Consider the following 115343-nt stretch of genomic DNA (forward strand, 5'->3'; position numbering starts at 1 on the left):
TTCTCGCCCAGGTCCGCCTCCGTCATGTGACGGGCGTTGAACTGCTCCCTCGAAACCACCCGCGGGTCGTTGCGGATCTTCCACGCCAGTTGGTTCGTCCCCACGTCGATGGCGTGTACCTTCGCCGCCCCCTTCTGGAGCAGGCAATCGGTGAAGCCCCCGGTGGAGGCCCCCACGTCCAGGCACACCCAGCCGGTCGGATCGATCCCGAAGGCGTCCAGCGCCCCCTCGATCTTGAAACCACCGCGGCCCACGAACTTCGGCTTCTCCTTCACTTCCAGCGGCGCGTCCAGCGGCAGCTTCGTGCTCGGCTTGTCCACCGGCCGGTCGCCGGACTTCACCTCCCCGGCGAGGATCAGGCGTTTCGCCTGCTCGCGGGTTTCGGCTAGGCCGCGGGCCACCAGCAGGGCATCGGCTCGTTCTTTGGAGGCGCTCATGGGGGAAGCCGTTTACACCCTGATGCCGTCACGGGGAATCGAAACCATTGGCATCCATGAAACGGTCGCGTAGGGACTTGGGTTTAAAGCCGCATTCAACCACACTCAATGAAGCCACAAAAATTATGTATATCCCAAATTACCAAATCGTTACGCGATTAGGAGCACTCTTGATTGCAAGCATCTCTGTCAGTGTTGGCGAGGATCTCCCGAAATCGCGGCCGTCCCAGAATGACTTCGAAGAATCCGTCTTCGAGTTCTACCAGTTCTCCGCCGTACCACTGAAAACCGATCAGCTGAACAACCCAACCAATACCCGCGAGATCTATCTCAATAGAGGCCGGGGAATCACCGAGGTCATCGTTTTCGGATTCATGGCCGACAAATGGATCGGATTTCGTACGAGAACTTATCCCGACCTCGATCACGGAACCGTCTTGGTGAAGTTCGATAAAATCGAAAAGCCGGACGCAAGCCGTAGCAGCGAAATCGACAGTGCTTGGCAGGCCTACATCCAAGGAATCAAAGCGAGCATTCCAAAGGATGGCGATCGAACCACCGGTCCCAGCCCAGTCTCTAAGGCTTTCGAGAGGACGGGCAGCAATCCCAAATTGGTCTGCGAAGCCAAGGCCTTCCGTTTTACGAGCGACGACGAGGGAGCGGGCAAGAAACTGGAGGAAATGATCAGGCTTCTCGGGCTGAAGCCCTTTGCCACCTATGAGAATCCACCAGAGGGGAAAGACGACGGAACCCGCTGAAAATCCGTTCCATGCCACTTCCTTTGCTGATTTGAGGCTTGAAAGTTGGGGCATCTCTTCAACCATCCGCGCCGTGACGCGCCACCGTACCGACGACCTTCGCATTTCCGGCACCAATCCCCTGATTTCCCCGGCCGTGCTGAACTATTACCTCCCGCTCAGCGAGGAGGCCTCCGAGGTCGTCAGCGCCGCCCGCGAACAGTCCGACGCCATCCTGAAGGGCGAGGACGACCGCCTGCTCGTCGTCGTGGGCCCCTGCTCGATCCACGATCCCGAGGCCGCCATCGAATACGGCAAGAAGCTCAAGGCCGAGGCCGAGCGCCTGAAGGGCGACCTGCTCGTCATCATGCGCGTTTACTTCGAAAAGCCGCGCACCACCGTCGGCTGGAAGGGCCTCATCAACGATCCGCATCTCGACGACTCCTTCGACATCAACCACGGCCTGCGCGTCGCCCGCGGGCTGCTGCTGGACCTCGCCAACCTCGGCATCCCGGCCGGCACCGAGTTCCTCGACACCATTTCCCCGCAGTACATTGCCGACCTGATCGCCTGGGGGGCCATCGGAGCCCGTACCACCGAGTCCCAGGTCCACCGCGAGCTCGCCTCCGGCCTCTCGATGCCCGTCGGCTTCAAGAACGGCACCGGCGGCTCGATCCAGCTCGCGCTCGACGCCATCCAGTCGTCCTCGCGCCCGCACCATTTTCTCTCCGTCACCAAGCAGGGCGTCTCGGCGATCATCTCGACCACCGGCAACACCTCCTGCCACATCATCCTCCGCGGCGGAAAGAGCGGCCCGAACTACAGCGCCGAGGCCGTCTCCGAGGTGGTCACCATGCTCACCGAGCAGAACCTGCCGCCCTACGTGATGGTCGATTGCTCCCACGGCAACTCGATGAAGGACTTCCGCAACCAACCGATGGTGGCCGATGCCCTGTGCAAGCAGATCGCCGAAGGCTCCACCGCCGTCACCTCGGTGATGGTCGAGTCCAACCTGGTGGAAGGAAACCAGAAGGTGAACGCCGACCGCGCCAAGCTCACCCACGGCCAGTCCGTCACCGACGCCTGCATCGGCTGGGACGACACCGTGAAGGTCCTCGACGCCTTCGCCGCCGCCGTCCGCGCCCGCCGCGAGGTAGCGCGAAGCTGAGCTTCGCGTGTGCGCCCGAGCCACCTGGTTCAAGGACACGCCTTCCGATCATCAGGCCGCCAGAAGCACGCCGAGCCAAGCTCAGCGCTACGACTGATTCACCATCCGGTCAATTTTCGCCATTTCCCCTTGCCTCCCCCGGCTCTCCGGCGCGACTCTCCCACCCGATGATCGACGCCCACCACCACCTGTGGAACTACTCCGCCACCGACTACGGCTGGATCTCGGAGGACATGCAGGCCATCCGCCGCTCCTTCCGCGCCGCGGAGCTCGATGACCTGATGCGGGCCAGCGGCATCACCGGCACCGTCGCCGTCCAGGCCCGCACCTGTCTGGCGGAAAACGATTTCCTGCTCGGGGAAGCCGCCGCCAGCCAGCTCATCCGCGGCATCGTCGGCTGGGTCGACCTGAAGTCCCCGGACGTCGGCGACCAGCTCGACCGCTACACCGGCCACGCGACATTCAAAGGCGTCCGCGAAGTCATCCAAGGCTCGCCCGATGCCGAGTTCCTCACCCACGGGGACTTCGACCGCGGCCTGCGCGAGGTCACCCGCCGCGGCCTGACCTACGACCTGCTCATTTTCCAGGACCAGCTCCCCACCGCGATCGAGTTCGTGAAGCGCCACCCGGACCAGCCGATCGTCCTCGACCACGCCGCCAAGCCCGAGATCCGCGCCGATCGCTTCCCCACCGAATGGGAAACCGGCATCCGCGCCCTGGCCGCGCTGGACCACACCACCTGCAAGCTCTCCGGCCTCGTCACCGAAGTCCGTGATTCGTCATGGACCCCGGACATCTTCCACCGCTACCTCGATGTCCTCCTCGAGGCCTTCGGCCCCTCCCGGCTGATGTTCGGCTCGGACTGGCCCGTCTGCCTGCTCGCCACACCCCACGCCGCCTGGGCGGAAACGGTGACGGCCCACCTCGCCAGCCTCTCCGCAGACGAACAAGCCGCCATCCGCACCGGCACCGCCACCGCCTTCTACCGGCTGGCCCTCTGATGTGGAGTGCGGCGAGCAATCGCCGCTTTGAGCGGAGGCGAGCCATCGCCGGTGGTAACGCCTGCTCTCGCGAAACAACACCCACGTTCCAGAACCACCCCGTCTCTGGGCCCACCTTTTTCCGATGCGTGGAAGCATCCCCGTCGATTCTCTCCCGCACCCAAAGCGGCGATGCCTCGCCGCACTCCACATCAGAACCCCTTGCCATCCCCTCGCAGCGCGCTCTACGGTGGCCGCCTCATGACCCGCACCGACGACCTGCGCATTTCCGCCACCAAGCCGCTCATTTCACCGGCCGTGCTCGGATATTACCAGCCGGTGCCGGATGCCGCCACCGAGCTCGTCGCCGCCGCCCGCCAACAGGCCGCCGCCATCCTCCGTGGCGAGGATGACCGCCTGATGGTCGTGATCGGCCCGTGTTCCATCCACGATCCCGAGGCCGCGATCGAATACGCCCACAAGCTCAAGGCCGAGGCCGACCGCCTGAAGGACGACCTCTTCATCGTCATGCGCGTCTACTTCGAAAAGCCGCGCACCACCGTCGGCTGGAAGGGCCTCATCAACGACCCGCACCTCGACGACTCCTTCGACATCAACCACGGCCTCCGCATCGCCCGCGGCCTGCTCATCGACGTGGCCAACATCGGCCTGCCCGCCGGCACCGAGTTCCTCGACACCATCTCCCCGCAGTACATCGCCGATCTCATCTCGTGGGGAGCCATCGGAGCCCGCACCACCGAGTCCCAGATCCACCGCGAGCTCGCCTCCGGTCTCTCCATGCCCGTGGGCTTCAAAAACGGCACCGGCGGCGCGATCCAGATCGCGCTCGATGCCATCCAGTCCGCCACCTGCCCACACCATTTCCTCGGCGTCACCAAGCAGGGCGTCTCCGCCATCGTCGCCACCACCGGCAACCAGGACTGCCACATCATCCTCCGCGGCGGCTCCACCGGCCCGAACTACAGCGCCGAAGCCGTCTCCGAGGTCGTCACCATGCTCACCGAGCAGAAGCTGCCGCCGCACGTGATGGTCGATTGCTCGCACGGCAACTCGATGAAGGACTTCCGCAACCAGCCGCTCGTCGCCGACGCCCTCTGCAAGCAGATCGCCGAAGGCTCGAAAGCCGTCACCTCGGTGATGGTCGAGTCCAACCTCGTCGAAGGAAACCAGAAGCTCGGCAAGGACCTCACCCAGCTCGTCCGCGGCAAGTCCGTCACCGACGCCTGCATCGGCTGGGACGACACCGTGAAGGTCCTCGACGCCTTCGCCGAAGCCGTCCGCGCCCGGCGGTCGAATTGATTGAAAATCCTCCCGCGATGGATCTCCGGACGCTATTTAAAACCCTGTCGGCTGAGCTCATCGAGCGGGGCATCGAGCCCTCGCTCCGCGGCAACCCACCCTGTGGGACAGAATCCATCCGCGAGTTCGAACGGGCTTCCAGCCTGCAACTTCCGCGCCGCATTTCGGACATCTACACCGGCTTCGCGGACGGGTTCATCTTTGAATGGGAAGATTCACAGGAAACGTCAGGGCTATTCGGCCTGCCTCCCCTCTCCCAACTCACGGAAGACACCCAGACCTGGCAAGACACCATCCGCAGCTTCACTGACGATCCCTCAAGCATGGACCAGTGCGTGGCCCCGCCCTATCGCGAGGAAGCCTTCCGCTGCTGGAACCGCATGCGCTCCTGGATCCCCATCTGGAACGAGGGAAACGGCGACCATTTCTGCCTCGATGCAACCACCGGCGAAATCCAGTACTACCCGCACGCCTGGTACGATGGTTTTGGTAAAATCGCCACCACCTGCGGCATCCCGGCAGGAACGGATCTCGATGACTTCGTCGTCAACTGGAGCCGTTATTACTTCACGCCGCCTCACCACTACTACTGGGGAGCGTTCTTGAAAGCCGGACGCATCACCTGGGAGCCGAGCTATTTCGGCACCGACCACGTTCGCCCGGGACTCCACTGAAAGATCGTACGGATCAGAAAAGGGAGTTGAGCCTTCAGGCGAAGGAGGGCTCCCGGGAAGCGGAGTCTAGCGACGATCCCCTTGGCCCATGAGCCCCGCTCTTTGGCCACCTGTTCACTTCCGCCCGTTCGGAACCGGTCCTTAAAATCCATCTGTCCGTCCGTCCGCTTCACGGGCAGTGAATCGGACGGACGGACAGATGGATTTTAGGTCAGGAGCGGCTTCAGTGATTCCGTGAGGAAGAGGAATGGAGATCACGAACGAGTGAACCGACTCCTTCGCGAAACCGATTCCCAAAGGCCTCCGCCTCCCGGAAGACCCTCCTCGCCTAAAGGCTCAACTCCTTCCAAGCTCGTCCGTTTGTCCGTCCGTCCGCTCACCTAGGCAAACGGACGGACGGACAAACGCCAGCCCCCATTATTCTCTCCCTCCCCATTCCCTAGGGCCGGGAGAAAGAGAGAACGCCGCCCCCCTCTTCTCTGATCACTGCTCACGGATCACTCGGCACTCCTTCACGAAAAAAGCGCTCCCGTCACCGGAAGCGCTTTTCGAAAAACGATCTGAACCCGCGGCTCAGTCGAGGAACTTGATCTTGCCGATCGCGGGCAGCTTGCCAGCGGCCATGGCGGCGTGCTGCTCGTCGGTGCAGGAGGAATTCGTAGGCGCGTCGGCGGCGGCCTCGCTCTTGGTGAGGTAGCCGTTCTCGATCAGCCAGGCTTCCACCTCGTCACCGCTGATGTCGGCGAGCATCTTGCCATCGATCTCCACGCACGGGGAGAGCGGCTGGCCGCTGCGCTGTTCCATTTCCCAGCGGAAGGCCGGGTTCTTGATGATGTCCTTCTCCTCCCACTCCAGGCCGTACTTGCGGAAGATGGCGCGGACGCCCTCGCTCCAGCCGCAGAAGGTCTTGAGGTAGGCGGTGATCTTCGGTTGCGCGTTGCTCATGGGCCGCACCATACCCCCAAACCGCCCCGCGACAAGCCGAAGAAGACGGAAGACTCGAAGACGCAAGAAGTAAGAACGAATCCCCGTCCACGCATCCCCCTCCAGTCTTGCTTCTTACTTCGTGGAGTCTTGAATCTCTCCCCCATGCGCCCGTTCATCAGCACGAACCTCGCGATCTCCGCGGATGGAAAGATCTCCGCCGCGGACCGCCGTCCGTCCGGCTGGACCTCCGCCGCCGATCACGAGCGCCTCCAGCACCTGCGGAAAGGCGTGGACGCCCTGCTGGTGGGGCGCGGCACCTGGGCCGCCGACCGGATGACCCTGACCGTGCGCGGCCAGGAGCGGCAACCGCGGCGCTGCGTGGTCTCCCGCGATGGCAAATTCGACCTCGCCCACCCCATGTTCACCACCCCGGGCGGCGACATCCACCTGCTGGTGACCGGAAACGCGGACGCAACCGCCCCGGTCGGAACCATGATCCACCACGGCTCGCTGGAAACCTTCCTCGACACCCTCGCCCGCCACCACGGCGTGGGCCGCCTCCATTGCGAGGGCGGCGGCTCCTTGATCCGGGCGCTGGCGGAGCTCGACCTGATCGACGAATTCCACCTCACCTGGGCAGGCCACAGCCTGTTCGGAGGCAAGTCCGCACCCACCCCCACCGGAGTTCCGGGCGCGTTTTTACCGGCATCGCTCGCCTTCGAGCTCACCGGATTCGAACCTGCGGCGGGCGAGTGCTTCCTCAGCTACCGCCGCAAGCGGGCCTGAAATCAATGGCCGTGCTCGGCCTCTTTGTGCTCGGCGTCCTTGTGTTCGCCGCCTTCGTGCTTCTCGCCATGACCGGCCGCTTCCTCGTGGCCGCCGTGCTCACCACCGTGGGCCGCGCCGTGGGCACCGTGGGACTCATGCAGTTTCTTGGTTTCCTCCCAATCGTGGCGCTCGCAGGAAACGAAGGCCACGGTCGCAAGAACAAGAAGCATCTGGAAAACTTTCATCGCGCGCCCTGAATAGCCGCCTGCGCCGTCGTGCCAAGTTCAAATGAGCGCCGAAGGCGAGAGTCCAGATCCCAGAAACCAGATTCCAGAGGAGAGGAAGAGGGTTGGATGCTGCAATTGGACCGCGGACTTTAGTCCGCTCTTCCCGGTCAAAGATGCGGACTGAAGTCCGCGGTCCAATTGGTGGAGACGTTTCTGACAAGGATCTCTTCCTCTGGACTCTGGTTTCTGGACTCTGGATTCTCGGCCTAGCCGCAAGCCCTACGAGTGCCGCAACCAGCGCTCCACCGCCTCCGCCGCCCGCTCGTGCGCCCCGGGGCCGCCGAGCTTCGCCGCCGTGGTGGCCAGCCCGCCCTGGACATGCTTCCGATAGACCGGATCATCGAGAAAACGCGTCAGCGACCGCTCCACTGCCTGCGGCTCCGCGTCCGCCTGGATCAGTTCCTCCACCACTTCCTCGCCCGCCAGGATGTTCACCAGGCCGATGAACTCCAGCTTCACCAGCAGGCTGCCGAGGATGTAGGTCGGCCACGCCACCTTGTACACCAGGCAGTAAGGCAGGCCGAAATACGCCGCCTCCAGCGTGGCCGTGCCGCTGGCGATCACGCCGCAGGCCGCCCGCTGCATCAGCTCGTGGCTGCCACCGTCCGTGACCTCCACATAGCCGCCGGAGCCGGTGACTTCCACCTGCGCCCGCATCCAGGCCGCCAGCTTCGGCGACGCCGCCGGGGCCTGGAAACGCAGGCCCGGCCGGTCCCGGCGCATCGTCCGCGCCGTTTCCAGCATCATCGGGAACAGCCGCGACACCTCGCGGTTCCGGCTCCCCGGGAAAAGCCCCACCAGCGTCTCGTCCACGGTCACCCCGGAAATCCGCCGCTCCTCCAGCTCATCCACCAGCGGATGACCCACGAAAGTCGTCTTCAGCCCCGCCTCCTCGAAAAGCGGCTTCTCGAACGGGAACAGGCACAGCATCTCATCGATCAGCCGCACCATTTTCGGAATCCGGCCCTTGTTCCACGCCCATACCTGCGGGCTGATGTAATAGACCACGCGGGTCTCCGGCAGCTCCTTCTTCACCGCCTCCGCAAACCGCAGGTTGAACCCCGGATAATCGATCAGCAGCAGCACGTCCGGCCGGATCTCCCGAACCTCGGCCAGCATTTCATCGAAGCGAGCCTTGAACCACCCGTAGTGTTTCAGCACCTCCCAGACGCCCACCACCGCCGCGTCCTCCACCCAATCCCGCACCTTCGGGCCGCCGATGGCCGCCATTTCCGGCCCCCCGGCCCCCGCGATCTCCAGCGCCGGGTGCAGGTGATGAAGCGCCCGCAGCAGGCCCGCGCCGTGCGCGTCCCCGCTCAATTCCCCCGCCACCACGTAAACGCGCCCTGCCATACGCAGCCACCCTAACGGACCACCGCCGCCGCTGGCCACGAAAATTCCGTGCCGCCCCCGTTCCAATTCCTCATTGATTTCACCGCTCCGCCGTCCTTAATCCTCCCGCCGCTCAGGCCCAGACGATTCCGATGCCCAAAGATATCCAAGACTCACCGCAGCTTCTCGGCGAAATCTCGCAAGCCCCCAGCGCCTTCGAGCAGTTCCTCGAGCGCAACCAGAAGGGCATTGTCGTCTTCGCCATCGTCGCCGCCCTCGCCGGTTGCGGCTGGGTGATCTACCGGAGCAAGAAGACCGGTGAGGAAAAGGACGCCGGCGCCGCCCTCATCAAGGCAGAGGACCTCTCCGCCCTCCAGGCCGTCTCCAAGGAATACCCCGGCACCCAGGCCGCCGGCAGCGCCGTGGTCCTCTCCGCCGAAAAGCAGTGGACCGATGGCCAGCAGGACGCCGCCATCGAGACACTCAAGGGCTTCATCCAGTCCCAGCAGGACCACCCCGCCCGCGCCAGCGCCCAGGCCTCCTTGGCCGCCAAGCTCATGGCCCAGGGCAAGAACGCCGAAGCGGAAACCGCCTTCCAAGCCGTCATTTCCAACCCCTCCGGCAAATTCCTCGCCCCCTACGCCCTGATCCAGCTCGGCGATCTCGCGAAGATCGGCGGCGATGTCGAAAAGGCCCGCGGCTACTACGACCGCGTCAAAACCGAATTCGCCGACAGCAGCTTCGCCGGACTCGCCAGCCAGCACCTCTTGACCCTCAAGGCGAAAGCCCCGGCCGAAATCGAGCCGCGCCCGGCTCCCGCCCCCACCCCGGGTGCCCCGAACATCCCCGGCTTCCCGGGTGGCGGTGACGAAGTCGCCCCCGGCAATCTGTTCCAGCCCGGCGCTGGCGGCGGAGCCCCCTTCGGCGGCCTCGGAGCCCCCGTTCCGACGGACGAACCGACCCCTGCGACTCCCTCCAAATAAGGGAATCTCGAAAAAGGGAATCAATTTGACTTTTTGAACCTCCAGCTCTCAATTCCAGCGTGTTCAAGAAAGTGATCGGCCAAGATACGACGGAACCTGCCCGTCCGGCACCCCCAGCCCAGGATACGTTCCGCACCGAGCCCCCGGCCCCGGCTCCATCGTTTTCCCCCACTCCCGCGACCTCCGCCCCGGTGTCACGCCCCGGCGCATCCGCGACCCGCAACGTCCTCTCCTCGGACGTTGAAATCAAAGGCTCCGTCAAGTTCACCAACGACCTCGTCGTCGATGGCAAGATCGAGGGCGAAATCGCCTCCGATGGCAACCTGACCGTCGGCGAAAACGCCCGCATCAAGGCCGAAGTGAAGACCGGCACCCTGGTCGTTTACGGCAAGATTCACGGCAACATCACCGTCGCCGACCGCGTCGAGCTCAAGGCCAGCGCCGAAGTCGTCGGTGACATCAAGGCCAAGACCCTCGCCATCGAGGCCGGTGCCATCTTCGTCGGCAAATCCACCGTCGGCACCCCGGCCGGTGGCACGCCCGCCGCCGCTCCCGCCAAGGGCGAGACCAAGCCGCAGGACGTCCCGAAGCAGGACACCCTCGCCGGCGTCGTCCAGTAATGGCCGCCCACACCTCCGGATTCGTCCCAGCCTGACCCCGCCATGGCCGCAGAGCCCGCGCGCCATCGCATCGAGCTGACCTGCCCGGAGTGCAGCCATGTGCAATCCGAGCCCGCGCTCGTGGTTTCCACCACGTGCCGGGCTTGTGGCGAAAACTACCAGGTGAAAGACGGCAAGGCCGTCTCCCGCCAGCGGCCGTCCACCCGCTTCGTCGGCCACCGCGTGCGCCCTCCCGAACCGGAGGAGCCGGACGAGGAGGCCGCCAAGAAGCCTCCGTCTCCTTTCAAGCGCCCGGAGCCCCCCGCCCCGCCCGCGCCCGGCCTGCTCCAGCGCCTCTTCAGCCGCCCCCAGAAGCCCCGCCGCGTGGTGTGCTTCGATTGCGGCCGCGAACATGTCGCCGTCCCGAACGCCCAATCGAGCCAGTGCCCGTATTGCGGCTTCTACATCAGCCTCCGCGATTTCACCATCGATGAGCGCTGGAACCGCCGCATCCAGACCCGCGGCGATGTGGTCATTGAAAAAGGCGGCTCCGTCTCCGGCGTCCCCATCACCTGCCACAATCTCACCGTTCTCGGCGAACTCGCCGCCGCCGTCGAGTGCTCCGGCGACCTCGTCATCCTCAGTCACGGCAAGATCCCCGGCAAGGTCCGCTGCCACACCCTGCGCGTGGAGCGCGGCGCCCGCGTCGAGTTCCTCCACGCCGTCCAGGCCGCCGAAGTCTTCGTCGATGGCCAGCTCACCGGCCAGGTCCACTGCACCGGCGCCGTCGTCCTCGAAAAGCGCGCCGAGCTCCGCGGCCTCGTCCGCGCCGCCCGCCTCCAGGTGAAGCAGGGCGCGAAACACAGCGGCGTCATCGAGATCATCCAGCCGAAGGAGGAAGAAGAAGCCCCCTCCGAACACGGCAGCGAGTGAGCCGCCCCCCGGCTTTGAAATCTCAAATTTGAAATTTCAAATCAGACGCCACTCCTCCCGCCCCGGCGACATATGACGTGCCGCATCCCCGGCATGTGACGGAATATCTAACAAATCCGCTTCGCCATCCGCGCACCGGGCTGCTAGAGACGCCGCATGCCTTCATCCACCCTCTCCAAATTCCGCGCCCTCACCTTGGCCGCCGGATTCCTGGCGTCAGCCACCGCCGCCCGCGCCACCCTTGTCGATGTCAGCCAAGACGCCTACGCCACCACCGGCACCGGTGCGAACTCCGGCAAGATCGGCAATGTCGCCGTCTCCAAGAAAGAGACCGGATTCTTTGACTTCGACCTCTCCAGCCTGCCCCCCGGCATCACCGCCGACAATATCCAGCAGGCCAATCTCCGACTGTTCTTCCGCACCACCACCGGCACCGGCACCATCGCAGTGGTCCCCGTCACCGGCCAATGGAATGAAGACACCCTGACCGGCAAGAACGTCCCCGGCACCGGCGCCACGCTCGCCACCATCGATGCCACCGACATGCGCGACTACACCTCGCTCGTCGTCGATGTCACCAGCCTCGTGAAGGACTGGGTCGCCAATCCCGCCAACAACAACGGCATCGCCCTCAAGACCTCGGACGCCAACCTCCGCACCCTGGTCGACAGCAAGGAAAACGCCCTGACTGGCAAGGGAGCCTCGCTCGACATCACCATCACCAGCGCGGGCCCCCAAGGCCCCGCCGGTCCGGCTGGCCCGCAAGGTCCTGCCGGTCCGCAAGGCCCCCAGGGCCAAGTCGGCCCACAGGGACCGCAAGGCGAGACCGGTCCCCAGGGTGCCACCGGTCCCCAGGGAGTGGCCGGCCCGAACGGCCCCCAGGGTCCGCAAGGTCCTGCCGGCCCACAGGGTCCCCAAGGCCCCGCCGGAGCCGATGCGCCCGAACTGGTCAACTTCCTCGGCGGCTTCAATGGCGCCACCACCTACGCCAAGAACGACCTGGTAATCTCCGCCACCGCGGACACCTACTTCTACTCGCTCGTGGACGGCAATACCGGCAACACCCCGGAAAGCAGCCCCGCCTCGTGGACCGGCGTCGGCATTTCCCAGCTCAAGAGCATCCGCAGGCAACTGACCACCAACGCCCCCGGCTTCTGCTCGCTGATCTCCATCAAGCTCACCGGCACCGAGACCGCCGGCGGCCGGATCTTCTACACCGTCCGCGCCACCGATGGCGGCTCGCAGATCGCCACCGAGCAGGGCGTCATGCAGTACCTCGCCACGGCGAACTCCGTCACCTGCACCGTCGATACCAGCGACAAGCTCCACCTCGGCACCGTCAACTCCGGCTCCACCCCCGGTTTCTTCAACCCGGGCTCCCAGCCGGGCGTGAGCATTTTCGACAACGTGTCGTTCTCCAGCCCGGCCCCCATCGTCGTGAATGAGGTCACCTTCCGGATCCTCAATGTCTCCGGCGCGAAACTCCGCCTGGAACCCTGATCCCCGGCTTTCCGCCACGGATCTCCAAGGCCGCCCCCTCACCCGAGGGCGCGGCCTTTTTCGCACTCGGGCGTTTACCTCCCGGAAATCCCGCACCAAAGTCCGGCATGCCCGCCGCCGCCACCGCGCTCGACCTGAAGGAAGAGATCCTCGCCCTGAAAAAGGCCCGCAACGCCGTCATCCTGGTCCACAACTACCAGAGCGGCGACATCCAGGACCTCGGGGACTACGTCGGCGACTCCCTCGGCCTCGCCTACCACGCGAAATCCACGGACGCGGACGTGATCGCCTTCTGCGGCGTCCATTTCATGGCGGAAACGGCCAAGATCGTGAACCCTTCCAAGATCGTCGTCCTCCCGGATGCCGATGCCGGCTGCTCCCTCGAGCAATCCTGCCCCGCTCCCCAGCTCGAGGCCTACCTCAAGGAGCACGCGGACAAGAACTACTACGTCATCGCCTACATCAACTGCTCCGCCGGGGTAAAGGCCCTCTGCGACGTGATCTGCACCTCCGGCAACGCTGTGAAGATCGTCAACAAGGCCCCCGCCGACCGCCCCATCCTCTTCGTCCCGGATGCCAACCTCGGTGCCTGGGTCATGGAACAGACCGGCCGGAAAATGGACCTGTGGCAGGGCTCCTGCTACGTCCACGTCGAGTTCACCCGCGATTCCATCAACCGTATCAAGGCCGAGTATCCCGAGGCCCTCGTCGTCGCCCACCCGGAATGCACCCAGGCCGTGCGCCTGCTCGCCGACGAGGTGTGCTCCACGGAAAAGATGATCACCTTCTGCCAAAACGCCCCGGTGAAAGACATCATCGTCGTCACCGAGAGCGGCATGCTCCACCGCCTGCGCAAGGAGTGCCCGGACAAGAACCTCATCCCCGGCCCCACCGACCGCTGCGCCTGCGCCGACTGCCGCTACATGAAGATGAACACCCTCCAGAAGCTCCGCGACTGCCTCGCGAACCTGGAGCCCCGCGTCGAAATGGAGGAATCCATCCGCGCCCGAGCCGAAGCCCCCCTGCTGCGCATGCTCGAGCAGTCGAAGTGAGGTTTCCAATCGGCCTCTCCCTGGAGGCCCGCCCACTCTCCCGTCCCGGAGGGACCCCAGAAATTAGCCGGTGGTGAAACCACCGGACCTGTCAGATCGTGGGTATGCGCCCCGGTTGGGGCGCGAGAGGGTCACCACAAGTAGCGGGAATCGAATTCAATCTCGGAGCGTTCCAGCATCGCTAGGTATTCTTCTTGGAAGCCTTTCAGCCTGTGATGCTCCCCTTGGTTACTCACATAATCACGAACCCGGCTTCGATCCGGGGCGGCAACGGTGAACGCCCCATATCCCTCCTGCCAGGCAAAGCCCGCTAGCCGCATCGTCTGGTGCATCCATTTGGAGGATTCGCTTTTGATTTCGCGCATGACGTCCGCCAGGCGGTGGGTGGCGTTCAGTCCCAAGAGGATATGAACATGATCGGCGATTCCGCCCACCGCGTCGGGAATACCTCCGAGCCCGCGAACCACGCCGCCGATATATTCGTGCAGCCGGGGTTGGGTGGATGGGCTGATCCACGGCTCCCGGTTTTTGGTCGAGAACACCACATGGTAGTGGAGCGAAAGGTGGGTCGAGGGCATGGTGGCGAGCCTCTCGCTCCCCTGACCGGGGCGCAAGAATGAGATGGCGCTCTGGTCCGGTGGTTTCACCACCGGCTAATTTCTGGGGTCCCTCCGGGACGAAAATCCCCGCAGTTGCGAGCCTGGGAAAACTTTACACAATTTCGGCCGATTCTTTTGAACGTCTGCCATCACCCCGGGGTCGAATCCCTTGAAAACCGCACGCAAGTCGCAGTTTTCATGTAAGGGTGAACAGCAGTTGTCAGCCCCTGCCACCGCTTGCGGTGTGTTGAGGTTGATGAACTTGGCCGTCGGGAGTGGGTGCTCCCGGCGGCTTCATTTTTTCGGGGCATCACTTGTTGGAATTGATATTGATGCCCGGCGGCCGCCCCCCTTTACTACGCGGGCCCGCGGCAACGGCGGGCGGCTTTCCGCATGATCGAAAACATCCGCAATTATTACGGTCTGATGATGGTGGTCCTGGTGGCCCTCTTCCTCAGCTTCCTGTTCACCGGTTTCAGCGGTTCCAAGGCCGCCATGGGCGGAGGCCAGGCCTACATCCGGATCGATGGCACCACCTATGACACCGGTGCCTACCAGAAGCAGGGCATCGAGGGCCGCAAGCTCGCCATGGGCCTCCAGATGTATGAATTCGTCAGCAACCTCAACGGCTTCGGCGGCCGTGGCGACGATGACGAAAGCTCCGAGTCCTTCTTCATCAACCGCATGCTCGTCCGCCAGGCCGGTGAGCAGTTCGGCATCCACCCCTCCAAGGACGAACTCGCCGCTTACGTAAAGGAGATGTCCGCCTTCGCCGGCAAGGACGGCAAATACGACCCCGTCACCTACAAGAACATCGTCCAGAAGGGCATCGGCCGCCTCGGCATGGTCGAGCCCGACCTCCTCGAACTGGTCAGCGACGCCGTCATCGCCCGCAAGCTCGGCGAAATCCTCGGCAGCGGCCTCGGCGTGAACCGCCAGGTCGTCGCCGACTCATCCGCTCTCAACCGCCAGCTCATCTCCGTCCAGCTCGGCAAGATCGCCCTCGCCCCGTTCAAGGACACCATCAAGCCCACCGATGACGAGGTGAAGGCCTACTGGGACACCATCCAGGACTCCTTCAAGACCGAGGAAAAGCGCAAATTCACCTACATTCTCGCCACCCCGCAGCTCCCGGAAGCCAAGCCGGAGGAACAAAAGCCGGATGCCGAGAAGAAGCCCGAGGACGCCGCCAATCCTGCCAAGCCGGACCCGACCAAGGAAGATCCGAAGCTCATCGAGGAACGCCGCAAGAAGGAGAACGAGCTGACCGCCCGTGTCGACGACCTCTTCAACGACATCCAGAACAAGAAGGGCGGCGACTTCGAAGCCCTCGCCAAGGAGCAGGGTTTTGAAATCAAGACCACCGAGCTCTTCCCGCTCTCCCAGGCCCCGGCCGATCTCTCCGTGACCCTCCGCTCCAGCGGCGGCAGCGGCCGCGCCGTGGACACCCTGTTCAACATCAAGCAGACCAGCGACCCGATCTCGAAGTTCTCCGACCCGATCGCCGTCGGCACCAACCAGTGGATCGTCGCCCGCCTCGACACCGTGGAGGAATCCCGCACCAAGACCTTCGAAGAAGCCAAGGAGCAGGCCAAGGCCCAGTACATCGAGGAAAAGGCCCGCGAGGCCATGCGCAAGGATGCCGACGAGAAGCTCAAGAAGATCCGCGAGGCCATCACCGGCGGCAAGTCCTTCGCCGATGCCGCCAAGGACGCGGGACTGGAAACCAAGCCCTTCGGCCCGGTCACCATGTCCACCCGCCCGACCGGCGACGACGCCCCGGCGTCCCTGTTCCGTGACGTCAGCACGGTCGATCCCGGCACCGTTGCCGACGTGGTCGCCGAGCCGACCCAGGCCTTCATCGTCTTCGTCGAGAAGCGCGAGGTCGAAAAGATCGCGGACTCCGCCAGCCGTCTCGATTCCGAGGTCACCAATGCCGCCGGCCAGAACCGCATGCGCGCGTTCATCGCCTGGCTCGCCGACCGCACCGAGGCAGCCAAGGTCGAGCACCTCTACAAGAAGAACAGCTGATCTTCGGAATGTCCGAGCGCGATACCCTCTTCGATGACGCCAACGGCCATCTCGCCGTTGGCGAGATGGAGGAAGCGATCGTGCTCTACCGCCGTTGCGTCGCCCTCGACCCGGCGTTCTTTGATGGCTGGCACGCCCTGGGCATGGCGCTGCTGAAAACCGGAGAGGTGAAGGAGGCCATCGGCTGTGGCCTCCAGGCCGTCACCCTCCGCCCGAACGATCTTCTCGCCTGGACCGGCCTGTCCCAGATGTATGTCCGGGACGGCAACATCCCCGAGGCCGAAACCGCCAAGGGCAACGCCCGCATCCTCTCGCTGGGCGGCAAGGTCGTCCGGGAATAGACGGAAGACTTGAAGACGTAAGACGCAAGACGCAGAGTCCGCGTCGTCCGCACCGGTCCGCTTCTTCCTCCGGTCTTACTTCTTGCGTCTTCGAGTCTTCCGTCTTTCTCCCATGTTCTTCCTCACCACCGCCATCGATTACACCAACGGCTCGCCCCACATCGGCCACGCCTATGAGAAGGTGCTCGCCGACGTGATCGCCCGCTACCGCCGCCTCCGTGGCGACGAGGTGTTCTTCCTCACCGGTGTCGACCAGCACGGCCAGAAGGTCCAGCAGACCGCGGAGAAGGAAGGCGTCCACCCCGCCACCTACGTCAAGCGCACCACCAAGAAGTTCCTCAATCTCTGGGACAAGCTCGACGTCCGCTATGATGGCTGGGCCGAGACCGTGGACGAGCGTCACAAGGCCTGCGTCCGCAAGATCCTCTCCACCCTCAAGGACCAGGGCCAGCTCTACCAGAAGACCCACAAGGGCTTCTACTCCGTCCGCCAGGAACAGTATCTCACCGACCGCGACCGCAACGAACAGGGCGAGTTCGGACCGGAATGGGGCGAGGTCACCGAGATCGAGGAGGAAAACTGGTACTTCAAGCTCAGCGACCACATTGGCTGGCTGAAGGATTACCTCGAAAAGACGGACAACTTCGTCCTCCCCGCCTTCCGCAAGGCCGAGCTGCTCAACGCCCTCGAACGCTCCGGCGAGACCGACCTCTGCATCTCCCGCCCGAAGGAGCGCCTGCGCTGGGGCATCGAGTTCCCCTTCGATCCCGGCTACGTCACCTACGTCTGGTTCGATGCCCTGATCAACTACGTCTCCTTCGTCGGCTACGAGGCCGCGCCGGACGCCGGGCTCCCCGATTTCGCGAAGATCTGGACCGGCAATCCGCCCGCCACCCACATCATCGGCAAGGACATCCTCATCCCCGCCCACGGCATCTACTGGCCCTGCATGCTCCACGCCATGGGCTTCCGCGACGACCAGATGCCGCAGCTCCTGGTCCACGGCTGGTGGAACCGAAAGAGCAAGTCCGGCCAGAGCGAGAAGATGTCGAAGTCCCTCGGCAACGTCGTCGACCCCGATGAACTCGCCGACAAGTTCGGCGTGGACGCGCTGCGCTACTACCTCGTCCGCGACATCATCACCGGCCGTGATTCCGACTTCGATCTCGAGCGTCTCGTCATGCTCTTCAACGACGAGCTCGCCGACAAGCTGGGCAACCTCTGCAACCGCGCGCTCAACATGAGCCAGCGGTTCACGGACGGCATCCTCAGCCCCGGCGGCCCGCTCACGGAAGACGATCTCGCCCTCCAGAAGTCCCTCGCCGAAACCACCGCCGCCTACCGCGAGGCGATGGACGAATACGAGGTCGCCAAGGCCCTGGAGGCCCTTACCCGCCACGTGGTGCTGTGCAACCAGTACGCCGACCGCATGAAGCCTTGGGAACTGAAGAAGGACCCGGAGCAGGCCGCCCGCGTGCAGACGATCCTCTATCACTTCGCCGAGAACGTCGCCCATTGCGCCGTGCTGCTCTCGCCGGTGCTGCCACAGGCCGCCGCCAAGATCGCCTCCCAGCTCGCCCGTGAGGATCTGCTCACGCTCAAGCTCGATGACCTGAAGTGGGGCCTCCTCGCCGACGGCCACGCCATCGGCAAGCCGAAGCCCGTGTTCCCAAAGATCATCCTTGAGGAACCCGCCGCCGAGTGACGAGCGGGTTCCAGGTCTCCCCGTAGCCCCGGGGAGTCATCAATCCGCACGCCGCAGCCGGTAAAAGGCGCTCCCGGGCGAAGCGACCGGCTCGAAGACAATCCGCCACTGGTCCGTGGTCTCGCGCGAGGCCACGAGACCGGGCGATTGCAGCTGGGGGTCCTCGTCATACCGCCACAGCACCTCCCACGGATCCAGAACCCCGAGGTCCCGCGATGCCTCCAAGGCCAGCCCGTGGCCTAGCGCGAACTCGGAGACCGGAAACGAAATCCCGCGCCGGCCCGGAGCGGTCGGACGGACCCCGAGGCCGCCGGAGGAACCGATGGCCAGATTCGGATCGCCGCCGAGCATCATCCGCCAGCGGAGATCCAGCCCCGGCCCGGCAGGCTGGTCACCGGACATCGCGAGCTGGTGGAACCAGCGCTTCTCCCAGGCATCGCTCATGCCATCGCCATCGGCGTCCACCGGTTCGAGGCGGAAGCAGGTGATCACCGCGGCATGGTCGGAGGGCCAGGTATTGTCCGCCGCCACACTGGTCGGCTGGCCCTTGCCCACCGTGGTCTCGATGGCGGTGTGGAAGAGGTCCGATGCCATCACCGACACCGCCGCCCCCTTGTAGTAGACGAAGTCGATGCGGTCCTTCACCTCGAAGTCCCGCAGCAGCGGCGTCCAGCTCAGGCCCGGCACCGCCACGGGATCGGGGTGCTTCACGCGGAAGGAATCCTTCATGCCCGCCGCGGCCACCGCCAGGCTGCACGGCCACTCGACATGGCCGATGCCATTGTGGCGCGCGGCGGTCGCCGCGGTCCAATCGAGATGCGAGGACGAATTGAAATCCCCGGTCAGGAACACCGGAGTCCGGTCCGCGTCCGCCAGCACCGGAGCCATGATCTGGAGCAGCGTGTTCACATTCTCCGGTCTGGACGACCGCATCTCCTCGGCCAGGGCGCTTTCCGCCGTCGCCCCGCTCACCGCGGCCGCCACCAGCGCGGAGTAGTTCGCGGAGAGGTAGCAATTGTAGACGACCACCTCCCGGAGCGGGTCGTCGGCCAGTCGCAGGCGGCCACCCTGGCCGCCGCCCCCGCCGGGGAGCGTGCCCACCACCGGATAGCGGCTGATCATCTGGGCCCAGCCGTTGCCGGGAGGAACGTAGAACCACCCGAGCGCCTCGGCGGCCCGGCGGGCCTTGTCGCCGCCGGATTCCTGGAGGCACACCACATCGGCATCCGCGAGCACGATCGACTCGATCCCCTTGCGGAATCCATCGTTGATCGGCTCCCAGCGCAGCAGCGTGTTGTAGCTCATGATCTTGAGCTGGCCGACATGCTCGCCGCCCGGCGGAAAAACCCCGATCTCCAGTACGACATCCGCCGTATGTCCCAGCAGGTCCCGCGCGCGGAGCGTGAACCGGGCCAGACCCGCGTCGGCCGCGGCCGGTGTCCCGCCAAGGCCGCCATCCGCGGAAACCGCGAGCCACGAGGGCCCGGCGACCTTTTCAAACGAAAGGACATCACCGGGATCGGAGACATACGCGGAGATACGGCCGGTGTAGGCGCTGCCCGTCACGGCATGGCGCGTCCGCACCGTGGGCGTCAGCCAGCGCGGGGCGGCGGCGGTGCCGGCCGAGGTGATCTTCAGTGGCACGGGACCCGCCACCGTGTGGTAGCCGTTCGTGAGGAACCACACCTCGTAGTCGCCGGGAGGACCGAAGTGGCGGTCGAAGACCACCGTGCCCTTGCGCGCATCCTCCACGCCGGTGCGGGTGCCGCTGGTCCGGAGGTAATCGAGATACCATTGGGAATCCGCCGGAGTCGTTCCCGCCGGGAAAATCGCGATCCAATCGTTCGCCAACCCCGGACCACCTTGGAAGGAAACCTCGATGTTCCCGCCATAGGGCACCTGCGGATGCACCAGGCTGACGGCGGGCGCATCGACCTGGAACGAAGCCGGACCAGCCAGCACCGTGGCCCCATTCGACCCGAGAAACCAAGCGCCGTAGGCACCGGGGGCGAGCGCGAGCCCCGTGAAGGTCACCGAGCCCGCACCGAGGCCCGCCCCCGCGGTGGTGGAGCCATTCACATACCGCCACGCGAGCGGAGACGCGCCCGCGGAGGGCGAGGTCCCGGCGGAATAGATCGCCACCCGATCGGTCGCCGCGCCACTCCCGGCGGCGAACGAAACCACGACCGGTTCCCCGGGCGAATAGGCGGTCTTGCCCACCTCCACGATCGGATGCGCGGGGATTTCATCGAAGACGAGGTTGTCCATGCCGAGGTAGGTGACACTGCCGCTTTCATGGAAAAGTTCGAGCACAAGTGTCTGTCCCGCAGCCCCCTTGAAGGCCGGTGAAACGGTGTCCCGGCCACTCGTCGAGCGGGTCCACACCCCTTGGGCCAACACGTTGTTGGCGGTATCCCGGATGAACCAGTCCACCGTGTGCGGCTGGTCATGGGCGATATCGAGATCGAAGGAATCGATCGACACCCCCGCGTCGTCCGCGGGATCGAACGTGATGTAGCCATGGCGCGATCCGCCCGCCTTGCCTCCATCGAGTTGGATCGCGCCGCCCCGGCCGCCGAAGTTCACATACGTGTCGAAACCGGAGCCGGAGTCACCACCCTGCCCGCTCCATCCCACCGCGATGTGCGGGGTTCCGTTGATGCCATGCCCTCCCGGAGTGGCCGTCCAGTTCACGCCGCTCGCGGACACCTGCGAGGCGTAGGAGGGATGGCCGGGAAGGGCGGCATTGTTGGCAGTGAAGCCATCGTTGTGCACGCGGGTCGCGGCTCCGGCCGGCACCAGCGATCCGGACAGCAGGAGAGGGCACAAGCCCGACATCCATTTTCTCAAGAACTGTGATCTCATCAACCCGACATGATCCGGCGGAACCCCGGCCCGCCAACCGTCCAAAAAGCCCTTCCACACGGCAAAATCGACGCCTCCCTCCCGGAGCCGATTTTGCCACGGAGCGCGGCGATTCGGCCGATTTACCGCGGCGCGCGGCGGATGGGAGCTTCGGCACCCCATGAAATCCACCCACCTCCTGTTGCGCGGCGTGTGCCTCGCGTTCGGCTGCACCGGCATCTCCAGCGGTGCCACGCTGCTCACCAACGAAGGCTTCACCACCAACAACCAGCTCTTTCCCGGCGGTGCCACCTACGGCTCCAATGCCAGCGCCACCACCTCCAATTGGACGGTGACCACCGGCATCGCGAACATCACTGGCACTCCGGACATCCAGGTGGCGTGGAGCAGCACCGCGACCGGCAACTCGGGCATCGGCTTCGACACCTTCGCGAACTTCACCACCCACGGGAAAGTCATCCAGCTCGATGGGACCGGTGGCGGAGCCCAGCCACAGTTCCAGATCCTCTTCACCCCCACCGCGGGCAGCAGCGCGTATCTCCAATCATTCGACCTCATCTCCGGCAACACCGCCGCGAAATCCGTGAGCTGGTCCCTTTCCGGGACCACCAGCGGCACCATCGCCTCCGGCCTGTGGACCGCGAACAGCGACATCCAACAAACCATCAGCGTGGCGGCGGGCGGCACGACGGGCGAAGCCCTGACGCTACTACTCACCGGCACCACCGGCCCCACGACTTTCCTTGGTTTCGACAATCTCTCCTACGACCAGGTTCCGGAGCCCGGGGCGGCAGGGCTCGCCGCCTTGGCCGGCTGCGGATGGCTGCTGAAGCGGCGGCGGTGACCCGCAGCCGTGTGCGGTTACATCGACCTCCGCAAAGCGGACGGACGCAACCCCGTCTCCCGATGGAAAAAGCGGCTCAGCTCGTTCAACGATTCAAATTTCATCTCCCGCACGATGTCCGCCAGCGGCAGTTCGGTGGAGCGCAGGAGATGGCTGAGATGTTGGAGCCTCACCCGCTTGATCTCCTGTTTCGGGCTGCGGCCCAGCAGCGCGGCGAAGCGGACCTTGATGGTGGTGGGAGACAGGCTGCTCTGCTCGCAAAGCTCCGACACCCTCAGGGAATCGTGCGGTGCCAGCAGGCGGATGCGGCGGACGATCTCCCGGATGTCGGGATCCGGAATCGCAAGCGTGTCCGTGGAATCCCGCGCCACGAGATCATGAACCGGGACCACGTGGCGGGTCTCCGCCAACACCTCGCCCGCCATCTGCCGGGCCAGCAGATCGGCGGCGAGCCGACCGACCTCCCGCCCCGGATAGCGGATGCTGGTGAGCGTGGGCGAGGTGGTGAAACACTGCGCCGGATCATCGCCAAAGCCGATCACCGCCACGTCATCCGGCACCCGGAGGCCAAGCGCCTCGGCCGCCTGCAGGGTGACCGCCGCGAGCGAATCATCCACCACGAACAGGCCGCACGGCTTCGGGAGCCCCGCCAGGAATTCCATCGCCTCGCGCTGCACCGCCCTCCATGTGCCGGATTTCCACAGCGGCCTCCCCTTCAGGTAATGCACGATGGGCTCGAGGTGGAAGTCCGCCAGCCGGGACAGGAATCCGCCCAACCGCTCGCGGGAATACACCCGCATCCCCGGTGCATGCTGCGGATCCCGGTGCAGCGCCTCGCCGCGCCCGAAGAAAGCGAAATTCGAAAACGCGCAATCGATGAGATGATCCGCGGCCAGTCGACCGATCGCCGCGTTGTCGGTGACCACCCGCGGATAGCCATGGTCCGGCCCCTCGGTGCTGGTGAGCACCACCGCGGTCCCGCGGCGGCGGTAGTTCGCCAGCTCCTCGTCCGTCGCCCGGAACAGAATGAGCCCGTCCCCTTTCCAATCCCCGTCAATGCGGCGCGCCCGCATCTCCCCGAAGAAACTGTTCTCCGTCACCAGCTTCCACTGCCCGGACTCCCGCATCTGGTCGACCACCCCTTCCAGCACCGGATGGCCGAACGCACACCATACCGGAAAGCGGACACCGACCAAAGGGCGACTGGATGGGGAGGACATCGGAACTCAAAGCTCCCCTCCCCTCACAGCCACCGCAAGCATCAAGCCATCCCCGGCGCTTTGGACATGCCATCGGACGGAAATGCCGTCCTTCCTTGGCCGCATTTGAAACCGTCATGCCTACGGATTCAGGAGCCTTTGAAAATCAGCATCCGTCGACCTTCCAACCGCTTTTCTAACATCGCATTTAAGAGCCCGGGAAGTTTCATTTTCATTAAATACTTATCAGTCACCTTTTCAGACACCGCGCAACCAACTCATTTTCAACAATCCAACCCAACCAAAAGCATCTGATAGCCCGCTCACGTGATCGCGTGCTTGGCGATTTACATAATTGTGAGAGGATGAGCGCGGTTCACCCTCCCCCCACTCACCACCATGAAACCCCCAGTGCTTTTCGGCACGGTCGCCCTGACCCTGACTTGCGCGAGCTCCCTGCTCGCCCAGGATCTATCAGGTGCCAGCCGGCAGTTTGAAAACGGCTCGGCCTCTCCGGATGCCATCGCAGCCAAAGGTTTCTCCACCGGTTCGCCGATCCAGCCACTGGTTGGCATCTCCCCGGAATCTTTCTCGAAGGACCAGCCGTGGTATCTGGTCCAGGATCCAGCCTCCCTCGGCTTCTCCGAAGTGCCGGTCGTGACGCGCCCGTGGTCGCTGGAATCCCAGCTCCGCAAGAACGCCGCGCCGTTCCTCAAGTCCGTCGATCGCAACCGCGGCGGCGGCATGCTGGCCATGGCGGCGAACCACGCCCCGGCCAAGGAACTGAACTTCGCCCTCTCGCTGCTGGCCGCGATGTATCGCGCCGACTCCGACACGACCAAGGCTCCCGCCGCGGACACGCTGGAGTATGCCCTGAGCATCCGCCACCGCATCCACGAGGATCCCTCGAAGCTGCTGGAAATCGTGGCCGCCGAGGTGACCGCGAATCCGGACCGCGTGTGCGAGATCGTGAAGGCCGCCATCAAAGCCACCGAAAACGACAAGGCCTCGATCGCCAACATCGTCGAAACCGCCGCGACCTCCAAGCCGGACGCCATGCGCCTCGCCGCCCAGTGCGCCGTGGCCGCCGTGCCCGAATCCCTCTCCGACGTCCAGGCCGTGCTGGCCAAGCTCGACCCGGCCTCCGGTGACTGGCGCAAGCACAGCTCGAAGTCCAAGGACAGCAAGGATGCGAAGGACGCCAAGGAAGGCGAGGTCGCTCCCGCGATCGCTCCGCCGAACCCGCTGGACCTTCCGCCGCCACCGCCACCGCCGCCGATCCCACCGATCCCGCCGCCCCCGCCGCCTTCGACGAACACCCAGTTCCGCCACGGCCACGGCAATAGCTGAACTTCCCGAAATCCCGACTCGGTCCTCCGGTCGGGATTTTTGTTTCAGCCCCTGCCACGGACAATTCGTGGTTCCTATCGGAATGGCCGCCGTCCACGATGGCCAGGCCGCTGCCATGGAAACCTCCGCCCCTGCCACCGCTGACGCCGCTCCGGAGGAAGTGCGGCTGTGGGGAATCCCGGATCGCACCGACTGGGCGAAGGGCTTCCAGCTCCGGGCCCGCACCCGGCCCCTCTTCCGTCGGCTCTTCCCGTGGTTGCTGGCGGGTGCCTATCTGGTGCTACCCATCCTCGCCTTTGAAACCAACCCCGAGGCCACCTTCGTCCTGGTGGTCGGCTTCGTGGCCGTGGTGCTGCGTGTCCGCAGGGGTCGGAACCAGCGGCTGGACCGGATCATGGCCAAGGCCGCCAGAACCGGAGTCTGCCCGCTCTGGCGCTTCATCCCGGAGGGCGTCCACATCCAAGGCGTCGGCCACGAGTTCTTCTACGAATGGTCGACCCTCGATGCCGTGGCGGCGGATGATGACCTGGTGATCCTGATGGCGAACCGCTACACCATCGAGTGCATCCCCGGCCGCTTCTTCAGAAGCCCCGAAGACACCACCCGCCTGCTGGATCTGGCGCGCGGGGCCGGACTGCCGGTGACGGACTACCGGAAAGCCAAGCCCCAATCATGATCCCCACCCCTTCCCCATTTCCCGAGGACGGTCCGGTGATCCGGGTCCACGGCCTGCCATCGGCGGCCGAGTGGAGGCATGCGATCCGCCTTTTCCGCCGCGCTCAATACACGCTCGGGCGAAAGCTGGCGCTCGCCTACTTCTATGGTCTGATCGCCCTCGGATGGATCTATGCTTGGCGCCATGAAGAGCTGCGCGTGATGTGCTACATTTTTCCCGCCACGCTCACTCTGTTGATCCTTGGCTCCCGGTGGTACACCGCGATCGTATTGAGGGAATCCCTCGCGAAACGGGACCGGATCGGAGGTGAGGACGAATGGACGTTCAGCTCCACCCGGGTCCTGCGCGTGCTCGGCGTGAACCATGCCACCCACGATTGGCGCTATCTGGAACAGGCGGTGATTGCCAATGACATGCTGCTGCTGTTTCCGACCTCCACCGCATGCCATTGCATCCCGCTCCGCTGTTTTGCCAACCCGGAGGACATGGCCACCGTCGCCGGCTGGGCCATGGCCGCCGGCGTGCCGCTGCGCGATCTCAGGAAAGGAACGCCGTGAGCGGACTGGTCGCGATCGCTCGGTCCTCGGCTTCCGGCAAACCAATCTCATAGGCCTCGCGGCCCGCCTCGACGGCCTTCTTGAAGGCGATGGCCATCTTCACCGGATCGTTCGCGATGGCGATGGCGGTATTCACCAGCACGGCATCGGCGCCGAGTTCCAAAGCTTCCGCCGCATGGCTGGGAGCGCCGATCCCGGCATCCACCACCACCGGCACGATGGCCTGCTCGATGATGATGCGGATCTGGTCGCGCGTGGCCAGGCCGCGGTTGCTGCCGATCGGGGCACCGAGCGGCATCACGGTGGCAGTGCCCGCTTCCTGCAGGCGCTTCGCCAGCACCGGATCGGCGTTGATGTAGGGCAGCACGGTGAAGCCTTCCTTCACCAGGATCTCCGCGGCCTTCAGCGTTTCGATCGGATCGGGCAGCAGGTAGGTGGGGTCCGGATGGATCTCCAGCTTCACCCACTTCGGCAGGCCCGCCGCCGCGGCGAGGCGGGCGAGGCGCACGGCCTCCTCCGCGTTCATCGCGCCGCTGGTGTTCGGCAGAATCAGATATTTCTCCGGATCGATGAAATCGAGGATGTTCGCGTAGGGATCGTGCCCGCCGGAAAGGTCGGCGCGGCGCAGCGCCACGGTCACGATCTCCGCGCCGCTGGCCACGAGCGAATCGCGCATGGCTTCATTCGAGGGGAACTTCCCCGTTCCCACGAACAAGCGGGAGCGGATTTCACGACCGGCGATGACGAGCGGCTGGGACATCTTGTGGGCGGGACTGTGGGGAATGCCCGCCCCGCATGCAAGCGGAGCGTTCCACTGGACTCCGTCTTCGGCCGGGAGTTTCCTTCCACCATGATTCCCACCTACTGCTGGCGGTGCCAAATGGTGATCCCGATGCTCGACGAGGAGGAATGGGAGCAATTGGCCCCATTGCTGACGGAAGTCGTCACGAAAGCGCAAGAACTCCGGAAACAGCAGAAACTATCCTTGCAGGAGGCCCTTGCCACCGCCCAACAGCCCGCCTTGGACGCGTATCGGCAGAGGACGGGATTTCACGAAACTTGCTTCGACGCCTTGTGGCACCATCGCCGGTCGCTCCATGGGCCGGATTGCCCTGCATGTGGCATTCCATTCCGAACACCCGAAGCCACGTTCTGTGCTGGATGCGGCTTTCGGAAAAACGAATCTTGATGCGCCCTTCCGCCCATAACCCCGAGTAGTTCCGTGACGACTCAAGCATCGGACCCAGCCTCCTGTCCGCTTTGCGGACAAAACAACCACTGCGGCGCGCTCCTCGGCGTCCGCTGCTGGTGCATGGACGTGACCATTCCGCCCGCGCTGCTCGACCTGGTGGCGGAGGAGGACCGGCGCCGCGCCTGCATCTGCCGGGAGTGCGTGGAGAAAAGTAGCGTAAGCATTCCTGCTTGCGAGCGGGAGGAGTAGACCGCTGCCAAAGGATCGGCATACCTTGGCACGCCCTCTTCGTACGTAGTTCCTCCTTCAGGAGGGCGGGGAGGACAACATTGAATCCTAGATGCCGGTCATTCAGAGTCATGCTCCGGAGCGCGAACGGTCTGGTGTCCGCCAAGGGATCACGTGCTTCACACCACCCTCCTGAAGGAGGAACTACATACGAAGAAGGCACCTCGACGGAGCGTTCCAACCAAAATCAAAACAAAACAGCCGCCGGATGGCCGGCGGCCGTTTTCAAATACGATACACGCCGTAGTTACTTCGGCAACAGATCCTTCACCGCGTCGCGTTCCTCCTGGAGCTCCTTCACGGAGGCGTCGATCTTCTCGCGGCTGAAGGCGTCCACGGGCACGCCCTGGACCACCTCCCACTTGCCGTCCTCGATCGTGCGGATCGGCATCGAAGCCATGAGGCCCTTCTCGATGCCGTAGGAACCGTCCGAACACACCGCCACCGAGTGCCAGTCGCCGGCCGGGGTCGGGGTGATGAGGCTCTTCACCGTGTCGATGGCGGCATTCGCGGCGGAGGCCGCGGAGGACGCGCCGCGGGCGGCGATGATGGCCGCGCCGCGCTGCTGCACGGTCTTGATGAAATCGTTCTTCAGCCACTCCACGTGCGAGATCACGTCGGTCACCGGGCGGCCGTTGATCTTCGCGTTGGTGAAGTCCGGATACTGGGTGGCGGAGTGGTTGCCCCAGATGCAGAGGTTGGTGACCTTCGAGTGGTGCACGCTGGCCTTCTTCGCGAGCTGGCTCTTGGCGCGGTTCTCATCGAGGCGGGTCATGGCGAAGAAGCGCTCCTTCGGCACGCCGTCCGCGTTGTTCATCGCGATCAGCGCGTTGGTGTTGCACGGGTTGCCCACCACCAGCACGCGCACGTCCTTCGCCGCGTTGCGGGCGATCGCCTTGCCCTGGCCGGTGAAGATCTTGCCGTTGATGCCGAGCAGGTCGCCGCGCTCCATCCCGGCCTTGCGCGGCACGGAGCCCACCAGCAGCGCCCAGTTGGTGCCGCGGAAGCCCTCGTTCAGATCGGCGGTGGGCACCACCTCGCGCAGCAGCGGGAAGGCGCAGTCATCGAGCTCCATCACCACGCCGTTGAGCGCGGGCAGCGCGGGCTCGATCTCGATCAGCCGCAGGTTCACCGGCTGGTCCGGACCGAAGACGGCGCCGGAAGCGATGCGGAAAAGGAGCGCGTAGCCGATCTGCCCGGCGGCGCCGGTGATGGAGACGGTAATGGGATCTTTCATGGTAATGCTTGTTAGCCGGAGATGTCGCCTAGCATCTAGACCCCGCGCCATCCGCGGTCAACCGGGAAGCGGTTTCCACGCTGGAAAGAACCGGGAATCCATGCGACTCTATCAGCATGCCAGTCCTGCTCGTGGATCGCGATCCGGTGTTGGTTTCCATCGACCAGCAGCGGCTTGCCGATCTCGGCATTCCTTCCGCCGTGATCCACGACCACGCGGAGTCTTTCTACGGCCCGCGGGGAGTCATGTGGCTCTCGCTGGCCGTGCCGGAAGGATGGCAGGAGGCCCTGCCGGATGAACTGCCGGTCCAGGAGGAATGGGATGCCGCGGCTTGGGAGCAGGCCCAGCAGGATTCCTCGAACGAACGCCCCGAACACAGCCGCCCGATCTCCATCACGGCCTGCATCGGCTGCGGCGTCGTGCTGGCCGGCCTCTGCTGGATCGGAATCGACGGCGCCCCCTTGGCTGGAAGGATGTATGAACTCTCCAAGGAACCCGGAGCCACCCCGTTCCAAGACCGGATCGTGTGGCTCCATTTGCAAAACGCGATCCCACTGCTGGGGCTGGGCGCGGTATGCGGCTCCTTGGCATCGGCCATCGGCCAATGCCTCGGGAGCTCCGTGGGCCGTGTGCTCCTGGCGGCCCTGCTGGCATTCTTCTACTACGGCTTCCCGCTCCTGTTCGCCGCGCTGATCGCCTATTTCTCGGACTGAAACCGGCCCGGGAAGCCGGAGACCCCCGTAAAATTTGGAGTTGCCAAGCATCCCCACCGGCCGCATCTTTCCGTCGTTGGATCGACAGGGCGGCGGCTTTCGTTTCTGAACCGCCCGAGGGGTTTCCGCCTCCTGTGTCTCGCATCGTGGCAGACGGCAGGTTTCAGATTCCCCGGCTTGTCGCAATCGTTCCGCCGTTGTGCCCCCGTGCACCCGGAACATCCTCCCATCTTCACCTTTTCAACCCGACCCGAATCATTCATGGCCGGTCACAACAAGTGGTCCAAGGTCAAACACATCAAGGCACGCGTGGACGTCATCCGCGGCCGGGTGTTCAGCAAGTGCGCCCACGAGATCGCTCTCGCGGCCCGCGCCGGCGGGGGTGATCCATCCACGAACTCGCGCCTGCGCACCGCCATCGACAACGCCAAGGCCGTCTCCACGCCGAAGGAAAACATCGAGCGCGCCATCAAGAAGGGCACCGGCGAACTCGGTGGCACCGCCATCCAGGAAGTCACCTACGAGGCCTACGGCCCGTCCGGCACCGCCTTCATCATCGAGATGGCCACGGACAACATCAACCGCACGGCCCAGGACATGCGGACGATTTTCACCAAGAACAACGGCAGCGTCGCCACCCCCGGCAGCGTTTCCTATCAGTTCGACCGCAAGGGCGAGATCCGCCTCGCCGCCGAGAGCGTGGCCGAGGACCGCATCATGGACGTGGCCATCGAGGCCGGTGCCGATGACGTCCAGAGCGACGAATCCGAGCACATCCTCTACACCGCGCCGAACGAGCTCGGCACCGTGGCCAACGCCCTGCGCGCCGCCGGCCTGCCGCCGGTTTCCGAAAAACTCGTCTCCATCGCCCAAAATCCCGCCGTGGTGTCCGACCTGGAGACCGCCAAGCAGATCCTGCGCCTCTACGACATTCTCGACGACTACGCCGACACCCTGAACGTCTTCACCAACTTCGAGGTGGCCGACGACGTGCTTGAACAACTCGGCGACTGATTTCCATTCCACCCGCTTCCGGATGATCCACGACTTCAACGAGGAAACCCTGCTGCCGTTCGACTCGATCGAAACGACAGGAGAAGGCTCCGCCCCGGCCCGCAAACGCGCCGCGAAAAAAGCCGCCGCCAAGAAAACGGCAGCCAAAAAGACCGCCGCGAAAAAGACCGCGAAAAAGACCACCGCCGCCACGGATGAGGTCGCCGCTCCGGCCCCCGCGCCCGAACCGCCCGCCGCCGCTCCCGTTGCCACCGCGGATACCGCCGAGGCCGCCCCGGTGAAAAAGAAAGTCGCCAAGAAAGCCGCCAAGAAGGCCAAGGCCGCGACCTCCGAGGAAGCGCCCGCCCGCGAAACTTCTCCGGCACCCGTCTCGGAACCCGTGCAGCGCGAGTTCATCGCCGCTCCGGAACCCGCCCGCGAAGCCCCCCGTCCGCCCGCCCCGCGCGAGGACGATTCCTTTTCCAACAACGCCAACAGCGACGACCAGCCCCGCAAATACGGTCGCGTGCCCGGCGGTGGCCCGGTGAACCAACAGCGGGAACCGCGTGAGCCCCGCGAACCGCGGGAACGCCCGCAGGACCCACCGCAGAACCGCGAGGGCGGCGACGGCCATGGCCCGCAGGACGGCCAGCGCGACAGCCGCAGCAAGCGCCGCCGTGACAAGCGCAAGCGCCGCCGCGAACGCGAGCGCGACCGCCAGAGCGATCCGCGCGGCGAAGGCCTGGACTCCCGTCAGAGCCACCCTCAGGATTCCCGCCAAGGCCAGCGCCCCGATCGCGGCGATCGGAATGAACGCCATGACCAGGGCGAGCGCCGCCAGCCGCAGCCGCAGCAACCGCAGTTCTCCGGCCCGAAGGTCGAGGTGAACGGCATGCTGGAGCTCGCGCCGAAGGGTTTCGGTTTCCTGCGTGTCCCGGAAAAACGTTTCGAACAGGCCCGCGACGACGTCTTTGTTCCGCCGGAAGCGGTCCGCCGCCACGGCCTCCGTGTCGGCCACTGGATCCATGGCATCGCCCAGGAAGGCCCGCGCGGCCCGCAACTCATCGAGATCACCTCCATCAACGGCCTGCCGCCGGAGGAATCCCGCCGCCTGCCGATGTTCGAGGAGCTCAAGGCGATCAACCCGAACAAGCGCATCAGCTTCGAAACCACCCCGGACCGCTTCACCACCCGCGTGGTGGACATCATGGCCCCGGTCGGCCGTGGCCAGCGCGGACTGATCGTCTCCCCGCCCCGCTCCGGCAAGACCACGCTCCTCCTCCACATGGCGGAAGCGATCCGTGAGAAATACGACGAGACCCTGCACCTGATGGTGCTGCTGGTGGACGAGCGCCCGGAGGAAGTCACCGAATTCCGCCGCGCCCTGCCCGGCGTGGAAATCTACGCCAGCTCGAATGACGACGGCTCCCGCAACCACTGCCGCATCGCCGAGCTCGCCATCGAGCGCGCGAAGCGCTTGGTGGAAGCCGGCAAGGACGTCTTCCTGCTGATGGACTCCATCACCCGCCTCGCCCGCGCCTACAACCACGGCATGCGCCAGCACGGCCGCGGCACCGGCTCCGGCGGCATCACCGTCGGCGCGCTGGAAGTCCCCCGCCGCCTCTTCGCCGCCGCCCGCAACACCCGCGGCGGAGGCTCGCTCACGATCCTCGCCACCGCGCTGATCCAGACGAACTCGAAGGCGGACGAAGCCATCTTCCAGGAGTTCAAGGGCACGGGTAACATGGAACTCGTCCTCGATCGCAAGATCGCCGAGAACTACATCTACCCCGCCGTGGACATCTTCAAGTCCGGCACCCGCCGCGAGGAACTGCTGCTGGCGGACCACATGCTCCACAAGATCCACCTCATCCGCCGCGGCCTCTCCGGCCACCGCCCGGTCGAGGCCATGGAGCGCCTGCTGTTCTTCCTGAAGAAGTTCCCGAACAACCCGCAGATGCTGCTCGAGATCAAGGGCTGATCCCGCCCGCGGAACGATCCCTCACCCCACGGCGTCCTGGCAACAGGACGCCGTTTTTATTGCTCGTGGCTATTTACCAGTGTCCATGACCACGAGCACCCGCTTTACCGACCAGCCGGTCCCCGCGACGATCAATCTCCCCGTGTCCTTTTGCGAGATACCGCTGAAATCGGGCACTCCATCGGCTTGAATGGATTCGAATGCGATCACCTTCACCTTCGTGCTCGTTTCCGTCCCGACCACCGAGTCGAACCGCCTCCTCGCTCCATCACCGAAAAAGGAAACTCCGACGCGTTCCTTGAAATCCGTATCGTCCAGACGGAATGCAAACCACTGAGGAGGCGACGCCGCCAACTTGGAACCGGCGGGACCAAGCGGAAGCTTTTTGACGACGAGGGTCGTCTCGAAACACTTTCCAAACCCATTCCCGAAGTAGGACGTTACCTTGATGTCCTCTCCGGCCATGCCGACGACCATCCATGCCAGCCAGCATGCGACCACCCTCAGCCCCCAAGCGATTGGATTCATGGGGGCATCATGGCTCAAAATGCCATTCGTGGCGATCCTTCGGCTTTCAAAAGCCCCGCGCAGCCTCCGTGTCGACGCGATCCGGAACCAACTGCCACCCCGGCAGCACGCATAACCCCAGCGCATACGCCGCGAGCCCGCCCGTCAGCAACCACGCCCCCTCCCGGAACTCACGGGTCAGGGTCGACGGCCACGGTGTCCGGAAGAGTTCGAAACGCGCTCCACCAAACACCATTTCCCCCCCGCCCGTTAGCAACACCCGGTGGGAACATTCCCACACCACCATCCCCAGAGTAACGGCGGCGAACAAAATCCGGCACATCCAGCGGATGCCCGGCGACTGCCGCAGCGGGCGAATGAGCCAGGGCGTCGCGACGATGAAAAGGCCCGCCGCAATCAAGCAGGCGGCCCCCAACGGCCGCACCAGCTCCGGCAACCGGCCGATCCAGTCCTTCCACACCTGCGTGCCGATGCCCACGACCTCCCAATCCAGAGTCTCTGCGGTTTGGTTTGGCCCCAGCTCCAGGGAAATCCGCCACGCCGCTCCTGGAAAGAATTGCGCGGAAATCAACAGGACGATGGCCGCCACAAACAAGCGGCGGGCGATTCTCTCCCTGGCTGCGGCACGCTCCACTCGGCGACCTTGATTCCCCCGCTCCTCCCTTGGGAGCGATTTCGTCACCGCTTCCAAAATCCCCGCGGTCTTCGCATTGCGGGGGCGGGCGACCGGGTCCATGCTCCCGGCCGTGAACGATCCCATCGAGGTGGAAGTGCTGGAAGTCGACGGCGTGGCCCCGCAGTCCCAGGCTGCCGAGGCCCAGCCGGAGCCGACCCAGTCTTCCTGGCAGCAGGCGTGGCAGGGCCGCGTCAAGCAGCTCGACATGCGCTGGTGGCCGCTGTGGGTGATCCTCGGGGTGATTGCCCTGTTCCTGCTCCTCACCGTCGGCGTGGTCGTCGGGGTGCTGCTGCTGGTCCTGAAGATCGTCGGCGGGCTCGTCGGATCGGTGCTCCGCTTGCTCGCCGGGCCCGTCACCGACACCCGCCTGCGGCGCTGAAAACGGGGACGATTGCGCACGGCTTGCGCCGATGAAATCGCTTCATTGGGGATTTCGCGACAAGTTATTCACAACGGAAATCCGAACTAATTTGCCGCCCCCGCCGTGGAACTCCCGTGGTAGAGGCATTTCGCATTTTCCCGGGGTCAGTCCTTCGCGAATCGCAAAGGTTGTGAACAACTTGTGAGGAAGCGCGAGCAAGCTCGAAAAGCCGATCTATTTCACTCAATACAAGCCACTTGCGACAGCACCATCGAACACCCCAACATCACGACCGGTGAACAACTGTTGGGATCGAGCGCAGGCCTTTTGTTAGAGCCGCGCCATCGCGCAATTTGCGCGGTTCCGGTACCCCCGTTTCAGCGGCGATTCCGAGTGAGTTGTGGAGATGTTCGCGAGTTATTCACAATGGCCTGCGAGATGGGTAATTCCGCCTCCACCGAAATCCGATCCGCTCAAGCCCACTGGCTTTCAGTCCTCCTCCACCTGGCAGGAGGCCTCTTTCTCCGCCTTCCGGCGGGCGTAGTAGAGGATGATGCCGCCGGTCATGAGACCCGCGATGACGATCCACCAGAACATCGGTTTCACGAAGCCAGGGAGGTCGACATTCATGCCGAACAGCCCGCCGAGGGCGACCAGCGGCAGGAAGAACCCGGCGAGCAGGTTCAGGCGGAAGACGATCCGGTTGAGCTTGTCGGCGGCGAGCGATTGCTGCTCGGCGCGCTCGGCCTGCCAGAACTCCAGGGTCAGCCGGGTATCGGCGTGCAGCAGATCCGCGGCCCGCTCCACATCCACCGCCCGGTCCCGCAGCGAGCGGATTTCGCGGTCATCCTGATCCACCTCCAGCACCTGCCCGAGCGATTGGACGAGATTCCGCGACGCCCGCGCCAGCGGACCGGCGTGGCGGAGGATGCCGAAGATCTCCCCGGCGGTGTCCGCCTCATCCACCACCGCGGCGTGGGAATCGATGGCCTCGGCATAGCGGTCGAGGAGCTGTTCCAGCGCCAGCAGACCCGCCTTGCCATCCGGGCCGATCCATTTTCCATCCCGCCGCTTCCAGAAAAACAGGGCCTCGCGGCTGGCGCTGCCCACCACCGGCACCTCGTGGGCCACCAGCAGCAGCTCGCCATCCCCCACCATGCAACGCTGGTGGCCGGGCCGGTTGCTGATCTGGTCCATCAGGACCGGTTCGCAATCGAACTGGGTGGGCAGGAAGGTGGCTTCCGGGAGCGCGGGCATGTCGGTATCATGCAAGGGGCCGCGGGGCTGTAAATCTTGAAGGAAGTTCCGACTTCGTGACGTCCCTAACCACCAATTGCGATTTACCATTCCCGTCCCATCGCCTTTCATCGGCCCGTTCATGTCACAACGACTCTCCGCGTTCCTGACCCTCCTGGTTTGCCTCATCCTGCTCGCCTTCCCCGCCCGGGTGATGGCGGATGGCGAGGAGGAGGAGGACTCGCCGGTACCAAAGGCCACCGTCGAGCTTTCCCACGCCAAAGCGGTGGTGCGCCTCTATGAGCCTGATGAAAGCCCGCCCCGGGCAATCTTCATCTTCGGCTCCGGGGACGGCGGCTGGTCGCCCTGGGAAGACACCATCGCGCAATGGATCAAGGATTCCGGCATCTACGTCGTGGGCTTCGATTGCCGCGAATACGCCGAGAAGGACTACGACCAGGACACGCTGGGCAAGGACATGGCGAAACTGGCCGCCGACGCCGCCGGCCGCTGCAATGGCGAGGACGTGCCGGTCATCTACGGCGGCTGGAGCATGGGCGCGGTGCAGGCCGTGGCCGCCGCCGCCTCGAAATACCACCCGCCCCGCCTCGCTGGCGTGATGATGCTCAGCGCGGACAGCCGCGGCCGCTATGGCCTGCGGGAAAGCGACGAACTCGGCCTGAAGAGCCCGGAAGGCCCCGGTACCTTCGGCCTCTCCGATTTCACCAACGACGTCAAGGACCTCCGCATCGCCCAATTCCACGGTGGCTCGGACTTCATGGCCTCCACCGCCTGGATCCTCACGCTCCAGTCGAAACGCGCCCTCTACACCAAGCCCGGTGCGAACCACGGCTTCGACGGCCCCGACGACGACTTCCAGGACTGGATCAACCGGGGCGTCGACTGGGTGCTCGGCGACGACACCAAGGCCGATCCCCCGCCCCACACCGAGCTGCCCTTCGGCCTCTCGCCGATGTGGCCCGCCGCCGCACTCGCCATCGCGCTGTCCATCTTCTTCATCTTCTCCAAGAAGCACTCGATCCGCATCCTCGTCGTCGCGATGGCGGTCATGGGCTTGGCGGACCTTTCCGAATCCCTCTTCACCAAGCCGCCGCTGGTGATGGCCTGGATGCAGCAGTGGGTGCCGCTCGGGGTCACGGAAAAGAGCCGCCTGCTGCTTCTCATCTCCGGCATCACCTTGCTCGCGCTGGCCCGCGGCCTCGGCCGCCGCAAGCGCATCGCGTGGTGGCTGGGCCTGGTGATGCTCGCGGTCTCCGCGGTGCTGCATCTTTCCCGCGCCTTCGATTGGCACCACGCGCTGGCCGCCGTGGTCCTGCTGGTGCCGCTGATCCGCTGGCGGAAGGAGTTCATCGCCCGCTCGGACGCCTCCTCGCTGCGCCTCGCCCTCGGCCTGGCCTCGCTCCTCGCGCTCGGACTCTTCATCTACGGCGCCTTCGGCTTGAAACAGTTCAGCGACCGCCGCGAGTTCGGCGAAGAACTGTCGTGGGGCGATTGCGCGAAGGGCTCCGTCCAGGCCCTGCTGCTCCGCAAATCGGAATACGACCAGGATGGCAGCCGCGCCGTGCGGAATTTCCTGCGCACCCTCCGCGGCGGTAGCCTGCTGAGTTCGTTCCTCGTGCTCGGCCTGATGCTGCGCCCGGTCCTCCAGCGCCGCTTCCCCACCGGCACCGATGAGGACCGCGACAAGGTGGACAGGCTCATCCTCCGCCACGGCACCGACCCGATGGACACCTTCGCGCTGCTGCCGGACAAGCGCTACTTCTTCACCAAGGAGGAGGACGGCGTGGTGGCCTACGCGCTGTGGCGGAACTTCGCCGTGGCGCTGGCCGATCCGATCTGTGCGCCGGACAAGCGCCAGGAGATGATCCACGCCTTCAACCGCTTCGCCCGCCGCCAGGACTGGGTGCCGATCTTCTACTGCGCCCACACCGCCAACCGCGCGATCTACGAGGAGGAAGGCCTCGTCACCTTCAAGGTGGGCGAGGACGCGCGCCTCAAGCCGGACGAATTCACCCTCCAGGGCGGCAAGTTCCAGAACCTCCGCACCGCCGGCAACCGCGCCCGCAAGGAAAACATGACCTTCACCTGGTACGACGCCAAACCCTCGCCGGACCACGGCATCGAGGCTCAGATGAAGCTGGTCTCGGACAACTGGCTGGACGCGAAACACGGCGGCGAGATGACCTTCGACCTCGGGGCCTTCGACCTCGAATCGATCCGCAACCGCGGCGCCGGGGTGGTTCGCAACGCCGAAGGCCGCGTCGAGGCCTTCGCCACCTGGCTGCCCTACAAGCAGGGCACCGGCCGCACGCTCGACCTGATGCGCGGCACCGTGGAGGCCCGCAACGGCGGCCTGATGGACTTCCTGATCCTCGAAAGCATCAACCATTTCCGCGCCGAGGGCGTCACCGAGATCAGCCTGGGCAATGCCCCGCTCGCCGACGTGCGCACCGAGGAGGACGGCGAGCCGAACCGCCAGGAAAAGGCCACCCGCTTCCTGTTCGAGAACTTCGACAAGTACTACGGCTACAAGTCGCTCTTCAGCTTCAAGCGCAAGTACCACCCGGATTGGCAAGGCCGCTACCTCGCCTACCCACCGGGTACGCCGCTGCCGATGCTGGGCCTCGCCATTGCCGGGGTCCACCTGCCGGGGGGCTTCCGCGCGCTGCTGAAGAGCTGATCGATTGCCCGCCCACGCCACGTAACGGGCGGGTCATGTCGCTCTTTGTCCGCTCGCTCCGCTGTCTGGCCACCGCCTTCGTCCTCTCCGCCCTCCCTGCCACCGCCGCCGAATGGAACGGCTACGAGCAGGTGAACTTCCAGGTGGAGGGGAAGAACGCCATCCTCGTGAAACCGAAGGCCCCGGCCCCGGGGAATCCGTGGATCTACCGCACCGAGTTCTTCGGCCATGAGCCGCAGGGCGACATCGCCCTGCTCGCGAAGGGCTGGCACGTGGCCTACCTTCAGATCAACGACATGTACGGCGCACCACCCGCCGTGGCGCTGATGGACAAGTTCCACGACGAGGTGGTGAAGACCCATCATCTCAACAACCGCGTGGTGCTGGAAGGCTTCAGCCGCGGTGGCCTCTACGCCGTGAACTACGCCGCCGCCCATCCGGAGAACACCGCCGGGCTCTACCTCGATGCCCCGGTGCTCGACATCCGCTCGTGGCCGGGCGGCAAGGGCACGGGAAAGGGTGATGCCAAATGCTGGGCCCAGGCACTCGCCATCTACCAGCTCACCGAGGACACCGCCAAAACCTTCACCGGCAACCCGCTCGACAAGGCCGAGAGCCTCGCCAAGGCCAAGATCCCCGTGATCGCCGTCTGCGGCGATGCCGACAAGGTCGTGCCCTTCCCCGAGAACACGAAACTCTTCGAAGAGAAGTACAAGGCCGTCGGCGGCACCATCCAGGTGATCGTGAAGCCGGGTGTCGACCACCACCCGCATTCGCTGAAAGACCCCGCCCCAATCGTGGATTTCCTCGTCAAAAACGCGGTGCTGAAATAACCCGCCATTTTCACCCCGCCGAAAAGCCCGTTTCCGCTCCGGAGACGGGCTTTTTCCGTTCCAACCCAATGATTCCACGGTTCTTGCGTCCGGCGCGGGTTTGCGGAAACCTGTTGCCGCTCCCACCGGGCCTGTGCCCGGGAGGGTCCGGAAACCCCGGAATTGCCATTGCCCAACCCCGACTCATACCCCATAACCCCGCCCGTACCTTACGTGTTTGCAGTCTAGTCTTATGTCCACGAAACCGACTCTTCTTGTCCTTGCCGCAGGCATGGGCAGCCGCTACGGCGGCCTCAAGCAGATGGACCCGATGGGTCCGAACGGCGAAACCGTCCTCGATTACTCCGTTTTCGACGCCATCCGTGCCGGCTTTGGCCGCGTGGTGTTCATCATCCGCGAGGATTTCGCCCAGGCCTTCAAGGATTCCGTCGGCGCCCGCTTCGCCGGTAAAATCGAGGTCGACTACGTCTTCCAGAAGCTGGAAGACCTCCCGGAAGGCTTCACCGTGCCGGAAGGCCGCGTGAAACCCTGGGGCACCGCCCACGCCGTCCGCGCCGCGCGCCACGCCGTGAAGGAGCCCTTCGCCGTCATCAATGCCGATGACTTCTACGGCCACGACGCCTACGTCCGCGCCGCCGGATTCTTCGCCAGTCTGCCGGAGGGCAACGAAAGCGCCATGGCCATGGTCGGCTACCCGCTCGAAAACACGCTGTCCGACCACGGCCACGTGAACCGCGGCATCTGCAAGACCGATGACGAGGGCAACCTCGCCAACGTCGAGGAATACCTCAACATCGAGCGCGAGAGCGACGGCACCGTCCGCGGCGACGCCCTCGACGGCACCCGCCGCCCGATCACCGACGGCACCCCGGTTTCGATGAACTTCTGGGCCTTCGGTCCGGCGTTCTTCGGCCAGCTCGAGGAAGCCTTCCACCGCTTCCTCCTGGAAGCCGGCACCCAGCAGAAGTCCGAGTGCTACATCCCGACCGTGGTGGACCACCTGATCCACGCCGATTACGCGCACTGCCACGTGCTCAAGACCACCAGCCCGTGGTTCGGCGTCACCTACCCGGATGACAAGCCGTTCGTCGTCGAGTCCATCGCCAAGCTGATCGCCGCGGGAGAATACCCGGAGAAGCTGTCCTGAGACCCGCCACCGTTCCGGTAAACCCCGCTCAAACTCCGCCAGTCATGTCCGCTCCATCCGCCGCTCACGACCTCCGTGCCGTCACCGCCCTGTTCGACATGCGTGCCGACTTCGTGCACGCCTATCCCTACGGCTCGGGACACATCAACGACACCTACTGCGCCTGGTTCGACCAAGCCGGCCAGCGCATCCGGTACATCGTCCAGCGCATCAACCACAACGTCTTCAAGCAGCCCGAACTGCTCATGGAGAACGTGGACCGCGTGACCAAGCACGCCTTGGACCGCCTCCTCGAGGAAGGCAATCCGGAGGCGCGCCGCCGCACGCTCACCTGCATCCCGTCCCACGGCGGGAAGTCGTATGCGAAGGACCTGCAGGGCAATGTCTGGCGGGTTTATCCCTTCATCGAGCGCGCCCGCGGCTACGATGAACTGGAGACCAACGAGCAGGCCTACCAGGCCGCCCGCTCCTTCGGCGAGTTCCAGAAGCTCACCGCCGACCTCGGCGGCGACCGTCTCCACGAGACGATCCCGAACTTCCACAACACGCCGAAGCGTCTGGAGGCGCTGAAGGCCGCCATCGAGGCGGACTCCGCCGGCCGCGCCGCCGAGGTGAAGGCCGAGATCGACTTCGCCCTCGCCCGCGCCGCCGATTGCGCGAAAATCACCGACCTGATCGCCGCCGGCGAAATCCCGGAGCGCGTGACCCACAACGACACCAAGCTCAACAACGTCCTCCTCGACGACGTGACCGCCGAAGGTGTCTGCGTGATCGACCTCGACACCACCATGCCGGGCTCCGCCCTGTATGACTTCGGTGACATGGTCCGCACCGCCACCCCGACCACCCGCGAGGATGATACCGACCTGGACAAGCTCGATGTCCGTCTCGACCGCTTCGAAGCGCTGGTGAAGGGCTATCTGAGCACCGCCCGCTCGTTCCTGAACCCCGCCGAGACCGCGCACCTCGCCTTCGCCGGCAAGCTGCTCACCCTCGAGTGCGGCATCCGTTTCCTGACGGACTACCTGCAGGGCGACGTCTACTTCAAGATCAAGCGCCCGGGCCACAATATCGACCGCTGCCGCAACCAGTTCGCCTTCGTCGCGGCGATCGAGCGACGCCTGCCGGAGATGGAAGCGATCGTGAAATCCCACGCCCGCTGACCTCCAGCCCACCAGAATCCTCATGACGGAAGACCGGGATGCACTTGATCGCGTCCCGGTCTTTCCGTATGCATCCGCCGTTCCGTTTGTTCCGTTTGATTTGTATTTGATTCTGCCATGAAAATTTTAGTCACCGGCGGCTCCGGCTTCATCGGGTCGCACATCGTCGAACACTACCAGGACAAGGCGGAGGAAATCCGCGTGCTGGACAACCTCCGCACCGGCTACCGCCACAATCTGGACGGCCTCAAGCACACCTTCATCGAAGGCTCCATCACCGACCGCGGGCTGGTGAAGAAGGCCGTCGAAGGCGTCGACTACATCTTCCACATGGCCGCGCTGGTCAGCGTGCCCGAGTCGATGGCCAAGCCCGGCGAGTGCGTCGACATCAACGTCCACGGCCTCCTCAACGTGCTGGAGGAAGCCGCCGCGGCCGGAGTGAAGAAGCTCGTCTTCGCGTCCTCCGCCGCGATCTACGGCGACAACCCGACCGTACCGAAGCTGGAGAGCATGGTTCCGGAGCCGAAGAGCCCGTATGCGATCACCAAGCTGGACGGCGAGTACTACCTCGGCATGTTCCAGAAGGAAGGCCGCCTCGAAACCGCCGCCGTGCGCTTCTTCAACGTCTTCGGCCCGCGCCAGGACCCGAAGGGCGCCTACGCTGCCGCCGTGCCGATCTTCATCGAGAAGGCCGTGAAGAACGAAAACATCACCGTTTTCGGCGATGGCAACCAGACCCGCGATTTCATCTACGTGAAGGACATCGTCGGTGCCCTCACCTTCGCCGCGGAAACGCCCGGCGTCGTCGGCGTGTTCAATGCCGGTTACGGCGGCCAGATCACCATCAACGATCTCGCGAACAACCTCATCTCCGCCCAGGGCTCCAGCTCCCAAGTGCTCCACGCGGACGAGCGACCGGGTGACGTGAAGCATTCCCGCGCCAGCGCCGACAAGCTCCGTGCCGCCGGCTGGGCTCCGAAGCACACGCTGGAGGAGGGCCTCGGCGTCACGCTCGAGTTCTTCCGCAACAAGCTCGCCTGAGCCACCTTTCCCGAAACGCCGCGCCGGTCTCCGGCGCGGCGTTTTGCTTTGAAGCCCAACGAACGGAACCGGCTGGACGCCGCCAGGTAAACCGTCAGGGTGCAGAGGTGCGTTTGTCTGCGATTCTCCTACCGATCCTGTTCTCCGCCCCCATCTTTGCCCGGGAGGCGACCGATGCCGAATTGCTGAAGTGGGTGAAGGAACGCACCTCACTGGAACGCGCGACACCGCAGCCGGTGGACATGCCCCCCGCCGTGTCCCAGCTCTGCCGCCCGCCAGCCCCCCAAACGCCATCCCTTCACGAAAAGGCGACTTTCCACGTCTTCGCCAATCCTCCTGCAGTCCAACCGTTGTTCGATCCGTGGGGAACGTTTCCGGAAGGGAGCCTGCTACTGAAGGAAAAGTTCAACCGGGAAACCCACCGCACCGAACTCTTTACCGGCATGTGGAAACGCGAACTGGGCTATTTCCCCGAAGCGGGCGACTGGGAGTTTTTCACGGTCAATGCGGATGCTTCCAAATTGGAATCCCGGGGCAAACTCCCGGCATGCGCTTCGTGTCACGAAGACCTCCAGAAGGGCGATCACGTCTCGAAGAAATACATCATCCCCGCCCAACTCACCGGTGGCCGGATCATGCTCCACTCCAGCACGGCGAAAGCCACGGGAGAGAAGCTCCACTACGAGGAGGCCGAGAAAAAGAACACGCTCGGCTTTTGGGTGAACCCGGCCGACTGGGCCTCGTGGAGCTTCCAGGTGGACCGCCCCGGCACCTTCGAAATCCACGTCTGGCAGGGCTGCGGCAAGGACCAGGGCGGCAGCGAGGTCACAGTCACCAGCGCCGGACAAACCGCCACCTTCACCGTGGAGGACACGGGCCATTTCCAGAACTTCAAGGAGCGGATCGTGGGCAAGGTGACCTACAAGGAACCCGGGCCGCAGACGCTGGAAGTCCGGGTGAAGAGCAAGGCCGCCAGCGCGGTGATGGACCTGCGACAGATCATCTTGGTGCCAGTGGCCCGGGAATAGCGGCTCTTTCGCCCCGGCAGGGGCATGAGAGATGAGCCGGTCGGCAAGGAGCACAGCGACGCCGCCACCGGATGACCCACGGACCTGCAAGGGCACCCCGGAGGGCGACCGAGACGCGAGCCCCAGCTCCGCGGGCGGAATGGGAAATGGAATGCCGCAGGCCTTCTCCCCCGGCTGCGATCCCCTTCGGGATCGAATCACCTTTCCGCCTGAACCGGAGGCGTCGTCGCCAAGGCTCCAACCTCCGGCTACGATCGGTCGTCGCTCCGCGACTGAAGAGAGAGGCGGCTGTCAGGATGAGCCGTTCCAATGCCCCATCATTCCTCGACCTCCGGCATCGAGCAGGGCGGGCTCGCGCAGGGTCGCGATGCAGCCGCCCCTTCCGGCAAACGGGCCACCGCCTCCTCGACGAGCTCCTTCAATACCGACCGATGGCAGCAGCGTTCATCCTCGCAAAAGCATCCGAGATGGACCGGCCCTTTCTCCGCCATCGCCGCCACCAGATCGATCACGTGGCGGGCATCCCCTTCCGTCATCTCCGCCCGATAACGGCGGGTGAAAAAGGCAAACGTCATCTTCCCGCCGAGATAAGCCTTCACCAACTCCTTGCTGGGCGCCAGCACCGGCAGCCAGACGTCGCAATACCCCTTCTTCCGGTAATCCCCGCGCTTGATACCCCGGGGCGGCTGGCGGGTCACTCCGAGCGAGATCCCGGGCAATCCGATCGCCTCGCCATAGCGGTAGGTGATGACGTGATGCGCCATATCCCGGCAAGATAGACTCCACTCCCACAAACCGGGAGCCCGGGTTTCGGTCCGCTTTGTAGCGCCCGACCGGACATGAAAAAACGCCTTGGGGCGAACCCCAAGGCGTTTTCGCAAAACAGTGGCAACCGTTCGATCAGCGCGAGTAAAGCTCGACGATGAGCTGCTCGTTGACCTGCGGGTCGATGTCGGAACGCTCGGGCACACGGGCGACGACACCTTCCAGCTTCTCGCGGTCGATGGTGAGCCAGTCGACAAGCGGGACGGACTGCGTGAGGTCGATCGCACGCAGGGCGGCCTGCTGCGAGGACGGACGCGGACCGATCTTCACCACGTCGCCCGGCTTGGTCTGGTAGGACGCGATGTCAACGGTGCGGCCGTTCACGAGGACGTGGCCGTGGTTGACGAGCTGGCGGGCGGCCTGGCGGGTGTTGCCGAAACCGAGACGGTAGATGACGTTGTCGAGGCGGAGTTCCAGAAGCTGGAGAAGAATGGTGCCGGTCACACCACGACGGCGGGCGGCTTCTTCATAGTACTTGCGGAACTGGCCTTCGAGGACGCCGTATTGGAAGCGGAGCTTCTGCTTTTCGCCGAGGGCGACAGCGTATTCGCTCTTCTTCTTGCGGCCGGCGCGGATGCCGTGCTGGCCCGGCGGGAAATTGCGGCGCTCAAGCGACTTGGAGGGACCGAAGAGAGCAACGCCGAAACGGCGGCTGATCTTGGTGCGGGGACCGGTGTAACGTGCCATGATCGTAAATTGGGTAGGTGGATTACACGCGGCGAGCCTTCTTCGGGCGGCAACCGTTGTGCGGGATCGGGGTGACGTCCTTGATCGCGGTGATCTCGAGGCCAAGGCCCTGGACGGCACGGACGGCCGACTCACGGCCGGAACCCGGACCCTTCACGCGGACTTCGACTTCCTTCAGACCGTGGCCCATCGCCTGGCGGCAAGCGTCTTGGGAGACGACCTGCGCGGCGTAAGCCGTGCTCTTGCGGGAACCCTTGAAGCCCATCTTGCCGGCGCTCGACCAACCGATCGAGTTGCCGTTCGCATCGGTGACGCTGACGAGGGTGTTGTTGAAGGTGGCGGTCACGTGGACGATGCCACGGGTGACGTTCTTGGAGCCCTTCGCCTTGTGGATCTTGATCTCCTCTTCACCTCCGCCGATCTCGGCGAAAATGTCGCGCTTCTGCTCCTTCTTGGGAGCTTCGGCAGGAGCTTCCGCGGCGGCGGGAGCGGGGGCGGCCACGGGAGTGGCGGCAGCCTCGGGGGCAGGGGCGGCGCCCTGCGTGATTTCTTCGTCAGCCATGATAAGAATGTGCTACGGGTTACTTCTTGACGCCCACGGTCTTCTTCTTGCCCTTGCGGGTGCGGGCATTGGTGCGGGTGCGCTGGCCACGGACCGGCAAACCGCGCTTGTGGCGGATACCACGGTAGCAGTTGATGGAAGTGAGGCGCTTGAGCTGCGTCTGCTTTTCACGGCGAAGGTCACCCTCGATGAGAATCCCCTCGGCCTGGATCACCTGGGCGATCTTGACGAGTTGCTCCTCGGTCAGCTGACCGGTGCGGATGTTCGGATCAATGCCGGCGTGATCGAGGATCTTCGCCGCGGTCGGACGGCCGATGCCGAACAAATACGGAAGCGACGCTTCGATGCGCTTCTCGTTGGGAATTTCAATACCTAGGATGCGTGCCATGTTTTGCGGGGATTCGCGTGGCCCAAGCCAAGCCCGGAATCAACCGGACGCAGCGCGGGGGCGGGTGATTTAGCAGACACCACCCCTCTGGCAAGCGGGAAATCGCAAAAATTCCAGAATCGGGGACGGAATCGCCCGCTCCGGCGGACTCCCTCCCCGATGAATCTGAGGAGGTTCCGGGCGCAACGTTGGGCCGCCATGGCGCGTATTTAAATCCGCAGCGCCCCGGTCGGGCCGCGAGCGTTCTCGACAAACCCTCCATTCCACCTAGTTTCAGCAAGGTTTCGCACCTTGTCCATCTCATGGAATCCACCACCCTCGCCCCGTCCACCCAACTCCCCCCTGACGACGTCGCCGCCATCGACGAGCTCGGCCAAACCTACCGGGCGTTCCGCGAGGAACTCGGCAAGGTCATCATCGGTCAGGAACAGGTCATCGAGCAGCTCGCCATTTCCCTCTTCGCCCGCGGCCACGCATTGTTAATGGGGGTGCCCGGTCTCGCGAAGACCCTGCTGATCTCCTCCGTCGCCCGGACCTTCCACCTGTCCTTCAACCGCATCCAGTTCACCCCGGACCTGATGCCCGCGGACATCACCGGCACGGACATCATCCAGGAATCCGGGGTCGGTGGCCGTCGCGAGTTCGAATTCGTGAAGGGCCCGGTCTTCGCCAACATCGTGCTGGCGGACGAAATCAACCGCGCCCCGGCCAAGACCCAGTCCGCCATGCTGGAGGCCATGCAGGAGAACAAAGTCACCGTGCTCGGCCAGACCTACACCCTCCAGCCGCCGTTCTTCGTCCTCGCCACCCAGAACCCGATCGAACAGGAAGGCACCTACCCGCTGCCGGAAGCCCAGCTCGACCGCTTCATGTTCCTCATCGAGGTCGGCTACCCGACCGCCGAGGAGGAAAAGCGGATCGCCCGCGAAACCACCGGCACCCAGCAGGCCGACCTGAACCGCCTGCTCGATGGCGAGAAGGTGATCGCCTTCCAACAGCTCGTCCGCCGGGTGCCCGTGCCGGACCACCTCTATGAGTACGCCGTCCGCCTCGTCCGCAAGACCCGCCCGGACCAGCCGGAGTCGCCCAACTGGATCAAGGAATGCGTCGGCTGGGGTGCCGGCCCGCGCGCGGTGCAGTATCTCATTCTCGGCGCGAAATCCCGCGCCGCCCTCCGCGGTGCCTACATGGCGTCCCTGGAGGACCTGGAAGCCGTCGCCTCCCCGGTGCTCACTCACCGCGTGATCACCAACTTCGCCGCCGAATCCCAGGGCATGACCTCCAAGAAAATCGTCGAGCGGCTGCTGAAGGACATGCGGAACGAAGGCTGAAAGCCTTCGAGAATCCAGAGTCCAGAAACCAGAATCCAGACAAGAGGAAGAGAAGAGGACGATGAGTAGCCACCATTTCGAGAACCTGGAGGTTTGGAAACGGGCCTGCTGCCTGGCTGTGAACGTCTGTGTCGCGTCGCATGACAGCAAGAGTTACGCCCTCAAGGACCAGATCCAGCGTTCGGCGATTTCCATCCCCTCCAACATCGCCGAAGGGGCCGAACGCCCCAGCGACGCGGACTTCCTCCGGTTTCTCGGTTACAGCAAAGGTTCCTGCGGCGAACTCCGCACCCAGCTCCTCATTCACCGGGAAGTCTGCCGAGAACTGAACATCGAGCCCTTCGAAGGAACGCAGGCCATGATCGAGGAAACCCGCGACCTGTCCCGCATGCTCGGCGGCCTCATCCAGCACCTCGAACCCGAAGACGCGCCCCTGTGACTTCTTCTCTTCTCTGGATTCTGGTTTCTGGACTCTGGATTCCCGCCCGCGGCGTCTGCCCATGAAATACGACTTTCTAGACAGCGCCATGCTCGCCCGCCTCGGCTCACTGCCGGTGGAAACGCGGATGCCGATGCTCGGCAACGTGGCGGGCAAGCACCGTTCGCCGCACCGCGGGTCGTCCGTGGAGTTCGCGGAGTACCGGAAATACGTCGCCGGGGACGATACCCGGCGGCTCGATTGGAAGGCCTACGCCCGCTCGGACCGCTATTACATCAAGGAGTTCGAAGCGGACACCAACCTCCGCGCCTACTTCGTGGTCGATTGCTCCGGTTCCATGGCCTTCTCCGGCCAAGCCGAGGCGAAGGTCCAATACGCGCGCCGCATCGCCGCCTCCCTCTCCTACCTGCTGGTGAACCAAGGCGACGCCGCGGGCCTCTCGGTCTGCACCGACAAGCTCCACCTGGAGGTCCCGCCCAGCCGCCGCCCGGCCCACCTCGACCGCCTTTTCAGCACCCTCGGCGCGCTGGAGCCCTCCGGTGAAACCGGCCTGATCCCCGCCCTGCACACCATCGCGGAAAAGATCGGCCAGCGCGCCGTCATCGTCATCCTCTCCGATCTCTTCACCGACACCGCCCAGCTCACCGACGCCCTCCAGCACCTCCGCTACCGGAAGCACGATGTCAGCGTCTTCCACCTCATGGACCCGCTGGAGATCGGCTTCGACTTCGACCGTCCCCACCGTTTCGTCGACATGGAGGACGGCACCGCCCTCGTCGCCGAACCCACCCTCATCGCCGAGGAATACCACTCCGCCCTGCGTGAGTTCCTCAAGAACGTCCGCGAAACCTGCCACGACGCCAACGCCGGCTACCGGTTCGTGATGACGGACACGCCGCTGGAGGGATTGTTGAGGGACTTCCTGATGGGAAGACTTAGGAAGGCGAAGCACTAAGCACTAAATCCAAAATTCTAAACGAAGAGGACCGTGGATAGCGAAGGCAACCGATACGATCTTGAGGAGCGCACCTACCGGTTCGCTCTCGATCTGCGTATATGCATCGCCACCTACCGATGGAAGCGCTCCCAGTGGACAGACATTGAACAACTCCTCCGCTCATCTGGCTCTGTCGCCGCCAATTACGTCGAAGCCAACAACGCGGTTTCAAAAGCGGATTTCCTTCACCGCCTCCGGATATCAAAAAAAGAGGCCACCGAAAGTCGGCTCTGGCTGCGCTTGCTCGGAGCCACCACCAGCGACGACCGCGCCAAGGAAACTCTCCGAACGCTTTATCGTGAGTCCGACGAGCTCGTCCGCATACTCTCCACCATCCTCCGCAACTCCATCAGCTGACTCCGCCCTTCTTCCTCTTCGTTTAGAATTTTGGATTTAGTGCTTAGTGCTTCCTCCCCGTGTCCTTCCTCCAACAGTCCCTCCTCTGGTTCACTCTCGCCGCGGCGATCCCGGTGATCATCCACCTGCTGAACAAGCGTCGGCACAAGACGATCAAGTGGGCCGCGATGCAGTTCCTGCTGAAGGCCACCCGTGAATCGCGCGGGAAGAAGAAGCTGCGCCACATCCTGATCCTGACCTGCCGCGCGCTCGGGATCGCCGCGCTGGCGATGGCAGCGGCCCGGCCGGTGATGTCCGGGCTGCTGGGATGGAACGCGGGGCGGGTGGACACCGTGGTGCTGATCCTCGACCGCTCTGCCAGCATGGAGGCGAAGCCCGGCGATGGCTACGACTCCCGCCGCGCCCAGGTGCTGGAGAAGGTGAAGAACACCTTCCGCGATCTCGGCGGTGCCCGGCTGGTGCTGATCGACAGCGCCAGCGGCCAACCCCAGGAGGTGCCCTCGCCGGATGTCCTGCCGGAGCTGACCGCCGCGGGCCCCAGCGACACCGCCGCCGATCTGCCCGCGCTCGCCACCCGTGCGGCTGAGTTTTTGGCCGAAACCCAAGGCCGCGCCGAGATCTGGATCGCCACCGACCTCCAAGCGTCGAACTGGAAGGCCGCGGATGAACGCTGGGCCGCCGCCCGCGCCTCGCTCGCCGCCCTGCCGAACAAGCCTTCCATCCGCGTGCTGGGACTCACCGGCACCACCGCCTCGAACACCTCGCTACGCCTCGCCGGGGCCCGCCGCGTGGCCGACCAGCTCGTGCTCGATCTGGAAGTGCAGCGCGCCGAGGACGCCCGCGGCAGTGTGAACCTGCCGCTGACGGTGAACCTGAACGGCTCCCGCGCCACCGAATCGCTCACGCTCTCCGGACAGGCTCTGAAGTTCCAGAAACGCATCACCGTACCCGGCAACGAAGCCACCGGCCACGGCTGGATCTCCCTGCCTGCCGATGGCAACACCCGCGACAATGCCGCCTTCTTCGCCTACGGCCCGAACCGCCCGGTGAAGTCCCTCGTCGTCGCCGGCACCACCGAGGCCGCCAATTACCTCCAGCTCGCCGCCGCTCCGCCCGGGTTCGCGAACCAATCCGTCGTCCGCGTCGATCCCGCCAAGACCGCCACCCTCGCCCCCGGCGATGCCGCCTGCGTGATCTGGGCCGCCCCGCTGCCCACCGGCCCCGCCGCCGATGTGCTCCAGCGCTTCCTGTCCGAAGGCGGCCACGTGCTGTTCCTGCCCCCGGCCCAGGCCTCCACCGCGGAGTTCCTCGACATGAAGTGGGCCAATCCCACCGACGCCGCGACCGGCAAATTCTACATCCTGAAGGACTGGAACCACGACGACGGCCCGCTGCGCGATGGCGCCGATGGCACCGCAATCCCCGCCGAGCGGCTGAAGGCCATCCGCCGCCAGTTGCCCAGCGGTGATGCCGCCCCGCTCGCGAAATGGGACGATGGCGAGCCCTTCCTCGTCCGCAAGATCGTTGACCGCGGCACCGCCTGGTTCGCGGGCTCGCTGCCGGATTACACATGGTCGAACCTCGGCGACGCCGACGTGCTGCTGCCGTTGGTGCAGCGCACTATCACCGCCGGAGCCGACCGTTTCGACGCCTCCTACCTCTCCCACGTCGGCAGCGAGGAGTCGAAGCTCCTGTCCGGCGAAGCCCGCGTGCGCCTGGACGACTACGGCAGCCCGGATCCCGCCAACGCCGCCTGGGACGCGGGCATCTACAAACTCGGCGACCGCCTGCTGGCCCTCAACCGCCCGGTCGCCGAAGACGCACCGGAAATCGTGAGCCACGAAGGGCTGGCCGCCTCGCTCGATGGCACCGGCTACACGCTCTTCGAGGAAGCGGGCAAAGCCGCGGACACCTCCGGCTCCCGCGGGATCTGGAAAGCCTTCCTCTGCGCGGTGTTGTTCTTCCTCCTATCCGAGGCGGTGCTGAGCCTGCCGAAGAAGACGGGCACGGCCGAACCCGTTCCCGCCAAATCCCCGTCGCGAGCATGACCCGCAATCACGCCGCCAATTTTCATTCCGTCATTCCTTTGCCCCTCACCCTCTCCACCCTCCATTTCTCCCCGACCCCGACGACGCTGGCGATCGGCATCGGCGCGCTGCTGGCCGTGCTCGTGCTGGCGGTCCTGTCGTGGAAACGCAGCCCGCATCCGCGCCGCACCGCGTTGCTGGAGGCCCTGCGCGTGCTCGCCACCCTGCTCGTGGTCCTGCTGCTGTGGCGGCCGGAGTGGCTGACGATCACCCATCCGACGACCAAGCCACGCATCGCGATCCTGTGGGACGACTCGAAGTCGATGACCACGCTCGATGCCACGCTGCCGCCCGCGCTTTCCGACAAGGCCGAGATCGTGTCCCGCGCGGAGTGGGTGAAGCGGGCGCTGGAGAGTCCGGTGTGGAAGTCGCTGGAAGACCACGGTTCGAACGAAGTGCTGCGCCAACCCTTCGCCACCCCGCCCGCCGATGATCCCGCTGGCCTGGCCGGCACGGACATGACCACGCCGCTGCAGAACCTGCTCGATCAGGAGAACAACCTGCGCGCGGTAATCATGCTCGGCGATGGCGACTACAACCTCGGCCAGCCGCCGGTCGCCGCCGCCCAGAAACTGCGCCTCCGCGGCATCCCGCTCTTCGCCCTGCCGGTGGGCAGCCGCACCCGCCTGCCGGACCTCGACCTGCTGGCCGTCACCGCGCCGACCTACGGCATCGTCGGCGAGAACGTGCAAATCCCCTTCACCATCCGCTCCTCGCTGGACCGGGAGATCCGCACCGTGGTACGGCTGCGCGATGATTCCGGCCACGAGCGCACGAAGGACATCACGCTCGCCCCGAACACCGAGACCTACGATTCCATCCTCTGGAAGCTGGAGAAGGAAGGCAGCTCAACGTTGGAGCTTTCCATCCCGGTGGCCGATGGCGAACGCATCGAGGCCAACAACGCCCGCAAGTTCACCATCGCGGGCCGCCCGGAGAAGATCCGCGTGCTGGTGGTGGAGAGCCTGCCGCGCTGGGAATACCGCTACCTCCGCAACGCGCTCTCCCGCGATCCCGGCGTCGAGCTTTCCTGCCTCTTGTTCCATCCGGAGCTGGGCCTGGGCGAGGGTCACGACTACGTGAAGGAGTTTCCCAACAAGCTCGCCGATCTCGCGAAATACGACGTCATTTTCCTCGGCGACGTCGGCGTCCAGCCCGGCCAGCTCACCAAGGAACAGTGCGAGCTGATCCGCGGTCTGGTGGAAAACCAGGCGTCCGGCGTGGTGTTCCTGCCCGGCGCGCAGGGCAACCAGTTCACCCTGCTCGACACCGCCCTCGCCGACCTGATGCCGGTGGTGCTCGATGACACGAAGAAAATCGGCTTCACCGACAGCATCCCGTCCCCGCTCAACCTGACCTCGGAGGGCCGCGGCTCGTTGCTCACCATGCTCGGCGACACCGAGGAGGAGAACCCCGTGATCTGGCGCCGCCTGCCCGGCTTCTACTGGCACGCCCCGGTGATCAAGGCGAAGGGCGGCACCGAGGTGCTGGCCGTGCACGGCAACCGCCGCGGCAAGTTTGGCCCGATCCCGCTGCTCGTCACCAAGGCCGCGGGCAATGGCAAGGTGCTCTTCATGGGCATCGACTCCGCCTGGCGCTGGCGGCGCGGCGTGGAGGACCTCTATCACTACCGCTTCTGGGGTCAGGTCGCCCGCTGGATGTCCTACCAGCGGAACATGGCCGCCGGCCAGCGCGTGCGTGTATTCTTCACACCCGAGCGCCCTGCCCCCGGCGATTCCGTGACCCTCCATGCGAACGCCTTCGATGGAAACGGCGCCCCGCTCCAGGACGGCACCGTCACCGTCGACGTGACCTCGCCGGACGGAAAGTCCCAGCGCCTCGAACTCCAGCCGAACAACAACGCCTGGGGCTCGTTCAGCGGACGTTTCAAGATCGAAACCCCGGGAGCCTGGAAACTGCGCGGCACCGTCGGCGGCGCGGAGGACAAGCCGGTGGAAGCGACCATCCTCGCCCAGGGCGTGCAGTTGGAAAAAACCGGCCAGCCCGCGCGTTCAGAAGTCTTCGAGGAAATGACGAAGGTCGCCCGCGGCCGCGTCATCCAGCCCGATCAGATCGGCGACCTCGTCAAGGAAGTCCGCGCCCTGCCAGAACCGCGCCCGCTGGAAAACCGCATCCCGCTCTGGTCCCACTGGGCCATCGTCACGCTGCTGATCGTGCTCCTCGCCATCTTCTGGACCGGCCGGAAGTTCAACGGGGCGTTCTAGCTGGGAGTAGGGACATTCTTGTCCCGTTCTTCGAATTCAAGCCAGCGAAGCTGGGTGGTTACAGAAAACGGGACAAGAATGTCCCTACTCCCAGCCAGGTTTCGCGAACGAAGGGGCCGTGCCACGGCGCTTTGACAAAGGAGCCATGCACCGCCCATGCCCGAGGACGATCCATCGCCAAAGCTGGAGCACGACATCTGCATCCACATCTTCACCGTCTCCGCGGCGATGGTGGGGGTGTGCCTGACGGTGATCGGCCTGCTGCGGGTGGTGATCTCCATCCACAAGCAGGACACGCTGGCCGATGACTTCCTGGCCACGGACTCGGTCTTGTTCCTGGTTTCCTGCCTGCTGTCCTACTGGGCGCTGCGGACCCGCAGCACCAAGCGTATGTACCGCGTCGAACGCTGCGCTGACATCATCTTCATCATCGCGATGATCGGCATGGTGGGGGTCTGCGGCTTCGTGACCTGGGCGATCGCGCTGGGGTGATTCCCAACTTCACCAACCCTCCATCAGCCAATCTAATCCGCTTTTCGGGGTTCGACGTCGAACCATGCCACAATAGGCCGGGGTAAGGGCCCCAAGAAGAAGCGTTCGTGCTCACACTCCCGGAAATACCGGGCCTGACACTCTTCACTCGCGGTCACTCGAGGGAGAGGTTCACCGCTCAAATCAAAGGACAAATGCGTTCCCACCATCCTCTCGAAACGCTCCTTCTGCTCGATTTCGTATTCCAATTCCTCGTCCGAAAGCTCCTGCAATACATAGAGAGTGTGCTGGGCTATATCCTCTTCAAAACAACTGAACCAAAGGATTCTACCCCGAAACACCGCCAGCCCGGCGATCGGTCCGTCATAATAATCTGAAATGAAATACCACTTCACTTCTCCAGGATCGACCTCAAGGGCCGGATCGAGGAAGAAATCCTGTTTCGATGTCATAGCGGATATTTAGTGGATTACCAGCCTCACCGCCAAGGCCACCAAGCCCAGGCCAAACAGCCCGTCGATCACCGGCTGGGCCTTCCTGTAGCCGTCCCGCAACGGCCGCCACTGGAGCAGCAGTGCCCATAGCGCCCACAACGCGCCGCCTTGGATCGCAATGACTCCCCACAGCGCCCGCGGCCACCAGCCCGGGTGCTCGCCCCGCAGAAACGGCGCCACCACCGCCGCGAGGAAGACCATCACCTTCGGATTCAACAGATTGCACAACAGCCCCCTTACGTAAGGGTTGCCCTTGAGCGCAGGAGCCTCGCCCGCCCTGCCCCCGGAGTAGAACGTGATGAAACACTCCTGCAGCAGCTTGTAACCCAGCCACAGCAGATACGCGGCCGCCACCCACATCATCGCCTGCCGGAGGGCCGGAGCGTGGTCCAGGACCACCGCCATCCCGCCCACGGAGAGACCGCCGTAAATCGACAGCCCAGTCGCGATTCCCAGGGCCGTAGCCACCCCGGCCCGCCCCCCCTCCGCCAGCGAAGTCCGCGTCAGCAGCAGCATGTCCGGCCCGGGGCTGAACTGGCCCAGGGCCATGATTCCAGCGAAGGCGAGCAGCTCGGCGGTCGGATCCACGGGCCGAGGAAACAAGCCGGGCCGCCAGAGGGCCAGCAAATGCGGCGTTTCCACGCCGCGGAAGACCCGGAAATTCGCCGTTTCACCGGACGGAGGGAACATTTTGACAAATTTACGCGTCTCCCTAACCTCCCGCGCGCCGAGCCTGTCTCGGTGGCACCCTGCGTGCTAATCCCCGAATTCCCGCAACCATGGACACTCTCCGCACCTTCACGACCGGCTCCGGAGCCGAAGGCAAGTTCTACTCCCTGCCCGCGCTCGCCGAGCAGGGCTTCCCGAAGCTCTCCCGTCTCCCCGTTTCGATCCGGATCGTGCTGGAGTCCGTCCTCCGCTGCGTGGACGGCCGCAAGGTGAGTGTCGAGGACGTCCAGAACCTCGCCAATTACAACGCGAAGAACCCGGGCGAGTACGAAATCCCCTTCACCGTCGCCCGCATCGTCCTCCAGGACTTCACCGGCGTGCCGCTCCTCGTGGACGTGGCCGCCATGCGTGACGCCGCCGTGAAGCGCGGTGCCGCTCCGGAGAAGATCGAGCCGCTGGTGCCCGTCGACCTCGTCGTCGACCACTCCGTGCAGGTCGACTTCGCCGGTTCCCAGGCCTCGCTCGACCGCAACATGGCGATCGAGTTCATCCGCAACCGCGAGCGCTACGAGTTCCTGAAGTGGGGCCAGCAGGCCTTCGAAACCTTCTCCGTCGTCCCTCCGGGCATCGGCATCGTGCACCAGGTGAACCTCGAGTTCCTCGCCAAGGGCGTGCTCGAGAAGAACGGCGTCTGGTATCCAGACACCCTCGTCGGCACCGACTCCCACACCACCATGATCAACGGCCTGGGCGTCGTCGGCTGGGGCGTGGGCGGCATCGAGGCCGAGGCCGGCATGCTCGGCCAGCCGGTGACCTTCCTCGTTCCGGAAGTCGTCGGCGTTTACCTCACCGGCGAGCTGAAGGAAGGCGTGACCGCCACCGACCTCACGCTCCGCATTACTGAAATGCTCCGCAAGCACGGCGTGGTCGGCAAGTTCGTCGAATTCTTCGGCCCGGGTGCCGAGGCGCTCTCGCTGCCGGACCGCGGCACGATCGCCAACATGGCCCCGGAATACGGCGCGACCATGGGCTTCTTCCCGGTCGATGGCGAAACCATCGCCTACCTCCGCGGCACCGGCCGCAGCGAGGAACTCTGCCAGACCGTGGAGGCCTACTACAAGGCCCAGGGCCTGTTCGGCATCCCGCAGAAGGGCGAGTGCGACTACACCGACCTCCTCGAACTCGACCTCGGCGCGATCGTCCCGGCCGTGGCCGGCCCGAAGCGCCCGCAGGACCGCATCGACGTCCCGGCGCTGCGCGACAAGTTCAACGCCCTCTTCACCAAGACCTCCGGCGAAGGCGGCTTCGGCCTCACCGCCGAGCAGCGCGACCGCCGCGTGAAGCTCTCCATGCGTGAGAAGGCCGGCGTGTCCATCGACTCGCTGCTTTCCACCGACAGCAGCCACGAGAAGTTCGAAGGCGGCGCTCGCAACGAAGTCGAAATGGTGTCCAACCGCCCGACCCCGGATGCCGTGAACGAGGACGTCTTCGCCGATGGCCCGCGCGACCTCGAGCTAGCCCACGGCTCGATCCTCATCGCCGCCATCACCTCCTGCACCAACACCAGCAACCCGAGCGTGATGATCGCCGCGGGCCTGGTCGCGAAGAAGGCGAACGCGCTCGGCCTGACCGTCGCCCCGTTCGTGAAGACCTCGCTCGCCCCGGGTTCCCGTGTGGTGACGGAATACTTCGAGGCCACCGGCCTGCAGAAGGAGCTCGACCAGCTCGGCTTCCAGACCGTCGGCTACGGCTGCACCACCTGCATCGGCAACTCCGGCCCGCTGCACCCGGCCATCGAAGGCGCGATCAAGGAAGGCGACCTCGTCTGTGCCTCCGTGCTCTCCGGCAACCGCAACTTCGAGGCCCGTGTCCACGGCTCCATCAAGGCGAACTTCCTGATGAGCCCACCGCTCGTCGTCGCCTACGCCCTCGCCGGCCGCGTCGATCTCGACCTGACCACCGAGCCGCTCGGCAATGACAAGGACGGCAATCCGGTGTTCCTCAAGGACCTGTGGCCGACCCACGCCGAGGTGAAGGAGCAGCTCGCCGCCGCCCTGAAGCCCGCCGTCTACCAGAACCTCTACGGCGACCTCGACTCCGCCAACCCGAAGTGGGCGGAAATCTCCGGCACCACCGGCGCGACCTACACCTGGGACCAGGCCTCCACCTACATCCAGTCCCCGCCGTTCTTCGAAGGTGGCGCGACCAAGACCGGCGACATCCTCGCCGCCCGTCCGCTTGGCATCTTCGGCGACTCCGTCACCACCGACCACATCTCGCCCGCGGGCTCGATCAAGCCGACCTCGCCTGCCGGCAAGTTCCTGCTTGAGAACGGAGTGCCGAAGGCCGAGTTCAACTCCTACGGCGCGCGCCGTGGCAATGACCGCGTGATGACCCGCGGCACCTTCGCCAACGTCCGCATCAAGAACCAGATGATCCCCGGCGTGGAAGGTGGCTACACCCTCTACTTCGGCGACCGCGAGGTTTCAGCCCCGGACACCAGCATCTCGCTCCCGGCCGGCAAGCCGACCTTCATCTACGACGCCTCCATGGCGTACCAGGAAGACGGCACCAACCTCGTCGTCATCGGCGGCGAGGACTACGGCATGGGCAGCAGCCGCGACTGGGCCGCCAAGGGCTCCCGCCTGCTCGGCGTGAAGGCCGTGGTCACCAAGTCCTTCGAGCGCATCCACCGTTCCAACCTGATCGGCATGGGCGTGCTTCCGCTGAACTTCGTGGACAAGGCCGACTACGACCGCGTGAAGGACCTGCAGGACGTCACCTTCGACATCACCGGCCTGTCCGGCGAGCTGAAGCCGATGCAGACCGCCACCCTCGTCGTGCGTCCGACCGGCGCGGCCTCCTTCGAGATCCCGCTCAAGGTCCGCATCGATACCCCGGCCGAGGTCGATTACTACCTCGCCGGCGGCATCCTGCCCTACGTCCTCGACCAGATCCTCGAGGCCTGATCTCCGACTTCGTTTTCGCAAAAGCCGCTTCCTTCACGGGAAGCGGCTTTTTTCGTGTCCGCCGAAGGCGTAGTAGCACAAGTTTCCAACTTGTGAACCGATAGCGGGGCATTTTGGACGAATGCCACAAAACCGCTCCTCGCGCTCCGCCATTCTCGCACCACCCCATGAGCGAATATCAATATTACGAATTCCTCGCCATCGACACCCTGCTCGACAAGGACCAGCAAGCGGCGCTCCGCGCCGTCTCGACACGTGCGAAAATCACCTCACGGAGCTTCATCAATACCTACGAATGGGGCGACCTGAAAGCGGACCCCATGCAATGGATGGAGGATTACTTCGACGCCCACATCTATCTCAGCAATTTCGGCACCCCCTCGTTTCATGTCCGCTTGCCTCTCTCATTGGTCGACCTATCCACCACCCAGGCATACGAAACCGACAGCACCCTGAGAGTCGATACCACCCAGACCCACGTCATCTTTTCCTTCATGTCCGACAGGGAGCCGGAGGATCGAGATGAATACGATTACGCTGGAAACAGCGCGCTCGCTTCCCTCTTGCCGATCCGGGAACAACTTGCCCGTGGCGATCTGCGGCCCCTCTACGTGGCATGGTTGTCAGCCGCCGATTACCACGATCTGGAAGAGTCCACCCAAGAGCCACCTGTTCCACCCGGTTTGGACGAAGCCGACGGAGTCCACCACCGCCTGGCTTCGTTCCTTCATCTGGATTCCGATCTCCTCACCATCGCCGCTGCCAACAGCTTACCCGCCGAATCCGATAGAGCCACCGGCCATGAAGCTGCCAAGTGGTTGCCCAACCTCTCGCCAGCACAAAAAGACGCCTGGTTGCAGCGACTGCTGGTGGATCACAATTCCTCGGCGTTGTTCGCGCTCCAGCGTGAGTTCCACTCTGCCCACCATCCCACAGCGAACCCTCCAGCGCTCCGGAAGGTGGGGCAGTTGATCGAAGACGCCCGGAAACTGACCCGGGTCCGCCGTGCCGAGGAAGCCAGGCAACTGGCCGCGGCAAAGCTGGCGGAGGAACAACGGAAAGCGGAGCTTCGAACCCAATACCTTCATTCACTGAAAGGCCGGGAGGATTCCGTGTGGGAGACGATCGTCCACCTCACCGAATCCAGCACCGCATCCAAGTATCAAACGGCCGTCGAAAAAATCGTCGACCTCCGGGAACTCTCCCACCTCACCCACAGCTCCGACCATTTCGAGCAAAAGCTCGCGGAATTCCGGGATCTGCGTAGCCGCAAGGCGGCGCTCATCGCCAGGCTCAATGCCGCGGGGTTGGTTTGATCACACGAAATCGGATATATGGCGTCGGATCCTCATTTACCAGCGAGCCATGTCTGACTAAAGTTATTGTACGACCAACGGAAGAAACCACCTCATCCAAACCTTAAAGACCCTCTGATCTCAACAACGCCCCTCGGCTTACAAATAAGCCCTCACCATGAAGCGCATTACTCAGATCGAAGCCGAATTGCATGATCTGGAGGCGCGGAGGGACGCGTTGATTCGAGAACGAACGGCGCTGTTGATTGCCAACAACCCGCTGGATGTCGGCGTTCCCGTTTCCTTTTCTCATGCAGAAAAAATCGCTCTATTCCTCTCTCTTTTCCGCTGCCGCAACGATGTCTTCCCGAAGCTCTGGGAAAATTCGAAATTAGAGAGGAAGGGCTATTCGCCAGCATGCCGGAATGAATGGCACCGCGGGATTTGCGAGAAACCTCGGGTGAAGTGCTCGGAGTGTTTTCATCAGGCCTTTCCTCCGTTCGATGAAACCGCAGCCAGGGATCATCTCACGGGCAAGCACACCATCGGCACCTATGCCATCCGCGAGGACAACACTTGCATCTTCCTCGCCACCGATTTCGATGGTGACGGATGGGAAGAGGACATCCGAGCCTACCGTGCAGCCGCGTTGGTTCTTGGCATCGAAGCCGCCATCGAACGATCCCGCTCCGGCAATGGCGGCCATGCCTGGATTTTTTTCAGCCAACCGGTTCCCGCACTGATAGCGCGTAGACTAGGCACCTTGGTGGTAGCCAAGGCATCATCATTTCATCCAGCGATGACGCTGGGCACCTACGATCGCTTCTTCCCTAATCAGGATTCGCTGCCCGCGGGTGGTTTCGGAAATCTGATCGCGCTTCCCCTTCAAGCAAAACCAAGGGCTCTCGGAAACACAGTGTTTCTCGATGAAAATCTCGCACCTCATTCCGATCAATGGGCCTATCTAGCCTCTCTTCGAAGGACTACCCCACACCAATTGGATGAGGTTCTCCAACGGGCGTTGCCCACGCTGAAGGAGACTCAAGAGCTGGAGCAATCCGACCAGCGCTACGAAGACCGTGCGCTCGATCTGATTCCCGAGGCGATCACTCGGGGCGTTTTCACCGGAACGGGAAAGGCAGTTCGGCACGCCCAGCTTGAAATCAACACGGTGGACCTTCCTACGTGCCTGGTGGCAGCGCTCAAACGGCTCGCCACCATGGCGAATCCGGAGTTCTTTGAGAAGCAACGCTTGCGTTTCGGCACCTATAACATACCGCGTTTCATTTTCTGCGGAGAGATTCACCCGGATCGGCTGGTTTTGCCACGGGGCAGTATTCCTGAAGCCGAAAGCCTCTTCCGAAAGGCCGGTGGCCGAATGCAGATTGAGGAAAGACGTCCCAAGCCGTCCGCACGATCATTTGAATTCCGAGGCGAGCTTATTTCCCCCCAGCAAAGCGCGGTCAGAGCAGTGCTGCTCCATGAAGACGGCGTTCTGGTCGCCCCTCCCGGAGCAGGAAAGACGGTCATGGGCTGTGCCATCATCGCCAGCCGGAAAGTTTCCACCCTGGTTCTCGTGCATCGCAAACCACTGCTCGATCAGTGGAGGTCACGGCTTCAAGAGTTTCTTGGTGTGGATAAGAATGAAATCGGCGTCCTCGGACAAGCCTACGCTTCCACCCATCCCGATGTCGTCGTAGGCATGGTCCAGACGCTTTCCAAATCTCCCAATGCGACCGCTTTGTTAGAACCGTTCACGCAGGTCATCGTCGACGAATGCCATCATATTCCGGCCACCTCTTTTGAGGCCGTGATGAAAGTCTGTCCCGCGCGGTTCTTTCTCGGTTTGACCGCTACACCGATTCGAAAGGATGGCCTCCAAAAAATCCTCTTCCTCCAATGTGGCCCCATTCGTCATCGGATGGATCCGGCAGGAGACGGTGGGATCCCCCGCATGCTGATCCTCCATGACATCCATCTCGGTCTTCCGCCGGAAGGAACCCGCATGCAGATCCATCAGGTCTGGGATCTTCTCGCGAATCACGAGGCACGCAACAAGCTGATCGTTTCGGATATCGCTTCCGCCCTAGCGGAAAACCGAAATTGCGCCGTGCTCAGCGACCGCAAGGAGCATCTCGCCATCCTCTGCAACCTCCTCACCAACGATCATCCCAAAATAGCAGAACGCGTTCTCCGAATCGACGGCTCGATGGGAAAGAAGCAGCGCGCCGCGGTTCTCGGCCAAATCGATGGTCTCGCCAGCAACGGCAGCGGTTTCGCCCTTCTCGCCACCTCATCGCTGCTGGGGGAGGGCTTTGATCTCCCGCTACTCGATACTCTCTTCCTCACCCTGCCTATTTCATTCAAAGGGCGCCTCATCCAATACGCCGGACGCCTTCACCGTGCAAACGCAGGCAAGACAGAAGTCCGCATCCATGACTACGTCGAGACCGATCACCCTCTCACCGCCCACATGGCCCGCAAACGAATGGCGGCTTACCGGAGCATGGGCTATGAGATCGGGAGCACGGAGGAAACGTAGCTCAAGTTTCCAGCCTGCAGCCAAGTGCGACCAGGTCGGGAAAGCCTGAACCTGCCCCGGCATTCCACCGCTCCCGCTCACAAGTTGAAAACTTGTGCTACCTCCCCACCAGCCCCGCCATCGTCTTCGTCATGAATCTTCGCGCGGGCGGGAGGTGCTGCATCGTCCGGAAGTAGACGTGGCGGATCGGGGTGAGCCATTCGTGGTCGGACTGGAACCACGGCGTGAGCTGGCGGGTGGCGAAGCGGTAGTAGGCCAGAGTCCAGCGGCGTTCCCGCGTGTAACACGCGAGCGCTTCCTCAAGCGGCAGCCGCTCCATGCACCGGGCGAGGCAGGAAGCATCCGCGAGCGCGAGGTTCACGCCCTGGCCAAGCTGCGGACTCATCGCGTGCCCCGCATCCCCGAGCACGATCACGCCCTCGCCATGCCAGCGGGACATCCGGACGTCGCCATAGCGGGCGGTGAGGATCTGGCTCCAGTCGGTGATCTGCCCTAACAGCGTCTCGGCACGCGGACAAAGCGCAAGCACGTGTTCCTTCCACTCGTCCAGCGGCTTCGTCCGCCATGAGGCGTCCTCGGCGAGCTTCACGCTCCAGAACAAACTCACCAGTGGTTCCGTGCCGCCGATTTCCCGGCCGGTGGCGAGGAAGCCCGCGAGCCTACGCGTGCCGCGCACGATCTGATGGAGATCGTGCTCCGGAAAACTGCCGCGGTTCTCGCCGATGAACCAATGCGCGCCCCACGGATAACCGCAGTCCGAGCCTTTCAAGCCGAGCTTCCCGCGCAAGGCCGAACGTGCGCCATCCGCGATGATGAGTAGATCGAAGCCGGTTTCCCGAACGCCATCCACCATCCTCAACGTCCATTTCTCGTCGTGCCGGTCGATGTCCGCCACCTCCGCGCCCCAGCGAACCTCCACCCTGGCCTCACGCAGCGCCTCCAGCAGGAAATGCAGCAGCACCGGGCGGTGTAGCCCGGCCCCGAACATCCCCTCGCCCAACTCGCGGTAGCGCAGGTCGAGCAAGGTCTTCTCCCGCCGGTCCACCACATGCAGGCGCTCCACCCGCCCCGCACGTTCCAATACCGCCTCGCGAATCCCCAGCTCCTCCAGCACCGCCATCCCGGACGGTTGCAGCAGAAAGCCCGCCCCCACCGCCCGGCACTCCGGCGCGCGTTCGAACAGGATCACCTCATGCCCGGCCCGCTTCAGAAGCACCGCCGCCGCAGGCCCCGCCGACCCGCATCCCACCACCGCGATCCTGAGTTTCCGTTGGGGCATCGCGGCCATCGTCCATCCCCATGGCGCGGCTTACCAGCCTGCCGATACGTTTTCACAACATCTTCATTCCCCCTTCCTCGTCTTGTCACCGGGATGATCAAACCATGCCGCCATGGTGTGGTGCGTGATACCCATCCTGTTGACCGTGGCCATCCTTGTGGCACTCGGACTCGACTTCGTGCGTTGGTCCCTCAGAACCCATCCAAAAATCACCTTCGCCCTCTCCTGCATCCTGCTCCCCGCCGCCCTGCTCGGCCACCTTCACGGCTACAAGCTCTATGGCAGCGCTACAGTCATCGACAATCGACCGATCTTGGATTCTCCCCGGCAGCTTGCAGGCGTTGCCGAACCCAACGTGGTGATCGCGACCGATGGCTCCCGATTCGAACTCAAGGGCATCACCTTCGAACCCGTTTTGTTGGAAATAACACTCCAAGAGATCTCCGGTAGCCTAAACCGGAACCGCGATCCCATCCTCTTCCAACCGGATCCCCGATCTCCCAGCGGGATGATCACCCAATGGCGCTGCCGGTATTTCTGCGGAAACACCTTTGAACCCATGTTCGTGCCCAAACGATTGCCGGCCTATACCCGCCAAGACCTCGGCTTGCTTCTGGTCGGACGACGGCTCGCCACCCGGAATGCCCCCTCCCCACCAGTGGAGTAGCGGCCAAATCCTCCCGGAAATAAAATTTTCAGAATCTTTGAACATCCATGGACCACGACGGTCTGATTCCATGAAGCCTGTGTTCCCGCACAGGCCTCAAGTAAGGGTGAACAGCACAAGTCAGCCGCTTTCCCATGGGTGTGGGAGAAGCTGACCTTACAGGCCGCCGGGACAGGGACCCCGGCGGCCTTTTTCTTTTCCCGCGGGCGGTCGCGGCCGGGAATTCTCCTCTGGCAATCCCCCGCGGGTGATGGATGCTGGCGGGACAAACCCGCATGGAAAACCTCGCCTCATTGCCGCCGGACCGCCTTTTCGAACTCTTCGAAAGCGGCACGATCGACCGCGAGACGCTCCAGACCCTGATGGCGCTGCAGGCCCGCATGCTGATCGCGGAAATGGAGGAAGACCACCTCAACCCCGCCGCCGCGCTGATGGAGCACCTGCGGAACCTCCGCGCCGCCATCAAGCTGTCCCGCCGCCACGGCCAGAAGCTCGTCCGGGATACCTTCGCCGCCCTCGGCCGCGAGAGCAATTTCCCGCCCTGCGTCTACCTGTGGAATGCCTCCCACCCGGATGTGCCGCTGCACTGCTTCTTCCGCACCAAGCGCGAGCCGGTGTTCCGCGTGCTGAAGCTACAAACCGACGGCAGCCTGATCCATGTGGAGGTCGAATACGGCGTGAAATACCCGAAGGCCCTGCACCGCGAGCGGATCACGCTGAAGCGGGACGCCTCATGGGTCTTGCGCGTCGAAGCCCGCGAGACACTGGCGGTGAAGTGAGCGTCAGAGTTCCGATTGATTGAGCGAGTAGCGGATCGCCAGCATCCGGATCGCGGTCACCACCACCGTGGCGATGCACATGCCGGTGTCCGGCTCCACCTTCAAGGCATCCAACCCCAACAGGGCCGCCCCGCCGATGATCCCGGCGGTGGCGTAGATCTCCTTCCGGAAAATCAGCGGCACCTCCGCGCGCACCACGTCCCGCAGCACGCCACCGAAGGTCCCGGTGATCACGCCCAGCGCGATGCAGGCCCACCATTGCAGGCCGTGTTCCTGCGAGATCCGCACGCCGATCGAGACGAACACGCCGAGCGACACCGCGTCCACCAGCGACACGATCCGCCGGATCCGGCACCACAGCGGACCCGCCAGCCATGCCACCACCGTCGCCCCGCCCGCGGCGATGAAATACGAGGGGTCCCGCAGCACCACCGGCGGCACATCGCCGATCAGCATGCTGCGCAGCGTGCCGCCGCCCACGCCGGTGATCACTCCCACCACGAAGGTGCCGAACCAATCCATGCCCTTCTGCCTGCCGGCGAGGCCTCCCGACACCGCGGCCACGAAGACTCCGATCAAATCCAGCGCGTACAACATACCGGCCAAGGAGTAATCCGCCCGCCGCCCCCGCGCAATCCTTCCCTCCAACAGATCCCGTCCCGATACAATTTGACCCGGGTTCGGAGCGGGATTTTATTGTGGGTCATCCATGGCTGTCCTCACCCGCGTTTTCCGCCCCGCCCTCGCCCGCTATCCGGGGCGCGCCATCGCATCGCTGGCGATGGCGATCGTGTGCACCTCGCTGGTGCTGGTGCTGCCTGGGGTGACGCAGGTGTTCATCGATGACGTGATCGGCCACAAGCGCGGCGACCTGCTGATCCCCACCGCCCTCATGGGCGTCGGTGCCATCGCCATCCGCCAGATCCTTTTCACGCTCCGCACCTATTCCAACAACGCGCTGGAACAAAAGCTCACCCACGACCTGCGGGTCACCCTCTACGAGAAGCTCCAGCGGCTGCCGATCAAGTGGTTCGACAAGAACTCGTCCGGCGAGATCATGTCACGGGTGGCGGACGACGTGCCCACCATGGACCGCATGATCGTGGAGGCCATCGACCAGACGGTCCCCGCCGTCCTCCAGTTCGGCATGATGCTGTCGTGGATGTTCTGGAAGAGCTGGGAACTCACCCTGGTGACTCTCGCCCCGCTGCCGATCATCGCCACCATCACCTCGGTCTATTCGAAGCGAGCCGAACCCCGCTGGCGGGATTCCTCCGAGGCCACCTCCGCGCTCAATTCGCTGCTCCACGACAACCTCGCCGGCATCCGCCAGATCAAGGCCTACACCGTGGAACCGGAGGCCCTCGACCGCTTCGACGCCGCCAGCCGCAATGTCGGCGAAAAGCACATGCGCGTGATGAAGGGCCAGGCGATGGTGTGGCCCACCGTCTCCCTCCTCGCCGAGTCCAGCATCGTGGTCATGATCGCTTACGGCGCGTGGTCGGTGCTGAACGGCCGCATGTCCGCGGGCATCCCGATGGCCTTCCTGATCTCGTGGGGCTTCCTTTTCGACCCGGTCTCGCGGATCAACAACCTCACCCAGCTCTTCGTCCGCGGCAAGGTGTCCGCGAAGCGTGTGTTCGCCATCCTCGACATGCCGGACGAGGTGAACCTCAGTGAGGGCGATCGCCCCGCGGGCTTCAACGGCCACGTCCGTTTCGAAAACGTCGGCTTCAGCTACGATCCCGACACACCCGCGGTCAGCGACCTCACGATCGAGGCCAAGCCGGGCCAGACGATCGCGCTCGTCGGCCCCACCGGCGCGGGCAAGTCCACGATCCTCAACCTGCTCACCCGCTTCTACGAAGCCGAGGCTGGCGCGATCTATTTCGATGGCCGCAACGTCGAGCAGCTCTCGAAGGAATGGCTGCGCGACAACACCGGCTACGTCACGCAGGAGAGCTTCCTCTTCAACACCTCCATCCGCGAGAACCTGTTGCTCGCGAAGCAGGACGCCAGCGACGAGGAAATCTGGGAAGCACTCGAAGCCGCCAACGCCGCCCCCTTCGTCCGCAAGCTGCCGGAAGGCCTAGACACCGTCGCGGGCGAACGCGGCGTGCGTTTCTCCGGTGGCGAGAAGCAACGGCTCTCGATCGCACGCGCGTTGCTGAAGAATCCGCCGCTGCTCTTGCTCGATGAAGCGACCAGCGCGCTCGACAACCGCACCGAACGCTTGGTGCAGGAAGCACTCGAACGACTACGCAGCGACCGCACCTGCTTCGTCATTGCGCACCGCCTCACCACGGTGGAGAAAGCCGATCTCATCTGCGTGCTGGAAAAAGGCCGCATCGTCGAACAGGGCACGCACGAGGTGCTGCGCGCGCAGGGCGGACTTTATTCGCGTTTGTGCGAAGCCTCTTCCATTCTCGAATGATCGCAGGCATACTCGGCCCTGTTCCTCGTCCCATGGAAACCGTCGTTCATCTCCCCGAGTCCGAAGATCCCTGCACGATCCGCGAAGTGCTCGACGCACTGCGGAAGCAGAAGCTGGAGCCGCGCCACGATTCGAAGAACTGGGGCGACTGGATCCATCTCGAAGGCTGCCGTACCGTGATCAGCATCGAGTCGATGCGCGGCCTTACCCGCTCCGCCACCATCGAGCACGCGGAGGACGACAATGCCGAAACCTCGCGCGCGATCTTGAAGGCCTTCGGCAAGCTCGGCTGGTTCGGCATGGACGAGGATGGCGAGTATCCGCTCGATTGAGCGGCGGGCCGGATCAATTCCGGATCCAGAATACATCGAGGAAGAACCACAGCAGCATCGCCAGGCCCACCACGAGTTTCACCGCCAGGCCGGTGACCGTGCCGACCACCGAGCCCACGCCGGACACCGTGGCGTGCTTGAGTTCCTTGCGGGCGAAGAGGAGTTCAAAGGCGAGCGCCCCGACCAATGGGCCGAGCAGCAGGCCGAAGGGCATGAAGAACATGCCCACGATGCTGCCAATGAACGCGCCCCACGCCCCCCATTTGGTACCGCCGAACCACTTGGTGCCCGCGGCCCCGCTGTAGAGTTCAAAGGCTTGGGAAGCCGCCATCAGGACCACCAGCACCACGAAGGACAACCAGTCCAGCCCGGAGCCCTCGCGCCCCAGCATCAGCCGGTGGGCCACCGCGGCGATCAGAATGATGAGGTGTCCGGGCAGGATCGGCAGGATACAGCCGATCAGGCCCGCCACCAGCAGGCAGCCGGTCACGATCCAGGCCCCGACGGTCCCCACGGTGCCCCAGCCGGCCCAGCCCACGATTGATTCCCACATGCCGATCACTAGAAGCGAATGGCCCGCCGCGCAACCTCGCACGCCGGACCCATACTCATTTGCCAATTGCATGGTTTTTTTTGACCGAATGCTAGACCAGGCCAAGCCGTGTCGTATGCTTCGACCTCATCGTATTTACCCTAGCAATGCAAAAGCCTGCTTACGTAATTGCCGCCGTGGCGGCCACCCTCGCCCCGCTTCACGCGGCTCCTGAAAAATCCAACTGGTATGAGGAAATGAAGATCGGCCCGGCGTGGTCGAACACCTTCGATGACACCTTCCAGGGCCAGAAGCGGCTCGCCGCGGTGAAGGGCATCCTGCTGGAGCTGGGAGACGAAAAATCCCACGCCCTCTTCGACACCGAAACCCTCGGTCTGGTGAACGCCTACGAGGGATTCGTCCACTGGGGCGGCACCCCGTGGACCGGTGCCCACGCCAAGCTCGTCGCCCTCGCCGACGAAACCCCGGTCTTCAACACCGCCCGAGGCACCGCCAAGTGGGCCGACGCGTCCGGTTCCTTCGACGACAAGCGTCCGATCCCGGGCTACGGCAATTTCGAGCACGCCCGCTTCAACGGCTACTTCCGCTCCGGCAGCACGATCGTCCTCGATTACACCGTGCTCGGCAGCCGGGTGCTGGAAACCGTTTCCGCCAAGGACGGCACCGTCACCCGTGCCTTCGAGGTCGCCGCCCGCAAAAACGATCTCACCACCATCATCTCCGATGAGGCCAAGCCCTTCACCGTGGCCGCGGATGGCCTGTCCGCGAAGTCCGGAGACGGTCTCACCGTGGCGGTGAAAGGCGGCAAGCTCGCCGCCGATGCCAAGAATCCGGGCCGCCTGCTGCTCCGTCTCGCCAAGGGCGACAAGCTCGCCGCCCAGGTCGCCTACGCCCGTGGCAGCGACCCGAAACCCGCCGCCGCCCCCGATTTCGCCGCGCTGATCAAAGGTGGCGCGCCGCTCTGGAAGGAGAAGATCGAAACCGTCGGCACCGTCTCCACCGACACCAAGGAGCCCTACGCCACCGACGTGGTCACCCTCCCGCTCGACAATCCGTGGAAGGCGAACCTGCGCTTCGGCGGCTTCGATTTCCTCGATGACGACACCGCCGTCCTCTCCGCTTGGAACGGTGACGTGTGGACCGTGAAGGGCCTGAAGGGCGATTGGAAGAAGCTCACCTGGCAGCGCATCGCCTCCGGCCTCTTCGAACCGCTCGGCGTGAAGATCGTCAACGGCGTCATCCACGTGAACGGCCGCGACCAGATCACCCAGCTCATCGACCTCAACGGCGACGGCGAGATCGATCAGTTCAAGACCTTCAACCGCGATGTCTACGTCACGGAGAACTTCCACGAGTTCGCCTTCGACCTCCAGACCGACAAGCAGGGCAACTTCTACTTCTCCAAGGCCGGCCCGGTGAAGAGCGGTGGCCGTGGCTTCGACAAGACCCTGCCGAACAACGGCACGATCATGAAGGTCAGCCCGGACGGCAAGAAGCTCGAAGTGATCGCCACCGGCCTGCGCGCCCCCGGCGGTGTGGGCGTGGGCCCGAACGGCGAGATCAGCGCGGGAGAGAACGAGGGGTCGTGGGAACCGGCCTGCAAGATCAGCTTCGCCAAGGCCTCCGATCTCCCGGTGTTCTTCGGCTGCGAGCCGACCCGCCAGGAGCTCGGCAAGGGCAAGCCCTACACCGAGCCGCTCTGCTTCCTGCCGATGGACACCGACAACTCCGGTGCCTCCCAGGTGTGGGTGCCGCAGGGCGCGAAGTTCGGCGTGAACCCGGGCGAAATGCTCCACCTTTCCTACGGCCAGTCGTCGATCTACCGCGTGCTGCCACAGCAGGTCGGCAGCCGCCTCCAAGCCGGCGTTTCGAAGCTGCCGATCAAGCTCCAGTCGTCCGCGATGCGGGCCCGCTTCGCCACCGATGGCTCGCTCTACGTGCTCGGCTTCCGCGGCTGGCAGACGAATGCCGCCAACGAAAGCGGCTTCCAGCGCGTGCGCTACACCGGCAAGCCCGTCCCCGCTCCGGACAAGTATGAGGTCACCAAGACCGGCGTGAAGCTGCATTTCGCCCAGGAGATCGATCCGGAACTGGCCAAGGATGTCGCCAGCTACTCGGCCCAGCGTTGGAACTACGTGCGCTCCAGCCAGTATGGCTCCGGTGAGTTCTCCGTGGACCGCCCGGACAAGGCCGCCGAGGAAGCCGCCGTCAACAAGGAGTCCAAGAACGTGAAGCAGCGTGACACCGTGAAGGTGACCGCCGCGAAGCTGCTCTCCGACAACAAGACGGTGGAGCTCGAACTCGAAGGCATGAAGCCCTCCATGCAGCTCAAGGTCACCTACGACCTCGAGGACAAGGACGGCAACCCGATCAAGAGCAACGTGACCAGCACGGTCTACCAAGTGCCCTGATCGCCGCGGCATCCCCAGGGAAACAGTCGACGGGAGGAGCGGAATCCAGTGATTCCGGTCCTCCCGATCTTCCATTTTCACGGGGGATGCCTTAGATTGTTCGTTCATTGCCACTCCCGGATCGTCCTCCGGGAGGAAATCCCCACTTCATGTTCCCATGATCCGCCCCGCGATCATCTCCGCCCTCGCGCTCGCCACGGCGAATGCCGAGCTCTCCGCCACCTTCAAGGCGGGTGAAGCCACCGATTCCCGTCTCGACCGCCTCCCGGCCCTCCTCGTGAAAGCCGGAGAACCCGCCACCCCCTTCCTCGCTCCCGGCCCCTTCGAGGTCACCTGGACCGGCAAGCTGGTCCTCGCCGAGCGCCAGCGCCTCGCCTTCTCCTTCGAAGGCACCGGCTCCGCCACCCTCACTGTCGATGGCAAGCCGCTGCTGGAGGAATCCGGCACGCTCGGCGCGAAGGCGTCGGACAGCACCCGCCTCAATCCCGGCGAGCACGACATTGCCATCACCTTCAAGAGCCAGCCCGATGGCTCCGGCCGCTTCCGACTGTTCTGGGAGGAACGCGCGTTTCCGAAGCAATCCGTGCCACCGCTCGCCTTCAAGACCGAGGCCAGCGACGCTGCCAAGCTCGGCGAACTCCAGCGCCAGGGCCGCCTCCTCTTCGCCAGCAACCACTGCGCGAAATGCCACGTGCCCGCCAGCGGACTCGGGGCCAATCCGATGCCGGAAACCAGCGAGTTCGCGCCGCTGCTCGCGGGCGAAGGCGAACGCGTGACCGAGGAATGGCTCACCCGCTGGATCGCCGATCCGCACAAGCTCCGCCCGTCCACCCGCATGCCCGCGCTGGTCGATGCCGGGAGCGACGCCGGACGCCAGCAGGCGGCCGACATCGCCGCCTTCATCGCCAGCCAGAAGCTCGGCGGTGCCCCCGGCAAGGCACCGGACGCCGCGCTTGCCCAGAAGGGCGGCGAGACCTTCCACACGCTCGGTTGCGTGGCCTGCCACACGCTTCCCTCGCAGACCGAGCCGGACAAGGACCACAAGCGCATCCCGCTGAACAACGTCGCCTCGAAGTACCAGCCCGGCGCGCTCACCGCCTTCCTCAAGAAGCCGGACGCGTTCCACTCCACGACCGGCATGCCGGACTTCCGCCTCAGCGATGACGAGGCCGGTTCGCTCGCCGCCTTCCTCACCACCGCCTCCACCGGCAAGGAAACCAAGCTGGCAGCAGCCGCGCCGAAGGGCGATCTCGCCCGCGGCGAGGCCTTGGTGAAATCGCTGAACTGCGGTTCCTGCCATCCCGGCCTGCCGATGGCGGAGAAGACCGTCGCTCCCGCAATGGACGCGATCTTTGCCAAGGATTGGTCCGCCGCCGGTTGCGTCGCCCCCGCCGCCAAGCGCGGCAAGGCCCCGGTGCTCAACCTCGATGACAACGAGCGCGCCGCCCTCGCCGCGTTCGCGAAAACCGGCAGCACCCCACTGACCCGCGACACGCCCGCCGAATACGTGCGACGCGAGATCACCGCCCAGCGCTGCACCGCCTGCCACGCGATCGATGACCAGCACGCCCTGCTCGATGACATCCACAACGAGAGCCGCTCGCTGGTGGCCGACGTGAAGCACCTCGACGAACGCGTCGCCCAGGACCGCCCGCGCTTCACCTTCCTCGGTGAAATGCTGCACGCCTCCTACACCGAGTCGATGCTCCAGGGCACCGCCGAGCCGCGCCCCCGCCCGTGGCTGCTGATGCGCATGCCCGCCTTCCACTCGAAGGCCAAGTCGCTCGCCGAGGGTTTCGCCCGCCTCCACGGCATCGAACCCGGCAAGCCGGGTGACGTGAAGGTGGATCCCGCCCATGCCGAAATCGGCAAGGCACTGGCGAGCGCCGAAGGCTTCGGCTGCGTCACCTGCCATGCCATCGGCGAGGCCAAGCCCACCGCCGCCTTCGAAGTGGAGGGCGTGAACCTCCGGCTGGCGAAGGAGCGCCTGCGCGATGAGTACTTCTTCCGCTGGATGGACAACCCGCCTTCGGTCACCTCGAACACCAAGATGCCGCGCTACGCCGACGGCAACCAATCGCAACGCACCGACGTCCTCGAAGGCGACGCCCGCAAGCAATACGAAGCCATCTGGGAATACCTCCACCAAACCAAGGAGTAGGGACATTCCTGTCCCGTTCTGTCTCTTCATCAAAAAAGGCCGCGGGTGGATGCCCGCGGCCTTTCTCGTCATTGAGGTCACCCGGAAAATTTCACGGAGCCGCCGCGAACGGATTCGCCTTCCCGCGCTTGTCGATCTCCTTCGGCATCCACGTCCAAGGGTCCTGGCCCTTGGGTGTGTAAACCGCCAGGCCGATCACGCCGACGTTGCGGGTATCGCCGCGCGACAGGTTCGCATACGAGTTGTTCACCGTGGAAAACTGGAAGGCAGCCACCGAGGAGTACCCGGTGCGGTAGCCCTCCACCTCCAGCGTCTCGCCCGCGGGCACCACGTAGCCGCGCTTCGTCACGCTCGCCGGCTTACCGTCGATCACGTCCAGACCATCGACGCTGAGCACCACCTGCAGGTCGCACTTGCAGCGGTTCTTCAGCACGATCGAATAGGTGCCACCGTGGGAGCCTTCCACGAAGCGGCGGTAGCCGGAACCGGAGGTGTAGGAACGATAGCTGGTCAAGAACCCGAAGTTCCCCTTGATCCCCCACTCCAACATGTCGCCCGCGACCGTCTGGAAGCCCTCGGTCTTCTCATAGTTGCCCACCCCCATCGCCCTCAAGCCCTCCTTGTCGTTGTAGAAGATCGCGTCGATCCCCGCGGGCCGTGAACTCGCGCGATCGAACCCTGTCGGCGGCATCGGCGACTTGATGCTGCGGCCGAAGGTTGTCGCCAACCCGGGGCGCTCCTTCTTCGGCGCGGCGAACGCGTCGGCCGCGCTCGTCCCACCTCCGCCGGAAGGAGAAGGCACGTAGCCCTGCATGCCTCCCGAACTCTCCGCCCGCGAGTTCGACCCATAGGGCGAATGGAACGCGCCGCCGGAAGCCGCACCACTCGGCCCCGAGCACGAATTCAGCATCCACACCAACATGCCCGTCACTGCAATCAGCCATCGCGTTTTCATGATGCTGCAAAAACAGCATTTAATCACCCGGACGTCAATCTTTTAATGCTGTATTTCCAGCATTAAATTTCCAGGGGCTTTCAAAACACCGTCGTGTTCTGCGGCCCTTCGTCCTTCACCCACTTCCACGGATCCACGCCCTGCGGCTTGAACACCGCGATCCCGATCACCCCGACATTCCGCGTGTCACCGGTGGTATAGCGGGCCTTCGAGTTCGCCACGGAGGTGAACTGGAACGCCTTCGAATAGTAATCCATCACGTGGTAGCCCTTCACCTCCCGGTAAGAGCCAGCCTCGACGACGAACCCATCCTGGTTGGCACTCGCCATCCTCCCGTCCTTCACGTTCACGCCATCGATGCTCAGCACCACCAGCAGCCTGCAATTGCAGCGGTTGTAGAGAACCACCGAATACTCTTCGCCAGCCTTTCCCTCGACGAAGTGCCGGCCCTTGCCGCCATTGCTACCAGGTCTGTAGTAGGCGGTCAGAAAGTTCGAGGCATTGTCCTTGAGCCCCCATTCCAACACGCCGCCCGCCACCGGGAAAAACCCGTTGATCGGCGTTTCCTGCACGCCCATGGCGGTCAATCCCGCCCGGTCGTTGTAGTAGATCGAATCCACCCCATACGGCCCGCCATGGCCCGACATCCCCCCTCTTTCCGGAACGTCGGTGACAATCGAGCCCGCCGTGGTGGCCAGCCCCTGGCGCTCCAGCCCCTGGCTGGATGCCGCGGCCGCCGTACGGCGGGCAGCGACCACATTGGGCGCGGTGTTGGCAGGTCCCTCGTAATCCGGAGCACCGCACGAGCTCAACACCCACGCCATCAGCCCCGCCCCCAGCCATTTCCATCGCGTTTTCATCGGTCCCATCGCAAGCCGTCTTTCCCCGCCGCGTCAACACCAATGCTATCTTTCCAGCATTTTAATTGCAGAAATTCCAGCACGTGCCACACTCCACGCATGAAGCCTCTGGAAAACCAGCTCTCGCGCCGCGAGCGGCAGGTCATGGACATCCTCTTCCGCCTCGGCAAGGCCACCGCCCAGGAGGTGATGGACGAGATGAGCGACCCGCCCAGCTACTCCGCCGTGCGCGCCCTGATGGTGACGCTGGAGACGAAGGGACACGTGAAACACGGCAAGGAATCCCGCCGTTACGTCTACTCGCCCGCCGTCCCGGAGAGGAAAGCCAAGCGCTCCGCCCTGAAGCAGCTCCTGGCGACCTTTTTCGAGGGACGTCCGGAGAATCTCGTGGCATCCTTGCTGGATCCGGACGACCAGCAGCTCAGCGGCGAGGAGATCGAACGCATCCGCAGCCTGATCGACCCAAAGGAGAAATAGCCCGCCGCCATGAACGCGCTGATCGTTTTCCCCCTGCTTGCCGCCATCGCCGTGTGGTTCGCCGGACGCCGCGATGCCTCGCGCGATCCGCGCCTCACCACCTTGGCGCTGGCCCTGCTCGCGCTCGCGCCGCTGTTTCTCTTCCTGCCGAAAATCCCGCTGCTTCCCGCCCCGGTGCTGGCCGAGTCCACCGCTCCGGCCCTCACCATCCCCGGGTGGCTGATCCCCTCGCTTTGGCTCGTCGGTTTCATCGTGAGCCTCTCCCGGCTCGCGCTCTCCGCGCTCGGCCTCTCGCGCTGGCGGAAACGCTCCCATCTTCTCGAAACGACCGCCGATGGCGTGGAGATCCGCGAGCTGCCCGGCCTTTCCGGCCCCGTCGCCGCGGGCATCCTGCGGAAAACCGTCTTCGTGCCCGCCGGTTGGGCCGGATGGGATGACGCCACCCGCGACACCGTGCTCCTCCACGAGCTCGCCCACCACCGCCGCCACGATCCCCTCGTCCGCTGGATCGCCGCCCTCGCCGTAGCCGTGCATTGGTTCAATCCGCTCGTCCACTGGATGAACCGCCGCCTCGCCCTCCAGTGCGAACACGCCTGCGACCGCCGCGTGCTCGCCACCGGCATCCGCGCCGACCGCTACGCGGAAATGCTCTGCCGCTTCGCCTCGCGTGGGCGCACACCCGCCACCGGGCTCGCCATGGCGGAGATGTCCTCGCTGGAGGCCCGCGTCCGCCACCTCATGGCCCCGCGTTCGTCGCGCGGCTTCTTCACCCTCGCCGCGCTCGCGAGCCTCGTCATCTGGGGCGGTTTCCTGCTGCCGCTGCTGGGCCGCAAGCCAGCCCCCGCGAACGCCCCCGACCGCACCGAGGTCGAGCTCCGCCTCAGCGCGAATCCCTTCCCGGCGGACACTCCCTGATCCGGCATGAAACGCCGCACGGTCCCGGAGATCAAAATGATCGATTACGGGCAGGAGCACCTGCGCCGCCAGGGCTTCGTGGCCATGCCGCTGATGGCGTCCATGCAGAAGGACCCGCAGCGCAGTGCCCCGCACCTCCACGATTTCTACCAGGTCACCCTGCTCGGCGGCCACGGCCGGTTGATGCATGACTTCCGGGAAGCCACCTTCTCCGGGCCGATCCTGTTCTTCGTCAGCCCCGGCCAAGTCCACACCGCCTATCCCGATCCGGGAGCGGAGGCCACGGTGGTCTCCTTCACCCGCGAGTTCTTCAACGCCCACACCGGCGACGCCGGGCTGCTGGCCGAGCTGCCCTTCTACTACACCTCATCCACCCCGCCGTGGCTGCCGCTGGAGGCCGAGGAAACCACCATCGCCCGCGATCTCTTCCGGGAGATCCAGCAGGAATTCGACGCCGCTGAGCCCGGTGCCGCGGAGATCCTCCAAGCCCTGCTGCGCATCCTCTTCATCCGCGCCGGGCGCTGGTATCGCCGTGCCCACCCGGTGGGACGGGCCACCCGCGCCTCCCGCCTCGTCCGCGATTTCCACCTGCTCGTCGAGCACCACTTCCACGACTGGCAGACGCTGGAACCCTACGCCCACCAGCTCGGCGTGACCACCAACCACCTCAATGACGTGGTCCGCGAGGAAACCGGGCGCGCCGCCGGCGAGCACATCCGTCAGCGCCGCCTTCTCGATGCCAAGCGCCTGCTGCTCCACTCCGACCTCAGCGTGTCCGAAATCGGCTACCGCCTCGGCTTCAACGATCCCTCCTATTTCAGCCGCTTCTTCCGCCGCTACGCGGAAACCACCCCGGCCGACTTCCGGAACGAAATCCGAGAAAAATACCAGTCTTCGGGGGATTGATACCGGTCGCCCGCGTTGTCCCGCCACCGCCGCGGGCGCACCGTTCCGGCCTCATGCAAGAGTCCTGCGCCACTCCTACCGAAGCCGCGCCTAGCCGCCCGGTGCACAACACGGTCTTCGCGCTGCTGTTCGCCATCAGCTTCTCCCACATGCTGAATGACACGATCCAGGCGCTGCTGCCCTCGATCTACCCGATCCTCAAAGATTCCTACGGGCTGAATTTCACCCAGCTCGGACTCATCACCTTCACCTTCCAGGTCACCGCCTCGCTGCTCCAGCCGGTCGTCGGCTTCCTCACCGACCGCAAGCCGATGCCCTACTCGCTGCCGATCGGCATGAGCCTCACCCTGATCGGCCTCATCTCGCTGTCCCGCGCCTCCAGCTTCCCGATGATCTTGATGTCCGCGGCCATGGTCGGCGGCGGCTCCGCGGTCTTCCATCCGGAGGCCTCCCGCATCGCCCACATGGCCGCCGGCAAGCGCCGCGGTCTCGCGCAATCGCTGTTCCAAGTGGGCGGCAACATGGGCAGCTCGTTCGGTCCGTTGCTCGCCGCACTGGTCATCGTGCCGCATGGCCAGGGCTCGATCTCGTGGTTCTCCGTGGTCGCGCTGCTCGGCGTGGTCGTGCTGTTCCAGGTCGGCCGCTGGCAGGCCGGAAACCTGCACCGCATCCAGCGCAAGCCGAAGCCCACAGAGGCCGTCGCGCTCAACCACCCTTCTCGCCGCACGGTGGTGATCGCGCTGCTGGTGCTCGTCGCCCTGACCTTCTCGAAGTACGTCTACCTCTCCTCGCTCACCAGCTACTACACTTTCTACCTGATCGACCGCTTCCACGTCTCGGTGCAAAGCGCGCAGTATCACCTCTTCCTGCTGCTGTTCGCCGTGGCCGCCGGCACCATCATCGGCGGACCGGTGGGCGACCGCTTCGGGCGGAAGCGCGTGATCTGGGGCTCGATCCTCGGCGTGGCGCCGTTCTCGCTATGGCTGCCCCACGCCGGCCTCGGCATGACCGCCGTGCTCAGCGTGATCATCGGCCTGGTGCTGGCCTCCGCCTTCTCCGCCATCCTCGTCTATGCCCAGGAACTCCTGCCGGGCAAGGTGGGCATGATCGCGGGCCTGTTCTTCGGTCTCGCCTTCGGCATCGCGGGCATCGGCTCCGCCGTCCTCGGCAAGGTCGCCGACCACACCGGCATCAACTACGTCTTCCAGCTCTGCGCCTACCTCCCGCTGCTCGGCCTGCTGACGGTCTTCCTGCCCGACGTCGAGACCAAGGAGAAGTAGCGCAAGTTTCCAACTTGCGAACGGGAACACTCACCCGAACCCGTGCATCCCCAGTCCTCTCAAACCAATCTTCTGGCGATGCACGCCCACCTACCTATGGTCGCGTCATCCGCTCCGGCACCACCCATTCATCGAACTGCGCCGCGGTGAGATACCCGCTCGCGATCGCCGCCGCGCGCAGGCTGATTCCGTCATGATGCGCCTTCTTCGCGATCGCCGCCGCCTTGTCGTAGCCGATGTGCGGGTTGAGGGCCGTGACCAGCATCAGGCTGTTCGCCACATAGCCGTCCACCACCGCGCGGTTCACCTTCAGTCCCGCCAGGCAATGCTCGGCGAAGCTCCGCATCGTCCCGGACAACAACTCCACGCTGTGCAGGAAATTATGGATCATCACGGGATTGAACACATTCAGCTCGAAATTGCCCTGGCTGCCCGCGAACCCGATCGCCGCATCGTTCCCCATCACCTGCACCGCCACCATCGTCATCGCCTCGCACTGGGTCGGATTCACCTTCCCCGGCATGATCGAGGAACCCGGCTCGTTCTCCGGCAGTGAAAGCTCGCCCAGGCCGCAACGCGGGCCGCTGCCCAGCCAGCGGATGTCATTCGCGATCTTCATCAGCGTGCCCGCCAGCGTCTTGAGTGCGCCGGAGGCATAGACGAACTCGTCATGCGCGCTCAGCGCCGCGAACTTGTTCGGATGGCTCCGGAACGGCAGCCCGGTGAGCTTCGCGATCTTCGCCGCCGCCCGCGCCGCGAATTCCGGATGCGAGTTCAAGCCCGTGCCCACCGCCGTGCCGCCGATCGCCAGATCGCACAAGCCGCCCATCACCTGCCGGATACGCTCGATGTCGCGGTCGACGAGTGAAACGTAGCCGGAAAACTCCTGGCCGAAGGTCACCGGCGTCGCATCCTGCAGGTGCGTGCGGCCGATCTTCACGATCCGGTCGAACTCCACCCGCTTCGCCACCAGCGCTTCCCGGAACCGCGAGCACGCGGGCAGCAGGTCCTTCTCCAGCACCTCCACCGCCGCGATGTGCATCGCGCTCGGAAACGTGTCGTTCGACGACTGCGACAGGTTCACGTCATCGTTCGGATGCACCGGTTTCTTCGAGCCCATCTCGCCGCCCGCCATCTCGATGGCGCGGTTCGAAATCACCTCGTTGGCGTTCATGTTCGTCTGCGTGCCGCTGCCGGTCTGCCACACCCGCAGCGGGAAATGGTCGTCCAGCTTGCCCGCGATCACCTCGTCCGCCGCCGCCGTGATCAGCTCCCGCTTCTCGTCCGGCAGCTTGCCCAGCTCCGCGTTCACCAGCGCGCAGGCCTTCTTCAGTATTCCGAGCGCACGGATCATCGGCCGCGGCATCACATCCCGGCCGATGGCGAAGTATTTCAGCGAGCGCTGCGTCTGCGCGCCCCAGTAACGGTCGGCCGCCACCTCGATGGCCCCCATGCTGTCGGTCTCGGTGCGGGTCATGGATAGGACAATCTACACAACTACCGCCCGCTTTCGAGCCGCAATGCCCGTCTCTCAATCCTCGGCGGTCACCATGTTCCCGTTCACCTGGATCGTGCGATCCAGCTTGAAGGTGGTGTAAGCCAGCCGCTCCGGCGCGCCGCTGTTGAAAGGCGTGATCGTCAGGACCTCCAGCGTGTAGGTGCCGTCCTCCGTCACCGCCGCATCCAGCCCCGTGATCGTGAGCATCGCGTTCTGCGGCACGCTCGAGTCATACGCCACCACGGTGGCTCCCAGCGGGATGCCGGTGGTGCCGAGTGCCGGCGTCCCGCGGTAAACCTGCACGTAGGACACGCTCTTCGGATACAGGTCGGTGAGCTGCACGCTGCCACCGGTGGGCGGTGCCTGATAGGTCCGGGTCGGGTCGATGCCCGTGATCACCGAGGTCGCCACCGGCCAGATCTGCACCGTGGCCGCCGCGAACTGGCTCTGCGGGCTCCCCGCGTCCGGATGGGTGTAGACGGTGAAGGTCTCCTGCCCCACCGCCTTCGTCGGCTTGTCCGTTGGCAACCGCTGCAGGATCGCGTTGTCCACGAACGTCCCGTTCTGCTGGAACGTGATTGCATCCGCGAACTCCCCGTTCGCCGAAGCCGCGGTGGCGGCGTAGATCAGCGGATCGTAGTTCTGATAGCTGCGCCGGACCTGCACTTTCTTCGCATAATCCGGAGCGGAGGGATCGGATTGCAGGCCGGAAATCTGGATGCGCATCCCGTATGGCTTGTCCGCGCGGGTACGGGCCGGCACGTGGGGGTCTTCGGAGAGCGCCTGGATCGTCACGCTCGGCATGTAGGTGCCGATGGTGGTCTCATCCACCTTCACGAACTTCATCGAGGCGTTCTGTCCGAACAACGACAGCGAAAGCTCCAACCCGAGGTCCAGCACCGTCGCCCCGAGGAACAACCCGAGCCCACCCGAGGCCGGGATGTCCACCTGGCTGTAGAGCTGGAAGATCGTGTTCGGGGAAATCGGTTTCGACAGGATCGTGCCGTCCGTCGAGTTCACCGGCGTGTCATAGATCACCGTCTGGCCGTTCACGGTCTGGATCTGGCGCACCAGATCCTGCCCCCGTGCCGTTCCTCCCAGCACGAGGCATCCGGCCATGATCTGGACCAGCGCTTTCATGGCGTGGAGACTTGGCTGGCACCTCCCAATGGCACACACGAGATCGGGCCGCCGTGACACACCGCCACCACCAGCCGACCGGATTTGCGGGCGAGGTCGAGTTTCGAACTATCGATCGGAATCTTCCCCGATGCCTGGTCGAACGTGATTTCAAAGGAGGCCACGCTGCCCCGGTTCGCGGTCAGGAATTCCTGCCACGTCTGGAACTTCGCTTTCACCGACGGCCCCGGCACGATCCACGCCGCCAGTTTTTCCGGGATATGGATCACCGCCCCCTTCGGCACGATGGTGAACATCCCCGCCGTTTCGATGAACGTGGAAGTCTCTGCCAGGCCCAGCGTCTTCGCCTTCTGCTCCTTCGGGGCGAGTTCTCCACCACGCTCCCGGTTCTGGCGTTCGCGGAGCTGCTCGTCCGTGGTCGCGTCCGCCACCGGCGGCGGGATGTTCCGCGGTAAAAACTGCGGCCCCACACCGCCGCCCTTCTGGCCAAAGGCCGCCGGTGATCCGAGGAGGATCAGGCAGGAGCCTAGGCTGGCGGCGCGGACAGGCATCGGAAATCCGTTCAGCTTCCCGGCACGAACTTCACCTCGCCGCTCGGGTCGTATCCGGTGAATGGCGGGGTCTCACCATTGAGGTTGTAGCCGTGGTCGATGTGGTAGGTCACCGGGATCACCGCGTCGGTCAGCACGTAGTTCCGTGAAACGGTCAGCTTGCCGGTCGGCGTCGGCGGCACTGCGAGATACTCGCCCACCACATAGAAATAACCCGAGGGATTCAGGTTATAATACGGCGGATCGACCCCGAGCAGACTGCCCAGCCCGAGGCCCGCGAGGTAGAAGTCCAGACGCGTGTCCGGCGTCCCGAACTCCTTTTGGACGATCCACTGGGTCCCCATGTAACGCACGGGCGAAAGGGTCACGTTCGGCCGGTCCCCGGACACCTCCAGCCATTTCTCGTAAAAGCGGGTGTTGTTCACCTTCAGCTTCACGTAGCTGTACGAGTTCACATAGGAGCCCAGGCTGAGAAGCTGGTTTTTCCGGAAACGCTTCTGCGTGTCGGACGGATCGGCGGTGGCTCCGGACGCCTGGTCACCCAGCGTCAGTGTCCCTGCCACCCCGTAGATCCGGTAGGAATACGGCTGTCCGAGGCTCAGCCCGAGCCCGAGATTCAGCGAGTTCATCTTCACCGGATACTGCATGCCGGGAGCCCAACACCAAACACTGGGCCCCGCGTGCAAAGGCACCGGGCACAAGGCGACGGCAAGACATGCAAGCAGGCCAGGGATGATGCGTTTCATGGCTGGGGTCGGGTGGAAGGAACTGGAGGGCGGGTCACCCCGGGGCCTTTCCAAAGCAAGGGGTAGGCCCTCGCCCGGAACCGGAGGCGATCGAACCCGTTGGGTGCGGATCGAACGCCATCCCGAGATATGACTTCCAACAAACCGTGTGTCTCACGACATGCGATTTAAAGATTATCTATCACCACCCAAATAGGCGTTCGACCAAATTATTAAAATCCCTTAAACTATTCCCTTATCGCGCAAATCACCCTCCAGCTTTACCGGGTTATTTTTTAAGAACGCCAAGCCGAGCCGATTGAATATCCAAATACTTCGTTATCCACGCCGGATGGACACCACCGACATCGGCGTCCACGGCCGCCGAACGGCGGCCATCAAGAGATCCGTATCATCCGGCATGGACGAGCCGCCAACCCGCCGCTAGCATCCCCGCCGCATGCCTTCACGTTCCCAACGCACCAGCGGCTCCGTCGCCATGGACGACTACCTCGAGCAGATCCTCCACCTGATCGAGGAAAAGGGATACGCGCGTGCCGTGGACATCTCCAAGAACCTCGGGATCTCCCAGGCCAGCGTCACCAACATGCTCCAGCGCCTCGACGCCGAGGGCCTCGTGAAGCACGAGAAATACCGCGGCACCGTGCTCACGGACGAGGGCCAGCGCATCGCCCGCGCGATCATCGAGCGCCACGAGACGCTCACCCGCTTCCTCCGCCTCTTCGGCATCGATGAGGAAACCATCTACCGGGACGTGGAAGGCATGGAGCACCACGTTTCCCGCCCGACCCTGGACGTCATCCGGGCCGTCGCGGATGCCCTGGAAGCGGACCGCGAGTTCCTCGACCGGGTCCGCAAGCTCTGCCACTGACTCACAGCGGCAGAGCTTTCAAAGACTGCCGCTTCAGGCGGAGCGGCCGAGTTCACGGCCCACGATCATCAGCGTCTCACGGACGCCCGGAGCGAAACCGCCGTCGGTCTGCACCGCGAGCATGACGTTGCCCTCGCGGATGAACTCCACCGGCACGCTGCCGGCGAACAGACGCAGGCCTCCGGAACCGAAGCCGAGGTTGGCGATCACGTTCTTGAGCGAATCGATCGTCGCGATGTCCTGGCTGGCCACGCGGGCGATGTGGCGGATGCCCGGCAAGGCGCGGGCGCGCTGGAGGATCTCATCCGGGCTCATTTCACGGTCCACGCCGAAGATGGCGCGGAGTTCGAGCTGGCGGATGCTGGCGGAATCCGATTCCCCGCCGATGGCACCGCCCACCGCCGGAACGGCGGCCTGCACTGGAGCCGCCACTGGCGCGGGGGCCGGAGCTGGCACCGCCTGCGGCTGGCTCCACGTAGCCGCCGGGGCAGGTGCGGGAGCAGGAGTGGCGGGAACGGCAGGCTCCAGGGAAAACGGAGAGGCCACCGGCGTGGCGACGGGAGCCGGTTGCGGCGGCGGGGCGACCGCGAAGGGCGAGGAGGCCGGAGCCACTTCGAACGGGGACGGCGCGAACACCTGGGAGGCCACCGGAGCGGGAGCGGCGGCTTCAAAGCCAAAGCCTTCCTTCGGGTCGGCGGCTTGGAACGGGCTCTCGGCCTTGCGCTTTTCCGGCAGGCGGGCGGGCTTGCCCGGCTCCAGTGGACGCGCGCCATTCACATCGTCAGCCGTGGCAAACGGGGAATCCGGACGCGCCACGGCGGCAAAGGGGCTCACCGGAGGGGCTTCGGTGACCGCGGCAAACGGGTTGGTCGGCGGCGAGGCCTCATGGACAGCCGCGAACGGGCTGACCGGCGTGGTCGCGGGTGCCGCGGCGAACGGGCTGGCCGGAGCCTGGTCCGGAGCCAACGCGAACGGACTCGGGGCCGGGGCTTGGCCGGGGAAGGAATCGAAGATACCTCGTGGATTGCTCATGACAGAAGGGGGATCGGGATCTGGTGAAACTGCAGTTCGCCCATGTCATATCCTCCCCCCCCTGCGAAGTCGAGCCCCCTTCACGGAATTTCAACTATTCTCAAATTCCTGAGCGAGCTTTTTCAAACGGTTACGCATGGCCACCTTGGTCGCCGCCGGCAAGCGGTCGGTGAACAGGACGCCATTGAGATGATCCGTTTCGTGCTGGATCGCGCGGGCCAGCAAACCGTCGGTCTCGACCACCAGTGTGGTGCCATCGAGCTGCGGCAGCGTCGCCTTCACGTCGAGCGGACGGCGCACCTCCGCGCGGATGCCGCGGATACTCAGGCAGCCCTCCGCGCCCGCTTCCTTCTCCTCGCCGAACTCCAGCTCGGGATTGATGAAGATCAGCGGCATGATCGACTCGAGGTCGGCGTCTTCGCCATTGACCCGCAGATAGGAAATGCACTCGGGATCGTGGGACACATCGACCACCGCCAGGCGCAGGTCCACGCCCACCTGGGGAGCCGCGAGGCCCACGCCGTTCGCATCCACCATGGTTTCAAGCATGTCCCCCACCAGCTCCACGAGCTCGTCATTCACCTCGGTCACGGGCTTGCAACGTTGGCGGAGGACCGGATGGCCGTATTGGACGATGGGAAGGATCATGGCGGGAGGGGCGGTTGAAGGCAGTATAGGAGCCGTTATTCCGGCCTGCGGATGCGGGCGGGCACGTCCTTAATCTGGATGCCCGCCTTGGTCAACGCATCCCAAATGCCCAGCAGCCGCTCGATCGGCAGGCCTTTGTCCGCCTCCAGCTCCAGCTTGCGACCGGGATTCTTCTTCATGAACGCCTGCAGGTAGGAGTCGAGCAGCCCGTCCGGCACCGCCAGCGAGTCCAGCATCACCTGCCCCGCGGCATCCACCCGGATCACGGAGCGGGACGCGCCCTCCTTGTCCGAGGGCAGCTCGTGCACCGTCGGCAACTCGATCCGCATCACGTCCCGCGGTTTTTTCGTCTGCGTGGTGACGATGAAATAGATCAGCAGCACCAGCAGGATATCGATCAACGGCACGATCTGTGCCGTCTTCTGGATCTTGGGCGGACGTTGGAACCTCACGACCGGTCAGGGATTGGAGGGTTTCGCGCAAAAACGGGCCAGATCGGCCAGCACGCTCTCCAGCCGGGCGGTCATGAGCTCGATCCGGCGCACGAACCAAGCGTGGGCGACCAGTGCCACCACCGCGATCGAGATTCCGAAAATCGTGGTGTGCAGCGCCTCGGCAATGCCACGGGCGATCGCGAGATTGTCCGTGGAATCGCTGAGACCGCGGAACACCGACACCAAACCACTGACGGTGCCGAGCAACCCCAGCAGCGGCGCGGCGGCGATGAGAACATCCAGCGTCTGGATCCCGGAGTGCAGGTGAACCATTTCCCCGCGCGCCGCGGCTTCCACCGCGTGCGTGATTTGCGCCTGCTCCTTGCCCGCGTGCCGCACCGTCACCGTCCCCAGCCGGCCCAGCATGCTGGTGCCACGCTGGAACTCCCCCTGGATCACCCGCCACCGGTCGTGGTCGTAGTCTCCTTCCAGCGATTCGATCTTCCTCGCCAGATCCTCGGGCACCACCGTCGCGCGGCGCAGTGACAGTGCCTTGAACACGATCACCGTCACCCCCACCACCGAGGCCAGCACCAGCGGGTAGATGAAAAAGCCGCCTTCACGGAAAAACTTGCCGAGGGTCTCGAGCGCGCCGGGCGAATCCGGCACCTGGGCGGACAGGAATGAAACGAGGGTCATGGGTCAGAAATAGAAAATGATCGTCACCTCCAGCGGCTCCTTGCCGAGGGTCTTCTTGAGATCGTTGGGAATTTTCGGAAACTTGGCGGCCCGGATCGCCTGGTTGGTGAAGCCCTTTTGCACATCGGTGCAATCCACTGCCTCCACCACCTCCACGGACTTCACCTTGCCATCCGGTTCGACCTGGAACTTCACGGTCATGTAGCCAGCGGTGATGTATTTCTGGTAGCGCTCGCAGTTCTGGAGCCAGCCCGTCTGCACCGCATCGCTGACCACCGCCCGGTAGCGCCCCAGCGGGGTGTCGATGACATTCACCGCGCTCTTCCCGGTGCGGGAGATCGAACCGGCGAGTTCGGTCTTCTTCGCCGCCTGAGCCTCCGGCTCGGCGGGCACCGGTGGCTTCACCTCCGGCACCGGCTCGGGTTTCGGCGGCTCGGCAGGCACCAGTGAGGGTTTCTCGGGTTCCGGTGGCGGGGCCGGAACAGGAACGCTCAGCGGCCCTTCGAGAAGATCGGTGGACTTCGCTGCAACCGATGGCTCGGCCACAGGCTCCTGCGGCATGGCTGGCACCGCCGGAATAGAGGGAGCCGCCACTGAACGATCGGGCGCAGGCTCGGCGGGTTTCCCCTCCACCGTCTCGACCACTGCCGCGGACTCTTTCATGCCCGCTTGGGATGGCAGGTCCGGGCCGGTCGCATCGGGAGTCCGCTCGCTGGTGGCGATGGTGTTGCGTTCACCGATGAACGCCGCGGTCACCGGGGCCTCGGTGGACGCTTGATCCTCGGTGGTCTTGGCAAACGGCAGGGACCGCACCGGAGGCAGGGAGGGCGCCGCCGAAGGGGTGGCGGAGTCCGGCTCACTCGTCGGCGGCTTGGGCTTCGGCTCGACCGGAGCCAGCGCTTCGTCGGCAGGCATCACCAGCGCGACCAAATCCACCCGTTCCGGAGGCGGCGGTGGCGGGCTTCCAAGGGAAACCGGGCGCTGGGAAAGGGACAGCCACGCGATGCCGAAAAACAGCCCGCCATTCACCATCAACGACACCAGCAACGACAGGCCCCATAGGGAACCTGCTCCTGCGGAAGGGGTGGCGCGTGCGGCGATCATCGGTCGGGCAACGGGACGATGGCCGATGCCCGGGAAACTCGCAATTCAGGAATCCGGCCGGTCTGGCGGACCGGGAAACCGGATCACCAATCGCCGTAGTGGGGCGGCAGGTGGTTCGCCGAGTCCTTCAGAGAGCAACTCATGTAAAGACTGCCGACGTCGGGAATGACGTCACCGCCATAGCTGTAAGTACCGTTGTGGGGACACTCGGGTGTCGATTCCACGAATTTGCCGAGGCCGACCACCTTGTCCTGAAGGCCCACCACCGTCATCCCCGGCGCGTAGCCGTAGATGTTCGAGTAGCTTCGGACGCCCTTTTGGACACTCTGCAGGTTCATGATGCAGAGGGTGCGGTCGGAACCGTTTTTCCAAGCCTGTGCCCCGATGAAGAGGATCGAGATCAAGGAAAGGAGAACCAGAATGACCACCGTTAATTCCAGGAGGGTCATTCCTTTGCGCCGCGGGGGAACGGCGATGCGCGTAAACGCATGCGACGACCGGCATGCCGGTCGTATTGGCTGATTGGGTTTCATGGGACGTGCCGGGTGAGCAGCGAAGGGAGACCGGGGTGAGCGGCCAGATGGGACAGCAGGAAAACTTTCCAACCTTATAAGTTTTTGGTCGTAAGACAAGAAAGTTTTAAAAACCCTTTGGCATTGCTTAGTTTCGGGACCACCTCCAACAGCGCCAGAGCCCCTTGAAAATCAATTGCTAGGGCCATTTACGCCCTCAATACCCTCCTTCCGGCGGCTTCGCCGGATCCCCTCTCCGCTCCTTCCGAATCCGTGAACCTCAGGCCGGTTCCGGCGGTAGCGCCACCACCGCGTTCCAGCATACCAGGAACCCGCTGGCAAAGTCTTCCGGTCGCGCATCGATCCACGCTTGCACCTCCCGGGGCGGGAACCACTGGGCGGCATCGATCTCCGCACAGGGAAACCGCACCGCGCCATCGTGACGGCAGCGGTAGAGCCGGACATGCTCCCAACCCGTGGCCTCGCACGGTGCGATCCGGGCGATTTCCTCCGGCTCCGCGTCCACGATGCCCATTTCCTCCTCCAGCTCCCGCACCACGGCGGTTTCATAGTCCTCCCCGGCATCCAGGTGCCCGGACACGCTGGAGTCCCAGACGCCCGGATGGGAGTCCTTCAACAGCGAGCGCCGCTGGAGCAGCACCTCGCCACGGCGGTTGACCGCGAAAACGTGGACCGCCCGGTGCAGCAGCCCCTTGGCATGGACTTCCCCGCGGGTCGCTTGGCCGGTGACCTGGTCGTTTTCATCCACCACGTCGAAAATCTCCGCGTCCTTCTGCGGCACGTCCATCAGCGGGTGGGAATCGTAGGCCCGGGCGAGCGCCACCCATTGGTCGAGCGACAACTCCTCGGCACGGGCGGACACCTGGACCCCGATGGACTCCGCCACCTCTTCCCATGCCGGGGTCTCCGGCATGTGCTTCTTGATCTGCTTCCGGCGCTGGGAGAACCCCCGACGCACCAGCTCATCGAACAGGCGGTCGTCGAACGGCGGCAGGCCCGACACCCGCGGTGTCAGAACCGCCACGCTGGAATCGATCTGTGGACGCGGGAAAAACGCCTCCGGTGGCACGGTCCGCAGCGGCTTGACCTCCCAGCCGCTCTGCACGCGGAGGGTCAGGACGCCGTAGTCCTTGGTCCGGGGGACAGCGGCGAGGCGGTCGATGACCTCCTTCTGGAGCATGATGACCGCGCGCTCGAACGGATGCGGGCGGCTCAGGAAATTCTTCAGGATGGCCCCGCCGCAGGAATAGGGCAGGTTGCCGAGGAATTTGACCGGGCGGTGCTTGAAGAGCTTCCGAACATCGAACTTCACGCCGTCTTCGTGATGCACCTCCACGGTGGGCTCGTCCTTGAACCGCTCCTTGAGCATGGCCGCGAGGCGGGCATCGAACTCCACCAGGATCAGACGGCGGACGTTCCCGACCAGGTGCTCGCTGAGCGCCCCGGTTCCCGGGCCGACCTCCACCACGGCGTCGTCCGGCGTGACTTCAAGCTGGGAAACGATCCAGCGGGCGCAATTCGGATCGATCAGGAAATTCTGACCCAACTGGCGGCTGGGGGTCACCCCGGACAGCTCCAGCACCTCACGAATCTCGCGTCCCGTCATCCCGCGGGTTCTTGCGCCATCAAGGCCCGGCGCGCAATCCCCAAGGTCGCCTGAAGAAAGGTGAATTTCTTTTTAGTTTTTTTGAACGTCTTCGGAGGTGGACGGTCTGACTCCTATGAAGACCGCAATCGCGCGTTTTCATGTTAGGGTGAACAGCAGTTGTCAGCCCCCGCTTGCCCCCGAAGGCGACGGGTTGATGATCTCGGCCGCCGGGGGTGGGGACCTCCGGCGGCCAATTTTTTTGTGGAAGCGCGGGAAGAAGCGCAGAAAAAGGGATTGGGCCTCCTGAAAAAGGCAACAAGCCGGTTATCCATTCGCCATTTTCCCCGAAGTCATGAGAAATTGGCACGGGTATTATTAAAAAAGGGATCGCTTTCCGGAAAGGGATTTCTTACGGGTTTGCGAAGTATAACGCACCCTGCTGCATGGCTGGCCATCCCCCTGTCGAATCCAAAACGACCGATCCGATACGCCCGTGGTTCCAAGCATTGGAATCCCTGGGGGAATATATCGGGATCCGATTCGGTCGAGTGAATCTCCACACCAACGAGGTGGAGTGGACCTTTCTGTCCCACAAGGACTTCGACGGCATTGGTGCCTTCGCCCATCTGATGCGTGAAGGCGGGGCGAGGCTTCATCACCTGCCGCAGATCACTCATCCGGCACCGCTCAACTGGACTTCCTTCCTCAGGCTGGTGCCGAAAATGATGAGCCCCCGGAAGCGCCTGAAATGGAAGGCTCTTCCCCAGGGTGCGCCACTCGAGAACATCCAGCAACCCCCTCCCGCGGTCGCTTGGCACGTTTTCAGCGAGGAAGACACCGCGAAGCTGCGCCGTGCGAGCCGCTTGGCCAACGTGTCGGTGAATTCCCTGCTCTTGAAGTATCTTGACCGGGCGGTCCGCAGCGACCTCGCCGATCCATCGTCCTCCATCCCTTGGATGATTCCCGTGAACATGCGGGGCAAGGTCACCCAGGAAAGCGACGTCGCGAACCACGCCAGCTACATCGGCATCCGCATTTTCGCGTCGGAAAGCGTGAAGGACGTCCACCGCCATATTTACGATGCGATCCGGAAGGGCCAGCATTGCGGCAATTGGAAAGCCCTCGATGCGACGGGCTGGACATCCGAGTCCACCAAACAACGCATGGTCAACATGGACCGGGCCACGATCCAGTGGAACCTCGGCGGCTTCTCCAACCTTGGAATCTGGGACCGGGAAAAAGCCATCACCGCGGAAGCCTGCCAAGGGCCGTGGCTGTTCTCCCCGCCGGTGCTCCGCACGCAGTTGGTGGGCGCGGGCTGCATCACTTTCCAAGGCCGCCTCAGCCTGACGCTCCAGATCCATCCGGATCTCACCACCAGCCCGGAAGTCGCGACAAAGTGGATGCGCACCTGGGTGCGGGAAATCGAGTTCGATTTCCCTCCATTCCTGCCTGAGGACGGAATGCCACTGCCGCCCGCTTCCCACGGCTGAACCCTCACGTGAACCTCCTGTCGCGACTTTGACAGGAACTGTTTTCCCCTGCTCACCCCAAAACCCCGATCTCATGCATCCCGTCCGAGTTTCCCTTGCCCGGCTGGCGCTTCTGCCCCTTTCCTGCCTCGCTCTTCCCCATGCCCACGCGGTCGGTTTCCGCTTGCCGAACCAAGACCCGGAGGCGATCGCCCGCGGCAATGCTTTCGCCGCCACGGCGGACAACCCCTCCGCGATCTTCTACAACCCGGCGGGGATCACCCAGCTCGAAGGCCATCAGCTCAGCATCGCTGAATACGCCATTTCAGCGGACATCCATTACACCTCTTTCACCGGAGCGACGGCCAGCACCGACACCACCGTCCAGTTCGTCCCGCAAATCTACTACACCTACTCCCCGAAGGAATCGCCCTGGTCCTTCGGCTTGGGTGTGTACGCACCCTACGGACTCGGCGTGGACTACGGCTCCCGGAGCCCGATTTCCACGATCGCCCAGGAAGCGAAGCTCCTCTATGCCACCGTCAACCCGGTGGTGGCGTACCAAATCAGCCCGACCCTTTCCATCGGCGGCGGCGTAACGCTGAATTACTCGGACGTCGATATCCAGCGCCAGATCGGGTTCGGCCCGGCGGACGGCTTTCGCTTCGATGGTGATGGCTATGGCACCGGTTTCAACCTCGGCCTGCTGTGGCAGCCGGTGACCGAATGGTCGCTCGGCCTCAATTACCGCTCCGCCACCGAGATCGGTTACGATGGCAGATCCATCGCCTTCCCTTACGCCGGCTACAGCCCCACCAGCGCCTCGCTTGATTTCCCGCAGAACGTGGTGGCCGGCGTTTCCTATCGCCCGAACGAGAAGTGGAACTTCGAATTCGACCTCGACTGGACGGACTGGGACGTGGTCAACGATGCCTACTTCCGTGGCACCTTCGGCGGCCCCCAGGTCTTCCCCTTCCGCTACACTTCCGGCTGCATGTACAACTTCGGCGTCACGCGGCAGTTGAACGACGGTTACTTCATCAGTGCGGGTTACATTTTCAGCGAGAATTCCGTACCGGACCGCACGCTCAGCCCTCTCAATCCCGATTCCGATCTCCAACTCGGAAGCATCGGGTTCGGCCACCACGGCGAATGCATCAGTTGGGCGGTGGGCTACCACTTCGCCTACAACGGAGGCCGCACCGTCACCGGCAGTCTAGTGAACTCGCCCACGGGCCAAACCGCCAATGGCCACTACACGACGTTCAACAATGCCGTGAACGTCTCGGTTCGCTACGCCTTTTGAGGCCGAAAATGGGGTCATCTGGCCGGATTTGACCCTAGAACTGCCTTGTTAGCCTGAACTTTTCACCGCACTGTATCGCCAACGAAAGGCGACAGCGCACCTCGGTGAACTGAAAACCTTTCCTACAGAACCGGTGGCCGACGTGCCGCTCGCCAGCGATCAAAATCCGGGGGGAGATTGAAAGTTGGAGGAGCCACCAAGGATCTGCCGGGCTGTTCCCGAAAGAAGCGCGGACCCGCTCCCAAAGGCAGGTCCGCGCTTTTCGTTTCCCGGATTCGCAAGAACCCACCGGCCGGACGAGTATTTCCCGGCGTTCTTTTGCCATGAATTCCGAGTCTTCTTCCGTTTCCCGCCGCGATCTCCTCAAAACCACCCTGCTTTTCAGCTCCGGCCTGCTCACGGGCGGCTGGGCATCCCGCCTCCAGGCGGCCGCCGCGCAAACGGATTTCGGGAAGGGCGGCCTCCACCTGCTCGCCGTGGGCGACTACGGCACGGCCAATGCCGAGCAGAAGCAGGTGGCCGACCAGATGAACGCCTTCGCCGGCAAGCTGGGGTCACCGCTGGGCGCGGTGCTCGCGCTGGGGGACAACTTCTACGGAATGATGACCCCGGAGCGCTTCCAGCCGGGATTCGAGGAGATGTATTCGAAGGAGCATCTCGATTGCCCGTTCTACGCGCTCCTCGGCAACCACGACTACGGCCCGCAATACGACTCCAAGCAGGGCCGCGCGAAGGCGGACATGCAGCTGGCCTACGCCCGGGCCAATCCCGCCTCCCGCTGGAAGATGCCCGCGAAGTGGTACTCCTTCGAGCTGGGGGCCCCCGGCAAGCCGCTGGTGAAGGTGATCTACCTGGACGGAAACTACTTCGAAGGCGCGCTGACGCCGCAGGAGAAGATCGAGCAGAAGCGCTGGCTGGAGGCCGAGATGACGAAGAAGACCGACGCCAAGTGGCTGTGGGTGGTCTCCCACTACCCGCTATTCTCGGACACCACCAAGCGCGGCGACAAGGAGGGCGTTAAGCTCCTCGAAAACTGGGGCTCCTACCTGCGGGAGAAGCCGGTGTCCCTCTACCTCTCCGGCCACGACCACAATCTCCAGCACCTGCGGGTGGAGGGCTACCGGGCCAGCTTCCTGGTGTCCGGAGGCGGCGGAGCCTCCCGCTACGAGGTCCAGCAGTCGCCGCGCGGCTTTTCGATGCAGACGCGCGGCTTCAACCACATCCACGTCACCGAGGACAAATTGACCGTGCAGCTCATCAACCCGGAAGGCCAGCGGCTGCACGCCTTCGAACAGACGATCGCGGGCGAAACGCGGATCCTGTCGGTCTGACCGATGATTCAGGCCGGATCGCGGTGAACCGTGTCCGGCGAGAAGGCCGGGAGGCAGACGGCGATGTATTCCGCGCCTTCCGGTCCGGGGGAACTGTAACGGATCCATTCGCCCGCTTGGGTCACGATCGCCTGTCCGGCCGCGACCTGGTGGGTTTCGTCCCGGGTTTCCACCTGAAGGACGCCGCGGAGGACCACGGTGTATTCATCGAACTCCGGCGTCTGGCCCGGTTCCGCCCAGCCGGACGGGCTGACCATGCGGGCAATGCTGGTGGCGGCGGTGCCGGAGTTCACCCGGCCGAAGTATTCCTCGATGATCTTCGGAGGTTCGCCGTGGGCGTGGATGCGGGTCGGGGCGGGAATGAGGCGTGCCATGGCCTGAGATTGCATGCTCCGGGCCGGGGGACAAGCGGGTGGAATGGCGGGGTGATTTTGCAAGATACGCCACCCGCGGAGATCATGTAATTTTCATCCGATCTTCATTCCCTGCCACGGCAGGTCTGTTAGCGTCACCGAAGATCAGATTTCCGAATTCCCATGGAACACGCCTCCGAAACCGAAGTTGTCAACGCGGGCAAGCACCTGCGCTCGCTGGTCAACGGCCTCAACCAAGTGCTGTTCGGCCAGGAGGAGCTGATCGAACTGGTGCTGACGGGGGTGCTGGCCCGCGGCCACATCCTGCTGGAAGGCCTGCCCGGCCTCGGCAAGACCGAGCTGGTGAAGGGCCTTTCCAAGCTGCTGCGCCTCGGCACCAAGCGCGTCCAGTTCACGCCGGACCTGCTGCCCGGTGACATCACCGGCAACCCGGTGCTCCAGGAGACCAACGGCCGCCGCGAGTTCGTGTTCCAGCCCGGCCCGCTCTTCACCAACATCGTGCTGGCGGACGAAATCAACCGCGCCTCGCCGAAGACCCAGTCCGCGCTGCTGGAGGCGATGCAGGAGCGCCGCGTGACGGTGCTAGGAGAGACCCACCCGCTGCCGAAGCCGTTCTTCGTGCTCGCCACCCAGAACCCGATCGAACTGGAAGGCACCTATCCGCTGCCGGAGGCCCAGCTCGACCGTTTCTTGTTCAAGCTGGAGGTCACCCGCAACAACGTGGACACCCTGCAACGGATCGTTTCCAACCGCGAGATCGGCACCGAGCCGCAGGTGGATCCGGTGATGGACGCCGCCACCCTCGATGAACTGCTCGAACTGGTGCGCCGCATCTTCCTGCCAGACGTGGTGGCGAACTACATCGCCCGGCTGGTGGACGCCACCCATCCCGGACAATCCGCGGCTTCCCACGGCATCCGCTACGGAGCCAGTCCGCGCGCGGCACTGGCGCTGGCGTCGGCGGCCAAGGCGCGTGCACTGATGAACGAGCGCACGCATGGCAGCTTCGAGGACGTGAAGGCCGTGGCTCCGGCGGTGCTGCGCCACCGCATCGTGCTGGACTACAACGCCCGCGTCGAAGGCCTCACGCCGAACGACCTGGTGCGCTCGCTTCTCGAGGAGGTGCCGTTCCAATCCGCGGCCACGCCGAAGAGTCTCAAGGCCTGACCCGGCCACCCCCTTCCACCCTCCTCCCCGAGTGATCCCCTTCCCCATGCGCCGGCTCGCCCTGTTGTTCGCCCTCGCGTCCTGCGCCTCCGCGCAGGAGCAGATGATCCGTGAGGTCATCGATACCAAGACCGACACCCACGTCGAGATCACCGCCCTGTTCTCCGGCCCGGCGCCCCGCGGCTACCTGCCGGTGCGGGTGAAAATGGCGAACCGGCTCGAATCGAACCGCTCGGTCACCCTTTCGTTCGACAGCACGGCGAGTTCCTACGGCTATTCCTACGGCCGGGGCGATGGCGGAAAGATGTCGTCGTCCTTCACCTTCGACGCGCCCGCGGAGAAGAACACCGAGCATGACATCCTGGTACCGCTGCCAACGGTGATCACCAGCGACGATGGCTCGATGAACGTGAGCGTGCGGCTCTCCGGGAGCATGGGGGCTGCCACCAACTCGATCAGCGCCCAGTTCGGGGACAAGCTGCCCGCGGTCCTGCTCGGAGAAAACCTCTACACCGCCAACGCTTCGGAACTGGACAAGGAGATCGCCTCGCGTTCCTCGGGGCGCTCGGGCCGGACCGAGTTCGCGTCGAAGTTCGATGCCCGGATGATGCCGGACGATTGGCGTGCCTATTCGGGCTACGACAGCATCCTGATGACGGACGCCGAGTGGACCGCCTCCTCGCCTGGTGCGAAGAACGCGGTGGTGGTGTGGACCCGGTTGGGAGGCCAGCTCGTGATCTACACGGACAGCGCGTCCCTCGCGTCGCTGGGGCTGCCGGACGATAGCAGCTATGGGAGCATTACCTTGGCACGCACGGCGGGTGCCTTGAAACTGGACGCGGCCAAAACCGTGGATCTGGTGACCAAGAAACCGCCGGTGCCCGCGCAGTTGACATCCCTGAACGGCGATTACAGCTCGTCCTGGCCGCTACAACACGAGTTCGGACAGGTGGGCTTCAACTACGCCGTGTTCATCGTCATCCTGATCGCGTTCGGCGTGATCGTCGGCCCGGTGAACCTGTTCGTGTTCGCGAAAACGGGACGCCGCCACCGGCTGTTCATCACCACCCCGCTGATCTCGCTGGCCGCGAGCCTGATCCTGGTGCTGCTGATTCTCATCCAGGACGGGTTCGGTGGCCGTGGTGCCCGCGCGGTGCTGATGGAGGTCCGCCCGGACCGCAATGAGAACGCGGCCTATCTCCACCAGGAGCAGTTCAGCCGCACTGGCGTGCTGACGGGGGCGCGTTTCACCCTGCAGGAACCAGCCGCGATCTCACCGGTGCCGCTCGATTCCGACAACCGCTGGGCCCGCCTGACGCTGCGCAACGGAGGCTCCGACAACGGCTACGCCGCCAATTTCGTGGACGGCAAGCTCGAGACCTCCGGCGACTGGTTCCAAAGCCGCTCGGAGCAAGGCCAGATCCTCGACTCCGTGGTGCCCACCCGCGGACGGATCGAGCTGAGCGGCAGCGGCACGCCGGTGCTGCTCTCGACCTTCGAGTTCCCGATCGAAACCCTCTACTATCAGGACGCCGCCAAGAAATGGTGGAAGGCCACCAACCTTCAGCCCGGCGCCAAAGTCACGCCCACCAGTGTGTCCGACACCGAGGTGAAGAACGCCGTGGCCGACGAAAGCCGGCGTTTCGGCGCCCGCCACCGCGCCATGCTGACGAAAGCCTCCATCCGCCCCGGCACCTTCGTGGCGGTCACCAACTCCGCTCCCGGCGTGGAAACCTACAAGAGCATCAAATGGCAGAGCACCCGGACCGTGATCACCGGCCCGGCCTTCACCCCCTGACCGACCATGTCCGCCGCACTCAAAGTCCACAACCTCTACCGCTACTTCGGCCAGCTCCAGGCCGTGAACGGGGTTTCATTCGAAGTGCCGCACGGTTCGGTGTGCGGTTTCGTCGGCGCGAACGGCGCGGGCAAGACGACCACCATGCGGATCCTGGCGACGCTCGACTACCCGACCATGGGGGTCGCCGAGGTGTGCGGGATCAACGTGGTGAACCACCCGTCCGAGGTCCGCAGGCTGATCGGCTGGATGCCGGACCATTTCGGCAACTACGAGCACATGACGGTGCTCGAGTATCTCGACTTCTACGCCCGCGCCCTGGGCTACAAGGGCAAGGAACGCCGCCAGCGTGTGCAGGAAGTGATGGAGTTCACCGACCTGATCCCGCTGGCCGAACGTTTCTCGAACAAGCTCTCGAAAGGCATGACCCAGCGGCTCGGCCTGGGTCGCGCGCTGCTTCATGACCCGCAGGTGCTGATCATGGACGAGCCCGCCGCGGGTCTCGACCCGAAGGCACGCGTGGAGCTCAAGCACCTGATCCGGGTGCTGGCGAAGGAAGGAAAGACGATCTTCATTTCCTCCCACATCCTCTCCGAGCTCGGTGAGATGTGCGATTCGCTGCTGTTCATCAACGCCGGCCGGGTGGTGCACCACGGCAACGCGGAGGATCTCAAGCGCGGCGCGGATGCCCTGGGCGGCGTGCTTTACGACGTGCAGGTGGACGGCAGCGCGCAGGCGGTGTCCGACTGGTGCGTGCTGCAACCGCATGTGGAATTCCTGGAAGCCCGCAAGCACGGCGGCCGCATCCGCATCGAGACGGACGATCCGGCGAAGGCCGCGGACGTGCTCTCGCGGATGGTGAAGGACGGGCTGCGGGTGGTGGAGTTCCACCGCGAGCAGCGGAACCTGGAGGACGCCTTCATCGACATCCTCGGCCGCCTCGAGCGTGGCGAGAAGAACGTGATCGCCCCGCCGCCGATGCCCGAACCGGCCACCGCCGCCCAATCCTGATCCGATGTCCTCCGTACTTGATCGAGCCAACGATTTCTCCGACCGCCTCTCGCCGATGCTGGTGAAAGAGCTGCGGCAGGGGCTGCGGGCGAAGACCTTCGTGATCGTGTTCCTGGTGCTGCAAGGGCTGCTGGGGCTGATCCTGCTGGCCGCCAGCGCCGGGTCCACCTCCGCCCGCGCGGGCGAAAAGGTCTCCGAAATCGTGTTCGTGTTCTTTTCCCTCACGGTGCTGGTGATCCAGCCGCTGCGGGGCATCGGCGTGTTGTCCGGGGAGATCCGAGGGCAGACGATCGACCTGATGGTGCTGACCCGACTGAGCGCGATGCGCATCGTGCTGGGCAAGTGGGTGGCGATCGTGAGCCAGTCCGCGCTGATCGCGGCGACGATCTTCCCCTACCTGATCCTGCGCTACTACTTCGGCGGCATGTCGCTCTTCGCCGAGCTGCTGATGGTGCTGATGATCCTGCTGCTCTCCGCCGGTTTCACCGCGATCACGGTGGGTATCTCCGCCTGCTCCTCGATGCTGGTGCGGGGGATCCTGCCGATCCTCGCCTCGCTGCCGCTGGTGATGGTCATCTTCAAGTTCGGCTTCAGCGGGGAACTCGTGCGGCTGATCGAGGTTTTCACGTTCGCGGATGTCGAGGTGACCTGCGCGCTGCTGGTGTTCCTGCTGGCGGTGGCCCACATCGGCGCCTGCATGCTTTCGATGGGAGCCTCGTTGATCGCGCCACACGCGGAGAATCACGCCACCCCGCGACGCCTGGCGGCGCTGGCGGTGCTGGTGGCCGTCCCGCTGCTGCTGCGGGCCGCCAAGGTCGACGAGGACGTCGCTCCATATCTCTGGTTCGTGTTCGCGGCGCTGCCGGTCACCATGGCCCTCACCGAACCGATCTCACTGGTGCCCTCCATCGTGCAGAAATTCACCGCGCGTGGAGCCGCCGGAAAACTGGCCGGGCGTTTCCTGTATCCCGGATGGCCGTCGGGCGTGTTCTACTCCTTCGTTGTCATCGGGCTCGGCGTGGCCGCGGTGCCGGTGATGATCAAGAATCCCGATACCGAAGAGTGGGCGACGCTGTTCGGCCTGATCGGCAGCCTGCTGCTGCCCGGTCTGGTGGTCGTGATGTTCGACAAGAAGATCAAGGACCGCTTCGCCGTTTTCCTCCTGACGTGGGCCATGTCCTTCGGGCTCTCGATGGTGATGGCGGCGATCGCCGATGAAATGGCCTCGAAGGGCGTCCTGTGGGCCTTCACCTGGAGCCCGTTGATCACCCTGCCGATGGTGCACGACAGCCATTTCGACAAGGAACCGGTCATGACCATCGCGATGGTGTTCTGTGCTCTCTATGGCGCGATCCTGCTGGTGCGCTCGCTCGCGACGCAGAAGGTGATCCGCGAGGTGGAATCCCAATCGCTCTCCGAATGACCGCGGACGATCTCCAGAAATGCCACAGCCGCGCGCTGGCCACCGCCGGGCGGCTGCGCCTGCCACTGCGCTCGAAGGTCTGGCGCGGCCAGGCGGGCGAGTTCAATGGGGGCGGGACCGGCTCCTCGCTCGATTTCCAGGACCACCGTTCCTACGTGCCGGGCGACGACCCGCGCCACCTGAACTGGCAGGCCTACGCACGCACCGGGCACTACACGATGAAGCTCTACCGCGAGGAAGTGCGGCCGGTGGTGGACTTGATCTTCGATGCCTCGGAGTCGATGTTCTTCGATCCGGTGAAGGCCGCGCGCTCCGCGGAGCTGTTCTACTTCATCGTCGAAACCACCCGCGCGAACGGCGCCAGCGTGGGCATCCATGTGGTGCGTGGCGATGCCTCGGTGCGTGTGGACCCAGACAGCATCCCGACCCACCGCTGGCTGGAGGCCGCGCGCAAGCTGCCCGCCACCGACCTCGCCGCGCCGCTCGATCTTTCCCGCGTGGCCCTGCGCGCGAACGCGGTGCGGGTGTTGATCTCCGACCTGCTGTTTCCCGGCAATCCCGATCCCCTGCTCCGCCACCTCGGCCAGCGCCACGGCAGCACCATCGTCTTCGCCCCGTTCCTGGAGAGCGAGGCGAAGCCGGACTGGGCAGGCAACTACGAGTTCGTCGACGCCGAGCGGCAGACCCGCCACCAGCACCGCATCGAGCCCACCGTGCTCGACCGGTACCTGGCGGCCTACGCACGGCACTTCTCGCTGTGGAAGCAATCGTGCCGCCGCCACCAGGCCGCGTTCGCGCGGGTGCCCGCGGAACCCGATCTCGCCACCGCCCTCTTCAGCTCCGCCATCCCGGTGGGGGCACTGGAAACATCCCATTGACCCGCGATTGATTCACCCGTGCTGACCCTTTCCAATCCCTATGGCCTCTGGGCACTGGCCGGCATCCCGGTGGTGATCGCCATCCATTTCCTCCAGCGGAAGTCGGTGGTGCTGCCGGTGTCCACCCTGTTCCTGCTGGAGAAGACCCAGCGGGAGTCCGCCAGCGGGCGGCGGTTCGACCGACTGATGAACTCGGTACCGCTGTGGATGCAGTTGCTGGCGATCCTGCTGCTGGCCTGGTTCCTGGCGGAGCCTCGCTACCAGAAACCCCGTAGCACGCAGCGGGTGGCGGTGGTGCTGGATGCCTCCGCCTCGATGAACGTGTTCAAGGACAAGGCGGTCGAGCAACTGAAGGCGCGCCTGCCGCAGTTGCAGGGCCCGGCCGCGGCGCTGGACCTGATCGTGTTCGAGAGCACCCCGGGACGCCCGCGGTTGTATGCCGGGGATTCGCCCGAGAAACTGGTGGAGGCGCTCAAGGACTGGCATCCGCGGGAAGGCCTCACCGATCCCTCGCAGGCGCTGCGCCTGGCGCGCTCGCTGGTGTCGCGGGAAGGCATCGTGGTGTACGTCACCGACACGCCCGCCGAGAAGCTGCCGTTCGACGCGCGGCTGCTGGCGGTGGGCGAGCCGATCCAGAACGTCGGTTTCACCGGCCTGGGCTTCAGCCGCGAGGAAGGCACGGTGGTGTGGCGGGCGCTGGTGCGGAACTACGGCAGCGAAAGCGCCGACCGCACCTGGACCTTGGAAACCCCGGCCGGACGCAGCGAACCGAAAGCAATCCATCTCGCCCCGAACGGACTCACCGAACTCCAGGCCGCCTTCCCGGCGGGCACGGACAAGGCGCGGGTGGTGCTTTCGAGCGACCAGTTCACGGCCGATGACGTGCTGCCGCTGGTGCGTCCGCAACCGAAGCCACTGACCCTCTTCGCAGGCACCAGCGAGCTCTTCCGCGATCTCACGGACAAGCTTCTGCGCGCGATCGAGGCGATGGACCCGGGCAACGACGCCTCCACCGCTGATCTCGCGCTGGTCAGCTACGATCCGCTCGACCCCGTGCTGCCGCCGGGCAATGCCGTGGTGTTCGTCCACGACGCGACCAAGGGCGGCTCGTATCTCAAGGGCGGCATCGTTCCCGAACCCCATCCGCTGATGGACGGGCTCAACTGGCAGGCGCTGCTGGTCCGCGAAACGATCACCCTGGAGCGCACGACCGCCGACCGCGTGCTGCTGTGGCAGGGCGACCGGCCGCTGATTTTCCTCCGCGAAACCGTGCCGACGCCCGACGCCCCACCGGTCCGCCAGCTCTGCTTCAACTTCGACCTGCGGCTCTCCAATGCCGCCACCCAACCGGCCTTCATCGTCATGCTCCACCGGTTCGCCGAGTCGATCCGCGAAACCAAGGTGGCGGCGGCCGCTGACAACCTGGAGACCACCCAAACGTTCCGCCTCGCGTCGCACCCGGCCAAGACCGGCAAACCGCCGGTGCCGGTGGAGGTCCGCTCGCTCGATCTCGATGGCAAGGCGATCGCCACCAGCGAGGTTCGTCCCGGCGATCCACTGCAAGCCCCGCTCGACCCGGGCTTCCTCACGGTGAAACAGGGCGAGGAAACGCTGCTGACGGCCTCCGTCCACTACGGGGACACCCGCGAGGCGGACTTCAATGGCTGCGGCAGCGCGGACACGCTCGACAAGAATTCCGGCACCGCCATCGAGCGCCACACCATGGAAGACCCGCTGTGGCGGATCGGCCTGCTGGCGCTGGTCCTGGCGCTGCTGGTGTCCTGGCACTACACGGTGGGACGGGTCCGGACCGCGGACCTCACCCCGGCCACCCCGAACCCGCAACCGGGCTCCTGACCTCTCCTTTCCCGTGCCCCTGCCCATTTTCCAAGCCCCCGAATGGTTCCTGCTGATCCCCGCCCTGGCGCTGCTCGGGTGGTTCTGGCGATCGCTGAAACTTCACTCGCCGCTGCGGGCGATCATCCTGCTGATCGTAACCGTGATTCTGGCGGACCCGCGGCTGCGCCGCCAGCAGGACGCACTCGACCTGTGGGTGCTGCTGGACCGCTCGGACTCCACCGAAGCGCTCGTCGACCAAGGGCTGCCGGAATGGCGGCGGCTGCTGGAGAAGGCCAAGCCATCCCGGCACGATGAACTGCATTTCGTGAACTACGCGGCGGAAGTCGCGGAGATGGGCGCGGACGGCGATTCCTTCACCGGCTCCCGCAAGCTGACGCGCACGAACCTGGGCCTCGAACATATCGCGGCAATGGCCGATGAGAAACGCCCGTCGCGGGTGCTGGTGTTCACCGACGGCTTCTCCACCGAGCCGCTGAGCGAGGCGGCGGAGCAACTCGAGAAGCGCGGCATCCCGCTGGACTTCCGTCTGGTGCGGGAGGAAACGGAGGATGACTTCCGCGTGGCGCGGCTGGATTTCCCCGAGCGGGTCCAGATCGGCGAGCCCTTCCTGATCACGGTGGTGGTGCGCGGCTCGAAGGACCAGACGGTGCCACTGGTGCTGCGCCGCAATGGCCAGAAGCTCACCGAGACGACCGTGACGCTGGTCAATGGCGCAGGCAAGGTGGAGTTCACCGACCGCCTGCCGCGCACCGGAGGCTTCGAATACGAGGCGGAGATCCTGCCGGAGAAGGACGCGCATCCGGGCAACAACCGCTTCAACCGCTGGATCGAGATCGCCGGGGGCCCGCGGATCGTGCTGGCCACCCGCTACAACGACGACCCGGTGGCGAAAGTACTACAATCGCAGGACTTCACCGTGCAGGTGGTGTCCGACCCCGGCGCGCTGAAGCCCGGCATGCTGGCGGGCGCGCGGGCGGTGGTGTTCAACAACCTCCCGGCGCACGAGATCCCGACGGATTTCCTCAAGGCGCTCGACTTCTACGTCCGCGAGCAGGGCGGCGGCTTCCTCATGATCGGCGGCGACCGCTCGTTCGGCGCGGGCGGCTATTTCCAGTCCGCGATCGACCCGTTGCTGCCGGTGTCGATGGAACTGAAAACCGAACACCGCAAGCTCTCGGTGGCGCTGGCGATCGTGATGGACCGCTCCGGTTCGATGTCGGTGAGCGTGCCCGCGGGCGCCGGAAAATCGCTGACCAAGATCGACCTGGCCGACAATGGCGCGGCCAACGCGATCGACCTGCTGGGTCCGATGGACCAGGTCTCGGTGATCGCGGTGGACAGCGCGCCGGAGGTGTTCGTGCCGCTGACCCGCATCGAGAACCGCAAGGCGGAGTTCCAGGCCCGCGCCCGCAAGATCAAGTCCTCCGGCGGCGGCATCTTCATCTACGAGGCCCTCAAAGCGGGCTGGGAGGAACTGAAAAAGGCGAAGGTGGGGACCCGCCACATGATCCTATTCGCCGACGCCAGCGACTCCGAGGAGCCCGGCGACTACAAGAAGCTGCTGGGAGAAATGACCGCGGACGGCTGCACCATCACCGTGATCGGGATGGGCACCAAAAGGGACTCCGATGCGAAGCTGCTGGAGGACATCGCCAAGCTCGGCAACGGCCGCATCTATTTCGCGGAGCAGCCGATGGACATCCCGCAGGTGTTCGCGCAGGAAACCGTGACCATCGCCCGCTCCGCCTTCGTGAAGGACCCGGTGGGCGCGAAGCCGACCGGCCGCTGGGCGGAGGTCTCGCCGAAGCCGCTCGACTGGCTGACCGAGGCCGACGGTTACAACCTTTCCTACGCCCGCGAGGACGCAACCGTCTCGCTGGCGACCACCGATGAATACCTCGCCCCGCTGGTGGCCCAGGCCCGGCGCGGCCTCGGCCGCACCGCGGCGATCTCCTTCCCGCTCGGCGGCGAGTATTCCGAAAAAGCGCGCGCGTGGCCGGGCTACGGCGACTTCCTCCAGACCACGGCCCGCTGGCTGATGGGCATGGAAACGCCTCCGGGCATCGGCATCCGCCACCGACTCGACGGCACCCGGTTGACCGTGGACCTGCTCTACGACACCGCGCTGTGGACGGACAAACTCTCGATCCAACCGCCGAAGATGAAGCTCATCGAGGAAGGCGGCGCGCCCTACGATGTCGCCTGGAAGCGGATTTCGCCGGGCCATTTCAGTGTGACGCGGGACCTCCAGGAGGGATCGGTTGTGCGCGGAGCCATCCAGGTCGGCAACGTGGCGATGCCCTTCGGGCCGATCAGCGTGGGCTCGTCCATCGAGTGGGCTTTCGAGCCGGAACGGATCGCGGAGCTGCGCGCCGTTTCCAACCAGACCGGCGGACGGGAACTGGTGGATCTTTCGAAGGCATGGCTGCGGCCGCCCTTCGTCCACGAGGCGTCCCTGAAACTGCCGCTGGCGATTTCATTGGTGGTTCTGGTGCTGGCAGAGGCCCTGCTGACCCGCACCGGCTGGAAGCTGCCGCTACTGACGCTCCCGGCGGGTGGCCGTGTGAAAGCCGCCAAACCAGCCCGCGCGCCGAAGCCGAAGAAAGCCCCCGCCGCGGCGGTCGAACCGGTGATCGAAATGCCGGATCGCGAGCCCGAGCAAGGCCCGAAGCCGCCGCCACTGGAAGCCCCCGATGAGAGCGACCGGCGCTCGCGGTTCCAGCGGGCCAAGGACCGCAAGTGATTCGCTCCGTAAATTCAGCGTAAACCGGTTGCGACGATCTTGATCCCACCGGCGGGGTGCCCGATTTTCGGGAACCCATGAAAACGACCACCTTGATCCTGCTGGCCTCGGCCTCGCTTTCCGCCGCCGGTCCCAACTACCAGCTCCACGAATGGGGCACCTTCACCACCGTGTCCGGCTCGGACGGCGTGCTGCTGGAGGGCCTCGAACGCGAGGAGGAGCGGTTGCCCGCCTTCGTCGCCTCCCATTACGGCTTCGAGAACAGCTCCCAGCCGGACATGAAGCGCTTCGAACGCATGATGCGGCTCCACGGCACGGCGGGCTTCGCAGACCCGGGCCAGAAGGGCCTGGCAAACCGCCCGCTGGCAGGGGTGACGGTGAAGATGGAAACCCCGGTGATCTATTTCCACTCTCCCGAGGCGTTCCACGCGCAGGTGAAGGTCGGTTTCGAAGGCGGCACCATCAGCCAGTGGTATCCGGCACGCTCCAGCGGCGATACTCCACCCGAACCCACTCCCCCCGCGGACCCGGTGAAAAACCCGACCCCGCTCAAGGCCTGGTTGCTCGATTTCAACAAACCCTACCACGGCTCGATCGAATGGGACGTGGACGTCCTGTCCCCCTCCGATTCGGCAAAGCAGCTCCTGTTCAAACCCGGCGACACCCTCGGCTGGGTGCGGGCGCGGGTGCCGGACACCAATCTGGTCCGCACCTCCGGCGGCGAGACTGAAGGGTATCTGTTCTACCGGGGCGTCGGTCATTTCGATCCCGGCCTCAAAACCACCGTCGACAGCGGCGAGACGCTTCATATGGAAAACCGGACCGGCGGCAAGATCCCGTATCTGGTGGCCTTCGAACGGATCGCGGAAGGCGGCGTGAAATGGACGGAGCGCCGCGACGGGCTGGAGGTGGGCGGGACGCTCGATCTCGCACCCGATGCCTTCAAGCCGGGAGCCGAGGGTTTCAGCGAGGACCTCTACCGCGCGGTGCAATCCGGGCTCGCCGGGTGCGGACTCACGGACGCCGAGGCCCACGCGATGGTGCAGACCTGGTGGAACAGCTACTTCGAGGCCCCCGGCCTGCGGGTGTTCTGGGTGCTGCCCCGGGCCACCACCGACCGCATCCTGCCCCTGGAAGTGTCCCCTGCCCCGGCCGCCACGGTGCGGGTGCTGGTGGGGCGCTCGGAAATCTTCCGCCCACGCGACGAGCAGGCCTGGCTGGCCATGGCCGCCGCCCAATCCGAGAAGGATTACCGCTGGAATTCGCTGGTCGGGAGCCACCGTTTCGGGAAGCCGATCCAGAAACGCGTGGAAATGCTCCAACAGCGCGCGGCGCGGTGAGGGCAAGAAGACCGGAAGACGCAAGAGAAGAGGGTCGGAGGGAACCGGGAGAGTTGTCCTGTTTGTTCGTGAGCCTAGGTGAATGGACAAACAAGACAACGCAACGAGGGGACGTGAAGCAGCAGGGAGCGGATGGATAGGGAGATAGCGTTCTCTCTCTTTCTCTCTCCCTTTTCGCTCACCACGACGCTCATTCCGCCGTGCCCGGACCGGAGTTGCGCGCTTCGGCTTCCGTCCCCCACGCCCCCTCCTCGGCTAGGAATCTCAATCCCTTCTGAAGCGCTCTCCCCGCCTTCGTCCACCTTTGTCCTGTTTGTCCATTCACCTAGGCTCACGAACAAACAGGACAAACGCCATCGTTTCGTGGCTTGCGCGGGAGGGAGGTCCGCTCTTCCATCCGGCATGGATTTGTCGGACTTCCGGAAGGAATACTCGGACCGCGGGATGCATCGGGAGGACCTCGACGCCGACCCGATCGCCCAGTTCACGGCGTGGTTCAAACAGGCCACCGATCTCGGCCTGCATGAGCCGAACGCGATGACGCTGGCGACGGTGGACCAGCGCGGGATGCCGCTGCAGCGCACCGTTCTCCTCAAGTCGTTCGATGAGAAGGGCTTCGTATTCTTCTCCAACTACCAGAGCCGGAAGGCCATGGACATCGCCGGGAACCCGCAGGTCAGCCTGCTGTTCCCGTGGGTGATCCTGGAGCGGCAGATCATTGTCCAAGGCCGGGCGATCAAGACCTCCACGGAGGAATCGCTGGCGTATTTCCACTCCCGGCCGCGGGAGTCCCAGATCGGGGCTTGGGTGTCCGACCAGAGCGCCGTGATTCCGGACCGGGCATTTTTGGAAAACAAGCTCGCGGAAATCCGCTCCCGCTTCGGTGATGGCGAAATCCCGCTGCCTCCGACCTGGGGCGGCTACCGGGTGGTGCCACAGACGATCGAGTTCTGGCAGGGCGGCCCGGCCCGGCTCCACGACCGCTTCCTCTACACCCGCGGCACCGCGGGCTGGCGGATCGAGCGGCTCTCGCCCTGACCCGGGCGAGCTTTTCCGTTTGCCAGCCGCCGTCATTTCCCTAGGAAAGGCGTCCACCCGGGCGCTCCGGGGCATTCACGCGCTGTCACCCGATGCGAGCATTCCGGATTCTATTGCGAAAGGAGCTGAAGGGGTTCTTCCAGAATCCGTTCGGCTGGATCGTCATCGCCTTCGTCGTCATCATGCAGGGCATCTCGCTCTCGATGGTGATGAAGGGGTTCCGGGTTTCCCCGTCGAAGGACAGCCTGGTGTACATGATGTGCCACACGCCGCTGTTCTGGTTTTATTTCCTGTTCATCTTCCCGCTGATCACGATGCGGCTGTTCTCCGATGAGGAGAAAACCGGGACGCTGGAAACCCTGCTGACCGCCCCGGTGCGGACCTGGCAGGTGGTGCTCTCCAAGTTCTCAGCCGCCTACCTGTTCTACATCGTCCTCTGGATCCCCAGCTACCTCCAGTTGCGGCTCTTCGGCTGGGTCACCGGGCTGCCCTCGGCCTGGACGCAGGGGGGCTTGGTCGGCACCTACTCGATCGTCCTGCTGATGGGCGCGGCCTTCACCGCGATCGGCTGCCTGGCCTCGTCGCTGACCTCCAGCCAGATCATTTCCGGCATCACCACCATCTGCGCGCTGCTGATCGTCTATTTCGTCGGCTTCGTGACGGTGATCTGGGGGGCCTCCTTCCCCGGCGCGGAATTGTTCCAATACATCTCCATCCAGCAGCACCTCCATTACTTCTGCAGCGGCCTGCTCGATACCCGTCCGGTGGCCCTCTACCTCACGCTCACCGCGTTCATCCTGTTCCTGACCTACCAGGTGGTGGACTACCGCCGCTGGAAGCACTGATCCGATCTCTCCGCCCATGTCCGAGCCCACTTCCGACGCGACGATCCCCTCCGCCAAGCCGGTCAGCCGGTGGCGGGTCGGCTCGCTTTCGCTCGTCCAGATCACGCTGATCGCGCTGCTGCTGATCGCGCTCAACTACCTCTCGTCCCAATACTACCAGGTAAAGGACGTCAGCCGGGGCAGCAATTTCACCCTCTCTCCGGCCACGGTGCGCTACCTCCATAGCGACGCGGTGCGGAAGCGCAAGGACCCGATCCGCTGGATCGTGGCGATGCGGGCGAGCGCCGACTTCTCCGACCGCGTGCGCGCCCTGGCTGAGGAGTATTCCCGCCAGTCCGACGGCAAGATCACCGTCAAGCTGGTCGATCCGGTCCGGAACCTCGACGAGGCCCAGAAGCTGGCGGCCACCTACGGTATGTATGATCCGGCGAACCAGCAGCTTTCCCGGAAGGACCTCGTCATCATCGACGCCCGCACCCAGGAGCAGATCGATGCCGCCGCCAAGGAGAAGCAGCCGACCTCCGCCAACGTGCGGATCGTCAGCGCCGACCTGATGATCACCTACCAGGTGGAGCGGGACAAGACCGCCCGGCGCAAACAGGGCGAGGGCAATGCCGAGCTCCAGACCTCCGGCGAACGCAAGCCGGTGGGCTTCCAGGCCGAGGACATGCTGACCGCGGGCCTGGTGGCCGCTCTCGAAGGCACGCCGCGGAAAGTTTACTTCCTGGCCGACAAGAGCCGGATGGACCTCGAAAGCGCGAAGTCGCCGTGGAAGACGTTTGAAAAGACGCTGGCGCTGCAAAACCTGATCCTCGAGCCGATCAGCCTCTCCGGCATGACCGCGATTCCGGACGACGCCGCGGCGGTGGCCATCGTCTCGCCGAAATACGACTTCTCCCCGGAGGAGATCAATCTGCTGGAAACCTACTGGGACCGTCCGAAGTCCTCCCTCCTGGTGCTTTTGAAGCCGGACGAGGTGCCCGCGCGCCTGCGCACCTTCCTGCGCGCCAATGGAGTCACCCCGCGCCGGGACACGGTCGTGACCGTGCGCAGCAAGCAGACGGTCTCCACCGTGCACGCGTCCTTCACCCTCGGCGTGCCGTTCCTGCAGGACCTCGCCGGGCAGGCCACCATTTTCGAAGGCACCAGTTCCTCCCTGGAGGTGCGTGAGAACTCGAACGAGGACGCGCTGGCCAACCGCCAAATCCGCCCCGTGCCGCTGATCCAGGCCGCTCCCGAGTTCTGGGGGGAAACCAAGTTCGGCCAGGGCAAGGAGACCTTCGACCCGCTCGAGGACAAGGGCGCGCCGATCTATCTGGCCGCCGGGGTGACCCGCGGCGCGGAGAGCGACGACCGCTTCGCCAACCAGAGCTCGCGCATGCTGGTGATGTCGAACACCGACTTCCTCGACCCGGACCGGCTGATGGAGTCGAACCTCGATTTCCTCGCCTCGTCCGTGAACTGGATGGTGGGCCGCGAGGAACTCGCCGGTATCGGTCCCCATTCGCTGGGCCGCTACAAGATCCCGCTGCTGGACGCCCAGGCGGCGTTCATCAACCGGATCAACCTGTTCTTCCTGCCAGCCTTCGCGCTGGTGATCGCCGGTTTCGTCTGGTCTTCCCGCCGCGCCTGATCCCATGCGCTCCATCGTCCTCACGTTCCTGCTGGCCCTCCTGTCGCTGCTCGTTTGCGGGCTGGTGGGTTGGCGTTTGTCCCAAGGCAATCTGGACGTGCTGTTCGGGGCACCTCCGACCCGGACCGGCGACCTGCTCTATCCGGGTTTCAAGGCGACCGAGGTCCGCAAGATCGCCCTGTTCACGAAGGCGTCCTCGATCAGCGAGGATGGCAATGTGAACGACAACACCTCCGACAAGGGCACCCGCGCCGTGTTCCTGTGGGATCCCAAGAAGGGCTGGATGATGGAGGAGCCGTGGAAGGACCGGATGGATCCCCGCGCCGCCCAGGCCTTGATCGAGTTCACCCGCGGCACGCGCGTGGCCGATGTGATCCCGAAGGACAAGATCGACCCCGCCCAGGCCGGTTTCAAAGGCGGAGTGATTGTCGTCCGCATGGAGGACGCCTCCGGCCAGCCGATGTGCAAGTACCTGCTCGGCCGTAAAACCGCGTGGATCGGCACCGAGGAGGTGGAACAGCAACCGGGCCAGATGCCGGAGCCCGCGCGCGAGGTGCCCACGGTCTTCGTCCGCACCTGGGACAAAAGCCGCAAGAACTACGTCTACGCCTGCACCGGGGACATCCACCCGCTGTTCAACGACGGCTTCCGCTACCTGCGGGACCACCATCCGTTCCTGTTCGCCCCCCAGTTCCTCCAGCACGTCCGCATCCGCACCTCCACCGGCGAACTCACGCTGGCCCGCGAAACCCCGAACCACCCCTGGCGCATCATCAAGCCTCTGGATCTGCCGACCGATCCGGAGAGAATGCACGCCCTGCTCCTCGGTCTGGAGCGGCTCCGCGCCGTGAAGGTCAGCGACCGTTCCGCCGTGACGGTGCCCACCAACGGAGCGGCCACCGGTTCCGATCAGATCGCCATCCAGATGTTCGGTGCCCCGGCCGAAACGATCCTGGACATCCTCCCCCAACAAACGCCCGAGGCCACCACCCGCCTGGCGACGGTCAGCGACCGCCCGGGCACCGTGTTCGAACTCCCGGCCAAGGCGGAGACCGATTTCGTGACGCTCTCCTCGCTGCCGCTCCAAGTGAACCAGCTCCGGGACTCGACGTTGACCAATCTCGATGTGGCGTCGATCGCCGGGATCCTGATCCAGCCGGCGAACCGGCCCGCGATCTCCCTCATCCGCCAGCCACGCCAGTGGATGCTGGGCGACGGCCCGGATGCCATTCCGGCCAACGAACGCCGCCTCTATGACCTGCTGGTGGCCGTGAAGGACGCGAAAACCATCGGCTTCGTCACCGACGCCGCCACCGATTTCAGCCAATGGGGGCTGGACAATCCGCTCATCAGCATCCGCTTCCTGGCGGCCAACAACCAATCGCTTGAACTCGCCTTCGGGCGGGACAAGGCCGGGAACTATTTCGTCAACCGCCGCGGCACCACCTCGGTGATGAAGGTCGGCGGCGACATCCTCAGCAAGATCGCCACCCGCCCCTTCGAATGGCGCGGCGGACTCGTGTGGTCGCTCCCGAAGGTCGATATAAAGTGGCTGGAAATCCAGCCGAAGGGCCAGCCGCTGATCCACCTCAATTACGACGATATCAACGAGAAGTTCGAGCCGTTCCGCGGCGGACTGAAGGCTGAATCCCATTTCGAACCGGCCCGCGCGGGCATCCTCATCGAAGCGCTGGGAGCGCTGGAAGCGAACCGTTGGCTGGCCGAAGATGACGAAGCCGCCCTCAATGCGCTCGCAACGCCCACCCTAACCTTCGCCATCAACAGTCGTCAGGTGAACGACAGCGGCGAGGAAACCGGCGAGCAAAAACGCGTGCTGCAGATCGCCCCGGCCAGCAGTGGCACGGCCAACCGTTTCTATTACGCCCGGGTCAACTCCGACCCGAACCCCTTCATCATCGACCAGGAGACTTATATCCGCCTGTCGGTCGATTTGTTCGCGGGCGACCGTTGAGCTGCGATTTGCCTTCCCCTCCAACAGGGGAGCCGCCAGCATTCGCGTCATCATCCCGACATGAGTACCGATTTTTCCAGCCCCGAACTCCCGTCCGCGGGCATTGTGGCCAATCTCGCCGACGAGGACCGCTCCCTGCTCAGCAACTACGGCGAGTTCCTGCCGGTGCAGGCCGGACAAACGATCATCGAGGAAGGCCATCCGCAGGATTCCTTGTACTTCGTGATCTCCGGCGTGCTGCACGTCCACACGGACTCCCAGACCCGCCGCACGCTGATCGCGCGGGTGGAGGCCGGGGAAACCCTCGGCGAAGTGAACGTCTTCGATCCCGGCACGGCCAGTGCCTCGGTGACCGCTCAGGATTTCACCCAGGTGTGGCGCGCGAACCGCGAGGACATCGATGCCTTCGTAACCGCCTATCCGGAAGCCGGTGCCCGCCTGCTGGCCTCGCTGGTGACCCTGATGAGCCGCCGCATCCGCCGGATGAACGAACGCCTGGCGGCCAAGGAGCTGGAGTCCGAATTCCACGATTTCTGGCACTGACATCCGCATGTCTCCCGATCGGTTCATCGGAGCCCTCGTTTCGTCTCCCGGCCACACCGACCTGGCTCTGGGCGGAGCCATCCTGTTCGCGCTGCTGATCGGGCACGCGCTGGCGGACTATCCGCTGCAGGGAGCTTTCCTCGCCAAGGCGAAGGACCGCCACTCGGATTCCGGCGCGATGTTCGCGGAAAGCGTGGCACCGAAGGGCCTCTGGATCCACGCCCTTACCGCCCATTCGCTGGTGCACGCGGGCGCGGTGTGGCTGGTGACCGGCTCGGTGCTGCTCGCACTCGTCGAGCTGGTGCTGCACTGGATCATCGATTTCGCGAAGTGCGAGGGCTGGACCGGTTTCACCGCCGACCAGCTGCTGCACGTGCTGTGCAAGATCGGCTACGCCACCGTGATCGCCACCGGCTACGTGGCGGCGAAAGGCATCATTTGCTGTCCATGATGACGGTGCCGTCCCACGATTGGGGCGGCTCGACCTCGTAATCCGCGGACCATTTCGCCAGGCGGCTGGCCGCACCGTCGTCGGGATCCTCGCGCAGGAGTTCCCGGAAGGCCTCGGCCGCGGAAGTGAACTCGCCTTTTTGGAACAAGGCCAGCGCGGCGGCGAAGCGTTCATCCAGATCGCGATCGCGGGACAAGGTGTAGAGTTCCACCGGTTCGTGGCGGCCCTTCACCCGGATGCGCCCCACGCAGCGAAGCTTGCCGCTGCCTTCCGTGGCATCCACCACCGCGCCGGACACCAGCAGCGGCACGGCGAAGTATTTCGTCATCCCCTCGATGCGGGAGGCGAGGTTCACGGCATCCCCGATCACGCCGAACTCGGTGCGCTCCTTCGAGCCGATCTCTCCGGCCAGCACCTCGCCAAGGTGCAGGCCGACGCCGATCTTGAACGGCTCGCGGCCTTCCCCACTCCATTTTTCATTCAGCTCGTCGAGGGCCTCCAACATCTCCCGCGCGGCCTCAACCGCCTGCCGGGCGTGATCGGCCTCGTCCCCCTCCTCCAGCGCCCCCCAGTGCGCCATCACGGCATCGCCGATGAACTTGTCGAGGGTGCCGCCGTGCTTGAACACGATGTCCACCATCCGGGACAGGTATTCATTGAGCTGCGCCACCAGCTCCGCCGGATCGCTGTCCTCGGAGCGGCTGGTGAAACCCCGGACGTCGGAAAACAGCACCACCACCCGCCGACGCCGACCGGTGGCGACCCCGCGGTAGAGATCCGGATCGCGGACCAGCGTGTCCGCCACATCGCGCGACACGAAACGCCGGAACTCGCGGTGGAGGCGGCCGCGTTCGAGTTTTTCGGTCACCAAGTCATAGGATTGCGCCAGCGCCCAACCGGCGAGGAACGTCCCGACCACCAATACCACCGCGAGCAACACGAGGGCTTTGGCGGCGATGAAATAGGAGGCCACCAGCACAGTGATCGCCAACCCCACCGCCCCGAACGCGGAAACAATCGGACGTTTCACCCACGCGGACCAAGCCACCGCCGCGGCCACGGCTGAGAGCAGCAACAGCAGCCAGGTCCAAACGGCATGCTCCTTGTCCACCGGGTGGACATACGCGCCCTCCAGTGCACAGGTCAGCGCCTGAAGGTGGAGTTGCGGCCCGGTGATCACACCGCCGATCGTGGCATGCCGGTCTTGAAAGCGGGGCGCGGTCGGCCCGATGACCACGATCTTGTCCCGGAAGAAACGACCGTTGTCGTAGTTCTGTTTCCAGTCGTTCGGAATGAAGATTGAGCGGACGCCGCGCGGGGCATAGATGCTCTTCGCGCCCTCCTCCGTGCCAAGAGCCAGCCGCATTTCCATCCGCCCCTCCGGCACCGGTTTCCCCATCGCCCGCAGAATTTCCCCGGCGAGCGAATAGACGGGCTCCGAGTCCTGGTGAGGCCTCCCGTTCATCGCGCTGAGCGTGGTGTAATAGGAAACGGAACGCACGACACCGTCCTCATCCGGATTGAAGTTCACGTATCCACAGCGCGTCTGCTCCGGCCCTGGCCCGAAAAGCTCCGGAATGGGCTCCGTCAGGCTGTAAACCATCTCGGAGCCATCCTTCACCCCGCTTTCCGAAAAGGCGGAAGCCAAGATCACCTTGCCACGGTGGCGTTCGATGGCCTCGGCGAGATCCAGGTCCGATTGGGGGAACGTCTCCTCCGAGAACAGCAGATCGACGACGATCAACTTGGCCCCCGCATCCGACAACTTATCGATGGCCGCCGCCCACACCGACCGGTCCCACGGAAAGCGCGTGGTCATCATGCCCAGGATCGGATCGCTCGCGACCACCTGCGGATCGACGTCCGTACCGGAGAGACTGGGGTCGTCAATCCCGAGCAGCACGATGTCCTGCCGCTCCTTGGGGCCACCTGTCATCCGGAGAAAGTAGTCCCAAACCCCACGATCGGCTCTCTTCGCGATATCCTGCAGCGGCCGGAACAACGGAAACGGCAATACCAGCACCAGCGCCACCAGCGCGCTGCCCAGGAACGCCACCAGCGCCTTCCGGACCGAGCGTTTCCGGGTGATCGCGCGCAGGCTTGTCATGGCTACGTATTCTCCCTAATCTACGCACGACTAACAGGAAAATCCCGATGAGAACCGCCGCCCTGCTCTCCCTTGCGCTCGTGCCATCCCTGGCCACGGCGGACGTCCTGTCCTCGTTCGACCACCTGTTGGGCGACTCCCGCCCGGACTACGATCCGGCCCAGCTCGAAGCCCGGGAAGTCGACAGCGGCCGGGATTTCGCGCCGTTCTCGCCGGGCGACTCGGACCTCGGCGTGCAGGAGATCCTCGGCGAATACAAGGGCCTGCCGCCGGTGCGACTGGAACTTTCCACCGGCCTCTACTGGACCGACAACGCCCCGGCCGCCACCCGCCAGCTCGATGACGAATCGTGGTTCTGGACCGGCCGGGCCGCCGTCTCCTGGCAGCCGCGGATCGGCCCCGGCTGGTTCGCCGACCTCGGGCTGGACGCCAGTTTCTTCGAGTTCGACGACGGCAACGCCACCGATTTCCAGAACTACGTCGTCTACGCCGGCGCGGTGAAACTGCTGCCGGACCTGCACGACCTGCTGCTCTTCGGCCGCTTCGAATACCAGTTCCTGAGCTTCGACAACGGCGTCTTCGGCCTGGGCGGCAGCGACGACTACAGCGCCGCCCGCGTCCGGGTGGGCGCGCAAAAGGTCCTCTTCAACACCCCGCACCACCACCTGTCGGCGGGAATCAGCGCGGCCTTCGACTTGGCCGCGGACGACTCCACGCTCCAGCGCAACGAATACGCCCTCGATGTGCATTACACCTGGTTCATCGTGGACAAGCTGAGCGCCACGGTTTCCTACCGCGGAGCTTTCTGGGACTTCGACTCCCCCACCGGCGTCCTCCCTTTCTACACGGAGGATCGACAGGACTTCAACCAACTGGTGGGTCTCGAACTGGCCTACCACCCGTGCAAAAGTTCGAAGATCTACACCTCGGTATTCTTCAGCGACAGCAACTCCAACACCCCGCTCGGCGCGAACGACTCCCAATCCTGGACCGCCGGTCTGGGGGTGGGTGCCGTGTTTGAATTCTAACCTTCCGATCCCGCGATGAAAACGGCCTTCCTCATCACCACCGTTTCGCTGCTGGCGCTAGCCGTCGGCCAGGCGGATCCGCTCAAGTCCGCCAAGGTCACCGTGGCGGTCAACGAGGTGAAGATCCTCCCGGACGCCCAATCGGCCCGCCCGGCCCAGATCGGGGACACGGTCAGCGGCTCCACCTCGGTGGAAACCGGCCGCCGCTCGCGCGCGGAATTGACGTTCACCGACAACACCATCACCCGCCTCGGCCAGAACTCCGTCTTCTCCTTCCGCGCCGGCGGGCGGGACATGGAGCTTTCCCAGGGCACCATCCTGCTCCAGGTGCCGAAAATCAACGGCGGAGCCACGATCCGCACCGCCACAGTGACCGCCGCCATCACCGGCACCACCGTGATGTTCGAGTACAGCCCCTCGAAGTGGATCAAGCTGGTGACCTTGGAGGGCAAGCAGAAGCTCCGCATCAACGGCCGCAAGGACGTGATCGAGGTGCCCGCCGGGAAAATGCTCATCATGCACCCGAACGGCCAGATCCTCCAGATGCCGCTCACCGTCGACATCGCCCGCATGGTGGCCACCTCCGCCCTGACCGGCAAAAACGGCAACTTCGGCCCCCTGCCCCCGGTGGCGGAGAACCTGATCGCCGCGGAAATCGAGAAACAGAAGCAGCAGAAGCGCACCGGCGACCTGATCCCCACCTTCTCGATCATCACCGGCCCGGGTGGGCGCGTCGGAGATCTCTCGACCCTCGGCCGCTCGGTGGACAGCTTCCACCCGGAATTCAACAATCCGGACTTCATCCAGACCGGTCCCGGCGGCCTCACCA

Annotated in this window: 105 protein-coding genes (2 of these 105 cut by a window edge); 69 read left to right on the forward strand and 36 right to left on the reverse strand. The window is 64.7% G+C overall.

Translation table 11 applies throughout. The features are described from left to right. A protein-coding gene (locus llg_RS00180) for a TlyA family RNA methyltransferase (RefSeq protein ID WP_338287467.1) crosses the window boundary here: on the reverse strand, nucleotides 1-437 show its 5' portion. It extends 295 nt beyond the left edge of the window; only the first 437 of its 732 coding nucleotides appear in the window; its start codon is at nucleotides 435-437; its stop codon lies off the left edge, out of view. Nucleotides 438-493: 56 nt separating this feature from the next. Between llg_RS00180 and llg_RS00185 the strand changes: the two genes are divergently transcribed. The 5 genes from llg_RS00185 to llg_RS00205 all read left to right on the forward strand — a co-directional run bounded on the left by llg_RS00185 (nucleotide 494) and on the right by llg_RS00205 (nucleotide 5316). Next, nucleotides 494-1195: a hypothetical protein gene (locus tag llg_RS00185; RefSeq protein WP_338287468.1), complete on the forward strand. Its 702-nt coding sequence runs from the start codon at nucleotides 494-496 to the stop codon at nucleotides 1193-1195. A 73-nt stretch (nucleotides 1196-1268) separates the two neighbouring features. Continuing rightward, complete coding sequence (locus llg_RS00190; RefSeq protein ID WP_338287469.1) at nucleotides 1269-2342, forward strand: 3-deoxy-7-phosphoheptulonate synthase; 1074 nt, start codon at nucleotides 1269-1271, stop codon at nucleotides 2340-2342. Between the two features lie 167 nt (nucleotides 2343-2509). After that, nucleotides 2510-3343, forward strand: coding sequence for an amidohydrolase family protein (locus llg_RS00195; protein ID WP_338287470.1), 834 nt, complete (start codon nucleotides 2510-2512; stop codon nucleotides 3341-3343). Between the two features lie 240 nt (nucleotides 3344-3583). Then, complete coding sequence (locus llg_RS00200; protein WP_345789211.1) at nucleotides 3584-4642, forward strand: 3-deoxy-7-phosphoheptulonate synthase; 1059 nt, start codon at nucleotides 3584-3586, stop codon at nucleotides 4640-4642. A gap of 17 nt (nucleotides 4643-4659) precedes the next feature. Beyond that, nucleotides 4660-5316: a hypothetical protein gene (locus llg_RS00205; protein WP_338287472.1), complete on the forward strand. Its 657-nt coding sequence runs from the start codon at nucleotides 4660-4662 to the stop codon at nucleotides 5314-5316. 573 nt (nucleotides 5317-5889) lie between these two features. On the opposite strand, the gene llg_RS00210 is transcribed toward llg_RS00205, so the two are convergent. Then, nucleotides 5890-6261: a glutaredoxin gene (locus llg_RS00210; RefSeq protein ID WP_338287473.1), complete on the reverse strand. Its 372-nt coding sequence runs from the start codon at nucleotides 6259-6261 to the stop codon at nucleotides 5890-5892. A gap of 144 nt (nucleotides 6262-6405) precedes the next feature. Between llg_RS00210 and llg_RS00215 the strand changes: the two genes are divergently transcribed. Then, nucleotides 6406-7029, forward strand: coding sequence for a RibD family protein (locus llg_RS00215; RefSeq protein WP_338287474.1), 624 nt, complete (start codon nucleotides 6406-6408; stop codon nucleotides 7027-7029). Between the two features lie 2 nt (nucleotides 7030-7031). Here the strand turns inward: llg_RS00215 and llg_RS00220 are convergent, their stop codons facing one another. Both llg_RS00220 and lpxB read right to left on the reverse strand, forming a co-directional pair. Then, nucleotides 7032-7241: a hypothetical protein gene (locus llg_RS00220; RefSeq protein ID WP_338287475.1), complete on the reverse strand. Its 210-nt coding sequence runs from the start codon at nucleotides 7239-7241 to the stop codon at nucleotides 7032-7034. 276 nt (nucleotides 7242-7517) lie between these two features. After that, nucleotides 7518-8651, reverse strand: coding sequence for a lipid-A-disaccharide synthase (lpxB, locus tag llg_RS00225; RefSeq protein WP_338287476.1), 1134 nt, complete (start codon nucleotides 8649-8651; stop codon nucleotides 7518-7520). Between the two features lie 131 nt (nucleotides 8652-8782). On the opposite strand from lpxB, the gene llg_RS00230 reads away from it, so the two are divergent. From llg_RS00230 to nadA, 5 genes are all read left to right on the forward strand, one after another. After that, entirely contained in the window at nucleotides 8783-9613 is an 831-nt protein-coding gene (locus tag llg_RS00230; RefSeq protein ID WP_338287477.1) for a tetratricopeptide repeat protein, read from the forward strand. A gap of 191 nt (nucleotides 9614-9804) precedes the next feature. After that, the gene (locus llg_RS00235) at nucleotides 9805-10233 is read left to right on the forward strand and encodes a polymer-forming cytoskeletal protein (protein WP_338287478.1); all 429 of its coding nucleotides are present in this window, start codon (nucleotides 9805-9807) and stop codon (nucleotides 10231-10233) included. A 42-nt stretch (nucleotides 10234-10275) separates the two neighbouring features. Then, nucleotides 10276-11145, forward strand: a complete 870-nt coding sequence (locus llg_RS00240; protein ID WP_338287479.1) for a polymer-forming cytoskeletal protein — start codon at nucleotides 10276-10278, stop codon at nucleotides 11143-11145. Between the two features lie 156 nt (nucleotides 11146-11301). Beyond that, nucleotides 11302-12645, forward strand: coding sequence for a DNRLRE domain-containing protein (locus llg_RS00245; RefSeq protein ID WP_338287481.1), 1344 nt, complete (start codon nucleotides 11302-11304; stop codon nucleotides 12643-12645). 107 nt (nucleotides 12646-12752) lie between these two features. Then, the gene (gene nadA, locus llg_RS00250; RefSeq protein WP_338287482.1) at nucleotides 12753-13697 is read left to right on the forward strand and encodes a quinolinate synthase NadA; all 945 of its coding nucleotides are present in this window, start codon (nucleotides 12753-12755) and stop codon (nucleotides 13695-13697) included. 131 nt (nucleotides 13698-13828) lie between these two features. Here nadA and tnpA read toward each other — a convergent pair whose 3' ends face one another. Further along, nucleotides 13829-14275: an IS200/IS605 family transposase gene (gene tnpA / locus llg_RS00255; RefSeq protein ID WP_338287483.1), complete on the reverse strand. Its 447-nt coding sequence runs from the start codon at nucleotides 14273-14275 to the stop codon at nucleotides 13829-13831. A gap of 414 nt (nucleotides 14276-14689) precedes the next feature. On the opposite strand from tnpA, the gene llg_RS00260 reads away from it, so the two are divergent. The 3 genes from llg_RS00260 (at nucleotide 14690) to metG (ending at nucleotide 18373) form a co-directional block, all read left to right on the forward strand. Continuing rightward, nucleotides 14690-16327 (forward strand): SurA N-terminal domain-containing protein, encoded by a 1638-nt coding sequence (locus llg_RS00260; RefSeq protein WP_338287484.1) that lies wholly within the window; start codon nucleotides 14690-14692, stop codon nucleotides 16325-16327. 8 nt (nucleotides 16328-16335) lie between these two features. After that, nucleotides 16336-16668, forward strand: a complete 333-nt coding sequence (locus tag llg_RS00265; protein ID WP_338287485.1) for a tetratricopeptide repeat protein — start codon at nucleotides 16336-16338, stop codon at nucleotides 16666-16668. Nucleotides 16669-16780: 112 nt separating this feature from the next. Beyond that, on the forward strand, nucleotides 16781-18373 hold the full coding sequence (metG, locus tag llg_RS00270; protein ID WP_338287486.1) for a methionine--tRNA ligase: 1593 nt from the start codon (nucleotides 16781-16783) through the stop codon (nucleotides 18371-18373). Nucleotides 18374-18412: 39 nt separating this feature from the next. Here metG and llg_RS00275 read toward each other — a convergent pair whose 3' ends face one another. Next, nucleotides 18413-21211 carry an endonuclease/exonuclease/phosphatase family protein gene (locus tag llg_RS00275; RefSeq protein ID WP_338287487.1) on the reverse strand — a complete coding sequence of 933 codons (2799 nt, stop codon included), beginning with the start codon at nucleotides 21209-21211 and terminating at the stop codon, nucleotides 18413-18415. 187 nt (nucleotides 21212-21398) lie between these two features. Between llg_RS00275 and llg_RS00280 the strand changes: the two genes are divergently transcribed. Beyond that, nucleotides 21399-22082, forward strand: coding sequence for a hypothetical protein (locus tag llg_RS00280; RefSeq protein ID WP_338287488.1), 684 nt, complete (start codon nucleotides 21399-21401; stop codon nucleotides 22080-22082). 17 nt (nucleotides 22083-22099) lie between these two features. On the opposite strand, the gene llg_RS00285 is transcribed toward llg_RS00280, so the two are convergent. Beyond that, nucleotides 22100-23302 (reverse strand): substrate-binding domain-containing protein, encoded by a 1203-nt coding sequence (locus llg_RS00285; RefSeq protein ID WP_338287489.1) that lies wholly within the window; start codon nucleotides 23300-23302, stop codon nucleotides 22100-22102. Nucleotides 23303-23680: 378 nt separating this feature from the next. Here llg_RS00285 and llg_RS00290 point away from each other — a divergent pair, with 378 nt between their 5' ends. The 3 genes from llg_RS00290 (at nucleotide 23681) to llg_RS00300 (ending at nucleotide 25864) form a co-directional block, all read left to right on the forward strand. Further along, nucleotides 23681-24631, forward strand: coding sequence for a hypothetical protein (locus llg_RS00290; RefSeq protein WP_338287490.1), 951 nt, complete (start codon nucleotides 23681-23683; stop codon nucleotides 24629-24631). An 82-nt stretch (nucleotides 24632-24713) separates the two neighbouring features. Continuing rightward, a complete protein-coding gene (locus llg_RS00295) occupies nucleotides 24714-25307 on the forward strand; it encodes a YcxB family protein (protein ID WP_338287491.1) in 594 nt (197 codons plus the stop codon). After that, complete coding sequence (locus llg_RS00300) at nucleotides 25304-25864, forward strand: hypothetical protein (protein ID WP_338287492.1); 561 nt, start codon at nucleotides 25304-25306, stop codon at nucleotides 25862-25864. Before llg_RS00295 ends, llg_RS00300 begins: the two co-directional genes overlap by 4 nt. On the opposite strand, the gene llg_RS00305 is transcribed toward llg_RS00300, so the two are convergent. Further along, complete coding sequence (locus llg_RS00305) at nucleotides 25845-26624, reverse strand: thiazole synthase (protein WP_338287493.1); 780 nt, start codon at nucleotides 26622-26624, stop codon at nucleotides 25845-25847. The genes llg_RS00300 and llg_RS00305 overlap by 20 nt on opposite strands. A gap of 462 nt (nucleotides 26625-27086) precedes the next feature. On the opposite strand from llg_RS00305, the gene llg_RS00310 reads away from it, so the two are divergent. Beyond that, nucleotides 27087-27305, forward strand: a complete 219-nt coding sequence (locus tag llg_RS00310) for a cysteine-rich CWC family protein (RefSeq protein WP_338287494.1) — start codon at nucleotides 27087-27089, stop codon at nucleotides 27303-27305. Nucleotides 27306-27591: 286 nt separating this feature from the next. Here llg_RS00310 and llg_RS00315 read toward each other — a convergent pair whose 3' ends face one another. Then, complete coding sequence (locus llg_RS00315) at nucleotides 27592-28581, reverse strand: malate dehydrogenase (RefSeq protein ID WP_338287495.1); 990 nt, start codon at nucleotides 28579-28581, stop codon at nucleotides 27592-27594. 116 nt (nucleotides 28582-28697) lie between these two features. Between llg_RS00315 and llg_RS00320 the strand changes: the two genes are divergently transcribed. The 3 genes from llg_RS00320 (at nucleotide 28698) to rho (ending at nucleotide 32268) form a co-directional block, all read left to right on the forward strand. After that, nucleotides 28698-29294, forward strand: coding sequence for a hypothetical protein (locus llg_RS00320; RefSeq protein WP_338287496.1), 597 nt, complete (start codon nucleotides 28698-28700; stop codon nucleotides 29292-29294). 261 nt (nucleotides 29295-29555) lie between these two features. Continuing rightward, complete coding sequence (locus llg_RS00325; RefSeq protein WP_338287497.1) at nucleotides 29556-30308, forward strand: YebC/PmpR family DNA-binding transcriptional regulator; 753 nt, start codon at nucleotides 29556-29558, stop codon at nucleotides 30306-30308. Nucleotides 30309-30330: 22 nt separating this feature from the next. Then, nucleotides 30331-32268 carry a transcription termination factor Rho gene (gene rho / locus llg_RS00330; protein WP_338287498.1) on the forward strand — a complete coding sequence of 646 codons (1938 nt, stop codon included), beginning with the start codon at nucleotides 30331-30333 and terminating at the stop codon, nucleotides 32266-32268. Between the two features lie 69 nt (nucleotides 32269-32337). Here rho and llg_RS00335 read toward each other — a convergent pair whose 3' ends face one another. Together llg_RS00335 and llg_RS00340 are read right to left on the reverse strand one after the other, a co-directional pair. Beyond that, nucleotides 32338-32796, reverse strand: a complete 459-nt coding sequence (locus llg_RS00335; RefSeq protein ID WP_338287499.1) for a hypothetical protein — start codon at nucleotides 32794-32796, stop codon at nucleotides 32338-32340. Nucleotides 32797-32842: 46 nt separating this feature from the next. After that, nucleotides 32843-33532, reverse strand: a complete 690-nt coding sequence (locus tag llg_RS00340) for a hypothetical protein (protein WP_338287500.1) — start codon at nucleotides 33530-33532, stop codon at nucleotides 32843-32845. A 10-nt stretch (nucleotides 33533-33542) separates the two neighbouring features. Here llg_RS00340 and llg_RS00345 point away from each other — a divergent pair, with 10 nt between their 5' ends. Further along, entirely contained in the window at nucleotides 33543-33851 is a 309-nt protein-coding gene (locus llg_RS00345; RefSeq protein WP_338287501.1) for a hypothetical protein, read from the forward strand. Between the two features lie 471 nt (nucleotides 33852-34322). On the opposite strand, the gene llg_RS00350 is transcribed toward llg_RS00345, so the two are convergent. Beyond that, entirely contained in the window at nucleotides 34323-35090 is a 768-nt protein-coding gene (locus tag llg_RS00350) for a CorA family divalent cation transporter (RefSeq protein WP_338287502.1), read from the reverse strand. A 121-nt stretch (nucleotides 35091-35211) separates the two neighbouring features. On the opposite strand from llg_RS00350, the gene llg_RS00355 reads away from it, so the two are divergent. The 6 genes from llg_RS00355 to llg_RS00380 all read left to right on the forward strand — a co-directional run bounded on the left by llg_RS00355 (nucleotide 35212) and on the right by llg_RS00380 (nucleotide 42982). Continuing rightward, nucleotides 35212-37770: a phosphatidylglycerol lysyltransferase domain-containing protein gene (locus tag llg_RS00355; protein WP_338287504.1), complete on the forward strand. Its 2559-nt coding sequence runs from the start codon at nucleotides 35212-35214 to the stop codon at nucleotides 37768-37770. 35 nt (nucleotides 37771-37805) lie between these two features. Further along, nucleotides 37806-38603: an alpha/beta hydrolase gene (locus llg_RS00360; RefSeq protein ID WP_338287505.1), complete on the forward strand. Its 798-nt coding sequence runs from the start codon at nucleotides 37806-37808 to the stop codon at nucleotides 38601-38603. Between the two features lie 232 nt (nucleotides 38604-38835). Beyond that, entirely contained in the window at nucleotides 38836-39750 is a 915-nt protein-coding gene (locus llg_RS00365; protein WP_338287506.1) for a sugar phosphate nucleotidyltransferase, read from the forward strand. Nucleotides 39751-39794: 44 nt separating this feature from the next. Further along, entirely contained in the window at nucleotides 39795-40913 is a 1119-nt protein-coding gene (locus tag llg_RS00370; protein WP_338287507.1) for an aminoglycoside phosphotransferase family protein, read from the forward strand. A 117-nt stretch (nucleotides 40914-41030) separates the two neighbouring features. Further along, entirely contained in the window at nucleotides 41031-41954 is a 924-nt protein-coding gene (locus tag llg_RS00375) for an NAD-dependent epimerase/dehydratase family protein (RefSeq protein ID WP_338287508.1), read from the forward strand. Between the two features lie 113 nt (nucleotides 41955-42067). Beyond that, the gene (locus llg_RS00380) at nucleotides 42068-42982 is read left to right on the forward strand and encodes a cytochrome P460 family protein (RefSeq protein WP_338287509.1); all 915 of its coding nucleotides are present in this window, start codon (nucleotides 42068-42070) and stop codon (nucleotides 42980-42982) included. 317 nt (nucleotides 42983-43299) lie between these two features. Here the strand turns inward: llg_RS00380 and llg_RS00385 are convergent, their stop codons facing one another. From llg_RS00385 to rpsM, 4 genes are all read right to left on the reverse strand, one after another. Next, nucleotides 43300-43746: a DUF488 family protein gene (locus llg_RS00385; protein WP_338287510.1), complete on the reverse strand. Its 447-nt coding sequence runs from the start codon at nucleotides 43744-43746 to the stop codon at nucleotides 43300-43302. Between the two features lie 136 nt (nucleotides 43747-43882). Next, nucleotides 43883-44494, reverse strand: a complete 612-nt coding sequence (rpsD, locus tag llg_RS00390; protein WP_338287512.1) for a 30S ribosomal protein S4 — start codon at nucleotides 44492-44494, stop codon at nucleotides 43883-43885. 22 nt (nucleotides 44495-44516) lie between these two features. Further along, nucleotides 44517-45056: a 30S ribosomal protein S11 gene (rpsK, locus tag llg_RS00395; RefSeq protein WP_345789185.1), complete on the reverse strand. Its 540-nt coding sequence runs from the start codon at nucleotides 45054-45056 to the stop codon at nucleotides 44517-44519. A 19-nt stretch (nucleotides 45057-45075) separates the two neighbouring features. Continuing rightward, on the reverse strand, nucleotides 45076-45444 hold the full coding sequence (gene rpsM, locus llg_RS00400) for a 30S ribosomal protein S13 (RefSeq protein WP_338287514.1): 369 nt from the start codon (nucleotides 45442-45444) through the stop codon (nucleotides 45076-45078). 302 nt (nucleotides 45445-45746) lie between these two features. On the opposite strand from rpsM, the gene llg_RS00405 reads away from it, so the two are divergent. The 7 genes from llg_RS00405 to llg_RS00435 all read left to right on the forward strand — a co-directional run bounded on the left by llg_RS00405 (nucleotide 45747) and on the right by llg_RS00435 (nucleotide 53372). Continuing rightward, nucleotides 45747-46775, forward strand: coding sequence for a MoxR family ATPase (locus llg_RS00405; protein WP_338287516.1), 1029 nt, complete (start codon nucleotides 45747-45749; stop codon nucleotides 46773-46775). Nucleotides 46776-46836: 61 nt separating this feature from the next. After that, nucleotides 46837-47214, forward strand: a complete 378-nt coding sequence (locus tag llg_RS00410; RefSeq protein ID WP_338287517.1) for a four helix bundle protein — start codon at nucleotides 46837-46839, stop codon at nucleotides 47212-47214. Nucleotides 47215-47275: 61 nt separating this feature from the next. Then, nucleotides 47276-48169, forward strand: coding sequence for a DUF58 domain-containing protein (locus llg_RS00415; protein WP_338287518.1), 894 nt, complete (start codon nucleotides 47276-47278; stop codon nucleotides 48167-48169). A 33-nt stretch (nucleotides 48170-48202) separates the two neighbouring features. Further along, nucleotides 48203-48568, forward strand: coding sequence for a four helix bundle protein (locus llg_RS00420; RefSeq protein ID WP_338287519.1), 366 nt, complete (start codon nucleotides 48203-48205; stop codon nucleotides 48566-48568). 59 nt (nucleotides 48569-48627) lie between these two features. Beyond that, the gene (locus llg_RS00425) at nucleotides 48628-50616 is read left to right on the forward strand and encodes a BatA domain-containing protein (RefSeq protein WP_338287520.1); all 1989 of its coding nucleotides are present in this window, start codon (nucleotides 48628-48630) and stop codon (nucleotides 50614-50616) included. Beyond that, on the forward strand, nucleotides 50613-52880 hold the full coding sequence (locus tag llg_RS00430; protein WP_338287521.1) for a hypothetical protein: 2268 nt from the start codon (nucleotides 50613-50615) through the stop codon (nucleotides 52878-52880). The genes llg_RS00425 and llg_RS00430 overlap by 4 nt, the downstream gene beginning before the upstream one ends. A 156-nt stretch (nucleotides 52881-53036) precedes the next feature. Continuing rightward, a complete protein-coding gene (locus tag llg_RS00435; RefSeq protein WP_338287522.1) occupies nucleotides 53037-53372 on the forward strand; it encodes a hypothetical protein in 336 nt (111 codons plus the stop codon). Between the two features lie 32 nt (nucleotides 53373-53404). Here the strand turns inward: llg_RS00435 and llg_RS00440 are convergent, their stop codons facing one another. Both llg_RS00440 and llg_RS00445 read right to left on the reverse strand, forming a co-directional pair. Further along, a complete protein-coding gene (locus tag llg_RS00440; RefSeq protein WP_338287523.1) occupies nucleotides 53405-53824 on the reverse strand; it encodes a hypothetical protein in 420 nt (139 codons plus the stop codon). 9 nt (nucleotides 53825-53833) lie between these two features. Then, nucleotides 53834-54556, reverse strand: a complete 723-nt coding sequence (locus tag llg_RS00445; RefSeq protein WP_338287524.1) for a LysE family translocator — start codon at nucleotides 54554-54556, stop codon at nucleotides 53834-53836. An 89-nt stretch (nucleotides 54557-54645) separates the two neighbouring features. Between llg_RS00445 and llg_RS00450 the strand changes: the two genes are divergently transcribed. From llg_RS00450 to llg_RS00460, 3 genes are all read left to right on the forward strand, one after another. Further along, nucleotides 54646-57504: an aconitate hydratase gene (locus tag llg_RS00450; RefSeq protein ID WP_338287525.1), complete on the forward strand. Its 2859-nt coding sequence runs from the start codon at nucleotides 54646-54648 to the stop codon at nucleotides 57502-57504. Nucleotides 57505-57671: 167 nt separating this feature from the next. Then, nucleotides 57672-58820, forward strand: a complete 1149-nt coding sequence (locus llg_RS00455; protein WP_338287526.1) for a hypothetical protein — start codon at nucleotides 57672-57674, stop codon at nucleotides 58818-58820. A gap of 157 nt (nucleotides 58821-58977) precedes the next feature. Further along, nucleotides 58978-61341 (forward strand): DEAD/DEAH box helicase family protein, encoded by a 2364-nt coding sequence (locus llg_RS00460; RefSeq protein WP_338287527.1) that lies wholly within the window; start codon nucleotides 58978-58980, stop codon nucleotides 61339-61341. Nucleotides 61342-61438: 97 nt separating this feature from the next. On the opposite strand, the gene llg_RS00465 is transcribed toward llg_RS00460, so the two are convergent. Beyond that, nucleotides 61439-62620, reverse strand: coding sequence for an NAD(P)/FAD-dependent oxidoreductase (locus llg_RS00465; protein WP_338287528.1), 1182 nt, complete (start codon nucleotides 62618-62620; stop codon nucleotides 61439-61441). 139 nt (nucleotides 62621-62759) lie between these two features. On the opposite strand from llg_RS00465, the gene llg_RS00470 reads away from it, so the two are divergent. Beyond that, nucleotides 62760-63287, forward strand: coding sequence for a hypothetical protein (locus tag llg_RS00470; RefSeq protein ID WP_338287529.1), 528 nt, complete (start codon nucleotides 62760-62762; stop codon nucleotides 63285-63287). Between the two features lie 275 nt (nucleotides 63288-63562). Next, nucleotides 63563-64066 (forward strand): hypothetical protein, encoded by a 504-nt coding sequence (locus llg_RS00475; protein ID WP_338287530.1) that lies wholly within the window; start codon nucleotides 63563-63565, stop codon nucleotides 64064-64066. Nucleotides 64067-64069: 3 nt separating this feature from the next. On the opposite strand, the gene llg_RS00480 is transcribed toward llg_RS00475, so the two are convergent. Beyond that, nucleotides 64070-64663 (reverse strand): trimeric intracellular cation channel family protein, encoded by a 594-nt coding sequence (locus tag llg_RS00480; protein WP_338287532.1) that lies wholly within the window; start codon nucleotides 64661-64663, stop codon nucleotides 64070-64072. Nucleotides 64664-64775: 112 nt separating this feature from the next. On the opposite strand from llg_RS00480, the gene llg_RS00485 reads away from it, so the two are divergent. Continuing rightward, entirely contained in the window at nucleotides 64776-66500 is a 1725-nt protein-coding gene (locus llg_RS00485; protein WP_338287533.1) for an ABC transporter ATP-binding protein, read from the forward strand. A gap of 32 nt (nucleotides 66501-66532) precedes the next feature. After that, nucleotides 66533-66832 carry a hypothetical protein gene (locus tag llg_RS00490; RefSeq protein ID WP_338287534.1) on the forward strand — a complete coding sequence of 100 codons (300 nt, stop codon included), beginning with the start codon at nucleotides 66533-66535 and terminating at the stop codon, nucleotides 66830-66832. A gap of 13 nt (nucleotides 66833-66845) precedes the next feature. Here llg_RS00490 and llg_RS00495 read toward each other — a convergent pair whose 3' ends face one another. Beyond that, on the reverse strand, nucleotides 66846-67385 hold the full coding sequence (locus llg_RS00495) for a DUF456 domain-containing protein (protein WP_338287535.1): 540 nt from the start codon (nucleotides 67383-67385) through the stop codon (nucleotides 66846-66848). A gap of 146 nt (nucleotides 67386-67531) precedes the next feature. Between llg_RS00495 and llg_RS00500 the strand changes: the two genes are divergently transcribed. Further along, nucleotides 67532-69796, forward strand: coding sequence for a DUF6797 domain-containing protein (locus llg_RS00500; RefSeq protein WP_338287536.1), 2265 nt, complete (start codon nucleotides 67532-67534; stop codon nucleotides 69794-69796). Nucleotides 69797-69953: 157 nt separating this feature from the next. Beyond that, a complete protein-coding gene (locus llg_RS00505; RefSeq protein ID WP_338287537.1) occupies nucleotides 69954-71957 on the forward strand; it encodes a c-type cytochrome in 2004 nt (667 codons plus the stop codon). A 91-nt stretch (nucleotides 71958-72048) separates the two neighbouring features. On the opposite strand, the gene llg_RS00510 is transcribed toward llg_RS00505, so the two are convergent. Continuing rightward, nucleotides 72049-72912 carry a hypothetical protein gene (locus tag llg_RS00510; protein WP_338287539.1) on the reverse strand — a complete coding sequence of 288 codons (864 nt, stop codon included), beginning with the start codon at nucleotides 72910-72912 and terminating at the stop codon, nucleotides 72049-72051. Nucleotides 72913-72992: 80 nt separating this feature from the next. Next, nucleotides 72993-73772 (reverse strand): hypothetical protein, encoded by a 780-nt coding sequence (locus llg_RS00515; RefSeq protein ID WP_338287540.1) that lies wholly within the window; start codon nucleotides 73770-73772, stop codon nucleotides 72993-72995. A 99-nt stretch (nucleotides 73773-73871) separates the two neighbouring features. Between llg_RS00515 and llg_RS00520 the strand changes: the two genes are divergently transcribed. The 4 genes from llg_RS00520 to llg_RS00535 are packed head-to-tail and all read left to right on the forward strand — an operon-like array spanning nucleotide 73872 to nucleotide 77350. Beyond that, nucleotides 73872-74249 carry a BlaI/MecI/CopY family transcriptional regulator gene (locus llg_RS00520; protein WP_338287541.1) on the forward strand — a complete coding sequence of 126 codons (378 nt, stop codon included), beginning with the start codon at nucleotides 73872-73874 and terminating at the stop codon, nucleotides 74247-74249. Between the two features lie 9 nt (nucleotides 74250-74258). Further along, nucleotides 74259-75164, forward strand: coding sequence for a M56 family metallopeptidase (locus llg_RS00525; protein ID WP_338287542.1), 906 nt, complete (start codon nucleotides 74259-74261; stop codon nucleotides 75162-75164). Between the two features lie 6 nt (nucleotides 75165-75170). Beyond that, a complete protein-coding gene (locus llg_RS00530; RefSeq protein WP_338287543.1) occupies nucleotides 75171-76070 on the forward strand; it encodes a helix-turn-helix domain-containing protein in 900 nt (299 codons plus the stop codon). 53 nt (nucleotides 76071-76123) lie between these two features. Further along, nucleotides 76124-77350, forward strand: a complete 1227-nt coding sequence (locus tag llg_RS00535; RefSeq protein WP_338287544.1) for an MFS transporter — start codon at nucleotides 76124-76126, stop codon at nucleotides 77348-77350. A gap of 94 nt (nucleotides 77351-77444) precedes the next feature. On the opposite strand, the gene fumC is transcribed toward llg_RS00535, so the two are convergent. Genes fumC through llg_RS00555 form a run of 4 tightly spaced genes read right to left on the reverse strand, consistent with a single transcriptional unit; the run spans nucleotide 77445 to nucleotide 81285 of the window. Further along, nucleotides 77445-78827, reverse strand: a complete 1383-nt coding sequence (gene fumC, locus llg_RS00540; protein ID WP_338287545.1) for a class II fumarate hydratase — start codon at nucleotides 78825-78827, stop codon at nucleotides 77445-77447. Nucleotides 78828-78881: 54 nt separating this feature from the next. Then, complete coding sequence (locus tag llg_RS00545) at nucleotides 78882-79988, reverse strand: hypothetical protein (protein ID WP_338287546.1); 1107 nt, start codon at nucleotides 79986-79988, stop codon at nucleotides 78882-78884. Next, entirely contained in the window at nucleotides 79985-80539 is a 555-nt protein-coding gene (locus llg_RS00550; RefSeq protein ID WP_338287547.1) for a hypothetical protein, read from the reverse strand. Before llg_RS00550 ends, llg_RS00545 begins: the two co-directional genes overlap by 4 nt. Before the next feature lie 11 nt (nucleotides 80540-80550). Further along, complete coding sequence (locus tag llg_RS00555) at nucleotides 80551-81285, reverse strand: hypothetical protein (protein ID WP_338287548.1); 735 nt, start codon at nucleotides 81283-81285, stop codon at nucleotides 80551-80553. 439 nt (nucleotides 81286-81724) lie between these two features. On the opposite strand from llg_RS00555, the gene mntR reads away from it, so the two are divergent. Next, entirely contained in the window at nucleotides 81725-82156 is a 432-nt protein-coding gene (gene mntR, locus llg_RS00560) for a transcriptional regulator MntR (protein WP_338287549.1), read from the forward strand. Nucleotides 82157-82189: 33 nt separating this feature from the next. Here mntR and llg_RS00565 read toward each other — a convergent pair whose 3' ends face one another. The 7 genes from llg_RS00565 to rsmA all read right to left on the reverse strand — a co-directional run bounded on the left by llg_RS00565 (nucleotide 82190) and on the right by rsmA (nucleotide 88212). After that, on the reverse strand, nucleotides 82190-83188 hold the full coding sequence (locus tag llg_RS00565) for a hypothetical protein (RefSeq protein WP_338287550.1): 999 nt from the start codon (nucleotides 83186-83188) through the stop codon (nucleotides 82190-82192). Nucleotides 83189-83278: 90 nt separating this feature from the next. Further along, nucleotides 83279-83836, reverse strand: coding sequence for a peptide deformylase (def, locus tag llg_RS00570; protein ID WP_338287551.1), 558 nt, complete (start codon nucleotides 83834-83836; stop codon nucleotides 83279-83281). A 35-nt stretch (nucleotides 83837-83871) separates the two neighbouring features. Next, nucleotides 83872-84288, reverse strand: coding sequence for a biopolymer transporter ExbD (locus tag llg_RS00575; RefSeq protein ID WP_338287553.1), 417 nt, complete (start codon nucleotides 84286-84288; stop codon nucleotides 83872-83874). Between the two features lie 6 nt (nucleotides 84289-84294). Next, nucleotides 84295-84969: a MotA/TolQ/ExbB proton channel family protein gene (locus tag llg_RS00580; RefSeq protein ID WP_338287554.1), complete on the reverse strand. Its 675-nt coding sequence runs from the start codon at nucleotides 84967-84969 to the stop codon at nucleotides 84295-84297. Between the two features lie 3 nt (nucleotides 84970-84972). Beyond that, a complete protein-coding gene (locus llg_RS00585) occupies nucleotides 84973-86073 on the reverse strand; it encodes a hypothetical protein (protein ID WP_338287555.1) in 1101 nt (366 codons plus the stop codon). Between the two features lie 83 nt (nucleotides 86074-86156). Further along, nucleotides 86157-86477, reverse strand: a complete 321-nt coding sequence (locus llg_RS00590; protein ID WP_338287557.1) for a hypothetical protein — start codon at nucleotides 86475-86477, stop codon at nucleotides 86157-86159. Nucleotides 86478-86865: 388 nt separating this feature from the next. After that, nucleotides 86866-88212 (reverse strand): 16S rRNA (adenine(1518)-N(6)/adenine(1519)-N(6))-dimethyltransferase RsmA, encoded by a 1347-nt coding sequence (rsmA, locus tag llg_RS00595; protein WP_338287558.1) that lies wholly within the window; start codon nucleotides 88210-88212, stop codon nucleotides 86866-86868. Between the two features lie 530 nt (nucleotides 88213-88742). Between rsmA and llg_RS00600 the strand changes: the two genes are divergently transcribed. The 3 genes from llg_RS00600 (at nucleotide 88743) to llg_RS00610 (ending at nucleotide 92303) form a co-directional block, all read left to right on the forward strand. Beyond that, nucleotides 88743-89687 carry a hypothetical protein gene (locus llg_RS00600; protein ID WP_338287559.1) on the forward strand — a complete coding sequence of 315 codons (945 nt, stop codon included), beginning with the start codon at nucleotides 88743-88745 and terminating at the stop codon, nucleotides 89685-89687. A 73-nt stretch (nucleotides 89688-89760) separates the two neighbouring features. After that, the gene (locus llg_RS00605) at nucleotides 89761-90972 is read left to right on the forward strand and encodes an outer membrane protein transport protein (RefSeq protein WP_338287560.1); all 1212 of its coding nucleotides are present in this window, start codon (nucleotides 89761-89763) and stop codon (nucleotides 90970-90972) included. A gap of 323 nt (nucleotides 90973-91295) precedes the next feature. After that, nucleotides 91296-92303 carry a metallophosphoesterase gene (locus llg_RS00610; RefSeq protein WP_338287561.1) on the forward strand — a complete coding sequence of 336 codons (1008 nt, stop codon included), beginning with the start codon at nucleotides 91296-91298 and terminating at the stop codon, nucleotides 92301-92303. Nucleotides 92304-92311: 8 nt separating this feature from the next. Here the strand turns inward: llg_RS00610 and llg_RS00615 are convergent, their stop codons facing one another. Next, on the reverse strand, nucleotides 92312-92677 hold the full coding sequence (locus tag llg_RS00615; RefSeq protein WP_338287562.1) for a cupin domain-containing protein: 366 nt from the start codon (nucleotides 92675-92677) through the stop codon (nucleotides 92312-92314). Nucleotides 92678-92839: 162 nt separating this feature from the next. Here llg_RS00615 and llg_RS00620 point away from each other — a divergent pair, with 162 nt between their 5' ends. From llg_RS00620 to llg_RS00685, 14 genes are all read left to right on the forward strand, one after another. Next, nucleotides 92840-93844 carry an AAA family ATPase gene (locus llg_RS00620; protein WP_338287563.1) on the forward strand — a complete coding sequence of 335 codons (1005 nt, stop codon included), beginning with the start codon at nucleotides 92840-92842 and terminating at the stop codon, nucleotides 93842-93844. A 46-nt stretch (nucleotides 93845-93890) separates the two neighbouring features. After that, complete coding sequence (locus llg_RS00625) at nucleotides 93891-95642, forward strand: hypothetical protein (RefSeq protein ID WP_338287564.1); 1752 nt, start codon at nucleotides 93891-93893, stop codon at nucleotides 95640-95642. A 6-nt stretch (nucleotides 95643-95648) separates the two neighbouring features. Further along, a complete protein-coding gene (locus llg_RS00630; RefSeq protein ID WP_338287565.1) occupies nucleotides 95649-96653 on the forward strand; it encodes an ABC transporter ATP-binding protein in 1005 nt (334 codons plus the stop codon). Between the two features lie 4 nt (nucleotides 96654-96657). Next, nucleotides 96658-98076 carry a hypothetical protein gene (locus llg_RS00635; RefSeq protein WP_338287566.1) on the forward strand — a complete coding sequence of 473 codons (1419 nt, stop codon included), beginning with the start codon at nucleotides 96658-96660 and terminating at the stop codon, nucleotides 98074-98076. Beyond that, nucleotides 98073-98954, forward strand: coding sequence for a DUF58 domain-containing protein (locus tag llg_RS00640; protein ID WP_338287567.1), 882 nt, complete (start codon nucleotides 98073-98075; stop codon nucleotides 98952-98954). The genes llg_RS00635 and llg_RS00640 overlap by 4 nt, the downstream gene beginning before the upstream one ends. Before the next feature lie 18 nt (nucleotides 98955-98972). Next, nucleotides 98973-100811, forward strand: coding sequence for a BatA domain-containing protein (locus tag llg_RS00645; RefSeq protein ID WP_338287568.1), 1839 nt, complete (start codon nucleotides 98973-98975; stop codon nucleotides 100809-100811). 13 nt (nucleotides 100812-100824) lie between these two features. Beyond that, nucleotides 100825-103557: a VWA domain-containing protein gene (locus llg_RS00650; RefSeq protein WP_338287569.1), complete on the forward strand. Its 2733-nt coding sequence runs from the start codon at nucleotides 100825-100827 to the stop codon at nucleotides 103555-103557. Nucleotides 103558-103634: 77 nt separating this feature from the next. Then, nucleotides 103635-104897, forward strand: coding sequence for a hypothetical protein (locus tag llg_RS00655; protein ID WP_338287570.1), 1263 nt, complete (start codon nucleotides 103635-103637; stop codon nucleotides 104895-104897). A 402-nt stretch (nucleotides 104898-105299) separates the two neighbouring features. Continuing rightward, complete coding sequence (gene pdxH / locus llg_RS00660) at nucleotides 105300-105935, forward strand: pyridoxamine 5'-phosphate oxidase (protein WP_338287571.1); 636 nt, start codon at nucleotides 105300-105302, stop codon at nucleotides 105933-105935. A gap of 92 nt (nucleotides 105936-106027) precedes the next feature. Next, nucleotides 106028-106780 carry an ABC transporter permease gene (locus llg_RS00665; protein WP_338287572.1) on the forward strand — a complete coding sequence of 251 codons (753 nt, stop codon included), beginning with the start codon at nucleotides 106028-106030 and terminating at the stop codon, nucleotides 106778-106780. A gap of 16 nt (nucleotides 106781-106796) precedes the next feature. Continuing rightward, a complete protein-coding gene (locus tag llg_RS00670; RefSeq protein WP_338287573.1) occupies nucleotides 106797-108413 on the forward strand; it encodes a Gldg family protein in 1617 nt (538 codons plus the stop codon). 4 nt (nucleotides 108414-108417) lie between these two features. Next, on the forward strand, nucleotides 108418-110385 hold the full coding sequence (locus llg_RS00675; protein ID WP_338287574.1) for a DUF4340 domain-containing protein: 1968 nt from the start codon (nucleotides 108418-108420) through the stop codon (nucleotides 110383-110385). Between the two features lie 60 nt (nucleotides 110386-110445). Then, entirely contained in the window at nucleotides 110446-110928 is a 483-nt protein-coding gene (locus llg_RS00680; RefSeq protein ID WP_338287575.1) for a cyclic nucleotide-binding domain-containing protein, read from the forward strand. 7 nt (nucleotides 110929-110935) lie between these two features. After that, complete coding sequence (locus llg_RS00685; protein ID WP_338287576.1) at nucleotides 110936-111379, forward strand: DUF3307 domain-containing protein; 444 nt, start codon at nucleotides 110936-110938, stop codon at nucleotides 111377-111379. Here the strand turns inward: llg_RS00685 and llg_RS00690 are convergent. After that, nucleotides 111363-113486, reverse strand: a complete 2124-nt coding sequence (locus tag llg_RS00690; RefSeq protein ID WP_338287577.1) for a CHASE2 domain-containing protein — start codon at nucleotides 113484-113486, stop codon at nucleotides 111363-111365. The genes llg_RS00685 and llg_RS00690 overlap by 17 nt on opposite strands. A 47-nt stretch (nucleotides 113487-113533) precedes the next feature. Here llg_RS00690 and llg_RS00695 point away from each other — a divergent pair, with 47 nt between their 5' ends. Both llg_RS00695 and llg_RS00700 read left to right on the forward strand, forming a co-directional pair. Beyond that, nucleotides 113534-114514, forward strand: coding sequence for a hypothetical protein (locus tag llg_RS00695; protein WP_338287578.1), 981 nt, complete (start codon nucleotides 113534-113536; stop codon nucleotides 114512-114514). Nucleotides 114515-114529: 15 nt separating this feature from the next. Beyond that, nucleotides 114530-115343: the 5' portion of a FecR family protein gene (locus tag llg_RS00700; protein WP_338287579.1), read on the forward strand. Its footprint extends 11 nt past the window's final position; only the first 814 of its 825 coding nucleotides appear in the window; its start codon is at nucleotides 114530-114532; its stop codon lies off the right edge, out of view.

This window comes from Luteolibacter sp. LG18, assembly GCF_036322585.1.
Lineage (GTDB): Bacteria > Verrucomicrobiota > Verrucomicrobiia > Verrucomicrobiales > Akkermansiaceae > Luteolibacter.

Coding starts and splice junctions, on each gene's coding strand:
- llg_RS00185 (WP_338287468.1), top strand. CDS start 494: ATGAAACGGTCGCGTAGGGACTTGGGTTTAAAGCCGCATTCAACCACA.
- llg_RS00195 (WP_338287470.1), top strand. CDS start 2,510: ATGATCGACGCCCACCACCACCTGTGGAACTACTCCGCCACCGACTAC.
- llg_RS00200 (WP_345789211.1), top strand. CDS start 3,584: ATGACCCGCACCGACGACCTGCGCATTTCCGCCACCAAGCCGCTCATT.
- llg_RS00205 (WP_338287472.1), top strand. CDS start 4,660: ATGGATCTCCGGACGCTATTTAAAACCCTGTCGGCTGAGCTCATCGAG.
- llg_RS00210 (WP_338287473.1), bottom strand. CDS start 6,261: ATGAGCAACGCGCAACCGAAGATCACCGCCTACCTCAAGACCTTCTGC.
- llg_RS00215 (WP_338287474.1), top strand. CDS start 6,406: ATGCGCCCGTTCATCAGCACGAACCTCGCGATCTCCGCGGATGGAAAG.
- llg_RS00220 (WP_338287475.1), bottom strand. CDS start 7,241: ATGCTTCTTGTTCTTGCGACCGTGGCCTTCGTTTCCTGCGAGCGCCAC.
- lpxB (WP_338287476.1), bottom strand. CDS start 8,651: ATGGCAGGGCGCGTTTACGTGGTGGCGGGGGAATTGAGCGGGGACGCG.
- llg_RS00230 (WP_338287477.1), top strand. CDS start 8,783: ATGCCCAAAGATATCCAAGACTCACCGCAGCTTCTCGGCGAAATCTCG.
- llg_RS00240 (WP_338287479.1), top strand. CDS start 10,276: ATGGCCGCAGAGCCCGCGCGCCATCGCATCGAGCTGACCTGCCCGGAG.
- llg_RS00245 (WP_338287481.1), top strand. CDS start 11,302: ATGCCTTCATCCACCCTCTCCAAATTCCGCGCCCTCACCTTGGCCGCC.
- nadA (WP_338287482.1), top strand. CDS start 12,753: ATGCCCGCCGCCGCCACCGCGCTCGACCTGAAGGAAGAGATCCTCGCC.
- tnpA (WP_338287483.1), bottom strand. CDS start 14,275: ATGCCCTCGACCCACCTTTCGCTCCACTACCATGTGGTGTTCTCGACC.
- llg_RS00260 (WP_338287484.1), top strand. CDS start 14,690: ATGATCGAAAACATCCGCAATTATTACGGTCTGATGATGGTGGTCCTG.
- llg_RS00265 (WP_338287485.1), top strand. CDS start 16,336: ATGTCCGAGCGCGATACCCTCTTCGATGACGCCAACGGCCATCTCGCC.
- metG (WP_338287486.1), top strand. CDS start 16,781: ATGTTCTTCCTCACCACCGCCATCGATTACACCAACGGCTCGCCCCAC.
- llg_RS00275 (WP_338287487.1), bottom strand. CDS start 21,211: ATGTCGGGCTTGTGCCCTCTCCTGCTGTCCGGATCGCTGGTGCCGGCC.
- llg_RS00280 (WP_338287488.1), top strand. CDS start 21,399: ATGAAATCCACCCACCTCCTGTTGCGCGGCGTGTGCCTCGCGTTCGGC.
- llg_RS00285 (WP_338287489.1), bottom strand. CDS start 23,302: ATGTCCTCCCCATCCAGTCGCCCTTTGGTCGGTGTCCGCTTTCCGGTA.
- llg_RS00290 (WP_338287490.1), top strand. CDS start 23,681: ATGAAACCCCCAGTGCTTTTCGGCACGGTCGCCCTGACCCTGACTTGC.
- llg_RS00295 (WP_338287491.1), top strand. CDS start 24,714: ATGGCCGCCGTCCACGATGGCCAGGCCGCTGCCATGGAAACCTCCGCC.
- llg_RS00300 (WP_338287492.1), top strand. CDS start 25,304: ATGATCCCCACCCCTTCCCCATTTCCCGAGGACGGTCCGGTGATCCGG.
- llg_RS00305 (WP_338287493.1), bottom strand. CDS start 26,624: ATGTCCCAGCCGCTCGTCATCGCCGGTCGTGAAATCCGCTCCCGCTTG.
- llg_RS00315 (WP_338287495.1), bottom strand. CDS start 28,581: ATGAAAGATCCCATTACCGTCTCCATCACCGGCGCCGCCGGGCAGATC.
- llg_RS00320 (WP_338287496.1), top strand. CDS start 28,698: ATGCCAGTCCTGCTCGTGGATCGCGATCCGGTGTTGGTTTCCATCGAC.
- llg_RS00325 (WP_338287497.1), top strand. CDS start 29,556: ATGGCCGGTCACAACAAGTGGTCCAAGGTCAAACACATCAAGGCACGC.
- rho (WP_338287498.1), top strand. CDS start 30,331: ATGATCCACGACTTCAACGAGGAAACCCTGCTGCCGTTCGACTCGATC.
- llg_RS00335 (WP_338287499.1), bottom strand. CDS start 32,796: ATGAATCCAATCGCTTGGGGGCTGAGGGTGGTCGCATGCTGGCTGGCA.
- llg_RS00340 (WP_338287500.1), bottom strand. CDS start 33,532: ATGGACCCGGTCGCCCGCCCCCGCAATGCGAAGACCGCGGGGATTTTG.
- llg_RS00350 (WP_338287502.1), bottom strand. CDS start 35,090: ATGCCCGCGCTCCCGGAAGCCACCTTCCTGCCCACCCAGTTCGATTGC.
- llg_RS00355 (WP_338287504.1), top strand. CDS start 35,212: ATGTCACAACGACTCTCCGCGTTCCTGACCCTCCTGGTTTGCCTCATC.
- llg_RS00360 (WP_338287505.1), top strand. CDS start 37,806: ATGTCGCTCTTTGTCCGCTCGCTCCGCTGTCTGGCCACCGCCTTCGTC.
- llg_RS00365 (WP_338287506.1), top strand. CDS start 38,836: ATGTCCACGAAACCGACTCTTCTTGTCCTTGCCGCAGGCATGGGCAGC.
- llg_RS00370 (WP_338287507.1), top strand. CDS start 39,795: ATGTCCGCTCCATCCGCCGCTCACGACCTCCGTGCCGTCACCGCCCTG.
- llg_RS00375 (WP_338287508.1), top strand. CDS start 41,031: ATGAAAATTTTAGTCACCGGCGGCTCCGGCTTCATCGGGTCGCACATC.
- llg_RS00385 (WP_338287510.1), bottom strand. CDS start 43,746: ATGGCGCATCACGTCATCACCTACCGCTATGGCGAGGCGATCGGATTG.
- rpsD (WP_338287512.1), bottom strand. CDS start 44,494: ATGGCACGTTACACCGGTCCCCGCACCAAGATCAGCCGCCGTTTCGGC.
- rpsK (WP_345789185.1), bottom strand. CDS start 45,056: ATGGCTGACGAAGAAATCACGCAGGGCGCCGCCCCTGCCCCCGAGGCT.
- rpsM (WP_338287514.1), bottom strand. CDS start 45,444: ATGGCACGCATCCTAGGTATTGAAATTCCCAACGAGAAGCGCATCGAA.
- llg_RS00405 (WP_338287516.1), top strand. CDS start 45,747: ATGGAATCCACCACCCTCGCCCCGTCCACCCAACTCCCCCCTGACGAC.
- llg_RS00410 (WP_338287517.1), top strand. CDS start 46,837: ATGAGTAGCCACCATTTCGAGAACCTGGAGGTTTGGAAACGGGCCTGC.
- llg_RS00415 (WP_338287518.1), top strand. CDS start 47,276: ATGAAATACGACTTTCTAGACAGCGCCATGCTCGCCCGCCTCGGCTCA.
- llg_RS00430 (WP_338287521.1), top strand. CDS start 50,613: ATGACCCGCAATCACGCCGCCAATTTTCATTCCGTCATTCCTTTGCCC.
- llg_RS00435 (WP_338287522.1), top strand. CDS start 53,037: ATGCCCGAGGACGATCCATCGCCAAAGCTGGAGCACGACATCTGCATC.
- llg_RS00440 (WP_338287523.1), bottom strand. CDS start 53,824: ATGACATCGAAACAGGATTTCTTCCTCGATCCGGCCCTTGAGGTCGAT.
- llg_RS00445 (WP_338287524.1), bottom strand. CDS start 54,556: ATGTTCCCTCCGTCCGGTGAAACGGCGAATTTCCGGGTCTTCCGCGGC.
- llg_RS00450 (WP_338287525.1), top strand. CDS start 54,646: ATGGACACTCTCCGCACCTTCACGACCGGCTCCGGAGCCGAAGGCAAG.
- llg_RS00455 (WP_338287526.1), top strand. CDS start 57,672: ATGAGCGAATATCAATATTACGAATTCCTCGCCATCGACACCCTGCTC.
- llg_RS00460 (WP_338287527.1), top strand. CDS start 58,978: ATGAAGCGCATTACTCAGATCGAAGCCGAATTGCATGATCTGGAGGCG.
- llg_RS00465 (WP_338287528.1), bottom strand. CDS start 62,620: ATGCCCCAACGGAAACTCAGGATCGCGGTGGTGGGATGCGGGTCGGCG.
- llg_RS00475 (WP_338287530.1), top strand. CDS start 63,563: ATGGAAAACCTCGCCTCATTGCCGCCGGACCGCCTTTTCGAACTCTTC.
- llg_RS00480 (WP_338287532.1), bottom strand. CDS start 64,663: ATGTTGTACGCGCTGGATTTGATCGGAGTCTTCGTGGCCGCGGTGTCG.
- llg_RS00485 (WP_338287533.1), top strand. CDS start 64,776: ATGGCTGTCCTCACCCGCGTTTTCCGCCCCGCCCTCGCCCGCTATCCG.
- llg_RS00490 (WP_338287534.1), top strand. CDS start 66,533: ATGGAAACCGTCGTTCATCTCCCCGAGTCCGAAGATCCCTGCACGATC.
- llg_RS00495 (WP_338287535.1), bottom strand. CDS start 67,385: ATGTGGGAATCAATCGTGGGCTGGGCCGGCTGGGGCACCGTGGGGACC.
- llg_RS00500 (WP_338287536.1), top strand. CDS start 67,532: ATGCAAAAGCCTGCTTACGTAATTGCCGCCGTGGCGGCCACCCTCGCC.
- llg_RS00505 (WP_338287537.1), top strand. CDS start 69,954: ATGATCCGCCCCGCGATCATCTCCGCCCTCGCGCTCGCCACGGCGAAT.
- llg_RS00510 (WP_338287539.1), bottom strand. CDS start 72,912: ATGAAAACGCGATGGCTGATTGCAGTGACGGGCATGTTGGTGTGGATG.
- llg_RS00515 (WP_338287540.1), bottom strand. CDS start 73,772: ATGAAAACGCGATGGAAATGGCTGGGGGCGGGGCTGATGGCGTGGGTG.
- llg_RS00520 (WP_338287541.1), top strand. CDS start 73,872: ATGAAGCCTCTGGAAAACCAGCTCTCGCGCCGCGAGCGGCAGGTCATG.
- llg_RS00525 (WP_338287542.1), top strand. CDS start 74,259: ATGAACGCGCTGATCGTTTTCCCCCTGCTTGCCGCCATCGCCGTGTGG.
- llg_RS00530 (WP_338287543.1), top strand. CDS start 75,171: ATGAAACGCCGCACGGTCCCGGAGATCAAAATGATCGATTACGGGCAG.
- llg_RS00535 (WP_338287544.1), top strand. CDS start 76,124: ATGCAAGAGTCCTGCGCCACTCCTACCGAAGCCGCGCCTAGCCGCCCG.
- fumC (WP_338287545.1), bottom strand. CDS start 78,827: ATGACCCGCACCGAGACCGACAGCATGGGGGCCATCGAGGTGGCGGCC.
- llg_RS00545 (WP_338287546.1), bottom strand. CDS start 79,988: ATGAAAGCGCTGGTCCAGATCATGGCCGGATGCCTCGTGCTGGGAGGA.
- llg_RS00550 (WP_338287547.1), bottom strand. CDS start 80,539: ATGCCTGTCCGCGCCGCCAGCCTAGGCTCCTGCCTGATCCTCCTCGGA.
- llg_RS00555 (WP_338287548.1), bottom strand. CDS start 81,285: ATGAAACGCATCATCCCTGGCCTGCTTGCATGTCTTGCCGTCGCCTTG.
- mntR (WP_338287549.1), top strand. CDS start 81,725: ATGCCTTCACGTTCCCAACGCACCAGCGGCTCCGTCGCCATGGACGAC.
- llg_RS00565 (WP_338287550.1), bottom strand. CDS start 83,188: ATGAGCAATCCACGAGGTATCTTCGATTCCTTCCCCGGCCAAGCCCCG.
- def (WP_338287551.1), bottom strand. CDS start 83,836: ATGATCCTTCCCATCGTCCAATACGGCCATCCGGTCCTCCGCCAACGT.
- llg_RS00580 (WP_338287554.1), bottom strand. CDS start 84,969: ATGACCCTCGTTTCATTCCTGTCCGCCCAGGTGCCGGATTCGCCCGGC.
- llg_RS00585 (WP_338287555.1), bottom strand. CDS start 86,073: ATGATCGCCGCACGCGCCACCCCTTCCGCAGGAGCAGGTTCCCTATGG.
- rsmA (WP_338287558.1), bottom strand. CDS start 88,212: ATGACGGGACGCGAGATTCGTGAGGTGCTGGAGCTGTCCGGGGTGACC.
- llg_RS00605 (WP_338287560.1), top strand. CDS start 89,761: ATGCATCCCGTCCGAGTTTCCCTTGCCCGGCTGGCGCTTCTGCCCCTT.
- llg_RS00610 (WP_338287561.1), top strand. CDS start 91,296: ATGAATTCCGAGTCTTCTTCCGTTTCCCGCCGCGATCTCCTCAAAACC.
- llg_RS00615 (WP_338287562.1), bottom strand. CDS start 92,677: ATGGCACGCCTCATTCCCGCCCCGACCCGCATCCACGCCCACGGCGAA.
- llg_RS00620 (WP_338287563.1), top strand. CDS start 92,840: ATGGAACACGCCTCCGAAACCGAAGTTGTCAACGCGGGCAAGCACCTG.
- llg_RS00625 (WP_338287564.1), top strand. CDS start 93,891: ATGCGCCGGCTCGCCCTGTTGTTCGCCCTCGCGTCCTGCGCCTCCGCG.
- llg_RS00630 (WP_338287565.1), top strand. CDS start 95,649: ATGTCCGCCGCACTCAAAGTCCACAACCTCTACCGCTACTTCGGCCAG.
- llg_RS00635 (WP_338287566.1), top strand. CDS start 96,658: ATGTCCTCCGTACTTGATCGAGCCAACGATTTCTCCGACCGCCTCTCG.
- llg_RS00640 (WP_338287567.1), top strand. CDS start 98,073: ATGACCGCGGACGATCTCCAGAAATGCCACAGCCGCGCGCTGGCCACC.
- llg_RS00655 (WP_338287570.1), top strand. CDS start 103,635: ATGAAAACGACCACCTTGATCCTGCTGGCCTCGGCCTCGCTTTCCGCC.
- pdxH (WP_338287571.1), top strand. CDS start 105,300: ATGGATTTGTCGGACTTCCGGAAGGAATACTCGGACCGCGGGATGCAT.
- llg_RS00665 (WP_338287572.1), top strand. CDS start 106,028: ATGCGAGCATTCCGGATTCTATTGCGAAAGGAGCTGAAGGGGTTCTTC.
- llg_RS00670 (WP_338287573.1), top strand. CDS start 106,797: ATGTCCGAGCCCACTTCCGACGCGACGATCCCCTCCGCCAAGCCGGTC.
- llg_RS00675 (WP_338287574.1), top strand. CDS start 108,418: ATGCGCTCCATCGTCCTCACGTTCCTGCTGGCCCTCCTGTCGCTGCTC.
- llg_RS00680 (WP_338287575.1), top strand. CDS start 110,446: ATGAGTACCGATTTTTCCAGCCCCGAACTCCCGTCCGCGGGCATTGTG.
- llg_RS00685 (WP_338287576.1), top strand. CDS start 110,936: ATGTCTCCCGATCGGTTCATCGGAGCCCTCGTTTCGTCTCCCGGCCAC.
- llg_RS00690 (WP_338287577.1), bottom strand. CDS start 113,486: ATGACAAGCCTGCGCGCGATCACCCGGAAACGCTCGGTCCGGAAGGCG.
- llg_RS00695 (WP_338287578.1), top strand. CDS start 113,534: ATGAGAACCGCCGCCCTGCTCTCCCTTGCGCTCGTGCCATCCCTGGCC.